The 115,343-nt window shown below is 59.0% G+C and carries 93 protein-coding genes (1 of these 93 running past the window's edge); 38 read left to right on the top strand and 55 right to left on the bottom strand.

The features are described 5' to 3' along the window. From ACQZ5G_RS21335 to ACQZ5G_RS21315, 5 genes are all read right to left on the bottom strand, one after another. On the bottom strand, positions 1–376 hold the start of the coding sequence (locus ACQZ5G_RS21335) for an NAD(P)/FAD-dependent oxidoreductase (RefSeq protein ID WP_448738832.1). Its footprint begins 866 nt before the window's first position; 376 of the gene's 1,242 nt are visible here — the first part of the coding sequence; it begins with the start codon at positions 374–376; its stop codon lies off the left edge, out of view. Further along, a complete protein-coding gene (locus ACQZ5G_RS21330; RefSeq protein WP_448738831.1) occupies positions 376–1,098 on the bottom strand; it encodes an amino acid ABC transporter ATP-binding protein in 723 nt (240 codons plus the stop codon). The genes ACQZ5G_RS21335 and ACQZ5G_RS21330 overlap by 1 nt, the downstream gene beginning before the upstream one ends. Further along, positions 1,091–1,744, bottom strand: a complete 654-nt coding sequence (locus ACQZ5G_RS21325) for an amino acid ABC transporter permease (RefSeq protein WP_174058855.1) — start codon at positions 1,742–1,744, stop codon at positions 1,091–1,093. The genes ACQZ5G_RS21330 and ACQZ5G_RS21325 overlap by 8 nt, the downstream gene beginning before the upstream one ends. 12 nt (positions 1,745–1,756) lie before the next feature. Further along, the gene (locus tag ACQZ5G_RS21320; protein ID WP_448738830.1) at positions 1,757–2,422 is read right to left on the bottom strand and encodes an amino acid ABC transporter permease; all 666 of its coding nucleotides are present in this window, start codon (positions 2,420–2,422) and stop codon (positions 1,757–1,759) included. 72 nt (positions 2,423–2,494) lie between these two features. Further along, entirely contained in the window at positions 2,495–3,301 is an 807-nt protein-coding gene (locus ACQZ5G_RS21315; RefSeq protein ID WP_003521709.1) for an ABC transporter substrate-binding protein, read from the bottom strand. Positions 3,302–3,741: 440 nt separating this feature from the next. On the opposite strand from ACQZ5G_RS21315, the gene ACQZ5G_RS21310 reads away from it, so the two are divergent. Beyond that, positions 3,742–4,779, top strand: a complete 1,038-nt coding sequence (locus ACQZ5G_RS21310) for an Ldh family oxidoreductase (RefSeq protein ID WP_448738829.1) — start codon at positions 3,742–3,744, stop codon at positions 4,777–4,779. A 290-nt stretch (positions 4,780–5,069) separates the two neighbouring features. Here the strand turns inward: ACQZ5G_RS21310 and ACQZ5G_RS21305 are convergent, their stop codons facing one another. From ACQZ5G_RS21305 to ftsZ, 3 genes are all read right to left on the bottom strand, one after another. Then, complete coding sequence (locus ACQZ5G_RS21305; protein WP_003521712.1) at positions 5,070–6,035, bottom strand: dihydrodipicolinate synthase family protein; 966 nt, start codon at positions 6,033–6,035, stop codon at positions 5,070–5,072. Positions 6,036–6,144: 109 nt separating this feature from the next. Further along, positions 6,145–6,843, bottom strand: coding sequence for a GntR family transcriptional regulator (locus tag ACQZ5G_RS21300; protein WP_031234148.1), 699 nt, complete (start codon positions 6,841–6,843; stop codon positions 6,145–6,147). A gap of 292 nt (positions 6,844–7,135) precedes the next feature. Continuing rightward, positions 7,136–8,098 carry a cell division protein FtsZ gene (gene ftsZ, locus ACQZ5G_RS21295; protein WP_003521714.1) on the bottom strand — a complete coding sequence of 321 codons (963 nt, stop codon included), beginning with the start codon at positions 8,096–8,098 and terminating at the stop codon, positions 7,136–7,138. 477 nt (positions 8,099–8,575) lie between these two features. Here ftsZ and ACQZ5G_RS21290 point away from each other — a divergent pair, with 477 nt between their 5' ends. Next, a complete protein-coding gene (locus ACQZ5G_RS21290) occupies positions 8,576–9,019 on the top strand; it encodes a response regulator (RefSeq protein ID WP_448738828.1) in 444 nt (147 codons plus the stop codon). Positions 9,020–9,452: 433 nt separating this feature from the next. On the opposite strand, the gene ACQZ5G_RS21285 is transcribed toward ACQZ5G_RS21290, so the two are convergent. The 11 genes from ACQZ5G_RS21285 to melA (ACQZ5G_RS21235) all read right to left on the bottom strand — a co-directional run bounded on the left by ACQZ5G_RS21285 (position 9,453) and on the right by melA (ACQZ5G_RS21235) (position 24,943). Further along, positions 9,453–9,599: a DUF1127 domain-containing protein gene (locus ACQZ5G_RS21285; RefSeq protein WP_003521716.1), complete on the bottom strand. Its 147-nt coding sequence runs from the start codon at positions 9,597–9,599 to the stop codon at positions 9,453–9,455. Positions 9,600–9,816: 217 nt separating this feature from the next. Then, positions 9,817–10,419, bottom strand: a complete 603-nt coding sequence (locus ACQZ5G_RS21280; protein ID WP_448738827.1) for a hypothetical protein — start codon at positions 10,417–10,419, stop codon at positions 9,817–9,819. A 115-nt stretch (positions 10,420–10,534) separates the two neighbouring features. After that, a complete protein-coding gene (locus tag ACQZ5G_RS21275; protein WP_003521718.1) occupies positions 10,535–11,653 on the bottom strand; it encodes an ABC transporter permease in 1,119 nt (372 codons plus the stop codon). Continuing rightward, complete coding sequence (gene rbbA / locus ACQZ5G_RS21270; RefSeq protein WP_448738826.1) at positions 11,650–14,418, bottom strand: ribosome-associated ATPase/putative transporter RbbA; 2,769 nt, start codon at positions 14,416–14,418, stop codon at positions 11,650–11,652. The genes ACQZ5G_RS21275 and rbbA overlap by 4 nt, the downstream gene beginning before the upstream one ends. An 11-nt stretch (positions 14,419–14,429) precedes the next feature. Beyond that, a complete protein-coding gene (locus ACQZ5G_RS21265) occupies positions 14,430–15,494 on the bottom strand; it encodes an HlyD family secretion protein (protein WP_065657681.1) in 1,065 nt (354 codons plus the stop codon). 419 nt (positions 15,495–15,913) lie between these two features. Then, entirely contained in the window at positions 15,914–17,287 is a 1,374-nt protein-coding gene (gene melA / locus ACQZ5G_RS21260; protein ID WP_003521723.1) for an alpha-glucosidase/alpha-galactosidase, read from the bottom strand. Positions 17,288–17,309: 22 nt separating this feature from the next. Then, positions 17,310–18,980, bottom strand: coding sequence for an ABC transporter ATP-binding protein (locus tag ACQZ5G_RS21255; RefSeq protein WP_448738825.1), 1,671 nt, complete (start codon positions 18,978–18,980; stop codon positions 17,310–17,312). Between the two features lie 12 nt (positions 18,981–18,992). Continuing rightward, positions 18,993–20,129: an ABC transporter permease gene (locus ACQZ5G_RS21250; RefSeq protein ID WP_448738824.1), complete on the bottom strand. Its 1,137-nt coding sequence runs from the start codon at positions 20,127–20,129 to the stop codon at positions 18,993–18,995. A gap of 1 nt (position 20,130) precedes the next feature. Next, on the bottom strand, positions 20,131–21,138 hold the full coding sequence (locus ACQZ5G_RS21245; protein ID WP_269313640.1) for an ABC transporter permease: 1,008 nt from the start codon (positions 21,136–21,138) through the stop codon (positions 20,131–20,133). A gap of 142 nt (positions 21,139–21,280) precedes the next feature. Then, the gene (locus tag ACQZ5G_RS21240) at positions 21,281–23,368 is read right to left on the bottom strand and encodes an ABC transporter substrate-binding protein (protein ID WP_448738823.1); all 2,088 of its coding nucleotides are present in this window, start codon (positions 23,366–23,368) and stop codon (positions 21,281–21,283) included. A gap of 108 nt (positions 23,369–23,476) precedes the next feature. Next, entirely contained in the window at positions 23,477–24,943 is a 1,467-nt protein-coding gene (gene melA / locus ACQZ5G_RS21235) for an alpha-galactosidase (RefSeq protein ID WP_448738822.1), read from the bottom strand. 197 nt (positions 24,944–25,140) lie between these two features. On the opposite strand from melA (ACQZ5G_RS21235), the gene ACQZ5G_RS21230 reads away from it, so the two are divergent. Both ACQZ5G_RS21230 and ACQZ5G_RS21225 read left to right on the top strand, forming a co-directional pair. After that, positions 25,141–26,028 carry an AraC family ligand binding domain-containing protein gene (locus ACQZ5G_RS21230; RefSeq protein ID WP_448738821.1) on the top strand — a complete coding sequence of 296 codons (888 nt, stop codon included), beginning with the start codon at positions 25,141–25,143 and terminating at the stop codon, positions 26,026–26,028. Positions 26,029–26,105: 77 nt separating this feature from the next. After that, on the top strand, positions 26,106–26,567 hold the full coding sequence (locus ACQZ5G_RS21225) for a hypothetical protein (RefSeq protein ID WP_448738820.1): 462 nt from the start codon (positions 26,106–26,108) through the stop codon (positions 26,565–26,567). A gap of 15 nt (positions 26,568–26,582) precedes the next feature. Here the strand turns inward: ACQZ5G_RS21225 and ACQZ5G_RS21220 are convergent, their stop codons facing one another. Genes ACQZ5G_RS21220 through ACQZ5G_RS21210 form a run of 3 tightly spaced genes read right to left on the bottom strand, consistent with a single transcriptional unit; the run spans position 26,583 to position 31,139 of the window. Further along, positions 26,583–27,494 carry a DMT family transporter gene (locus tag ACQZ5G_RS21220; RefSeq protein WP_448738819.1) on the bottom strand — a complete coding sequence of 304 codons (912 nt, stop codon included), beginning with the start codon at positions 27,492–27,494 and terminating at the stop codon, positions 26,583–26,585. Then, on the bottom strand, positions 27,491–29,893 hold the full coding sequence (locus ACQZ5G_RS21215; RefSeq protein WP_448738818.1) for a PIG-L family deacetylase: 2,403 nt from the start codon (positions 29,891–29,893) through the stop codon (positions 27,491–27,493). The genes ACQZ5G_RS21220 and ACQZ5G_RS21215 overlap by 4 nt, the downstream gene beginning before the upstream one ends. Positions 29,894–29,912: 19 nt before the next feature. Beyond that, positions 29,913–31,139 carry an ROK family protein gene (locus ACQZ5G_RS21210; RefSeq protein ID WP_448738817.1) on the bottom strand — a complete coding sequence of 409 codons (1,227 nt, stop codon included), beginning with the start codon at positions 31,137–31,139 and terminating at the stop codon, positions 29,913–29,915. Positions 31,140–31,380: 241 nt separating this feature from the next. Between ACQZ5G_RS21210 and ACQZ5G_RS21205 the strand changes: the two genes are divergently transcribed. Genes ACQZ5G_RS21205 through ACQZ5G_RS21180 form a run of 6 tightly spaced genes read left to right on the top strand, consistent with a single transcriptional unit; the run spans position 31,381 to position 37,892 of the window. Beyond that, complete coding sequence (locus ACQZ5G_RS21205; protein WP_059756274.1) at positions 31,381–32,646, top strand: extracellular solute-binding protein; 1,266 nt, start codon at positions 31,381–31,383, stop codon at positions 32,644–32,646. Positions 32,647–32,662: 16 nt separating this feature from the next. Beyond that, complete coding sequence (locus tag ACQZ5G_RS21200; RefSeq protein ID WP_080853448.1) at positions 32,663–33,604, top strand: carbohydrate ABC transporter permease; 942 nt, start codon at positions 32,663–32,665, stop codon at positions 33,602–33,604. Continuing rightward, the gene (locus ACQZ5G_RS21195) at positions 33,601–34,443 is read left to right on the top strand and encodes a carbohydrate ABC transporter permease (protein WP_448738816.1); all 843 of its coding nucleotides are present in this window, start codon (positions 33,601–33,603) and stop codon (positions 34,441–34,443) included. Before ACQZ5G_RS21200 ends, ACQZ5G_RS21195 begins: the two co-directional genes overlap by 4 nt. A gap of 4 nt (positions 34,444–34,447) precedes the next feature. Then, positions 34,448–35,962, top strand: a complete 1,515-nt coding sequence (gene argH / locus ACQZ5G_RS21190) for an argininosuccinate lyase (RefSeq protein ID WP_448738815.1) — start codon at positions 34,448–34,450, stop codon at positions 35,960–35,962. Continuing rightward, positions 35,962–37,002, top strand: a complete 1,041-nt coding sequence (locus ACQZ5G_RS21185; protein WP_448738814.1) for an ABC transporter ATP-binding protein — start codon at positions 35,962–35,964, stop codon at positions 37,000–37,002. Before argH ends, ACQZ5G_RS21185 begins: the two co-directional genes overlap by 1 nt. Beyond that, positions 36,999–37,892 (top strand): carbohydrate kinase family protein, encoded by an 894-nt coding sequence (locus ACQZ5G_RS21180; RefSeq protein WP_448738813.1) that lies wholly within the window; start codon positions 36,999–37,001, stop codon positions 37,890–37,892. Before ACQZ5G_RS21185 ends, ACQZ5G_RS21180 begins: the two co-directional genes overlap by 4 nt. A 15-nt stretch (positions 37,893–37,907) precedes the next feature. Here ACQZ5G_RS21180 and betC read toward each other — a convergent pair whose 3' ends face one another. Together betC and choX are read right to left on the bottom strand one after the other, a co-directional pair. After that, complete coding sequence (gene betC / locus ACQZ5G_RS21175; RefSeq protein WP_448738812.1) at positions 37,908–39,422, bottom strand: choline-sulfatase; 1,515 nt, start codon at positions 39,420–39,422, stop codon at positions 37,908–37,910. Between the two features lie 15 nt (positions 39,423–39,437). Beyond that, entirely contained in the window at positions 39,438–40,391 is a 954-nt protein-coding gene (choX, locus tag ACQZ5G_RS21170) for a choline ABC transporter substrate-binding protein (protein WP_448738811.1), read from the bottom strand. Positions 40,392–40,485: 94 nt separating this feature from the next. Here choX and ACQZ5G_RS21165 point away from each other — a divergent pair, with 94 nt between their 5' ends. Then, positions 40,486–41,382 carry a choline sulfate utilization transcriptional regulator gene (locus tag ACQZ5G_RS21165; RefSeq protein ID WP_448738810.1) on the top strand — a complete coding sequence of 299 codons (897 nt, stop codon included), beginning with the start codon at positions 40,486–40,488 and terminating at the stop codon, positions 41,380–41,382. 23 nt (positions 41,383–41,405) lie between these two features. Here the strand turns inward: ACQZ5G_RS21165 and ACQZ5G_RS21160 are convergent, their stop codons facing one another. The 6 genes from ACQZ5G_RS21160 to ACQZ5G_RS21135 all read right to left on the bottom strand — a co-directional run bounded on the left by ACQZ5G_RS21160 (position 41,406) and on the right by ACQZ5G_RS21135 (position 47,376). Then, positions 41,406–42,857: an aldehyde dehydrogenase gene (locus ACQZ5G_RS21160; protein WP_448738809.1), complete on the bottom strand. Its 1,452-nt coding sequence runs from the start codon at positions 42,855–42,857 to the stop codon at positions 41,406–41,408. A gap of 16 nt (positions 42,858–42,873) precedes the next feature. Then, positions 42,874–43,596 (bottom strand): ABC transporter ATP-binding protein, encoded by a 723-nt coding sequence (locus ACQZ5G_RS21155; RefSeq protein WP_448738808.1) that lies wholly within the window; start codon positions 43,594–43,596, stop codon positions 42,874–42,876. Continuing rightward, on the bottom strand, positions 43,589–44,317 hold the full coding sequence (locus ACQZ5G_RS21150; protein ID WP_196379317.1) for an ABC transporter ATP-binding protein: 729 nt from the start codon (positions 44,315–44,317) through the stop codon (positions 43,589–43,591). Before ACQZ5G_RS21150 ends, ACQZ5G_RS21155 begins: the two co-directional genes overlap by 8 nt. Continuing rightward, a complete protein-coding gene (locus tag ACQZ5G_RS21145; protein WP_448738807.1) occupies positions 44,314–45,222 on the bottom strand; it encodes a branched-chain amino acid ABC transporter permease in 909 nt (302 codons plus the stop codon). The genes ACQZ5G_RS21150 and ACQZ5G_RS21145 overlap by 4 nt, the downstream gene beginning before the upstream one ends. After that, positions 45,219–46,091 carry a branched-chain amino acid ABC transporter permease gene (locus tag ACQZ5G_RS21140; protein WP_448738806.1) on the bottom strand — a complete coding sequence of 291 codons (873 nt, stop codon included), beginning with the start codon at positions 46,089–46,091 and terminating at the stop codon, positions 45,219–45,221. The genes ACQZ5G_RS21145 and ACQZ5G_RS21140 overlap by 4 nt, the downstream gene beginning before the upstream one ends. 70 nt (positions 46,092–46,161) lie before the next feature. Next, a complete protein-coding gene (locus ACQZ5G_RS21135; RefSeq protein WP_448738805.1) occupies positions 46,162–47,376 on the bottom strand; it encodes an amino acid ABC transporter substrate-binding protein in 1,215 nt (404 codons plus the stop codon). A 133-nt stretch (positions 47,377–47,509) separates the two neighbouring features. Here ACQZ5G_RS21135 and ACQZ5G_RS21130 point away from each other — a divergent pair, with 133 nt between their 5' ends. The 3 genes from ACQZ5G_RS21130 (at position 47,510) to ACQZ5G_RS21120 (ending at position 49,129) form a co-directional block, all read left to right on the top strand. Then, positions 47,510–48,382: a helix-turn-helix transcriptional regulator gene (locus ACQZ5G_RS21130; RefSeq protein ID WP_448738804.1), complete on the top strand. Its 873-nt coding sequence runs from the start codon at positions 47,510–47,512 to the stop codon at positions 48,380–48,382. Between the two features lie 161 nt (positions 48,383–48,543). Then, positions 48,544–48,846, top strand: a complete 303-nt coding sequence (locus ACQZ5G_RS21125) for a type II toxin-antitoxin system RelE/ParE family toxin (protein ID WP_080853461.1) — start codon at positions 48,544–48,546, stop codon at positions 48,844–48,846. Continuing rightward, entirely contained in the window at positions 48,839–49,129 is a 291-nt protein-coding gene (locus ACQZ5G_RS21120) for an addiction module antidote protein (protein ID WP_003521755.1), read from the top strand. The genes ACQZ5G_RS21125 and ACQZ5G_RS21120 overlap by 8 nt, the downstream gene beginning before the upstream one ends. Here ACQZ5G_RS21120 and ACQZ5G_RS21115 read toward each other — a convergent pair whose 3' ends face one another. The 4 genes from ACQZ5G_RS21115 to ACQZ5G_RS21100 are packed head-to-tail and all read right to left on the bottom strand — an operon-like array spanning position 49,130 to position 53,029. Further along, positions 49,130–49,945, bottom strand: a complete 816-nt coding sequence (locus ACQZ5G_RS21115; protein ID WP_448738803.1) for an ABC transporter ATP-binding protein — start codon at positions 49,943–49,945, stop codon at positions 49,130–49,132. Further along, positions 49,942–50,982: a FecCD family ABC transporter permease gene (locus tag ACQZ5G_RS21110; protein ID WP_448738802.1), complete on the bottom strand. Its 1,041-nt coding sequence runs from the start codon at positions 50,980–50,982 to the stop codon at positions 49,942–49,944. Before ACQZ5G_RS21110 ends, ACQZ5G_RS21115 begins: the two co-directional genes overlap by 4 nt. After that, positions 50,979–52,022, bottom strand: a complete 1,044-nt coding sequence (locus tag ACQZ5G_RS21105; RefSeq protein ID WP_448738801.1) for a FecCD family ABC transporter permease — start codon at positions 52,020–52,022, stop codon at positions 50,979–50,981. Before ACQZ5G_RS21105 ends, ACQZ5G_RS21110 begins: the two co-directional genes overlap by 4 nt. Next, entirely contained in the window at positions 52,019–53,029 is a 1,011-nt protein-coding gene (locus ACQZ5G_RS21100) for an iron-siderophore ABC transporter substrate-binding protein (protein ID WP_448738800.1), read from the bottom strand. The genes ACQZ5G_RS21105 and ACQZ5G_RS21100 overlap by 4 nt, the downstream gene beginning before the upstream one ends. 221 nt (positions 53,030–53,250) lie before the next feature. Between ACQZ5G_RS21100 and ACQZ5G_RS21095 the strand changes: the two genes are divergently transcribed. Next, positions 53,251–55,371 (top strand): TonB-dependent siderophore receptor, encoded by a 2,121-nt coding sequence (locus tag ACQZ5G_RS21095; protein ID WP_448738799.1) that lies wholly within the window; start codon positions 53,251–53,253, stop codon positions 55,369–55,371. 192 nt (positions 55,372–55,563) lie between these two features. Here ACQZ5G_RS21095 and ACQZ5G_RS21090 read toward each other — a convergent pair whose 3' ends face one another. Continuing rightward, complete coding sequence (locus tag ACQZ5G_RS21090; protein ID WP_448738798.1) at positions 55,564–56,457, bottom strand: helix-turn-helix domain-containing protein; 894 nt, start codon at positions 56,455–56,457, stop codon at positions 55,564–55,566. Between the two features lie 217 nt (positions 56,458–56,674). On the opposite strand from ACQZ5G_RS21090, the gene ACQZ5G_RS21085 reads away from it, so the two are divergent. Further along, entirely contained in the window at positions 56,675–56,851 is a 177-nt protein-coding gene (locus tag ACQZ5G_RS21085) for a hypothetical protein (RefSeq protein WP_003521762.1), read from the top strand. 107 nt (positions 56,852–56,958) lie between these two features. On the opposite strand, the gene katG is transcribed toward ACQZ5G_RS21085, so the two are convergent. Then, positions 56,959–59,130: a catalase/peroxidase HPI gene (gene katG / locus ACQZ5G_RS21080; protein WP_003521764.1), complete on the bottom strand. Its 2,172-nt coding sequence runs from the start codon at positions 59,128–59,130 to the stop codon at positions 56,959–56,961. 211 nt (positions 59,131–59,341) lie between these two features. On the opposite strand from katG, the gene ACQZ5G_RS21075 reads away from it, so the two are divergent. Continuing rightward, positions 59,342–60,250 (top strand): hydrogen peroxide-inducible genes activator, encoded by a 909-nt coding sequence (locus tag ACQZ5G_RS21075; RefSeq protein ID WP_003521765.1) that lies wholly within the window; start codon positions 59,342–59,344, stop codon positions 60,248–60,250. A gap of 62 nt (positions 60,251–60,312) precedes the next feature. Here ACQZ5G_RS21075 and ACQZ5G_RS21070 read toward each other — a convergent pair whose 3' ends face one another. The 3 genes from ACQZ5G_RS21070 to ACQZ5G_RS21060 all read right to left on the bottom strand — a co-directional run bounded on the left by ACQZ5G_RS21070 (position 60,313) and on the right by ACQZ5G_RS21060 (position 63,305). Further along, positions 60,313–61,191, bottom strand: coding sequence for a DUF3313 domain-containing protein (locus ACQZ5G_RS21070; RefSeq protein WP_003521767.1), 879 nt, complete (start codon positions 61,189–61,191; stop codon positions 60,313–60,315). A 108-nt stretch (positions 61,192–61,299) separates the two neighbouring features. Then, a complete protein-coding gene (locus ACQZ5G_RS21065) occupies positions 61,300–62,634 on the bottom strand; it encodes a sensor histidine kinase (RefSeq protein WP_448738797.1) in 1,335 nt (444 codons plus the stop codon). After that, the gene (locus tag ACQZ5G_RS21060; protein WP_448738796.1) at positions 62,631–63,305 is read right to left on the bottom strand and encodes a response regulator transcription factor; all 675 of its coding nucleotides are present in this window, start codon (positions 63,303–63,305) and stop codon (positions 62,631–62,633) included. Before ACQZ5G_RS21060 ends, ACQZ5G_RS21065 begins: the two co-directional genes overlap by 4 nt. A gap of 277 nt (positions 63,306–63,582) precedes the next feature. Between ACQZ5G_RS21060 and ACQZ5G_RS21055 the strand changes: the two genes are divergently transcribed. Beyond that, a complete protein-coding gene (locus ACQZ5G_RS21055) occupies positions 63,583–64,743 on the top strand; it encodes an efflux RND transporter periplasmic adaptor subunit (RefSeq protein WP_448738795.1) in 1,161 nt (386 codons plus the stop codon). Position 64,744: 1 nt separating this feature from the next. Next, positions 64,745–67,897, top strand: a complete 3,153-nt coding sequence (locus tag ACQZ5G_RS21050) for an efflux RND transporter permease subunit (protein WP_448738794.1) — start codon at positions 64,745–64,747, stop codon at positions 67,895–67,897. Between the two features lie 238 nt (positions 67,898–68,135). Here the strand turns inward: ACQZ5G_RS21050 and ACQZ5G_RS21045 are convergent, their stop codons facing one another. Then, entirely contained in the window at positions 68,136–68,678 is a 543-nt protein-coding gene (locus ACQZ5G_RS21045) for an NUDIX hydrolase (RefSeq protein WP_059758602.1), read from the bottom strand. A 113-nt stretch (positions 68,679–68,791) separates the two neighbouring features. On the opposite strand from ACQZ5G_RS21045, the gene ACQZ5G_RS21040 reads away from it, so the two are divergent. From ACQZ5G_RS21040 to ku (ACQZ5G_RS21030), 3 genes are all read left to right on the top strand, one after another. Further along, complete coding sequence (locus ACQZ5G_RS21040; RefSeq protein WP_448738793.1) at positions 68,792–69,436, top strand: DUF47 family protein; 645 nt, start codon at positions 68,792–68,794, stop codon at positions 69,434–69,436. Continuing rightward, positions 69,436–70,440, top strand: coding sequence for an inorganic phosphate transporter (locus tag ACQZ5G_RS21035; RefSeq protein ID WP_003521775.1), 1,005 nt, complete (start codon positions 69,436–69,438; stop codon positions 70,438–70,440). The genes ACQZ5G_RS21040 and ACQZ5G_RS21035 overlap by 1 nt, the downstream gene beginning before the upstream one ends. A gap of 90 nt (positions 70,441–70,530) precedes the next feature. Next, positions 70,531–71,322 (top strand): non-homologous end joining protein Ku, encoded by a 792-nt coding sequence (ku, locus tag ACQZ5G_RS21030; RefSeq protein WP_164865448.1) that lies wholly within the window; start codon positions 70,531–70,533, stop codon positions 71,320–71,322. A 12-nt stretch (positions 71,323–71,334) separates the two neighbouring features. On the opposite strand, the gene ligD is transcribed toward ku (ACQZ5G_RS21030), so the two are convergent. From ligD to ACQZ5G_RS20985, 9 genes are all read right to left on the bottom strand, one after another. Then, positions 71,335–73,827: a DNA ligase D gene (gene ligD / locus ACQZ5G_RS21025; RefSeq protein ID WP_448738792.1), complete on the bottom strand. Its 2,493-nt coding sequence runs from the start codon at positions 73,825–73,827 to the stop codon at positions 71,335–71,337. Positions 73,828–73,830: 3 nt separating this feature from the next. Then, on the bottom strand, positions 73,831–74,658 hold the full coding sequence (ku, locus tag ACQZ5G_RS21020; protein WP_448738791.1) for a non-homologous end joining protein Ku: 828 nt from the start codon (positions 74,656–74,658) through the stop codon (positions 73,831–73,833). Further along, positions 74,655–74,942 (bottom strand): hypothetical protein, encoded by a 288-nt coding sequence (locus ACQZ5G_RS21015; RefSeq protein ID WP_003521779.1) that lies wholly within the window; start codon positions 74,940–74,942, stop codon positions 74,655–74,657. Before ACQZ5G_RS21015 ends, ku (ACQZ5G_RS21020) begins: the two co-directional genes overlap by 4 nt. Positions 74,943–74,985: 43 nt before the next feature. Beyond that, a complete protein-coding gene (locus ACQZ5G_RS21010) occupies positions 74,986–75,879 on the bottom strand; it encodes an SDR family oxidoreductase (RefSeq protein ID WP_127757167.1) in 894 nt (297 codons plus the stop codon). A gap of 203 nt (positions 75,880–76,082) precedes the next feature. Beyond that, positions 76,083–78,422 carry a bifunctional diguanylate cyclase/phosphodiesterase gene (locus tag ACQZ5G_RS21005; protein WP_448738790.1) on the bottom strand — a complete coding sequence of 780 codons (2,340 nt, stop codon included), beginning with the start codon at positions 78,420–78,422 and terminating at the stop codon, positions 76,083–76,085. 192 nt (positions 78,423–78,614) lie between these two features. Then, positions 78,615–79,718, bottom strand: coding sequence for a hypothetical protein (locus ACQZ5G_RS21000; protein ID WP_448738891.1), 1,104 nt, complete (start codon positions 79,716–79,718; stop codon positions 78,615–78,617). 226 nt (positions 79,719–79,944) lie between these two features. Further along, the gene (locus ACQZ5G_RS20995; RefSeq protein WP_448738890.1) at positions 79,945–81,483 is read right to left on the bottom strand and encodes an ABC transporter substrate-binding protein; all 1,539 of its coding nucleotides are present in this window, start codon (positions 81,481–81,483) and stop codon (positions 79,945–79,947) included. 126 nt (positions 81,484–81,609) lie between these two features. Continuing rightward, positions 81,610–82,590, bottom strand: coding sequence for a mannonate dehydratase (locus ACQZ5G_RS20990; RefSeq protein ID WP_003521785.1), 981 nt, complete (start codon positions 82,588–82,590; stop codon positions 81,610–81,612). A 67-nt stretch (positions 82,591–82,657) separates the two neighbouring features. Next, positions 82,658–83,371: a FadR/GntR family transcriptional regulator gene (locus ACQZ5G_RS20985; protein WP_003521787.1), complete on the bottom strand. Its 714-nt coding sequence runs from the start codon at positions 83,369–83,371 to the stop codon at positions 82,658–82,660. A 206-nt stretch (positions 83,372–83,577) separates the two neighbouring features. Here ACQZ5G_RS20985 and ACQZ5G_RS20980 point away from each other — a divergent pair, with 206 nt between their 5' ends. The 5 genes from ACQZ5G_RS20980 (at position 83,578) to ACQZ5G_RS20960 (ending at position 89,424) form a co-directional block, all read left to right on the top strand. Continuing rightward, on the top strand, positions 83,578–84,606 hold the full coding sequence (locus ACQZ5G_RS20980) for an ABC transporter permease (RefSeq protein ID WP_448738789.1): 1,029 nt from the start codon (positions 83,578–83,580) through the stop codon (positions 84,604–84,606). Continuing rightward, complete coding sequence (locus ACQZ5G_RS20975; RefSeq protein WP_020809292.1) at positions 84,603–85,502, top strand: ABC transporter permease; 900 nt, start codon at positions 84,603–84,605, stop codon at positions 85,500–85,502. The genes ACQZ5G_RS20980 and ACQZ5G_RS20975 overlap by 4 nt, the downstream gene beginning before the upstream one ends. Next, positions 85,489–86,334: an ABC transporter ATP-binding protein gene (locus ACQZ5G_RS20970; RefSeq protein ID WP_003505590.1), complete on the top strand. Its 846-nt coding sequence runs from the start codon at positions 85,489–85,491 to the stop codon at positions 86,332–86,334. Before ACQZ5G_RS20975 ends, ACQZ5G_RS20970 begins: the two co-directional genes overlap by 14 nt. After that, positions 86,331–87,068, top strand: coding sequence for an ABC transporter ATP-binding protein (locus tag ACQZ5G_RS20965; protein WP_448738788.1), 738 nt, complete (start codon positions 86,331–86,333; stop codon positions 87,066–87,068). Before ACQZ5G_RS20970 ends, ACQZ5G_RS20965 begins: the two co-directional genes overlap by 4 nt. A gap of 289 nt (positions 87,069–87,357) precedes the next feature. Then, positions 87,358–89,424 (top strand): ATP-dependent helicase, encoded by a 2,067-nt coding sequence (locus ACQZ5G_RS20960; protein ID WP_448738787.1) that lies wholly within the window; start codon positions 87,358–87,360, stop codon positions 89,422–89,424. A 59-nt stretch (positions 89,425–89,483) separates the two neighbouring features. Here the strand turns inward: ACQZ5G_RS20960 and ACQZ5G_RS20955 are convergent, their stop codons facing one another. After that, positions 89,484–91,655 carry a TonB-dependent siderophore receptor gene (locus tag ACQZ5G_RS20955; protein WP_448738786.1) on the bottom strand — a complete coding sequence of 724 codons (2,172 nt, stop codon included), beginning with the start codon at positions 91,653–91,655 and terminating at the stop codon, positions 89,484–89,486. Positions 91,656–91,952: 297 nt separating this feature from the next. On the opposite strand from ACQZ5G_RS20955, the gene ACQZ5G_RS20950 reads away from it, so the two are divergent. From ACQZ5G_RS20950 to ACQZ5G_RS20905, 10 genes are all read left to right on the top strand, one after another. After that, positions 91,953–92,750: an ABC transporter ATP-binding protein gene (locus tag ACQZ5G_RS20950; RefSeq protein WP_448738785.1), complete on the top strand. Its 798-nt coding sequence runs from the start codon at positions 91,953–91,955 to the stop codon at positions 92,748–92,750. After that, positions 92,747–93,790 (top strand): FecCD family ABC transporter permease, encoded by a 1,044-nt coding sequence (locus ACQZ5G_RS20945; protein WP_448738784.1) that lies wholly within the window; start codon positions 92,747–92,749, stop codon positions 93,788–93,790. The genes ACQZ5G_RS20950 and ACQZ5G_RS20945 overlap by 4 nt, the downstream gene beginning before the upstream one ends. Beyond that, a complete protein-coding gene (locus ACQZ5G_RS20940) occupies positions 93,787–94,827 on the top strand; it encodes a FecCD family ABC transporter permease (RefSeq protein ID WP_448738783.1) in 1,041 nt (346 codons plus the stop codon). The genes ACQZ5G_RS20945 and ACQZ5G_RS20940 overlap by 4 nt, the downstream gene beginning before the upstream one ends. Before the next feature lie 7 nt (positions 94,828–94,834). Next, positions 94,835–95,797 (top strand): ABC transporter substrate-binding protein, encoded by a 963-nt coding sequence (locus ACQZ5G_RS20935; RefSeq protein WP_448738782.1) that lies wholly within the window; start codon positions 94,835–94,837, stop codon positions 95,795–95,797. Between the two features lie 97 nt (positions 95,798–95,894). Continuing rightward, positions 95,895–96,791, top strand: coding sequence for a MurR/RpiR family transcriptional regulator (locus ACQZ5G_RS20930; protein ID WP_448738781.1), 897 nt, complete (start codon positions 95,895–95,897; stop codon positions 96,789–96,791). Between the two features lie 165 nt (positions 96,792–96,956). Next, positions 96,957–98,027, top strand: coding sequence for a mannose-1-phosphate guanylyltransferase/mannose-6-phosphate isomerase (locus ACQZ5G_RS20925; RefSeq protein ID WP_135397537.1), 1,071 nt, complete (start codon positions 96,957–96,959; stop codon positions 98,025–98,027). Between the two features lie 191 nt (positions 98,028–98,218). After that, positions 98,219–103,087 (top strand): FkbM family methyltransferase, encoded by a 4,869-nt coding sequence (locus ACQZ5G_RS20920; RefSeq protein ID WP_448738780.1) that lies wholly within the window; start codon positions 98,219–98,221, stop codon positions 103,085–103,087. An 11-nt stretch (positions 103,088–103,098) separates the two neighbouring features. Next, the gene (locus ACQZ5G_RS20915) at positions 103,099–104,337 is read left to right on the top strand and encodes a class I SAM-dependent methyltransferase (RefSeq protein ID WP_448738779.1); all 1,239 of its coding nucleotides are present in this window, start codon (positions 103,099–103,101) and stop codon (positions 104,335–104,337) included. Positions 104,338–104,645: 308 nt separating this feature from the next. Further along, the gene (locus ACQZ5G_RS20910) at positions 104,646–106,706 is read left to right on the top strand and encodes a sulfatase-like hydrolase/transferase (protein ID WP_448738778.1); all 2,061 of its coding nucleotides are present in this window, start codon (positions 104,646–104,648) and stop codon (positions 106,704–106,706) included. Between the two features lie 363 nt (positions 106,707–107,069). Beyond that, positions 107,070–108,464, top strand: a complete 1,395-nt coding sequence (locus ACQZ5G_RS20905; RefSeq protein WP_448738777.1) for a class I SAM-dependent methyltransferase — start codon at positions 107,070–107,072, stop codon at positions 108,462–108,464. 276 nt (positions 108,465–108,740) lie between these two features. Here ACQZ5G_RS20905 and ACQZ5G_RS20900 read toward each other — a convergent pair whose 3' ends face one another. The 5 genes from ACQZ5G_RS20900 to ACQZ5G_RS20880 form a co-directional block, all read right to left on the bottom strand. Next, positions 108,741–109,679: an FkbM family methyltransferase gene (locus tag ACQZ5G_RS20900; RefSeq protein WP_448738776.1), complete on the bottom strand. Its 939-nt coding sequence runs from the start codon at positions 109,677–109,679 to the stop codon at positions 108,741–108,743. A 35-nt stretch (positions 109,680–109,714) separates the two neighbouring features. Then, positions 109,715–111,025, bottom strand: a complete 1,311-nt coding sequence (locus ACQZ5G_RS20895) for a glycosyltransferase family 4 protein (protein ID WP_448738775.1) — start codon at positions 111,023–111,025, stop codon at positions 109,715–109,717. A gap of 463 nt (positions 111,026–111,488) precedes the next feature. Next, complete coding sequence (locus tag ACQZ5G_RS20890; RefSeq protein WP_448738889.1) at positions 111,489–112,484, bottom strand: GDP-mannose 4,6-dehydratase; 996 nt, start codon at positions 112,482–112,484, stop codon at positions 111,489–111,491. Positions 112,485–112,486: 2 nt separating this feature from the next. Next, on the bottom strand, positions 112,487–113,458 hold the full coding sequence (gene gmd / locus ACQZ5G_RS20885) for a GDP-mannose 4,6-dehydratase (RefSeq protein ID WP_020811463.1): 972 nt from the start codon (positions 113,456–113,458) through the stop codon (positions 112,487–112,489). Positions 113,459–113,631: 173 nt separating this feature from the next. After that, on the bottom strand, positions 113,632–114,909 hold the full coding sequence (locus ACQZ5G_RS20880; RefSeq protein ID WP_104679955.1) for a glycosyltransferase family 4 protein: 1,278 nt from the start codon (positions 114,907–114,909) through the stop codon (positions 113,632–113,634). Positions 114,910–115,231: 322 nt separating this feature from the next. Here ACQZ5G_RS20880 and ACQZ5G_RS20875 point away from each other — a divergent pair. Further along, positions 115,232–115,343, top strand: a 112-nt coding sequence (locus tag ACQZ5G_RS20875; protein ID WP_448738888.1) for a sugar phosphate nucleotidyltransferase, incomplete at its 3' end; no start/stop codon positions are given.

Raw genomic sequence — 115,343 nt, 5'->3', positions numbered from 1 at the left:
TGAGGAACGGCTCCAGCTCTGCCTTGGAAAGGTCCATCAGCGCCGTCTGGGCGGCGGTGGAATGTTCGACTTTCGATGCCGCGCAAGCCCGCCAGAACCGGAACATCCACGGCGCGATCTTCAGCGCATAGGCCGGCGGCACGCTGAGCGGACCCAGCGGATCGATGAGCCATTTCGGCGCTTTCCAGAGAATGCCGGGCGATGCAAGCGGCAGGATATCGGTGAAAGCGAAAGCGCCGGCATTACCGGCGGACGCGCCCGCCGCCGGTCCCTCGCGGTCGATGACCGTGACCGAGAGGCCACGACCCTGCGCCGCGATTGCCGCCGAGAGGCCGACGACGCCGGCCCCGATGACGATGACATCATTGGCTGGCATTACCGCACGCTCGCCAGGAACTTCTGGGTTTCAGGATGCTGCGGCGCGCCGAACAGCTGATCCGGCATGCCGATTTCCGCCATCACGCCCTGATGAAAGAAGGCGACGCGGTTCGAGACATCACGCGCGAAGGCCATTTCATGGGTGACGCAGATCATCGTCATGCCCTCATCCGCCAGCATCTTCAGCGTATCGAGCACTTCGCCAACCAGCATCGGGTCGAGCGCAGACGTGACTTCGTCGAACAGCATATATTCCGGCGACATGGCAAGCGCGCGGGCAATCGCCATACGCTGCTGCTGACCGCCGGACATGCGGTTCGGATAGACCTTCAGCTTTTCGGCAAGACCCACATGGGTCAGTTGCTTCACCGCGATTTCCTCGGCCTGCTCCTTGGAAATGCCCAGCACCTTGCGCGGCGCCAGCATGACGTTTTCGAGCACCGTCAGATGCGGAAAGGCGTTCCATTGCTGGAAGACGATGCCGACCTTGCGGCGCAGCTTGTTAAGGTCGGTGGACTTCGCATGCACTTCCGTGCCGTCGATGACGATCTTGCCGCTGTCGATCGGCTCGAGGCCGTTGATGCAGGTCAGCAGCGTCGACTTGCCGGAACCGGAGCCGCCGATGATGGTGACCACCTCGCCCTTGTTGACGGTGAGGTTGATCCCTTTCAGAACCTCCAGCGGGCCGAAGGATTTGCGGACGTTTTCGATCTCAATCATTGGGGGACCACCGTCTTTCGAGATACCCGCCGAAACGGGCGATGGGGAAACTGATAAGGAAATAGATGGCGCCGCAGATCATCAGGATCGTCAGCGGTTCCTGCAGGCGGGTAACGAGGATCTGCGAGGCGCGCAGAAGCTCGATGAGGCCGAGCCACAGCACCAGGGCCGAATCCTTCATGACGCCGAGCGTGAGCCCGATCCATGCGGGCAGCGACACGCGGGTGGCAAGCGGCAGCACGATGTAGCGCATGTCCTGCGACCAGGTCATGCCCAGCGAACGGCAGGCGCGGCGGGTGTTCGAGGGCACCGCTTCGATGCCGCCACGCACGATTTCCGTGCAATAGGCCGCGGTATAAAGCGACAGAACCACACAGGAGGTAGTGAAAGGCGGCCAGCCGAGCTTGGCTATCGACTGGAAGGCGTTGCCGAGCACGAGCTGGATGAGCAGCGGCACGGAACGGAAAATATCCAGCACGAAGGTCAGCGGCAGCGACCAATAGGGGCCGAACTGGAAACGGATGATACCGAAGACGATCCCCATGATGGTGCCCGCCGTGACGGCGACGGCGGTGACGGCAAGCGTCATGCCGGCACCCTTGGCCAGGAAGGCGAGATCACTCCAGGTGAGAGCGGTTTCAAACATGGCTCACCTCTCTCAATAACGGAACAGACGCGCAGCCAGCAATCTGGCGGCGAGCGTGACGATCTTGGCGATCACGTAATAGATGACCGCGGCGAACGCGAAGAATTCGAAGGTGCGGAACGAGCGTGCATTGAGCGCCTGCGTGACGCCGGCGAGATCCGTATTCATGCCGACCGTGACACCGAGCGAGGTCATGAGGATTGCCCAGACCATCTGGTTGGTGGCCGGCAGAAACGCAACGCGCAGCATCTGCGGCAGGATGATCAGCCGGAAGGTCTGCATCGAGGTCATGCCGAGCGAACGGCCGGAGCGCGTCTGCGTATCGGGAATGGCCTTTAGCGCACCGCGGAAATTTTCCGCGAGATAACCGGCATTGTTGAAGGCGATACCGACCAGAAGCGCCGTATAGGGGCTCAAATGAATGCCGAAATTGCCAAGGCCGAAATGGGCCATGTAAATCTGGAACAGCGCCGGCGTGTTGCGGGCGATTTCCACCCAGACGGCGGCGAAAGCGCCGAGAATGCGGTTGCCGGAAAGCCGGAACAGCGTCAGCACGATGGCGCAGGAAAGACCGATCACCATCGACAGAATGGCGATCTGCAGCGTCACCACCGCACCGTCCAGAAGCTGCGGCAGAGCCTTCAGCGCCTGATTCCAGTGGAATGTATAATTGAACATTAAGCGTCCCGCCTTTTCAGAAACGATCAACGGCGCGATCATCTTGACCGCGCCGTTTACGAAAAGTCCTGATCAGCGATAAACGCCGTTGACGGTGAGCGAGGGAACTTCGCCGCCAACCCATTTTTCATAGAGTTCGGCGTAACGGCCGGTGCGAACCTGCTGGTTGATGAAGAGGTTCAGGTAGTTGATGAAGCCGTATTCGTCACGGTTGGTGAAGAGCGCGACATAATCGATGTCATAGGGCGCCTTGCCGACCACGGAGATGCCGGCGAACTTGCCGCCCTTGACGTTGGACTGGGCAACCGTCGAGGTGGAAACGGTGGCGTCGATCTGACCCTGGCTGAGCGCGAGGAACACATCGGCCTGCGTCTGGTACGGACGGAATTCGCCAGTGCCCCATTCCTTGACCGTCTTTTCGAGCGCGATGGCCTCGAACGTGCCGGCAGTCGCGCCGACCGTCTTGCCCTTCATGTCCTCGAAGGACTTGATGCCCGACTTGTCGTTGGCGGTAACGGCCATTTCGAAAGCGAAGTAAGGCACGGTCATGCCGACCGTCTTGGCGCGCTCCAGCGTATCGGAGGTGGACGCAACGCCGACATCGACGCGGCCCGACATCAGCGCGGGAATACGCTCGGGGAAAGGCGTTTCGACGATTTCAGCGGTAACGCCGAGCGCCTTGGCGAGATCGTTGCAATAATCGACATCAAAGCCGATTGGGTTGTTGGCGTCATCACGCGCGCCCATGGGCGGGAAATCGAGCACGACGGCGCAACGCAGCGTGCCGGACGAAATGATGTCGTCAAGTTTGTCGGCTTTGGCCGGCGTAATAGCGAAAGTGGCGGCCAAGAGGCCGGCGACGATGACCGATTTTTTCATTCTTTATTTGCTCCCACAATTGGTCTGCCCTTGAAGGCGCGGTCACTATTTCCCTATGACGGCGATAAATCAACATAAAAATACAAGGAGTATACAAAAAGAATTTTTGCATGTGCGAACTGATGAGGTGTCGCGGATGATTACGCAAGCCGGCGCGGGGGGAGCGGACAAGGTTGGCGAAACGTCCAGCATCCTCATTCCGTGCTTGTCACAGAAATCTGGCCAGCCCAAGTCTTTGGGCTGAAAGAGGCTTTCCGACACGCAGACGCGCGCCGACTGGATTCCTGTGACAAGCACAGGAATGAGGGCTTAAGGTATCTTCGTGTTTGAGAGGGTGGCCTTCTGCTCTGACTGAGCTTCATCGAAAAGACACGTTGCAATAACCACACCTTTGTATACTTTATGTATTCAAAATGTGCGAGCCCTATCGGAGGACTATGATGAGCGACACGACCACCTTGACCATTGAGGCACTTTTCCAGCGGGTCGAGTCGATTTTTTTGAGGGCCGGGCTGAATGATGTACAGTCGGGAGCGCTGGCGCGCGTCATTACTGCCGGTGAGCGGGATGCCTGCAAGTCCCACGGCATCTACCGTATCGAAGGCGCGCTCCGCACCGTCAGCGCCGGCAAGGTGAAGCCCGATGCGACACCTGAAGTGGCGGAAGACGACGGCACGGCCATCGTGAAAGTCAATGCCCATGGCGGCTTCGCCAACCCTGCCTTCGAACTTGGCCTGCCGGTTCTGGTGGAGCGGGCGAAACGCGCGGGCATCGCTGCACTCGTCATCAATGACTGCACGCATTTCTCGGCGCTCTGGCCGGAAGTCGAGGGACTGACCGAAAACGGTCTCGCCGGGCTGGTCATGTGCCCGAGCTATTCCACCGTTGCGCCCACCGGCGGCAGCAAGCCGCTGCTTGGCACCAACCCCTTCGCCTTCGGCTGGCCGCGCAAGGACACCTCCCCTTATGTCTTCGATTTCGCGACCTCGGTTGCGGCCCGCGGTGAAATAGAACTGCACCGGCGGGCCGGAAAGCCCCTGCCGGAAGGCTGGGCTCTGGATGCCGACGGCAAGCCGACGACCGACCCGGAAGCGGCCCTTGCCGGCTCCATGCTGCCCTTTGGCGGCCACAAGGGATCGGCCATCGGCACGATGATCGAGCTTCTCGCCGGCATCATGATCGGCGATCTCACCAGCCCCGAAGCGCTCGAATTTCTCGGCACCACCACGCTTGCCCCGACCCATGGCGAGCTGATCGTCGCTTTTTCGCCTGAGGCCTTCTCCAAGGGGCGCCCCGGCGATCCCTTCCAGCGCGCGGAAGTGCTGTTCGACGCCATCATCGGCCAGGGCGCCCGCCTGCCCTCTGGCCGCCGCTTTGCCGCCCGCGCCAAATCCGAAAGAGAAGGCATCACACTTACCGCCGCTGAAATGGCCGGGCTTGACCGGCTGCTGGAAAAGGGGCTGGATGCGGTTTCCTGACCGTGTCGGAGAACAATATACATAATGCCCGCGGCCCGGTGCAGAGTTGACGGCGGAATCCGCAAACCTCTCCTCCGTCATCCTCGGGCCTCACAAGGCCGAGGATGACGCCGAGAGAATATCCACTCTTCATCACCAGCTTCGTGGGGATTGTAGCCGGCAGAAATTTAAACCGGACAGCCGTGGGACAAGTTCGGGGACGACGTCGAAGCCAAGAAACGCTCAAACCTCATAAATGCAAAAAAGGCCCGCAGTTGCTGCGGGCCTTTTGTTTTCACGTCAGCGACTGCTCAAGCAGCCTTGCAGGCCTGCACGGCGCCCGGAAGCTTGCTCCAGTCGGCATACCAGCTGTTGAACAGCTTGAACTGCGCCTCGACATAACCGCGCTGGCTGTCGGTCAGGGCGTCGGTTTCGTTGAAGTGCAGCGTGTATTCCTTGTCGCCCTTCAGCACCATCATATGCTTGAAATAGAGAACCAGATCCGGGCCTTCATCGAAGGAAGAGAGGACGGCGAGCGCCTGCTCCAGCTCCAGCGCGCGGGCGCGGGCATCGGCATCACCCTTGGCGGCGGCCTGCGACAGCTTGCAGAGGTGAATGACTTCCTTCGGCAGAACATTGCCGATGCCGGTGATGGCGCCGGTGGCGCCGCAATTGACGAAGCCATGGAAAACAGCCGTATCGACGCCGATCATCAGGGTGACGTCGTCATCACGGCTGGTGATGTTTTCGGCCGCATAACGCATATCCGCCGGGCCGCCGAATTCCTTGAAGCCGACGAGGTTCTTGTGCTCGGCACGCAGCGCGAAGAAGAGATCGGCGCGGGTGGCGAAGCCGTAATAGGGGCTGTTGTAGATGACCGCCGGGATTTCCGGTGCAGCCGAGAGGATAGCCTTGAAGTGGGCCTTCTGGGCGGCGATGACCGAACCGCGCGACAGGACGCGCGGAATGACCATCAGGCCCTTGGCGCCAACCTTCTGGGCGTGGGCGGCATGGGCAACGGCAGATGCCGTGTTGACCGCGCCGGTGCCGACGATGACCGGAATGCCGGCTTTCACCAGGCGCTCTACGCCTTCCATGCGCTGCTCGTCCGTCAGGAGCGGCCAGTCGCCCATGGAACCGCAATAAACGACGGCCGACATGCCATCGGCGATCAGTTCCTTGCCCTTGCGAACAAGCGCATCGAAATCAGGGGTGCGATCATCCTTGCAGGGGGTCATCAAGGCGGGAATCACGCCGGAAAAAATGCTGGCCGTCATTTCAAGCTCCTAAGGGACATGTTTTTCGGGAATGGACGCACCTCCGCGCCACCCTTTCGACAAGGACATTACAATCTTGTATTTTATTTGTCGACAAGAAATCGACAAGCTACAGATTTATTTCCAAACGCTCGTTTCGCACCAGCAGCTTCTGCACCTGCCGCACGATCTGCTCGGCATGCTCGCGGGCCAGTTTCTCGGAAAGAACGGTATCACGCGCGGCAATCGCCGCGATGATCTCATCATGATCGTCGACGAAGCGCTTCGGCAAACGATCGTCATAGGACTGGTAATAAAGCCTGAGGATGCGTCGCCCCTCGTCCAGCAGCCGCTTGAACAGGCTGGTAAAATAGGGATTGCGCCCGGCCTCGGCGATGGAAAGATGCAGGGCGGCATTGGTGGAAATCATCGCCAGCGCATCCTGCTCCTCCACCGCAATGGCGAATTCCGCATTATGGGCGCGGATTCCGGCCAGATCCTCCGGGCGGTGATATTGCGCGGCAAGCTGCGTCGTTACCCGATACATCAACACCAGCGCATCGAAATAGGTGTGCATGTTGAGGAAATCGATATTCGACACCATGGTCGAACGGTTCGGCAGCGTATCGATCAGCCCCTCGCCCGAAAGCCGCACCAGCGCCTCGCGGATCGGCGTGCGCGACATCTTGAACCTCTCGGCAAGCTGCACCTCATCGATGGGGCTGCCCGGCGGTAGAACCAGATCGAGAATCTCGTCGCGCAGCAGATCATAGACCATCTTCACGCCGGAGCCGCGCTTGCGCTCGGCAGAAGCAATTATATCCGTCATCATCAAATCCCTCTTGTCGACATAAAGAGTACTATTATATTTTTTCTCGATCAACGCTGCGCAGCACCGCGGCCTCTTCGAATGGCGGAATAATTGTTCAAAAACAACAAAAAGCCGTCGCGAAAATTGCCCGCGACGGCTTTTGATCGTTCAGTTTGTGGCGTGGACGCTGTTTATAGGGCATCGCCGACTAAAGAGGGCGATTTCCCTGGGAAGCGAAGAGTACGCCGCTTGTCTCTTCTCCCCGAGGGGGGAGAAGAAACGCCCAGCGATGTCCCGCCTCAAGCAAGCCTCAGTTGCGCAGGCCGGTGGCAACGACGGAAATCTTGAAAGCGCCGTCCAGCGTCGGGTCGAAGGAAGCGCCCATCACCACATCGGTTTCTTCGCTCACCGCCTCGCGCACCAACGTCATTGCCTCATCGATCTCGTAAAGCGTCAGATCGTTGCCGCCGGAAATGGAAACAAGAGCGCCCCGCGCTTCCTTCAGCGACGGTTCGCCGAGCAGCGGGTTGGCAATGGCTGCGGCTGCCGCTTCCGAGGCGCGCTTTTCACCCTTGGCCTGCGCCGTGCCCATCAGCGCCCGGCCGCCATTCTTCATGACGTAGCGCACATCGGCGAAATCGAGATTGACCAGGCCTTCGCGCAGGATGAGATCGGTGATGCAGCGCACGCCAAGCGAGAGGACCTTGTCGGCCGTCTTCAGTGCATTTTCGAAGGTCGTGCCGGCATCGGCAATGCGCAGCAGGTTCTGGTTGGGGATGACGATGACGGTATCTGCCGTGTTGAGCAGGTTGGCGAAGCCATATTCGGCAGCCCGCATGCGGCGCGCGCCCTCGAAGCTGAAGGGAAGCGTCACGACACCGACGGTCAGGATGTTCTTCGCCCGGCAGGCTTCGGCAATGACGGGGGCCGCGCCCGTGCCGGTGCCGCCGCCCATGCCCGCGGTGATGAAACACATGTCGTAGCCGCTCAGGTGATCCATGATCTCGTCGAGGGAATCGATCGCCGCCTGCCGGCCGACCTCGGGATCGGCGCCCGCGCCAAGCCCGCCGGTCAGTTCGGAGCTGAGCTGCACGAGCCGCGGTGCATTGGTCTTCTTCAGCGCCTGCGCATCCGTATTGGCGGCGATGAAATCGACGCCGCCGATGCCCTCGGCAATCATGTTGTTGATCGCGTTGCCGCCACCGCCACCGACGCCGACGACGGCGATATTAGGCGTGTTGCGGGCAATGGTGGCGCGCGGAGACTGGGTCATCGTCTTATTCTCTTTCTAAACTCATAGGGTCCCGCGCCGTTTTTTTAACTGCGGCACGCGAATGATCGGCAAGGTTCCAGCGCTTCCTCCCCGGCGGGGAAAGAGGCTGTAACGCTTTGAATTTTCATGCCGGCCTTTCACCCCATAATGGCGAAAGAACGGTGTTCCAGGGGGCGAAAGATGCTCCACGGCGACGTTCTCCGACCCCTTCCCCGGATGAAAACCGAACCGAATCAACTGCTTCGCTCTTGAAAGGTGATAGCCGAAAAGGCACGCCGTTTACACTCCATTCACTATGTTTATCTCACTTTGGAACGAGTTGCGCCGAGAAGTGTTTGCATGCCGACCGCGCTGGAGCGGCGGGAAATAAAACGGAACCGGTCCCGCCGCTCCGGGTTTAGTTGAAGCCTCGGATGATCCGCAACCGCGATACAGTTTTCCATCCGTTGCTCTGAAACACAGAATGGAGGCAGGCATATGTTGGCAGACGTCTTGCAAAGCGAACCGGGTTTCCGCACGGAACAGCCGCGTGTGCTGATCGTGGAAGACGAATTCCTCATCGCCATGGATATAGAGGATTCCATTTTGCAGGCGGAAGAAGAGGCGGATGTCATCGGTATCGCCAACCGGCTGGAAGACGCCGTGGCGCTTGGCAGCCATGCCGATATCGCCTTCGTCGACGTCAACCTTGCCGATGGACAGACCGGCCCGGAGATCGGCCGGCGGCTTTCTGAAGATCATGGCGTTGTGGTGATCTTCATGACGGCAAACCCCGAAGTCGTCGTCAATCTCGGCATCGGCGCCGGCGTGATCGCCAAGCCCGTGCCGCAGGATGCCGTGGAGCAGTGCCTCGCTTATGCCCTTGCCAGACGTGCAGGCACCCATGCCGTGACGCCCATCGGCATGATGGCTTTCGACTGAGATATTTCCTGAAGACAAAGGGAAGACACTGAAAACAAAAAAGCCTGCCGCGGGAGGAGGTGCGGCAGGCTTTTTGAAAAGATGAACAGCGATATGGGAGGAGGAAAACCGCTGTCCCCGGGGCAATCCTTTGGGAGGAGGAGTAGGATCACCCGCTTTACCAAAAGGATGTGGGAGGAGGTACATCCCTTTCGATGATTGGAAGATAGCATTTTTCTGCGCATTTGACAGGCATAAGCTTGCAGCACAGATATGCATTCAATGCATGGCGATATTTAACGCCTGACGTCGAGAAAACTCCACCCTTCGGCCCGGACGTCGACATCGCCGGATTATCTGGCGGATATTCGCGGTAGAAGCGTCCCATATCCCCAAAACAAAAACGCCCGCGGAGCGGGCGTTTGGGCATTCAAAAGAGGCGATATCGCCTTGATTACCTGCCAACGGCGGCGCGGGCGACGCTGGTGATCTGGCTGCGATCGATACCGAGATCGTGCAGTTCACGGGTGCTCATACGGCCGAGTTCGTTGATGGTCTGACGATATTTGCGCCAGTTATTGAAGCTGCGTGCTACGTTCATGACATTACCCTTTCTGAGGTTTAGGTGACGTCAGTAACGTTTTCGTTCCGGCGTCCTTTGATGCCCTCTATATGCGCTTTTCGATGACGAATTAACAGGCAGAATAAGGCAATCCACCCATGCGCCAGACGCAAGGGTTCCCCATGACGGTTTGCGACGAAAAAGAAACGTGACTAAAATTCAGACGGTTCGCCGGGTTTGGAACCGTCCCCGCCACTCAGAACTTGTAGCGGACGCCGAATACGTTGGCGTTTGTGGCGCCTTTCATATTGCCCAGTGTTTTGCCACCGCCGGAACGGTGGTGAAGACGCCAGAAGAATTCCGTCGAGGAATCCTCGCTGAAGGACACGTTGATTTCCGGTCCCAGATAAAACAGGACGTTTGCATTGCCGTCGTCCTTGATTTCCTGTTCCCGCTCGCGGCCGGGCTGCGCATCCGTGACGAGGCTGAGGCCGACGGTAAAGCTTGGCGTGATGAACAGCCGTTCTCCGAGCCTGATCTGCTCGTAACGCGCGACCGGGCCCGCCCAGACTTCACCGGTAAAGCCCTTGCCAAATCTGGCGGCGACGCCGATTTCGCCGCCGAGTTTCACGTTGCCGATGTGGTAAGGGTAGAACTGATAGCCGCCGCCCAGAATGGCATTGCGCTCATATTCCACCGGAATGAGGGCCGCACTTTTCAGCATGTCTTCTTTCGTCAGGGCGCCGCCGAAACCGAATATCGCTTCGCTCGTCTCCGACGTCATATCTTCTGACGCAAGAGAGGGCGTTGCCGCCAGTGCGATCATGGCTGCCAGTGACAGACGTGCTGCAATATTCATTTTGCTACTCCTGAACAAAGCCCGCTTACCCAGCCGTCCTCATAGGCATATTCACGGAAGGCGAACATACCGTTACCGAACACAATTAATTCAACTTGCGCGGAAACAGGCGGAATCAGCGCAGGAACCGTCTGAAACGGCGAAGCGCGAAAACGAAAAGCGCGGAGCCGATGGCCAGCAGCGCCAGCAATTGCGGCCAGACCACATCCAGCCCCGCCCCCCTGAAAAGCACCGATTGCGCCAGTATGACGAAATGGGTGTTGGGTGCGAGAAGCATGATGTACTGGATGATATCAGGCATGCTTTCACGCGGCGTCATGGCGCCGGAGAGCACCTGCAACGGCAGCAGGAACAGGATCAGCAGCATGCCGAATTGCGGCATGGAACCGGCCACCGTCGCAAGAAAGATGCCCATCGACGTCATGGCGAAGAGCTGCAAGGCGGTGCCGAGCAGGAAGAGCAGGAGCGAGCCTTCGATTGGAATGGCGAGCAGGCCCCTGACGACGACAAACAGCGAAAATGCCGAGGCCACCAGCACGACAAGGCCCATGGACCAGACCTTGCTGAGCATGATTTCCAGCGGCGTGACCGGCATGACCAGCAGATGCTCGACCGTGCCATGCTCGCGCTCGCGAATGAGCGCCGCCCCCGTCAGCACGATCGACAGCATGGTGATGGCGGTGATGATGTTGTTGATCGACCCGAACCACGACTTGTCCAGCTCCGGGTTGAAACGGGAGCGTAGCGTCAGGTCCACCGGCACCGACGTCGCACCGCGATAGCGGTTGATATATTCCTGAATTTCGCTCGTCACGATGCTCTGCACATAACCGCCGCCGCTGAAAGCCTGGCTCATGCGGGTTGCGTCGATATTGAGCTGGATGGCCGGCTGTTGCCCGGCCATCAGCCTGCGCTGGAAATCCGGCGGGATGTTGAGCGCGAAGGTATCGAGGCCCGCATCCATGCGCTTATCCATTTCCGCAATCGAAATCTGCTTCGGCGGGGAGAAATAGGGCGGATAAAAAGCCGTGCTGATGCGGCCGGAAAGCGGCGACTGATCCTCGTCGACGATGGCGATGGCGGCATTGTTCAGCGTCTCCGGCAGCGCGCTGGAGCCGGTGTAGATCTGCAGCGTGAAGGCGTAGACGATGAGCAGCAGCAACATGCCGTCGCGCGCAAGGCCGCGCAGTTCCTTGATGCCGAGCTGGAAGATGTTGGACGAAAACAGCTTCATGACGCCTGTTTCCTCAAAAGTGCGGCGCCGGCAATGAGAAGCAGCGGAATAGCGATGAGAAGCGGCAGGAACGAGCCGGAGAGCCCGGCGAAATCCAGCCCCTTGGAGAAGGTGCCGCGCGAAATGGTCATGAAATAGGTGGCGGGATAGACGTTGCCGATAAAGGCACCCGCCCCCTGCAGCGACGAAACGGGATCGATCAAGCCCGAATATTGCGTTGCCGGAATGAGCGTCAGCAGGGCCGTGCCGAAGATCGCCGCGATCTGGCTCTTCATGAAGGACGACATGAGAAGGCCGATGGAGGTGGCGATGACGACATAGAGCAGCGCTCCCGTCGCATAGGCGAGATAACTTCCGGTGAAGGGCACCTGAAAGATGAAGATGGCGAAGGCCGTCAGAAGCAGGAAATTGAGCATGCCGAGGGCGACATAAGGAAGCTGCTTGCCGATCAGGAATTCCAGCCGCGTGGTCGGCGTCACATAAAGATTGACGATGGAACCGAGTTCCTTTTCCCTGACGACGCTGAGCGCCGCCAGCATGGCGGGAATGAGCATGAGCAGCAGCGGAATGACCGCCGGGACCATGGCGACGAGGCTTTTGACATCGGGATTGTAACGATAGCGCGTTTCGATGCTGAAACTGCTTTGCGTCGCCGCGCTGCCATATATCTCGGCCGCCTTGCGCGCCAGCCATGTCTGGTGCATGCCCTGCACGTATCCGCGAACGGTTTCCGCCCGCTGCGGCATGGCGCCGTCGATCCAGGCGCCCACCTCCACCGTCTTGCCGCGCAACACGTCGCGGCCGAAACCGGGGGGAATTTCAATGGCGAGGCTGAGTTCCCCGTCGCGCATCCGCCGGTCCATATCGGCATAATCGCGGATCGGTTCCTTCTCGATGAAATAACGGGAGCCGGCAATATCGAGCACGTAATCGCGGCTGATGGTGGAATCGTCACGGTCCAGCACCGCGAAGGTCAGGTCCTCGACATCGAGATTGATACCGTAACCGATGACGAACATCAGGATGATGCTGCCGAGCACCGCCAGCGTGCCGCGAATGGGATCCCGCTGCAGTTCCAGCGCCTCGCGGCGCGTATAGCTGAACATGCGCCTGAAATCGAAAAACCTCTTACGATTGGGTGCAGCATGTTGCGTCGCCGGCACCTCCACTGTCGCAACAGGAGCGGCCGCAGGTTCCACCTTTTTGACGCCTGAAGCATCCTCGAGATAGGCGACGAAAGCCTCTTCCAGCGTTGCGGCATTGCGGCTTTTGGTAATCGCGTCAGGCGTATCGCTGATCAGCACCTTACCGGCATGCATCAGCGAAATCCGGTCGCAGCGCTCCGCCTCGTTCATGAAATGGGTGGAGATGAAGATGGTGACATTGTCGTTGCGCGAGAGATCGGCAAGGATTTGCCAGAACCCGTCGCGCGCCACCGGGTCGACACCGGAGGTCGGTTCATCGAGGATGAGAATATCAGGCGAATGGATCATCGCCACCGCCAGCGACAGCCTCTGCCGGATGCCAAGCGGCAGGTCGTCCGGCAGGGTTTCCATGACCGCACCGAGATCGAAACGCTCGGCCATTTCGGCAATACGCGGCTGAATGGTCTCTTCCGGCAGCTTGAACAGGCGGGCGTGCAGATCGAGGTTCTGGCGCACCGTCAGCTCGGAATAGAGCGAGAAGGCCTGGCTCATATAGCCGACCCGGTGACGGATCGCCATGTCGCTGGCATCCACCTTGTGTCCGAAAAGCTTCGCCTCGCCTTCGCTGGCGGCCAGAAGCCCCGTCAGCATCTTCATGGTGGTGGATTTTCCGCAACCGTTCGAGCCGAGAAAGCCGAAAATCTCGCCACGTGGAATCTTGAAGCTGACATTGTCGACGGCGGTAAAATCGCCGAAACGCATGCTGAGATGCGACGCCTCGATGGCATAGTCGCCCTCACCCGCCACCTTGCGCGGCGCGATATGGACTTCATGGTAACCCTTGCGCTTTTCTTCGGGAAGGAGCGCGATGAAGGCGGCATCGAGATTGGGTGCGGAGGTGCGCTCGAGAAGTTCGGCAGGCGAGCCGGTGGCTAATATCTTGCCGCCATCCATGGCGACCAGCCAGTCGAAACCGGCGGCCTCTTCCATATAGGCCGTGGCGACGATGACGCTCATGCCGGGACGCCCGGCCCGGATGGAATCGATCAGCTCCCAGAACTGCCGCCGCGACAGCGGATCGACGCCCGTGGTCGGCTCATCGAGAATGAGCAGGTCGGGATCGTGGATCAGCGCGCAGCAGAGCCCCAGCTTCTGCTTCATGCCGCCGGAAAGCTTCATCGCGGGGCGGTCGGCGAAGGGCTCGAGGCCGGTACTTTTCAGCAGCTCGGCAATGCGCGCCTGCCGCTCCCTGCCGCCCTGTCCGAACAGCCTGCCGAAGAAATCGATATTCTCGAAGACGGACAGGGTGGGATAAAGGTTCTTGCCGAGACCCTGCGGCATATAGGCGATACGCGGGCAGGTATCCTCGCGGTGGCGCGGATCGGACATGTCGCCGCCCAGAACCTCCACCTTGCCTTTCTGGATGGCGCGCGCGCCGGAGACGAGCGACAACAGGCTCGATTTGCCCACACCGTCAGGCCCGATAAGCCCGATCATCCGCCCGGCGGGGATCTCGACCGATATGTCGGCCAGCGCGATGGTGCTTCCGAAGGTCAACCGCACATCGGCCAATCGCGCGACCGGTGCATGCCTGTCATTCGTTGCGGGAGACGCGACCATGGTGGCCACCGTCACTTGACGAGATTGCGTTCGAGGTTTTCCGGCCAGGCGGCCTGCGGATCAAGCCGGACATAGGCCATGCCGGGCAGCCCGGTTTTGACATATTGGATATATTTCTGCAGCAGCTCCTGCGGGATTTGCGCCCTCACCCGGAATGTCAGCTTCTGGCGTTCTTCTTCGGTCTCCACCGTTTTCGGCGTGAACTGCGCGACATCGGCGACGAAGGAAACCTTGGCGGGGATGGTATATTGCGGGGCGGCATCCAGTATCAGGCGCACATCCGAGCCCATGGACGTGCGGCCAGCCTCGGCCGTCGGCAGGAAGAACGTCATATAGACATCGCCGAGATCGACCAGGTTCAGAACCCGTCCACCGGCGGACAGCACCTCACCGGGCTGGGCAATCCGATATTGCACGCGGCCGTCGCGGGGCGATTTCAGCGTCGCGTCGGCGATATCAGTCTCGATGCTTTCAATATCGGCCTGCGCGGCATCCACCGCCGCCTCGGCATCGACGATCTGCGCCTTGGCGGCGTTGATTGCGGCATCGGAGGCGGCAAGCGAGGCCTCGGCGGAAGCGAGCGTGGCACGGGCGGACTGTTCGGCGGCCTCACTGTCATCGACGATCTGCTGCGAGACGGCGTTGCCGGTCAGCAGCTGTTTCGAGCGTGCATAGGTCTTGGAGGCGGAATCGAGCTGGGCCTTGCGCTGTTCCACCACCGCCAGCGCCGAGGTCTTTTCCGCCTCCCGCTGGGCGACGAGGCTGTGGGCCGTATCGATTGCTATTTTCGCGCGGCGAAACTGTGCTTCCGCCTGACGTTTCCTCGCCTCCAGTTGCGCCGTATCCATCTGGGCAAGCACCTGCCCGGCCTTCACGAAATCGCCTTCACGCACCATGATGTCCTGAAGGCGACCGGCGGTCTTGGTGGAAATGTCGATCTCGACGGCCTCGATCCGGCCGTTGCTGGCCACGAAACCGGCGGGAAGTCCCTCACCCTTCAGCTTTGACCAGGAGAAATAGGCGACACCGGCAAGAACCAGAATCACCAGACCAACGAGCAAGCCTTTTTTAGACATCCGTCTTCCCCATGAACCCTTCGAATTTCAACCCTAATACGATGAAACCGAAGAAGCCAGCCACCTTTGCGTTTAGTATTCGCACCCGACATTTCTCCTGTTTGAGGGAGTGGGCCGGTTTAAGGGCTGTTTACGTGAGGGTGCGCTTTGCGGCTTTGACACAAGTCAAGTGCGCGGGAGGTTTAGGGCAAAAGCTGGAAGCACCATGGAGACTCACCGCCGAAATTGATGGGCGCCATGACAATCCCCGTCCGTCATGCTCGGGCCTGTCCCGAGCATCTGCTCCCTGTCAATTTTCGCTACGTGGGTGGTTCCTCGGGACAAGCCCGAGGATTACGTCGAATATGAAGAGAGGCGTGTCGGTGAACTCGACCGCAGACGAAAACCCGACGCCTCGCATTTTTCGCAGCAAATGCGCCTTACACCGCCCGCGCCCGCTTCACCTCCACCTGCGTCCATTCCGGCAGCCAATCGCGATGGGCCAGCAGCAGCTCGTCCACCAGCGACCAGATCTGGTCGAGATCCAGTTCCGCCGCCGTGTGCGGGTCCATCATCGCCGCATGGAAGATGTACTCGCGGTTTTCGCTCATCAGCGCCCGCACCGTCAGTTCCTGCACATTGATGTTGGTGCGCATAAGGGCGGTGAGCTGCGGCGGCAACTCGCCGATAAAGGTGGGCTGCACGCCGTTATGGTCGACAAGGCAGGGCACTTCCGCCGCGCAATCCGATGGCAGCGAGGTGATGCAGCCATTGTTGCGCTGGTTGCCGTAGATCACCGAAGGTTCGCCGGTCCAGACCGAGTTGATGATCGAAGAGGCATATTCCTTGGATTGCTTGACCTCGATCTTCTCGGCTGAGCGATAGGCGGCCGCCTGCCCCTTCCAGCGCTCGATCTGCTCGATGCAGCGCTTCGGATATTCATCGAGCGGGATACCGAATTTCTCGATCAGGTCCTCGCGCCCTTCCTTGATGAAATAGGGCGTATATTCCGCGAAATGTTCGGAACTTTCGGTGACGAAATAACCGAGACGCGTCAACATCTCGTAACGCACCTTGTTGGGGCAACGCGGGTTCCAGCCTGGTTTGGGCGCACGGCCTTCGCGATAGCCGCGCACGAGGTCGGGATAAAGGTTCTTGTAGCTGCCATCCGGCTGGCGGTGTTCGAACTCCAGAAAGAACGCCATATGGTTGATGCCGGCCGAACGGTAGCGGATTTCCTCATATGGAATATCGAGATCGTGGGCGAGCTCCATGGCCGTGCCCTGCACGGAATGGCAAAGGCCGACCTGCCGGATCGTCGGATATTTTTCCGCGATCGCCCAGGTATTGATCGCCATGGGGTTCACATATTGCAGCATGATGGCGTTGGGGCAGACGGCCAGCATGTCCTCGCAAATCTTCCAGAGGTGCGGCACGGTCCGCAGGCCGCGCATGATGCCGCCGACGCCGAGCGTATCGGCGATGGTCTGACGCAGGCCATATTTGCGCGGCACCTCGAAATCGGTGACCGTGCAGGGCTCATAACCGCCGATCTGGAAGGCCACGACAACGAAATCGGCGCCGGCGAGCGCCTTTTTCTGGTCCGTATAGGTTTCGGCTTTCGCCTTTGCGCCAAGCGTCGAAATCAGCTTGTTGACGACGATGGCGCTTTCTTCCAGCCTCTCGCGGTTGATATCCATCAGTGCGATGGTGGCGCCCGAAAGCGCCGGACGCTGCAGCACGTCGCCGATGATGTTCTTCATGAACACCGTGGAGCCTGCGCCGATAAATGTGATCTTGGGATCTCTTGCCATTTCTACCTCCAGCATTGGGAATTCAAGCGATTTCGAAGGCGGCCCGTACAAGCCGCTGAGTATATTCGGTTTTCGGATTGGTCAGCACATCCTCGACAGGCCCCTGCTCGACAATCTGCCCGCGCTGCATGACGATGACGCGGTGGCAGAGCGCGCGCACCACTTTCAGGTCGTGCGAGATGAACAGGTAGCTCAGGCCCCGCTCATCCTGCAGCTTGCGCAGGAGATCGATGATCTGCGCCTGCACGGAAAGATCGAGCGCCGAGGTCGGCTCGTCGAGCAGGATGAATTCCGGCTCCAGCGCCACTGCCCGGGCAATGGCGATACGCTGGCGCTGGCCGCCGGAGAATTCATGCGGGAAACGTGAGAGGATATTGCCGGGCATGCCCGCCGCCTCCAGCGCATCGCGCACCCGCTCCAGCCTTTCGGCCTTGGTTCTGCCCAGCCCGTTGACGACAAGACCTTCCTCGATGATCTGGCCGATGGTCATGCGCGGATTGAGCGAGGCGAAGGGATCCTGAAAGACGATCTGCATACGCGAACGCAAAGGCCGCATTTCAGCGCGGGAGCGGCCATCGACCCTCTCCCCGTCAAAGATCACCTCCCCGGCCACCGGCTCGTTCAGCCGCAGCAGGGATTGGCCGAAGGTCGTCTTGCCGGAACCGGATTCACCGACAAGCCCCAGCGTCTCGTGACGATTGAGGGCAAGCCCCAGACTGTCGACGGCGATCAGTTCCTTCAGCTCCGGTTTGAACAGCCCGCCGTAACGCATCATGAAAGAGACGCGCACGCCGCTTGCCGTCAGCAGCACGCCGGAATTTTCTGGCAGTGGTTTCGCCATGCCATGCGGTTCGGAGGCAAGCAGCTTTTTCGTATAGGGGTGCTGCGGCGCTTCGAAGAGCTTTTCCGTGGTGTTGTGTTCGCGCATCTCGCCATGCTGCATGACATAGACGTAATCGGAAAACTGCTTCACGATCGTCAGGTCATGGGTGATGAGAACCACGGCCATGCCGCGCTTCTTCTGCAGGTCGCGGATGAGGTTGAGGATTTGCGCCTGTACGGTAACATCGAGCGCGGTGGTCGGCTCATCGGCAATCAGCACATCCGGATCGTTGGAGAGCGCCATGGCGATCATCACACGCTGCCGCTGGCCGCCGGACAGCTGATGCGGATATTGCTTCAGCCGCGCTTCCGGTTCGGGTATCTGCACCTGCCGCAGCAGATCGAGCGCCCTCGCCTCGGCCTCTTTTCGGCTGAGTTTCGAATGAACGCGGATCGCCTCGACGATCTGGCTGCCGATCGTATAGATCGGGTTCAGCGAACTCATCGGCTCCTGAAAGATCATCGAGATGCGGTTGCCGCGCAGCGCCCGCCGCTGGCCGCTCGAAAACTTCAGAATGTCGTCGCCGTTGAAACGCACGGTCGCGGATTTCGAAACGGAAGCCCGCTTCGTCAAAAGCCCCATGATGGTGCGGGCCGTGACGGATTTTCCCGACCCGGATTCGCCGACGATGGCAATCGTCTCGCCCCGGTAAAGCTGGAATGAGATGTCCTTCACCGCTTCCACCGTGCCGTGCTCCACCCTGAAGGTCACGGCAATGTTACGTGCATCGATGATAGCGTCGTCATTTCGGTCATCGGCATCGAAGCGAATGGCGGGCGCGTAAGTGTTGTTCTGTGCAGCAGCAACCATGTTACGCTCCTCTCAATAGGGATCGACGGCATCGCGCAGGCCATCGCCCAGCGCGTTGAAGGCGAAGACTGTGACCAGCACGAAACCGACCGGCGCGAGAATCCAGGGATAGGAACCGATGACGGAATAGGTCGCGGTATCCTGCAGCATCAGCCCCCAGGAGATGAGCGGCGGCTTCACCGCAAAGCCGAGGAAACCGAGGAAGGATTCGAGCAGCACGACGCTCGGAATATGCAGCGTCACGGCGACGATCACATGGCTCATCACATTCGGCAGGATATGCTGGAAGATAATGCGCCGGTCGGTCGCTCCGACGGCAATGGCCGCCCGCACATAATCGATACGCGCCAGCGCCAGCGTCTTGCCGCGCACTTCGCGTGACATCTGCGCCCAGCCAAGCGCCGACATGACGCCGACCACGAAGACGAGGAACACGGTAGTCGGTGCGGTGACGGGAATGAGCGACGTCAGCGCGAGATAAAGCGGCAATTGCGGGAAAGCGAGCACCACTTCCACGAAACGCTGCACCCAGGCATCCAGCGGCCCGCCGAAATAGCCGGAAATCAGACCGACGCTGGTGCCGATGACAGTAACGATGGCGACGACGCTCAAGGCAATGGCAAGCGAGATGCGCGAGCCATAAATGGCGCGCGACAGCACGTCGCGTCCGAACTTGTCGGTTCCGAGAAAATGCACCGGCTGGCCATCGGTCGAGCCGAAGAAGTGACGGCTCATCGGGATGAGGCCCAGCAGCCTGTATTCCGCACCTTTGACGAAGAAGCCGAGATAGACGGGATTGTCGTAATCCGGCCCGACGATGGGCTGGAAGGTGACAGGATCAAGCTCTTCCGTTTCGGCGATGGCATAGACGCGCGGTGCAAGGCTCACATTGCCGTCCTTGTCGGTGAAACGAACCACCTGTGGCGGCGAGAAGCTGCCATGGGTTTCGAGCGGGTTCATCGGCGCGAAGAAATCCGCAAAGATGGCGATCAGGATCAACAGTGCCACCAGCACCAGCCCGACCATGCCGGTGAAGGAGCGTCTGAGACGCCGCCAGACCAGCGCGAGATAGGTCTCGTTGCCATGGGCGGAACGGTCGGGTTTTGCCGCAGTGGCGGTTTCGGTCTTCACTTCGTCAAACGCCATCATCTCAGGCCCTCCCGAATTCGCGAACGCGTGGGTCAAGCATGGCAAGCAGCATGTCGGCGATGATGTTGCCGACGATCAGCGTGGCGGCCAGCACCATCATGAAGGTCGCGGTGACATAGACATCACCCACCGCCATGGAGCCGACAATAGCCGGACCGACGGTCGGCAATGCGAAGATGATGGCGGTCTCGATTTCGCCGCTCAGCATATAGGGCAGCACAACGCCCTGATACATGACGAGCGGGTGCACCGCATTCGGCACGGCATGGCGCATGATGACCGCGCCTTCCGAAAGACCCTTTGCGCGCGCCGTTTCCACATATTGCGCATTCAGCGTATCGAGCAGATTGCCGCGCATCACCCGCATGTTGTAGGCGAGGCCGCCGAAGACGGCGATGGCGACCACCGGCCAGACATGGCTGACCAGATCGACGAATTTGCCCCATGACCATGGCGCACCGCCATATTGCGGCGAGAAGAAGCTGCCGATCTCGGACACGTCGAAATGAAACACCATGAGGTAGACGAGGATCAGCGCCATCAGGAAGCGCGGGATCGTCATGCCGAGGAAGGCGATGGTGGAGAGCAGATTGTCGACCCAGGAATATTGCCGCGTGGCCGCCCATATGCCGAAGGCGATACCGAGAACCGATGCAAAGATGTGGCAGACCAGCGCCAGCGCGATGGTGCGCGGCAGGCGTTCGCCAACCACATCGGCGACCGGCTTGTTGTAATAGAAGCTGTAGCCGAAATCGCCGCGGGTGACGATGCCGCCGATCCAGTTGAAATATTGAATAACGAGCGGCTTATCGAGGCCGTGTTCGATGCGGTAGGCCTGCGCCTGCGCTTCCGCCTGTTCGAAAGACGCGCCGCCCTGGTTCATCAGCTGCGAGCGGATGTAGTCGGCATAATCGCCGGGCGGCGCCTGAATGATGGCGAAGGTCACCACGCTCAGGATCAACAACACCGGAATGGCGGAGCCTATGCGTATCGTCAGGAATCTCAGCATCGAACGGTTTTCCTCCGTTTGGGCGGGCCGTGATGGATAACGGTCCGCCGGGTGCCTCCGGCCGCGCTTCACGCGCGACCGGTACCGGGTGTTCTCCGGGAGGAGTTCTTCAAGGTGTTCGCATTTCCGGACGGGTAATGCTTTAGTTAATCGGCCCGCCCTCACCCGGCTTGCCGGGAAGCTGCTGCGGGAAGAGTTCGTATTTGCCCTGCTTATCCGCCGCGACCCAAAGGCGTTCGCGGATGATGGAGTCTTCAGCCCAGTTGAACATGAAGATCGGCGTGCCCTGCGGCACATTCGAGAACCGCTTGTTGACGATCAGCGCACCGGGATATTCGGTGAGACCGATCGTATAGAGGTTCTGCGTATAGACCTTCTGATATTGCTTCATCAGCTCGGCCCGCTCGGCATTATCCTGCGAGGAGATGAACTTGCGAACGATGTTGGCCATCTCCTTCTCGAATGGCATCAGATCAAGTTCCTTGCCTTCGGGCGAGCGGTGGTTCCAGCTGGTGCGCGGGCCGACAGGGGCAAGCTGCTCGGTATTCTGCACCACGGATGAAAGCTCGGTGGAGTTGCGGCGCACCAGCCAGTCGAACTGCCCGCCATAATGGGCGGCATCGCGTTGGTTGGAATCCAGGCTGTTGATGACGACGCGAAGGCCGAGTTTCGCCATCTGGCCAACAAGACCTTCCGCGAGGCTCTTATCCGTCGCGTAACCGTTATTGACGAGAAGGGTAATCTCGACATTGCGGCCACCCAGCGTTTCCTTGGGGAAATTCAGGAAACCATCGCCATCCGTATCCTTCAGGCCTATCGAGGCGAGCGCGGCCTTGGCGGCCTCGAGGTTGAAGGGGTAATAGACCGTGGAGGCGCGGTCATAGAAGCTGGTGCCAGACGAAATGCCACCCGGATAGATCGCCGTGAACGGCCCCTTCACCAGCGAGTCGCCGACTGCCTTGCGGTCGATGGCCGATGTGACGGCCTGGCGGAATACCTCGTTGCGGTTCAGCTCACGAATGGCCTGCCCGCGCTCATCCGGATTGCCCCAGCCATTGGCGGAAAAATTCATCTGCAGATTATAGCCGATGAGACGCGGCCCGAAGGCAAGACGGGCCGGCGCATTGGGATCGGCGGCGCGTTTCAGCGAGGCGACGAAATTCTCCGGCTGTTCGAGGTTGGAGAAATCGCCCGATCCCGCCACGGCCTGCACATCACGGTCGGCCCAGGTGGAAAGCTTGTAATGGACCTCGTTGAGATAAGGCAGCTGCTGGCCCTTCTCATCGACCTTCCAGTAATAGGGATTGCGTCGCAGCACGATGATATCATCGGGCCGATAAGCGACCGGCACCCATGCCCCCATGACCGGCATGTTCATATATTCCGGCGGGAATGCGTTCTTGAACTGGTTATAGGTGTTCTTGGAATATTTCGGATGCTGCGGTTTGAGGATATGCGACGGTCCGGGGCAGAAGCTCGGATAGGCCATGGTGTAGAGATACTGCTTGGGAAAAGCGGCCTTGAAGGTCCATTCGACGGTGTAATCATCGATCTTCTTCAGCGTCGTTCCCTCACCGAAAGCCTCGGGCGATGCGCCCCCGCCAAGCGGTGAGACATTGGGATCGACGACGGCATCTTCCCAGTAGAACATCACATCATCGGCATTGAAGGGCTCGCCGTCCGACCACTTGGCGCCCTTGACGAGATGCATCGTCAGCTTGTGGCCATCCTCGGACCATTCCCAGCTTTTGGCGAGATTCGGCAGAGGCTCAGTATCCTTGGCATCCACCTGGAAGAGCGGCGCGGTGCGCGTCAGGCATTCGGAAAGGGCGATATCGATGCCGCCCCAGCCCTGGCTCTGGCCGGCAATATAGTTCCAGCCCTCGGGCCTACCGCCGACAACGTGTCGCATCGTATCGCCGTAAACGCCCATACCGTCGGGCATATTGCCGGTCTTGTAGACCAGCGGTTCCTCCGGCAGGCGCTCTTTCAAGGGCGGCAGCTTGCCGGTCCTTTCGAATTTCTCGCTGACCCAGTCAGGCTCGCTGTAGCTCGGCAGCGCCTTGAATTCGAGGATCGAGTCGCGCGCCACGTAGTTGATCTTGCCTTCGGCCGGAAATTGTGGCGGCTCCGGCGGCGTAGCGGTCTCGAAGGCATTCGCATTGAGTGCCATCATCGAAACACCGAGACCCAGTGCCGAGATGATACCGATCCTGCGTTGAAGTAACATCGTCATTCCTCCCAAATGGCAGCTCTTCGACCGCCCACCCTCTGTGATCGTTCTGGCCGTGGCGGCGAACTCCCTTCCGCCGCCCGGCCTGTTCCCATGCCTTTTCCTTCAAACAGCCTTTTTCAGCGCCGATTTTTCGGCCCGCAATTCCTCAATGGAACGCACATTGCGGCGGGCGGCGCCGGCCCAGTCGCGGGTCTTGACGCTGGATTTCGCAAGCCGCTCCTTCGCTGCCGGCACGGCATGGGCATATTGCGGCAGCCAGCGGGCCTGCGCGATGACCATCTCATCCACCATCTGCCAGACCTCCTCCGGCGTGGCGACGGCGCCGACCAGCGGATCATGCAGCACGGCAAGCTTCAAAAGATCGATATCGCCGCTGACCGCCGCATGGACAGACATGCGCTGCACATTGATGGAGGCCATGCAGGTGGCCGCACAGGCTTCCGGCAGGGTTACGCCCGAGACCATGTTGATGCCGAAACGGTCGACGAAACCGGGCGATTCGATGATGGCATCCGCAGGCAGATTGCTGATGACGCCATTGTTCTTGACGTTGAAATGGCCACGATAGACGCGCCCCGTCTCAAGTGCCTCCAGAATATGGCTTGCATGTTCGTTGGAGCGCTTGGCCGGATCGATGGGCTTTGCGGCGGAGGCAAGGAACTGCGGAAACTCGGTTTCGAACCAGTTGCGCGTTTCGGTAGAGTGGCGGAGATAACCGCCGGTTTCGCCGTGAATCCAGTCGGACATGTCGATCCAGCGGGCAATCTCTTCCGGCCGCTTGCGATACCACGGCAGATATTCGGAGAGATGCCCGTTGCTCTCGGTCGAATAAACGCCGAACCGCTTCAGCACGTCGATGCGCAACTTCTCCTGCTGCGAGAAGACCGGATGCGCCTCGAAGGCGGCGACCAGCTCGTCCTTGCCGATCTTGCGACCGTTGAGCCTCAGATCGACGAACCATGTCTGATGGTTGATGCCGGAGCAGATGTAATCCAGCTCGGACACGCTTTTCGCACCGAGAATTTCGGCGATCTGTTCCGCGCCGTGCTGCACGCCGTGGCAGAGACCGACCGTATCCACCTTGCCATATTCGATGGCTGCCCAGGTGTTCATGGCCATCGGGTTGGCATAGTTCAGGAATTTCGCACCCGGTGCGGCGACCTCGCGGATATCCTTGCAGAAATCCAGAATGACCGGAATGTTGCGCTGACCATAGAGAATGCCGCCGGCGCAGATCGTATCGCCCACGCACTGATCGATGCCGTATTTCAGCGGAATACGGATATCGTCCGCATAGGCTTCGAGCCCGCCGACCCGCACGCAGCTGATGATATATTTCGCCCCCTCCAGCGCCCGCCTGCGGTCGGTATCGGCCGTCACCTTGACGGGGAAACCATTGGCCTCGACGATCTTTTCGAGGATCGCCCTGATCATATCCAGATTGTGCTGGCTGATATCCGTCAGCGCGACTTCAATATCGCGAAACTCCGGCACACACAGGAGATCGGTGAACAGTTTTTTCGTGAAACCGACGCTGCCTGCGCCAATAATAGCGATTTTGAAACTCATAACGCCACCTCTGTTGCAAATCGAACGGGTGAAACGGGCCGCAGGATCGTAAAATGGCGTTGCAGAAAAATACCCGTAAGAATCCCGGAAAACCGGCCTTACTCCCAATTTTTCAGCAGCAATATCCCGCTGGCTGTCTCCTCGGATCGGGATTATGCGTATAATAACGGTGAGGACCAGAGAAGGATTATGCTTTCATGGGTAATTTTGTGCTGCGAGATTTGATCGATCAGGGACCCGGCATGCGAACAGTCTCGCTGCCGCGCGGCCGCCAGACGCTGCACACCATGCCGACCAGCAGCGGTTATGAAATCCGCAGCGGCGGCAATTACGACTGGGACGGGCGCAAACGTGGCCAGACGCCTTTCACCGTGCTGCAATATTGCATCGCCGGACAGGGCAACCTGCGTTACGAGAACCGCCATTATGTGGTGAGACCGGGCGAAACCCTGCTGCTGCTCATTCCCCACAATCACCGCTACTGGCTGGAACAAGGCAAAGAATGGGAGTTCTTCTGGATTTCCATGAATGGCGAGGAAGCCCTGCGCATTCACCGCAATATCCTCTCCGTCACCGGCCCGATCCTCAAGCTTCAGCTCGAAACCGTGGATCATCTTGCCGAATGCTGCTCGCGCCTCGTCAATGGCGCGGAAACGCCAGGCGCCGCCTCCGCCGTCGCTTATGAGGCGGCGATGACGCTTTATGACGATGTCTTCGGTTCTCATCCTTCTTTCGGCGGCGAATATCGCACCATGCAGCAGGTGCTGAGCTACATAGACAGCCATCTCGGCGAACGGCTTTCGGTCAGCGACCTTGCGGCGGTGGCAGGCCTCAGCCGCGCGCATTTTTCCCGCATCTTCGCGGCAAGCGAAGGCCTTTCGCCAGCGGAATTCGTGCTGCAGCGACGCCTGCGCCGGGCGGCGAAGCTTCTTACCTCGGCTGCCAACCTTCCTATCAAGGAGGTGTCGGTGCTGTGCGGTTTCGAGGATCCGAACTATTTCTCCAAGGTCTTTCGCAGGCTCTACGGCACCAATCCGAGCGAATTTCGCACCACCGGCATGTATGCGAGCGTGCGACAGGGCTGAACGACAACACGACTTCGTTTTGACATGTTTCAGGCGATTAAGGATGGGGGTTACGCCCTTTTTGGAGACCCGCCGAGGTGAAGAGCACAATCCGGACGATCCTCGTCTTTCCGCTTCGGGCGATCATCGTTTTCGCCCTGATCCTCGATGGCATTGTTCGCCCGCTCTACCGGCCCGTCATCAGGGCCATATCCGGGCTGACATTCATCCGGCGAGTGGAAAGCCGGATCGCGCGATTGCCGCGTCTTGCCATTCTCCTTTGCCTTGCGGTGCCCTTCGCCATCGCCGAACCCATGAAGATCATCGGTCTCGTCCTCATTGCCCATGGCGCCGTCAAAGCGGGGCTGGTTCTGACGGTCCTTGCCCATCTCGCGACATTCCTCATCGTCGAGCGTATTTATCACGCCGGCCGGGAAAAGCTCCTCACCTATCCCTGGCTCGCATGGATCATGCGCTATGTGCGTTTCGCGCGTTCATTCTACGATCGCTTCAAACTTGCGGCACTGAACTGGGTCAGGCTCCGGCTTCTTGCGCAATAGAGGCAGAGCGCTCCGTCACCGTTTGCGGCGCAGTCTTTTCAGGAGATATTCGGCAAGGGCAGTTGACTGCAGGGAAACAAGAATAATGACGATACCAACCACCACACGGGCCTCCGGCACCTCGTCAAACAGGAAATATCCGACAGCGGTCGCGAAGAGGATCGATAGATAGCCAACGGGTGCAAGAACACTGGCATCGGCAATGCGATAGGCCCGCAGGAAGCAATATTGCCCCAGTTGCGCCAAGAGGCCGATGGCGAGCAACGGCCCCCAGTCCAGCGGCGCGACCGGCTTCCATGTCCAGATTGCCGGAACGGCGGTGATGACGGCAAGGCCGACCGTATAGAACACCATCATCACCGTGGTGTTTTCCTGCCGCAGCGCCCGGGTCTGGATCACCGCAAGGGCACCGAACACCACCGAGACAAGGACAACCAGCACCCCCGCATTGAATGCCGCGCCGCCCGGCCCGATGACGATCAGAACGCCGACAAAGGCCAGGCACGCCCCCGCCCAGCGATATCGGCTGACGCTTTCCCCTAAAATGGCAACGGCCATCGCCATCGTCACCAACGGCCGCGAAAAACCGACGGCATTGACGGTGGCAAGCGGCAGAAGGGTGATGGCGATAAAATTGCTGGTGAGCGCAATGGCGTTGCAGCAGATCCGGAAAATATTGCGCCATGGATATCGGACGCGCACCATTTCCATTCGGTGCCGCCAGATGAGCGGCAGAATGGAGAGCAGACCGATCATCGCCCTTATAAAGACGAGCTGGAAAGCTGGATAGGTAACGCCCTGCGCCTTGACGAGCGCGGTCATTCCGCCCGCAACAAGGGTCATATCCAGCAACAGCCAGCCTATGCCCGCGCGCGTATCCGTTTCGCGCGGGGCTTCCTGTTCTTCGCTTTGGCCGTCGCCATTCACGCCGGCTGCACAAGGTTGGCCATGAGGCGGAAGGCCCCCGGCACAAGCTTGTCCATCTGGTGATGCAGCACGAGACTTGTATGGGTGTGCCGGCCCTTGCCTATGATACCGGAGACCAGCGCGCCCTTGAGCGGCTGCTCATCGACATCATGCATCGCAAGCAACGGCTCGTAGACATCATCCCAGCGCGAGGCGAAATAAAGCCCGCGCTCCTTGTCCCACCCCGCCCAGTCGGCGGCATCGATCCTGTTGGGGCCGACAAGCAATGGATGTTCAGGCGTCAGCACCGTCACCTCCGCCCGCGGGTCGGTCACCCGCCAGCGCAAGGAAGGCTTGCCGATCTCAAGCCGCCTCACAGGCGTCGTCTCCGGGTTCCATCCATCGGTCGGTCGGTGATAGAGCGTGACGAGATGGCCGCCATCTTCAACGAAACGATGAAGCTTTTCCGTTGCCGCGGCCAGATCCTTGCGGATGCCGAAAGCAAAGATGCCGATAACGATCGTCGTGAAGGGCGACAGGTCGCCGGCAAGCGCCTGGGCATCGAGTTCGGTGACATCGAGGCCCATGCGCGAAAGCCAGAGACCCACCCTGTCGGCGCCACCACCGACATAACCGACGCGCGCGCGCTCGGGCAGTTTGAGGTCCAGTGACAGGATTTTCAAAACGGAAGGCGCCAGAAACCTTGCCCTGCCGATATGCGGATAAGCGATGGGCGTGATCTGGAAAGCCGGTTGCGAACCGACAAGCGCCTCGATCTGGGCAAGGCCCGCCTTCGCATCCCCAGTGCGTTCGGCAATCCAGTCTTCGCCGCGCTTGCGCAGGTTCCAGCTGCCCGTATTCCTGAACGACAGCGGCGCATCGGCACCCTTCATATGCGCCTGAAAGACATGGGCGTCCTGCCCCTGTCCAAGCGGCACCAGAAGGGCATCGGGCGCTATCGTCAGCGACTGCGCGGGCGTCACGAAAAACGGCTCCTCCAGATCGAAGGCGGCCGAGACCTTTCTGCCTTCAACCGTTGCGGAAAGCAGCACGGAGGCATGGCCATTGCCGCCTAAGGCTTTCCAGTCGGGCTGGTAAAGCCCGGAAACAGCAGCATCCCGATCGGCGGCAAGCGAAAAGACCAGCGTCTCGCCACGCGACTGAATGGACGACGAGACACCCGATGGAAGGACCGGCGTGACCTCGACATCAAATTCAGCCGCCTTGTCTGAAAGCTCCACGGAAAGAAACGATGTCCCGCCCGGAACGATCTCCGCCGGCTCGGCATAGGCTCGCTCGAAAACATCGAGCGCCGTCAGGATAGCGGCGTCGACCTGCGCCCGCTTGCGCGCGATCCGATGCCCGTGCAGCTCCCTGAAATCCGCAGCTGCGGCCTCGTCAACCGTCTGCAAAAGAGCCGCCGCCGCAAGAAGTGACGCCGTGATCCGCTGCCTGTCGGGAAATGCCGCGATTGCTTCGGTTATTGCCTGTTCGGCCTTGACCAGCGCCTTTGCCAGTCCGGCATCCAGTCCCGAAAAAGTCGCAAGGTCGGTGAGTGAAGACGGCAGCCTGTCGAGGATCGAGCTTTCCTCGCCGCCGACGGCATCCGAGAGTTCGAGATGCAGCGGCCAGACCTCATGCGCCCGCTGCGGCCAATGCCCCATTCCCTGCGAGGCGTGATAATAACGCGACCATTCGCCGATGCGGTCATATTGCGCACCGGTCGCCTGCTCCCTGCCCGGAACGTTGATCGTCAACGTCGTTTCCGGCGGCGGCACTTCGTCATCATAGGTATCGCCACCGCCAGACCACGCGGGAAGATAGAACTTCGCCACCTTCCACGGTTTCAGCCCCTCGGCGAAATGCTCGGGATAGGCGGCGGGATCGGCCGCGAGCGCGATGGCGCTCTTTGCCGCCCGCGTCATGGCGCGGTGGTGTCCGTGCTGTCCCGGCACATCGAGAAATGTCGGAATGACGATATCCGGACGTTCCTTGCGGTAGGCGCGCACCAGCCGTTCGACAATACGTTGCTGCCCCCAGCGGTTAAAGGTCTGGTCGCCATCCTTGGAAAAACCGAAGTCGTGAATGATATCCGCCGGGCCATGGCCGAGCCAGCTGATGTCCGCATCGATGACGCGGGCAGCCTCCTCCAGTTCCCGCGACCGGATGACGCCAAGCGCACCGAGCCGCTCAGGCCCCAGCGCATTCTGCCCGCCCTCGCCACGCGTCGAGCAGGCAATGATGATCCTCATACCGAGTTCCATGCGAAAATAGGCGAGAAGTCCGTTCTGCTCGTCGTCCGGGTGTGCGCCGGTATGCATGACGGTGACGGTGGACTTCAGCGCGCTCAGCTTGCGGTGCAGGCGCACGAGCCACGGATCGGCCATCTGCCGTTCGATGCGCTCCCGGGGGTTAAGCATGGGCGGTCTCCTCCAATATTCAGCCGGGTGCCTGCGCTGCGGCTCCCATGGATGTCTCGAGTTTTGGCGTTACGATGTCGAACAGCGGCAAGGCCGCGGCACCGAGTGCGGCGGTCAATTGGCCGGACTTGCCGTGGATGACACGCGGCAGTTCCCGCTGCCGCCGGCTTGCGACCGAGGTCGGCAAAGGCCCCATCCGCGCAATAATTTCGCTGATGACGATTTCAGGCAGCGCACCGCCGAGAATGACCGTCTGGGGATCGAGAATATTCTCGAGCATGGCAACCATGGGCGCCAGATGGACGGCGGCATCCTCGATCCATTCCATCACCACCGGATTGCCCGCTTTGAACAGGGCTTCCAGATCGTCAAGCTCCGTATCCACGACACCGGCGCAGACAAGTTTTTCCTTCAGCACATAAACCGAGGCATAGGCTTCGAGACACCCTCTCTGCCCGCAGGAGGGGCAAGGCCTTCCCTTCGGCGAGACGGTCACATGGCCGATTTCGCCGGCATTTCCGAACGCGCCGCGATAGGGCGATCCGTCCTGAATGATGCCGAGGCCGATACCGACGCCGAAATAGATCATGCAGAAATTCGGGATGGCCAGTCCCGCACCGAACAGCCGTTCCCCGACCGCTGCGGCCGTCGCATCGTTTTCCACCACGACCTGCTGGCCGCAGGCTTCCCCCAGCATCTGCCGGGCATCGATGCCGCCCCAGCCGGAAAGCGTCGTCGGCCCCACGGAAGTCATGCCATCAATCTCGAAGGGACCGGGCATGACAACCCCGGTGCCAAGCAGCCTGCAGCCGAGATTTTTAGCAACGGCAGCGTGCTCGGCGGCAAAGGTCTTGAATATGGCGTCCGGCGTCGTGTCCTTGAGGGGAGTAACACGATGGGTACGCAACACGCCGGCAAGATCGAGGCCGACCGTGACCATATGGTCGGCGGCGATTTCCACACCGATGGTCGCCCCGCCATCCGGGTTGACGGCGAACTGGATCGGCGGCTGGCCCCTGCCGGTGCGGCGGCGGCCGAGTTCCTTCAGCAATTCCTCGCCCATCAGCTCGTCGACGATATTGGCGACCGCCTGCGGTGTCAGATGTGTGATCTTGGCGATCTGGGCGCGGCCGAGCGACCCGTGCCGCCGGACGATGTCGAGCACGACTCGCCTGTTGTGTTCGCGGCTCCGCTCAGGATTTTTTCCGATTGCTACGGGATAAGCGTCCACCGTGTGCACCGTCATCTCTTCAACTTCCCGTCTCTTGGAAAATTCATAGCGTCGAATTGACGATAAGCGCAATATAATAATTCAAGTAAATTATCTTATTGACAAATGCGCGCCTTCAGAGAACCGTAAGAGCGACCGGGGGTCAGGCTTGCATGGGGCGGAAGAGGAAACTCCGCTGCCGGCAAATCGATGAGCGCGCGCGAAAGCGCGGATAAAGGGAACGATCGCTCCGCATCCGGAAGACCGGGCGGAGGAAATGGAGGCTTACATGCGCAGGGCAACTCTGTTCGCCGGCTTGGTCGCCGGTTTCAGCACATTCGCATTCAATGCCGCGCAAGCGGTTGAAATCGAATATTGGCAATATGTCTTCGATACACGCGTGAAGGCCATGGACGAGCTGATCGCGGAATTCCAGAAGGCCAATCCTGATATCACCGTCAAGCAGGTGACCTTCCCTTACGCCGATTACCAGACGCGCGTCATCGCCGCCAATCTTTCCGGCAAAGGCCCGGACGTGATGCAGCTCTTCTATGGCTGGCTGGATAAATTCGCAGCCGGCGGCATCTTGCAACCGTTGCCGGCCGATGCTTTCCCGCATGACAAGATCGAAAGCGAATTTTTCCCCATCGTCAGCGCCATGAAGCGCGGCGACGATTATTACGGCCTGCCGACGGCGGTTCGCTCGCTGGCGCTCTTCTACAACAAGAAGCTCTTCACCGAAGCCGGCCTCGATCCCGCCAATCCGCCGAAAACGCTGGATGAATTCGTCGCTGCTGCGGAAAAGATCGCCAAGCACGATGCCGCCGGAAACCTCACCGTTGCCGGCTCCACGCTCGACATGGGCGGACAGGACCATCAATGGTGGCGTGAGGTTCTCATCCGCCAGTTCGGCGGCGAACCCTACACCGACAACGACCAGAAGGTCGCCTATAACAGCGAAGCAGGCGTTCAGGCCCTGAAGTTCTATACGAGCCTGCAGCTTGAGAAGAAGATCGGTCAGGTGGGCTTCATGGATGAAGGCCAGGCCGCCTTCCGCGCTGGCAAGGCTGGCATGACCATCGACGGCACGTTCCGTCTGGGATCCTTCAGAACCATCAAGGATTTCGAGTGGGGCGTGACCGAGCTTCCCACCAATGACAAGAATATCCGCTCCAACTATGCCAGCTATTTCGCCAACGGCATCAGCGCCAAGACGAGCGGCGAGGAACTGGAAGCCTCCAAGAAATTCCTTGCTTACATCTCCTCACCGGAAGCCATGGCGATCTGGCTGAAGACGGTCGGCGAGCTGCCGGCGCGGCGCGCAGCGGCACTGACCGAAGAGAACCTGAAGGACCCGGTCTACGCGCCGTTCCTGAAGGGCCTCGAATACGCCCATACGACCCTGTTCAAGGACGAAGCCGCCCAGCGGCAGAATGCCATCGACATGACGAACCGGATCTTGCTCGAGGGCCAGTCCGTCGAGGATTCCGTCAAGCAGGCCGCCGAGGCCGAGCAGGAAATCATCGACGCGGCGAAACCTTAAAACCCGCAGGTCCGACATGACAGCGATCGATCAACAGGGGGCGGCATCCGGCCGCCCCGGCGGCTCCTTCGGAGATCGCCTTTCCATGCGCACGAAACGGCTTTTGTGGATCTGGAGCTTTCTGGCGATCCCGATCCTGTTTTACAGCGTCATTCGTTTTTACCCGACGCTGCAGGCCTTCTGGCTTTCCTTCACCAACTGGGACTTGCTGCGACCGGCGAAGTTCATCGGCATCGCCAACTACGCCAAGCTGTTCAAGGATCCGCAATTCTGGAAGGTCTTCAGGAACACCTTCACCTATCTCATCATCGGCACGCCGATCAGCCTCGTGCTGGCTTTCGTCATCGCCTTTTATCTCGACCGGGTACGCATCCTGCACGGCTTCATCCGCGCGCTCTATTTCCTGCCCTATCTGACGACGGCGGCCGCGATGGCCTGGGTCTGGCGCTGGTTTTATCAGCCGCCGCCCATCGGCATCATCAACGACGTGCTTGGGCTTCTCGGCATTCCGCAGCAGCCTTTCATCCGCTCCACCGATCAGGCGCTTTATTCAATCATGATAACCGCCATCTGGGCGGGCCTCGGTTTCCAGATCATCATCTTCATGGCCGGCCTGCGCGCCATTCCGACGACATTTTATGAGGCCGCGCGCATAGACGGCCTCGGCGAATGGGCGATCCTGCGCAAGATCACGTTGCCGCTTTTGAAACCCACCACCGTTTTCCTCGTGGTGTTTTCCTCCATCGGCTTCCTGCGCATTTTCGACCAGGTCTACAACATGACCACCAATGATCCGGGCGGACCGCTCGGCTCCACCAAGCCGCTGGTGCTGATGATCTACCAGACCGCGTTCAATTCCTATGCGATGGGTTATGCCGCCGCGCAGACGGTCGTTCTTTTCACCATTCTTCTCGTCGTATCGCTGATCCAGCTCTGGGTCCTGAGGGAAAAGAAATGAGCGAAGCGCCGCCACTCTCCCACGCCCGCATCCGCCCCGGCCGCATCATCGCCTGGACCATATTGTTTATCGGCGGTCTCATCATGGTCTCGCCGCTGCTCTTCATGTTCTCGACATCGTTCAAGACGGCTGACCAGGTCTATGACCTCAGGCTCATTCCGGCTGCACCGACGCTCGCAAACTACATCACCGTCATGGCAGATGGCCGTTTCCTGCGCTGGTTCTTCAACTCGATGCTGGTAGCGGTCATCGTCACCGTTTCCAACTGCTTCTTTGACAGTCTGGTCGGTTATACGCTGGCGAAATTCGAGTTCCGTGGCCGATACTTCATCTTCCTCGCGATCCTGTCCACGCTGATGATACCGACAGAAATGCTCGTCATTCCGTGGTATCTGATGTCCAGCCAGCTGGGCTGGCTCGACAGCTACTGGGGCATCATGTTCCCCGGCATGATGACGGCCTTCGGCACTTTCCTGATGAAGCAGTTCTTCGAGACGGTTCCGAACGACTTCATTGAGGCCGCGCGCGTCGACGGGCTCGACGAATTCCAGATCTGGTGGAAGGTCGCCCTGCCACTGGTGACGCCGGCGCTCTCCGCACTCGCGATCTTCACCTTCCTCGGCAACTGGACGGCATTCTTCTGGCCGCTGATCGTCACGACAAGCAAGGAACTCTACACCCTGCCCGTCGGCCTCTCGAGCTTTGCCGTGGAACAGCAGATCCAGTGGGAAATGATCATGACCGGCGCAGCCATTGCGACCATCCCCACCCTTATCGTCTTCATCGTCCTGCAACGCTACATCGTTCGCGGTGTGATGCTGGCGGGTCTGAAAGGATAATATCATGGCCGATATGAACCCGCGCCAGTCGGATACCAGCAAGTTTCCCGACCCTGTCTACAAGGAAACCGTGCTGCGCCCGCTTTTCGACGGCGCCAAGAACCACCATGTCGACGGTTTCCGCAGCATCGACCGCGCCCATCTCGTCATGCTGCGCGAAACCGGCATTCTCGATGCTGACACGGCGGCGAAGATCGCCGCCGCGCTCGAAGACATCGACAGGACCATCGAGCCATCGGAGCTGGTCTATACCGGCGAAGTCGAGGATTTCTTCTTCCTGATCGAAAAGGAACTGAAAGCCCGCATCGGCGTCGATATCGCCGGCCGCCTGCACACGGCCCGTTCGCGCAACGACATCGACCACACGCTGTTCAAGATCGGTCTCAAGGACAAGATCGATACACTCACCGCCAAGGCGCGCATTCTGCTGAAAGCCCTGATCGATGCCGCCGAGCGTAATCAATCCACACTCATCGTGGCCTATACGCATGGGCAGCCGGCCCAACCCACCACCTTCGGCCATTACCTCTCTGCCGCCATCGAGGTGTTGATCAGGGATATTGACCGCTTCGCGGAGGCCCGCCGCATCGTCGATCTTTCGCCGATGGGCGCTGCCGCCATCACCACCTCGGGCTTTCCCATTGATCGCGCGCGTGTCGCCGAGCTTCTTGGTTTTGCCGCACCCTTGCGCAATTCCTATTCCTGCATCGCCGCCGTCGACTATACGACGGCAAGCTATGGCGCGATCGAACTGATGTTCCTGCATCTCGGCCGGCTCATTCAGGATTTCCAGTTCTGGACGAGCTTCGAAGTCGGCCAGATCTATGTGCCGAATTCGCTGGTGCAGATTTCCTCCATCATGCCGCAGAAGCGAAATCCGGTTCCCATCGAGCATCTGCGCCACCTCGCCAGCCAGACATTCGGCCGGGCGCGGACAGTGCTGGATGTTATGCACAACACGCCCTTCACCGACATGAACGACAGCGAAGGCGAAACCCAGGGCATGGGTTACGAGGCCTTCACTTCTGCCGGCCGGGTGCTCGATCTCCTCGCCAGTCTCGTCGGCAAGATCAGCATCGATCCGGAAAGGGTCGAGCAGAATATTCGCCGTTCCTGCATCACCATTACGGAGCTGGCGGATTCGCTCGTCCGCATCGAAGACCTGTCTTTCCGGCAGGCGCATGAAATTGCCGCAGCCGTCGCCAGAAGCGTCGTCGCGCTGAAGGGCGATCTGCCGAATGACGGTTACCAGCCTTTCCTCAAGGCGTTCGAGGAACTGGCGGGCCGCAAAACCGGCATCGACGAGGAAAAGTTCAGGCAGATCGTTTCGCCGGAGCACTTCGTCGCCGTTCGCAGCCGCTTCGGCGGCCCTGCCCCCGAACCGATGCGGGAGGCCATCGCAGCCTATCGCGGCAAGCTCGGTGCGTTTGAGGCCGAAGCACAACGATCCGCCGATTACGAAACGGCGAAAGCCGCCGAGCTGGCAGAGAAATTTACCGCCCTGACGGGAGCGCGATAATGGCGACAATCGAACTCAATCAACTGGTAAAGCGCTACGGCAAGGTGGAAGCGGTCAAGGGCATAGACTTGGCCATTGAAGACGGCGAATTCGTGGTTTTCGTCGGCCCTTCCGGCTGCGGCAAATCCACCACGCTGCGCATGATCGCCGGGTTGGAGGAAATTTCCGACGGCACGCTGAAAATCGCCGGAAATGTCGTCAACGAGAAAGAGCCGAAACAGCGCAACATCGCCATGGTCTTCCAGAACTATGCGATTTACCCGCATATGACGGTTCGCCAGAATATCGGCTTCGGGCTCTATACATCGAAGCTCGACCGCGAGGAAAAGAACCGCCGCATCGAAGAGGCCGGCCGGGTGCTGGGGCTCGAGGCATTGCTGGACCGTCGGCCCGCGGCCCTGTCGGGCGGCCAGCGGCAGCGCGTCGCCATCGGCCGCGCCATGGTGCGCGATCCCGCAGCCTTTCTTTTCGACGAGCCTCTGTCCAATCTCGACGCGCAGTTGAGATCGCAGATGCGCATTGAAATCAAGCGCTTGCACCAACGTCTTAAGACAACGACCGTATACGTGACCCACGATCAGGTGGAAGCGATGACCATGGCGGACCGGATCGTCGTGATGAAGGACGGTCATATCCTGCAGGTCGGCACGCCGACGGAACTTTACGAGACGCCAGTGGATGTCTTTACCGCGCGTTTCATCGGCAGCCCCTCGATGAACCTGTTGCGCGGTACCAGAACGACGAACAGCGTCGCGCCATCGGCCACGGGAGAGCTGCTGATCGGCATTCGCCCCCATGATCTGCTTGTTGGAGAAGCCGATGCCACCCGGAACGCCTTCTCGCTTGAGGGAACGGTAACGGCGGTGGAGCCGCTCGGCCCGGAAACGCTGGTCCATCTGGATACGGCAACCACCTCCGTAATCGCAACAGCAAGGGGCAAAGCCATTCCCACCGTCGGCAGCCAGCTGCAATGCCGGGCGGAAACGGGCGCGCTTTACCTTTTCGACGCCAAAACGGAAAAGCTTCTGGGCCGCGCATGATGACAACAGAAAAATCAGCCGTCATCAGCATCGGCCGGATCTATTGCGACCTCATTTTCACCGGGCTTGACGAATTGCCGGTGCTCGGCCGGGAGCTGTTTGCCAGCGACATGGAAATCGCCGCCGGTGGCGGAGCTTTCATCGCCGCCGCCCATTTCGCCCATATCGGCCGCCCGGCCGCGCTGCTGGCAAGGCTCGGCACCGACACCTTCTCACGCGCCATCGGCGAAAAAATGCAGCAGAGCGGTGTGGACCTGCAATTTCTGGAGCATTCAGCGGATGCGGGGCCGCAGGTCACAGTCGCGACGGTGGTTGGTCATGACCGCGCATTCCTGACACGCCGCGCCGGTGCCGCCAGGCCATCGACGCTCGATGCCGCTTTTGCCTGGAACAAGGCCCGCCATCTGCATATCGCCGAATTCGCCACGCTGCACGAAATCCCCGATCTCATCTCCCGCGCCAAGGATAATGGACTGTCCGTCTCACTCGATCCAAGCTGGGATGCCTCGCTGATCTATGACAAGGGCCTGCTCAGGGCCTGCGCCGGCGTCGACGTGTTTTTGCCCAACCTCGAAGAAGCCGAAGCGATCACGGGCCATGCGAACCCTGAAGCCGCTCTCACCGCTTTGTCCGGAGCCTTTCCCGTCGTGGCCCTGAAGGGCGGCGCGCAGGGCGCCTGGGTCTCCTCGCGAGCGGGTTTCCATCACGCGGCGGCGAAAAAAGTCCCGGTGGTCGATACGACCGGTGCGGGCGATGCCTTCAATGCCGGCTTCATCGATGCATGGCTGCGGCGAGAGGACGAGAAGCTCTGCCTTGAGGCCGGTGTTGCAGCGGGAAGCCTTGCCGTGCAGGCGGCAGGCGGTGCTCCCAAGGTGCGCACGCCCGCCTGATCCGCCCTACCCGCTTCACTCCCCGCGCGGATACCGCTGGTTTTCCTCCAGCACGTTGAGGTCCATGTGGTTGCGCATATAGCGCTCAGAGGCCTTCTGCAAAGGCTGGTAATCCCAAGGGTAATAGGCGCCGTTGCGCAACGCCTTGTAGACCACCCAGCGCCGTGCCTGGCTTTCCCGCACCGCCGCGTCGAAAACCGGGAGCTGCCAGCGCCGGTCGATTTCAGCAGAAAGCGATGAAAGAACGGCGCTGAAAGCAGGGTCGCCGGCAAGGTTCATCCGCTCCTCAGGGTCCGCCTCGATATCATAGAGCAACGGCGGATCGGCCTCGCAGACCGACAGCTTGTAGCGGCCGTCGCGAAGGGCGACGAGCGGTGCTATCGAGCCTTCGGCAGCATATTCCATTGGCACCGGGCCGCGCTCGCCAGTTCCCAATGCCAGCGCCGCCAGATCTTCGCCATCCGTCCAGCGTTTGAGCGAGGTGATATCGAGCCCCGCCAGTCCGCAGAGCGTCGGCGTGACATCGAGTGTGGAGACTGGCGTGTCGATCAAAGCCGGCAACCAGCCCGGCGCGGCGATCATCAAGGGCACGCGGGCGGAGCCCTCGAAGAAACACATCTTGAACCACAGCCCGCGCTCGCCCAGCATGTCGCCATGGTCGGACAGGAACAGGATGATCGTGTCCTCCTCCATCCGCGTCGCCTTCAGCACGTCGAGGATTTCGCCGATCTTCTCGTCGATATAGGAGATATTGGCAAAATAACCGCGCCGTGCAAGGCGTATCTGCTCGCTTGTTATCTCTAACGCCTCATGATCGCAGGCTTCCAGCAACCGTTTCGAATGCGGGTCCTGCTCTTCGAAGGCAATCGCCGGTGTCTGCGGATCGAGCGCCGGGCAGTCCTCGTATAGATCCCAGAATTTGCGCCGCGCCACATAGGGGTCGTGCGGGTGGGTGAAGCTGACCGTCAGGCACCACGGCCGGTCATCGAGGCGGCGCGACAGGTCGTAGAGCTTGCGGGTGGCGTGATAGGCCACCTCGTCATCATATTCCATCTGGTTGGTGATTTCGGCAACGCCTGCACCAGTCACCGAACCGAGATTGTGATACCACCAGTCGATGCGCTCACCCGGCTTGGTATAATCAGGCGTCCAGCCGAAATCCGCGGGATAGATATCCGTCGTCAGGCGCTCCTCGAAGCCATGTAGCTGGTCGGGCCCGACGAAGTGCATCTTGCCTGAGAGGCCGGTGTAATAACCCGCCGCCCGCAGGTGGTGCGCGTAGGTCGGAATGTCGGAAGCAAATTCGGCGGCATTGTCGTAAACCCGTGTCCGGCTTGGCAATTGCCCGGACATGAAGGAAGCGCGGGCCGGTGCGCAGAGCGGGCTTGCCGTATAGGTATTGGCGAAGCGGACAGACCGCTCCGCCAAGGCTTTCAGATGGGGTGCGTGGAGAAAATCGGCCGGGCCATCGGGAAAAAACGTCCCGTTGAACTGGTCGGCCATCAGGATCAGGATATTGGGACGCGGCATTTCCACTTTCCGATTTTAGAGGCCAAGCTTGCCTTTGACGGCGTCTGCACCCGGCTTGCCATCCAGCGTGGTAACGCCCTGCAGCCAGCCATCCAGCGCCTGCGGATTGGCCTTCAGCCATGCCGCTGCCGCCGCCCTGGAATCCTCGCCACCAAGAATGGAGCCCATCAGGGTATTTTCCATGCCGATATCGAATTTCAGATTCTTGAACAGCGTCGCCGCATTCGGGCATTGCTGCGGCCAGCCGGTGCGGGCGAGCGTATAGACTTCCGCGCCGCCGAAATTCGGGCCGAAATAGGCGTCGCCGCCCGAGAGATAGGCGATATCGATCTTCTCATTCATCGGATGCGGCGCCCAGGCGAGGAAGACCACGGCCTTCTTGTCCCTGCCCGCCCGTTCCACCTGCGCCAGCATCGCCTGCTCGCCGGATTCGACGAGCTGCCAGCCTTTCAGGCCGAAATCATTGGCATCAATGATTTTCTGGATATTCTGGTTGGCCGGTGCACCCGGCTCGATGCCGTAAATCTTGCTTTCGAACTCATCGGCATGTTTGGCGAGATCGGCGAAATCCTTGACGCCCTTTTCCGCCATGTAAGAAGGCACTGCCAGCGTAAACTTTGCGCCTTCAAGGTTCTTCGTCATCACCTCGGCCGCCTTGGCAGCATTCAGATCGTCCACGAAGGATTTCTGCGCCGGCATCCAGTTGCCAAGGAAAACGTCGATTTCGCCGTTTTTCATCGCCTGATAACCGATCGGCACCGACAGCGTCTTGACGTCAGCCTCGTAGCCCAAGGCATCAAGCAAAACGGAAGCGACGCCATTGGTGGCGGTGATGTCGGTCCAGCCGGGATCGCTGAGACGGATCGTCTTGCAGGCCGCGTCATCCGCCGCCTGAAGCGGGGTGGAGAAGGCCGCCACGGACAGAATGAGACCGGCGGCGATGCGATGCAGATGAGAAATGGTTTTCATTGCGGCTCCCCTTTTATCAATCCATTTTATTGAACACCACGTTGCTTTTGCCTGTGAAGCGGGTATTTTTCGATAGTTGATATAAGGAATTTTAATGTCAGACCGGCCGCTTGATCTGGGATGGATGCGCATTTTCACCGAGGTTGCCCGCCGCGGTAGCCTGACCGCGGCGGCGGCATCCCTGCGGCTGACCCAGCCGGCCGTCAGCTATCAGATTCGCCGGCTGGAGGAGGAACTGGGAGTGGCGCTGGTGCAGCGCAGACATCGCGGTATCGAACTCACGGCCGAAGGTCAGAGGCTGTTCGAGATCGTCTCGCGCAATGTCGACGCCATCGACCTTCTGGCGCAGCAGCTTCGCCGGACGGAGGAACGGCAGACCATCCGTCTGCACACGGACTATGCCTTCTCGTCCCTGTGGCTCATCCCCCGCATGCACGGATTTCGCGCGCTCAACCCCGACATCAACATCCAGATCGTCGCCACGCAGGATCCGCTCGGCCAGGGCAAACACGATAGCGACGTGATGATCATTTTCGGCACGCGGCAGGAAGCGGGCGACGGGGCGGTATTGCTGCTTTCGGAAAAGGTCACACCGGTCTGCTCGCCCGCCCTGCTGGCCGGGACACCGGCACCCGCAACCGTTGCGGATTTTTCGCGGCGGAAGCTCATCCACCTCGAAAACACCTCGCAGGCGCACTGGTTCGACTGGCCTTCCTATTTCAAGCATTTCGGCGTGCAGAGAACGGCCGACCATGATGGCGGCGATATCAGCTTCAACAATTACACCATGGTGGTGCAGGCGACCATCGGCGAACAGGGTTTCGCGCTCGGCTGGGCCGGGCTGGTCGATCCGTTGCTGGAGGCCGGCGTGCTGGTGACGGCAGGCCCAAGCCTCGATGCACCGGGACGCGGCTACTGGCTGATGCGGCCGAAAAGCAGCGACAGCGCGGTGAGAAAACTCACCGGCTGGCTGATCGACGAGCGGCGGTGACGCCGCCCGCCAGAGCTATTGGTTCAGATCGGATAATGCAGCGGCCCGTCCTGCAGCGTGACCCAGCGCAGCTCGGTGAATTCCGCAATGCCCGCCGTGCCGCCGAAGCGGCCGTAACCGGAGGCCTTGACCCCGCCGAAGGGCATCTGCGCTTCATCGTGAACGGTTGGGCCGTTGATGTGGCATATGCCGCTTTCAATGCGCGCCGCAATCGAAAGCGCCCGTGCCTGATCCCTGCCGAAAATCGCGGCGGAGAGGCCGAACTCGGTTTCGTTGGCGATGCTCACCGCCTCATCGATGCTGCCAGCCCTGATGATGGAGACAACGGGACCGAAACTTTCCTCCGCATAGAGCCGCATGGCGGGGGTGACGCCATCGACGGCAATCGCATCGAGCATCGTGCCGTTGCCGCCGCCACCGGCGACCTGCCGTGCACCCTTGGAGACGGCGTCATCCACCAGCGCTCGGATGCGGGAGGTCGCTTCGGCGCTGACCAGCGAGCCGAGCGGTGTTTTGCCCTCACGCGGATCACCGGCCGTGAGGCTCGACGCTTTTTTGGCGAAGGCCTCGACAAATGTATCGGCAACGCTGTCGAGCACGATGATCCGCTCCGTCGACATGCATATCTGGCCCTGGTTCATATAGGCGCCGAAGGCAGCAGCCGCGACAGCCGCATCGATATCGGCATCGTCGAGCACGATGAACGGCGCCTTGCCGCCAAGCTCCAGCAAAGCGGGTTTCAGATAACGGCCGGCCGTTTCGGCAATCACGCGGCCGACGCGGGTCGAGCCGGTGAAATTCACGCGCCTTACGGCGGGGTGTGCGATCAGCGTATCGACGATCTTTGCCGCGTCTTCCGGCGCATTGGAGACGGCGTTGAGCACGCCCTTCGGCAGACCCGCCGAAGCGACGGCTTCGATGATCAGAGCATGGGTGCGTGGGCAGAGTTCCGAGGTCTTCATCACGACTGTATTGCCGCAGGCAAGCGGCGTGGCGATGGAGCGCACGCCGAGAATGACCGGCGCATTCCACGGCGCGATAGACAGCACAACGCCCGCCGGCTGGCGCAGCGCCATCGCCATGGTTCCCGGACGGTTGGAAGGAATGATCTCGCCCTTGATCTGGGTCGTCAGGCTTGCCGCCTCGACCAGCATGTCGCTCGCCAGTTTGACGTTGAACCCGGCCCAGGCATCGGTCGCGCCGATTTCTTCTTTCATCGCCTGGGTAATGTCAGGCCCGGCGGCGAGAAGCGCCTGCGCGGCAGCCAGAAGCAGGCGGCGGCGTTCACCGGGGGGCGTTGCCGACCAGACCGGAAAAGCGGCCGCCGCGGCATCGGCAGCACGGGTAGCGTCCTCCACCGTTGCCGCCGCAGCACTCGTCGCCACGTCGCCGGTAATGGGGTTGCTGCGTTCGAAACGCTTGCCGCTCGCGGCCGGGCAATGATCGCCGCCGATGAAAAGATTGACAGTCTGCATGGTCTTCCTCCTGAATTCAGACAATGGCGGCGGTGGTGCCGCCAAGAAACGCCCGTTGCACGGCGGGATCGGCGGACAGGGCCTCAGCCGTGCCTGCCCCGACAATCCGCCCTGCTTCCAGCAAATATCCGCGATCGGCAAGCGCGAGGCTTTCGCGCACATTCTGCTCCACGAGCAGAATGGAAAGGCCGCTCTTCTTGATCTCCGCCAAAGCGGCAAACAGTTCCTGCGTGACGATGGGCGCAAGGCCAAGGCTCGGCTCGTCCAGCAGCAGATAATCGGGCGCCGACATCAAAGCCCGCCCGATGGCGACCATCTGCTGCTCGCCGCCGGACATGGTGCCGGCAAGCTGCTGCCTCCGTTCGGCAAGGCGCGGAAACAGTGAGAGAATATGATCGCGCGTCGTCTTTTCCGCTGAGCGGGCATGGCGGGGATTGGCCCCGAGACGGAGATTGTCCTCCACCGTCAGCGCCGCGAAAATTCCGCGTCCCTCCGGCACCAGCGCCACGCCCCGTTCCACGATCTGATGGGCGGGGACAGCAGCAAGCGACGCACCGTTGACGCGCACGTCGCCGGAGGCCGGAAGCGCCATACCGCCGACCGCTTTCAGCAGTGAAGACTTGCCGGCGCCATTGGCGCCGAGCAGCACCACCGTTTCGCCCTTGGCAACATTGAGCGATATGCCGTCAACCGCGAGATGTTTGCCGTAACGGATTGTCAGTGCATCTATTTCAAGCATGTGCCGCTCCCAGATAGGCGGAAATGACCTGCGGATCGTCAAGCACCGTTGCCGTCGGCCCATCGGCGATCTTGCGGCCGGCCGCCATGACTACCGAGCGCGGGCAGAGTGCGCGCACGGCGGCCATGATATGTTCCACCAGCAGGATCGTCGTACCCTCGGATGCCAGCCGCCGGATCAGCGCTATTCCTTCCTGCAGTTCCGTGGGGTTGAGGCCAGCGAGCCATTCGTCGAGAAGCAGAAGCTTCGGTTCGCCCGCCAGCGCACGCGCCAGTTCAAGCCGCTTCTGGTCGATATAGGTGAGATCGCCAGCCGGTAGGGTCTCCCGCCCGGCAAGGCCTATTCTTTCAAGGCAGGCGCGCGCGACCTTCTCCGCGTCGAGACGGGACAGGCGTTGTGGCCCGAACATGGCCGATACGGCGACGTTTTCAAGCAGGGAAAGCGACGGCAAAAGCCGCACGAGCTGGAAGGTGCGCGCCACGCCGGCGCGTGCAATCACATCCGGCCGCCGGCCCGCTATCTCCTGCCCTTTCAGCCGTATCGACCCTTCGGTCGGCTTCAGGGCCCCGGAGATCAGGTTCATCAGCGTCGTCTTGCCGGAACCGTTCGGCCCGAGCAGCCCGACGACCTCGCCGGCCTCGATGGTGAGACCAAGCCCATCCACGGCCTTCAGCCCGCCGAAGGTCTTGCGGATATCGGTGATTTCGAGAACGGCGCTCATGCGGCTTTCTCCTTTTTGCGCAACTTCTCCAGCGCCGCCAGCACGCCATCCGGCAGCACGAAGACGATGAGGATGAAGAGAGCGCCGAGAATGATGGAAAAATGGTTGGGGAAGTTCGCGCCCAGCCACTCGAACAGCAGGAACAGCGGCACCGCACCGAGAATGGGTCCCCAGCGGCGCGTGGCTCCGCCAAGCAACGCCATGATGACGGTGAGGAACGAGACCTGCGGATTAAACACGATGGCCGGCTCGATATAGACCCAGCGCGGGGCTTGAATGGCGCCGACAAGCGTGATGATCGTGGCGGAAAGCACGAAGAGCGTCAGCTTGGTGCGGGCGAGATTGATGCCCGCATGGGCGGCCACGACCTCGTCGTCACCGATTGCCTTCAGCGCCAGTCCGAGCTTGCTGCGGTCGATCAGGATCGCCAGCAGGAGGGTGACGACAGCCAGCGCCAGCAATTGCCAGAGCACATGCTGCGGCTCCAGCGGCAGGAAGATATAGCGCCCGAGCGTGCCGGTCACATTCACCTCATACCAGGTGATGAGCTGGCGGATGAGTTCGGCAAGCCCGAAGGAAAAGATCACAAAATAAATGCCCGCGACGCGCAGCGTGGAAAGCCCGACGACAAGCGCCAGCGCCGCGCCGACAAGGGCCGCGCACAGGAGCACGACCGGCCATGGCAAAACCTCGCTCAGCACCGCGACCGTATAGGCCCCGACACCGAAGAAAGCGACGGTGGCGAGCGAAATATAGCGGGTCGGACCGGAAAACATCGCCCAGGCGGATGCGAGCGTCGCATAACCGAGAAGGCCGATGATGACGCCGACGCCATAGGCATCGAAGAAGAAAGGGGAAAGCGCCAGCAGCGCGGCCGCGGCAAGGCCGATGAGAAGCGGGATCATTTGCCCCTCCTTGCGAAAATGCCTTCCGGACGCCAGAGCAGCACCACGAGAAAGAGCAGATAGGTGGCGGCAAGCGTGAGGCCGGGATCGACATAAACGAGCACGAAGGTTTCCACGAGGCCGAGCAGCAGGCCGGCCACCAGCGCGCCGAGCAGATTGCCGACACCGCCCATAATGACGACAACAAGCGCCTTCATGGTGAAGACCACGCCATAGGAGGCGGAAAAGGTCTGGTACATCGAGATCATCACCCCGCCGGCCACGGCGAGTGCGCCGCCAAGGGCAAAGCCGATCGAGGCCACACGGTTCACATCGATGCCGACCAGCGGCGCAGATTTGGGCGCCAGCGCCACCGCCCGCAGGTTGAGGCCCCAGCGGCTGTGGGTGAGCGCCAGATAAAGCCCGCCGCCGATCGCGACCGACAGGCCAAAGGACAGGAGCCGGTTCAGCGCCACTGTCGTGCCGAAGATGTCGACGCCATCGGCGAGATAGGAATAGGAATGGTAGTTGCCGCCGAACGCCACGAGCATGATGCCCTGGATAACGAAGAGCAGCCCGAAGGTCGCCAGAATGGAATCGACTTCCAGACGGCCGGAGCCGCCCGAACGGCGCACGAGCGGCCGCATCATAACCCGGTAGATCGCGAAAGACAGGGCGTAACCGAGCGGCACGATGATGAACAGCGACCAGAGCGGCGACAGGCCGTAGCTGGAAAACAGCACGAAGGCGATGAAGGCAGCCGCAATCAGCACTTCGCCATAAGCAAGGTTCATGATGCGGGCGATGCCATATTGCAGCGAAAGTCCAAGCGCGATCAGCGCATAGGTCCCTCCCAGCATCAAGCCGAAGATGAGGGTGGATAAAAACAAGGGAATGTCTCCAGTCTGGAACATGGCGGAAGCCTGCCGGCCGGGGTTCACGGCCCCGGCCGGCAAAGGCTCACCATTGCGGCTTCGGAATGACCGGCTTTGCCGCGCCTGAACGGTCTGCCGGCGCAATCGCCACAAAGCGGTCACCCTGCCATTGCCCCGCCCACCAGAGCTGCCGAAGCTGGTTGTCCTCAAGCTTGACCGGGCCGATGACGGTGTCGAAGTTTCCCGTAGAAAGCTCATTTGCCACCGCCGCCTTGTCGAGGCCGACGCGTTGAACGGACTGGGCCAGCATTTCGAGGCTCGCATAGGTGATGGCGCTTGCCCAGCTGTCCGGCTTGGCGCCGATAAAGGCCTCGTGGCGCTTGAAATAATCCTCGATCCTGCCGCTGCTGCCATCAACGCCGCCGATGCTGATCACGCCTTCCTGCTTGTCATCGGAGACCTTCGGGAAGATCGGGAAAGCACCGCCGACGCCGACATAAAGAACCTTCGGGTTAAACCGGGCCGTCTGCGCCTGTTTCGTCACCGCGAAACTGTCGGGCGGATAGGAAAAGGCGATGAAGCTGTCGGCACCGCTCGCCGCCGCCTCGTTCACCAGTGCTGCGAAATCCGAAGTGCCAACCGGATAGGTCTTGTCATAGGCGAGTGTGAAACCCGCTTCCTTCAGCGCCGGTCGCGCGGCCTTGATGAGATCGATGCCGAAACCGTCAGCCACGGAAATCACCGCGACCTTGTCGTTGATCTGGCCGGCCTCGCGTGCGGCTTTCAAAACGTCGGCGAGCGCATTGGCATAATCATGGCCGCCGCCGAGCATCCAGAAGCTCTTTTTCCAGCGCGCCGCGAAATCCGGCGCCTTGTCGGTCACGCCGGTAACCGCAAGCTGCGGATAACCGAAACGGTCGTAAAGCGGTGCAACGGCCAGATTGAAACCCGTGCCCCAAGGCGGCAGAATGAAATCGACCTTGTCCTGGCTGGCCAGACGCTCGGTGAACCGCACCGCATCCTCGGCCGATGAACGGTCGTCATATTCGACCACTTCCACCGGCAGGCGCTTGCCATCCGGCAAAGCGAGGCCGCCGGCATCGTTGACCTCCTTCACCCATAATTTGTAGTTCGGAATGGTGGTGATGCCAGCACCCGTGGCATTGGCGCCGCTTTTTGAAACGGCATAACCGATCTTCACCGAGGTACGGTCCTGCGCATTGGCAACACCGAAAGATACCGCCGACAGGGCAGCACCGGAGAGCAGGCAGAACAGCGTTCTGCGCTTCAGACTATTCATGATGTTCCTCCCAAAGCGCCTTATCGGGGTTGCCGTCTCCTCAAGGCTTTCCCCTGCGCTGAGCAAAGTTTAGCAATGACAGCCGCATATAAAATGCACTAATGTAGCGCATTATTGTACTTTTGGAGGCTGAATGCCGCTGCACAGCCAGATTGCGGGCAATCGCGTGGAGATCACGGCGCGCACCCTCGCCTCGACGCTGCGCATATCCGAATTCCGGCTGGAATCGGACAGCGCCCATCTGCTTCTCCTTTCCGCCGGGGAAGCGGAGATCATACAGGGTGAAAAGACGCTGCCTGTCCCGGCACCGGGGCTCATCTGGCTGCCCATCGGCCCCACTGGCCGCCTGCGGCTGAACGCTGGAAGCCGTGGATCGCTGCTGAGGACGAGCGAAATCGGGCTTGCCCATGCGATGCCCACCGGCACGAGCGCAAGCGCCGTGCGCAATATATTGCAGCGTGTTCTGACGCAGGCACCGACAGAGAAGGACCGGCAGGAGCTGGCGGGTTATCTCGAGACCATCGCCAGCGAAAATATCCGCGCGACAACCGGTTCGGACACGATCATCGCCAGCCTGCTCTCCGTCACCCTCATCCGCATCTGCCAGCACGCCATCGCCGATATTGCCGCAGCCGTCTCCACGCCCGGCAGCCTCACCGAGCGTTTCGTGCTGCTGGTCAGCCAGCACAAACGCGATCAATGGGGCGTGGAAGACTATGCAAGACAACTCGGCGTCAACCGTGAACGTCTTGGATTTGCGGTGCGCAAGGCAACGGGGCTTTCGCCGCAGGCCTATATTCACCGGGAACTGCTCACCGAAGCGCGCGATCTTCTTCTGAACTCATCGCTGCAAGTCGCTGAAATCGCGTTCCGATTAGGATTTCAGGACCCCGGCTATTTCAATCGCTTCTTCACCCGCAACGAGGGCACGTCTCCCGGCCGGTTCAGGAGAACGGCAACGCGAATGCAGAACGTGCCGCCGCCGTCTTATGCGGCCTGGCCGTGACGCCTTGGCATAAGGATGTAACGTCCATGGCCTATCGCTATTATTACAGTCCGGCCGCCTTCTTGTGCGGCCTGACTGGCAGCATCTTTCACTTACCCGATTTCGGTTTTCAATATTTCAACTTCACATTTTGTAACTTATAAATTACAGTTTGAATTACAATGCAGCTAAAGCAATCTGCGACATTTCAAAAATGGTTTGGGAAGTTAAAGGATGAGCGGGGCAAGGCTCTGATTACGTCGCGACTGAACAGACTTTCCTTTGGTCATGCAGGCGATGTCGCTCCCGTTGGTGAGGGCGTCAGCGAATTGCGCATCCATTACGGACCGGGCTATCGGATCTATTTCGTCAGGTCGGGCGATGTCGTTATTGTTCTGCTCTGTGGCGGGGACAAGAGTACGCAGGAGAAGGACATCAAAGCCGCGAAGCAGATTGCGGCGCAATGGAGTGATGACGATGATTGAGAAGTTTACGAACTTTGATCCCGCCGAACACCTCAAGAGCGATGAAGCCATTGAGGTGTTTCTGGAGGATGCGTTCGCAACCAATGATGCGGCATACATAGCAAATGCGCTTGGTGTTATCGCGCGCGCAAAGGGTATGACGCAGGTAGCGCGTGAAACCGGACTTGCCAGGGAGCATCTTTACAAATCGCTCAGCGAGGCTGGGAATCCGACGTTAGAAACAACGATAGCCGTCCTCAACTCTCTGGGCTTTCAGCTCACCAGCAAACACAAGGCGGCATGATCAGCGCCTGACGTCATCAGCCACCGTCCGATGCCGCCCGATCGGCAGCATCATCGGCTTGCCAGAGGTCGGATCTTCGATGACCCGGCTTTCGATGCCGAAGACGTGGCGGACATTCTCCTCCGTCAATACTTCCTCCGGTGTGCCGAAGACTTGCAGCTTCCCGTCCCTCATGGCGACGAGATGATCGGCATAACGGGCTGCGAGATTGAGGTCGTGCAGCACCATGACGATGGTGGTCTCGCGGGCGTGGTTGAGGTCGGTCAGAAGATCCAGCACCTCGACCTGGTGGCTGATATCGAGGAAGGTGGTCGGTTCATCCAGCAGCAATATGTCTGTCTGCTGGGCGAGCGCCATGGCGATCCAGACGCGTTGCCGCTGGCCGCCGGAAAGCTCGTCCACCGGCCGCTCGGCCAGTTCCACCATATCGGTTGCAACAAGGGCTGCGGCGACGGCCTCGTCGTCCTGTCGCGACCAGCGGGCGAACAGGCCATGATGCGGGTGCCGGCCACGGCTGACGAGATCGGCAACCACGATGCCCTCCGGCGCTATCGGCGATTGCGGCAAAAGGCCCATGCGCCGTGCGAGGTCCCGCGAGGGAAGACGATGGATCGATTTTCCATCGAGCAGAACCTGACCGGCGCGCGGCGTGATGAGCCGCGACATGCTGCGCAGCAGGGTGGACTTGCCGCAGGCATTGGCGCCGACGATGACGGTGATCTTCCCGCGCGGAACGGTGAGATCCAGCCCGTCGATGATGAGGTTTTCGCCGTAGCCGGCCGACAGGCCGTTCACGGAAAGGGAGTGGCCGGTCATAACGAGCCTCCGCTGCGGTTGACCCGCACGATAAGGTAGATCAGATAGGGCGCACCGAGCGCGCCGGTAACGACGCCAACCGGATAGCGGCCCGGCAACAGGAACTGGCCGCAATAATCGCCCACCAGCACCAGCGCCGCGCCAACCAGCGCCGCAGGAAGGAGCAGCGAGCCATTGCTGCCGACAATGCGCGCCGCAATCGGCCCGGAGAGGAAAGCGACAAACGCGATGGGACCCGAGACCGCCGTTGCAAAGGCGATCATGCCCACGGCGGCGATGATGACGATGATGCGCGTTCGCCCCACCCTCACACCAAGCGCTGCTGCGGCATCGTCCCCCAGTCTCAATGCTTCCAGATCACGCGCACGGCTGAGGAGCAGGCCGCCGAAAAGGATGAGGGCAATGAGGAGCGGCAGCAGCTGCGCGATTTTTGCGCCGTTGACGCTGCCGGTCAGCCAGCGCATCGCCTCCTGCAACGTCCATGCCGGCGCAACGGAGAGGATATAGGCGATGAAGCTTTCCAGCATGGCTGAAACGCCGATGCCGACGAGGATCAGCCGCGTTCCGGCCACGCCGTTGCGGAAGGACAGGAGATAGACGAGGAGCGCGACGCCAAGACCGGCCGCGACGGCGAAGACCGAGACCAGCGGCCCGTTCATCTGCAGGACGACAATGGCGAAAACGGCTGCCGCGCTCGCCCCGGAACTGATGCCGATAATATCGGGGCTGGCGAGCGGGTTGCGCAGCATGATCTGGAAGGCGACGCCGCCAAGCCCGAAGCTCAGGCCCGCCAGAATGGAAAGCAGCGCGCGCGGCAGGCGCAACTGCCCGACGGTGAAGGTGACGCCGGCAATGTCCTCCCCCAGCAGAACGCGAATGACATCGCCGGGCGGCGTGAAGGATTGCCCGAGCATCAGCGTCGTTGCGAAAGCGGCAATCAGAAGCGCCGACAGGGCAGCGATGACAAGGCGACGCCGGCGCTGGCGGGCGTGGCGATTGAAGACGAGATTTTCGATAACGGGAGCGTATATGGTCACAATTCGCGCACCCTCTGGCGTCTGACAATCCAGATGAAGAAAGGCGCGCCGACAAGGGCGGTGACGATGCCGACATCGAGTTCCGACGGCCGCGCCACGATGCGCCCGACAATATCGGCGGCAAGCAGCAGGCACGCCCCGCCAAGCGCCGAAAATGGCAGCAGCCAGCGATTGTCCACACCGACGAGCAGACGGCAGAGATGCGGCACCACCAGGCCGACAAAACCGATCGGCCCGCAAACGGCGGTAGCCGCACCGCAGAGCAGAATGGCGCCGAAGGAGGCCACGGCTCGGGCCACCGCAACATTCTCGCCAAGCCCGGCGGCGAGTTCATCTCCGAGCGCCAGAGAATTCAGCTTGCGCGCCGAAAGCAGGCTGATGATGAAACCGGCGGCCAGAAAGGGCAGCACGGTCTCGATACGCTCGAAAGTCGCCCCGCCGACGCCGCCGATCTGCCAGGAGCGGATGCCGCCGGCAATATCGCTGCGCGGCAGAACGACGGTGATGACGAGTGAGGAAAAGGCGACGGAGGTGGCGGCGCCCGCAAGTGCGAGTTTCAGCGGGGTCGCCCCGCCTCGGCCTAGCGAGCCGACAACATAAACGAAAACCGCTGATACCCCCGCCCCGGCAATTGCGACCATGATGAAGGCCTGAGCCGAGGCGATGCCGAACCAGACAATGCCGATGACGACGGCAAGCGACGCCCCCATGTTCACACCGAGAATGCCGGGATCGGCAAGCGGATTGCGGGTGACACCCTGCATGATGGCACCGGCCAGCCCGAGTGCGGCACCGGAAAGCAGGGCAAGCAGCGTGCGCGGCAGGCGCACCGCGACGGCCGCCTCTGCAACCGTCTCGACGCGACCGCTGAGTCCACCAACAATATCCGCAAATGAGACGTCACGCGTGCCGATGGCGACGGACAGCGCACAAAGCAGCGCGAGAAGCGCCAGCACCGCGCCGAGCCAAGCCGTTCGCACGCGGTTGGAGCGGCCGGCGAGCAGCACCGCCGTCGCTTTGCCGGGTCCAGACGTTGTCACTGCGATTTCCCGGAGGATTTATCCGCAGCCTTTGCCAGAAGATCGGCATAGTCCTTCAGCACCCACGAAATCGACAGCGGCGTGGGATTGGAGGCGGTGCCGAGCGGGTCGCGGCCCAGCATGACGATGGCATCGTTGGCAACGGCCGGCATGCGGGCGAGAAGCGGGTCGGCCCGCATGGCGTTCAGCAGCGGCTCACTGCCATAGGTCACAACGATATCGACATCGTCGAATGCATCCACACGCTCGGCGCTGACGCCGGCGGCGAATTGCCCCGGCTTCGTGGCTTCCACGACGCTTTTCGGCGAGGCAAGCCCAAGATCGGCGAAGAACTTCACCCTGGTGTCATTGGCCGTATAGAAATTGACGACACTGAGATTGGTGGCGTCGAGATGGGTGACGAACATGGCCGACTTGCCCTTCAGCTGCGGATGGCCGGCAACGACCTGCGCGATCTCACCCTCGATGCGTGTGATGAGCGCCTCACCTTCCGCAATCATGCCAAGGCCGGCGCTGTTCAATCGGATCATCTCGCGCCAGTCCGTCGCCCAGGGAGAAACGGGATAGGCGACGACAGGGGCGATCTGGCTCAGCGTATCGTAGTCGGACTGGCTGAGGCCTGAATAGGCAGCAAGGATGACATCCGGCTGCGTCGCCGCCACGGCCTCGAAATCGATGCCGTCGCCCTCATCGAACAGCACCGGCTTTGCCACGTTGAGTTCGGTAAGCCGCTTCGCCACCCATGGCAGCAGGCCATCGCCATCATCATCGCCGAAATTGGCCGCGGCAAAACCGACAGGCACGATGCCGAGCGCCAGCGGCACCTCATGGTTCGCCCAGGCGACAGTTGCGACCCGCTGCGGTTTCTTCGCAATCGTGGTCGTGCCGAAAGCATGTTTGATGACGATGGGATAGCTGGCCGTCTCCTCCGCCGAGGCCATATTCGGCGCGATCATCGACAGGAAAAGCACAAATACCGGTATGAGGCAGCGGAACGGGCGAAGCATTGGCGAGCTCTCAAAAGTTCAAAAGTGGACTTGAACTCTCAGCTTCAATTGCCTCCGTCAAGCCCAGGCAAGAAATGCCGTCGCAACAGCGGTGAAATTTCCGGGGTTTTGTACAAAACCGCAAAAAGTTACAATACCGGACAAACTTTCTCAAGTTATTGGGCGCTTCGAGAGTGGGCCGTGGAAGCGGCGATCGGGGCATCAACTTCTGGAACATACCAATGAATATCGAAACCGAAGGCAGACACCGCAAAACCGCGCGACGTCGTTATCAGGATGCGGCGCTGCTTGCCTGCACGGCGCTTGTCGCCACCCTGCCCGGCGCCTTGCTGGCCCAGGAGGCTGCCACCACGAACAGCAGCACGGTTCTGGAACGGATCACCATCGAAAGCGGTGACAATGACCAAAAGTCCATCGTCGCCACCCGCACCACGAGCGGCAGCAAGATGGCGACCGATATTCTCGACACACCTGCCTCCGTTTCAGTCATCACCGCCAGGGAAATGCAGCAGCGCGGCGTGCAGAGCGTGGAAGAAGCGCTGCAATATACCGCCGGTGTGACCACGGATTTTTACGGCTCCGACGACCGGTTCGACTATTTCAAGATTCGCGGTTTCGACGCCTATACCTATCGCGACGGGTTGACGCTTGGCCGTCCCTTCGGCGCGCTGCGCGAAGAAACCTATGCCTATGAGCGCGTGGAAGTGCTGAAGGGCGGCAATTCCACCACCTTTGGCGTCTCAGATCCCGGCGGCTCGGTAAATTATTCCACCAAGGTGCCGAAACGCACCCGTTTCGGTGAAGCCTATGTCACCGGCGGTTCCCATGGCCGCGCCGAAACCGGCTTCGACTTTGGCGACAACATCACCAGCGACGACACGCTGTCCTACCGACTGACCGGCAAGCTCAGAAATGCCGATGCGGAATATGACTATTCCCGTGACGACGAGAAATTCTTCATGGGCGGCCTGACATGGCGCCCCACGGACGTCACCAGCCTCACCGTGGTTTACGATCATCTCAACAAGGATGGCGTTCCGGGCGGCGGCGGCCATCCGGTCGGCTCGCATTTCGACCGGAGCCGTTTCTTCGGCGAACCGGACTACAATTATCGCGGCACAAACCGCAATTCGCTGAGCGTGATGTTCGACCACGATTTCGGCTCCGGCCTGACGCTGAGTTCCAACGCCCGCTATAGCAAGGCGAATACGGACTTCGGTTATGCCTATATCTCGTCCACGCCGACCAACGGTTCGACAATCGCCAACCGGTCCTATTTCGGCAACGACACGGAGACCGAAAACTTCCTGATCGACACGCGCCTGCAATACGATACGCGGTTTGAAAATGTCGAAAGCCGCAGCCTCGTCGGCGTCTTTTATAACGACTACACCTCCGGCAGCAAAAGCTACTTCGGCGCCGCGCCGAGCATCAACTGGATGAACCCGGTCTATACCGGCGCACCCGCTTCAGTGCCGCTCTATGCCGACTCCCTGACGGATCAGAAGACCAGGGCGATCTATCTCCAGCAGGACTTCACCTTCTTCGACAGGCTGATCGTCAGCGCCGGCCTGCGCAACGACTGGATCGACACCGAGCAGACCAACCGCCTGCGCGGCACCTCGGCGAGCGGCGACATCAGCGAACTGACCAAGCGCATCGGCGTGTCCTACAAGGTCACCAACGAGATCGCACCCTATATCAGCTACGCCGAATCGGTGGTGCCCGCATCGGGGCTCACCGTTGAACCGGAGCGCGGCGAACAGATCGAACTCGGCGTGAAATATCGTCCGGACGCTTTCCCGGCCCTGTTCACCGCGTCGATCTACGATCTGAAGAAGAACAACATCACCGTTACCAGCCCGATCACCAGCCTGCCCACGACCATCGGCGAGGTGCGCGTGCGCGGTCTCGATCTCGAAGCCAAGGCGGAAGTGACCGACAATCTCAGCCTGACGGCCGCCTATTCCTATCTCAACGCGGAAATCACTGAAAACGGCACCGGCGGCAATGTCGGCAACCGGCCGCAGTTCGTGCCCGAGCATCAGGCCTCGCTGTGGGTCAACTACACGCTTGCGGGCAACGACCATTTCGGTGACATGACCTTCGGTCTCGGCGGTCGCTATACCGGCGCTTATTATTTCGACAATGCCAACAAGGTCGAAACCGGAAGCAGCGTGACCGTGGATGCAGCGTTCAGCTACAAGATTCAGGAAACCGCCTCGCTGGACGTCAATGTTTCCAACATCTTCAACGAAAAACACGTCTCTTATGGCGGGTTCGGCGCTGACTTTTACAATCCCGGCCGGGCGTTTTCCGTGACTTTGCGAAAGACGTGGTGAAAATATATATTAGCAATATTTTTCAATATATTGCATAATTTCCCTAATGCACAACGTCATCCTCGGGCTCGTCCCGAGGATCTAACCACGTCTCATCAAGTCTGAAGGTCGCAGATCCTCGGGATAAGCCCGAGGATGACGAAAGGTGAGGTTTGCGCGCCTCACCAAAACTGCGCATCGACCTCACCAGCTTCAAAGCAGCCGGTGCAGCCGTCGCCAGGCGGCGGGTGTATTTCCCACGGACTGGCGGAAAGCCTTGGTCAGATGGGCCTGATCGGAAAAGCCGAGCTGGGCGGCGATATCGGCCACCGTCAGATCGCCTTCCAGCAGAAGTTTCTGGGCGGCATTGATGCGCCGCTCCAATTGCCATTGCAGCGGCGTCTTGCCGGTGGTCTGGCGAAATACGGTGGCGAACCAGCTTTCCGAAAGCCCGACAATATCGGCCATTTCGGCAACCGTCATACGGTCGTCGCCACGCTTTTCGACCTGGGCAAGAAGCTTGTTCAACTGCGCCTGCGTCAGCCTGCCATTGGCCTGCTCCGGCGAAGGGCCGGGAATATCCAGCAGGCCGGCAACGATGCTGCCGACGAGGCTTTCCGCATAGACCGCATGTTTCGAGGGTTCAGCCAGCTCATCGACCAGCAGGCCGGCAAGGGTTTCCACCGAGCCGATATCCTGTATCTCGACGGGACGGCGCAGCGCCGTCATCGCCGCCGAACTGCCGACTGAGGGCGACAGAAAACGCAACAGGCGATCCTTGTGAATATGCAGGTTAAGATGCGAGAACCGATGGGTGGCGCTGCTGCTCGTCCACATCGGCACGCCAGCCGGCACATAAACCGCCCGTGTCATCGGCCGCGAATGGTTACTGAACTCGCCATTGCGGTTGGACATGCTGATGCGCGAGGAGACATCGTTGAAAAAGATCATGATGCGCGGATCGGCGGCTAGGTAATAACCCTTGGCTCCCATCTGGCTTTCCGCTTCCCAGAACGCGCTGACCAGCCCGTCGAACTGGCGCCATTTCACCGGCGCAGTGACGCTGATCCCTTCCGTGTGCCAGGTCATGGAATGCCAGAAACTCAATGCGGGTACCGTCCGGTTGTCGGGTCTGGGGTCAGCGTATGGAAAGACGCGCGCACCGCGCCAGTCATCGCGCTCAGCCCCAATAACATGACTTATCAATTCATGTTAATAGCAAAGATCGTTATAAAGAGAAACATTCGCTGACGCGACGGCTCTGGAACCTCTGAGCGAAACACCCGTTGAACTCCTGACAGAAACGCAACACGGGAGATCATCAATGGACAGCAAAAAGGAACCGGGCAACTTCGCGGACAAGAAACGCGAAGAGAAGGGCCGCGGCGTCATCGTGGCCGGGCCGGATGCGCATGAAAACGAAAAGAGCGGCAAAGCTCCCTCGGCAAAGGCGGAAAAATCTTCATCGGGCAAACCGGTTGCGGCTTCTGACCGGCGGTAGCATCCCGGATCGAGCGGTCGCCGATGCGTCTTCGCCAAGCTACAGATAGAAAAACACCTCCCCGATCGCTCAGGGAGGTGCGTTATCATTAAACAGTCGGCCTTTGCTTACAGAAGGTCGAAACGGTCGGCGTTCATCACCTTCGTCCAGGCGGCGACGAAATCACGCACGAATTTCTCCCTGCTGTCGTCCTGCGCATAAACTTCCGCATAGGCGCGCAGGATGGAGTTCGAACCAATGACGAGGTCCACGCGGGTCGCCGTGTACTTGGCGGCTCCAGTCTTGCGGTCACGAATCTCATAGAGATTGTTGCCGGTCGGAACCCAGGAATAGGCCATGTCCGTCAGCGTCGTGAAGAAGTCCGTCGTCAGCGCGCCGGGCTTGTCGGTAAACACGCCATGGGCCGTACCGGCATAATTGGCGCCGATGACGCGCAGGCCGCCGATGAGCACTGTCAGTTCCGGCGCGGTCAGGCCGAGGAGCTGGGCGCGATCAAGCAGCAGTTCCTCAGGGCTGACGACATAGTCCTTCTTGACCCAGTTGCGGAAACCATCCGCCAGCGGCTCCAGCGGGGCAAAGCTGTCGGCATCCGTCTGCTCGGCGGAAGCATCGCCACGACCGGCCGCGAAAGGCACGGCAATGTCGAAGCCGGCCGCTTTCGCCGCCTGCTCCACACCATAATTGCCGGCCAGAACGATCACATCCGCGATGCTCGCGCCGGTTTCACGGGCAATCGGTTCCAGGACCGAAAGTACGCGGGAAAGGCGGGCGGGCTCATTGCCTTCCCAGTCCTTCTGCGGTGCGAGGCGGATGCGGGCGCCGTTGGCGCCGCCGCGCTTGTCCGAACCGCGGAAGGTGCGGGCGCTGTCCCAGGCGGTCGAGACCAGATCGGCAACGGAAAGGCCAGAAGCCGCGATCTTCGCCTTGACGGCGACGTCGTCGTAGCTGGTGGAGCCTGCCGGCACCGGATCCTGCCAGATCAGGTCTTCCGCCGGGACGTCCGGGCCGATGTAACGGGACTTCGGCCCCATGTCGCGGTGCGTCAGCTTGAACCATGCACGGGCGAAGACCTCGGAGAAATGGTCCTGATCGTCCTTGAACTTCAGCGAAATCTCGCGGTAGATCGGGTCGACCTTCAGGGCCATGTCGGCATCGGTCATCATAGGGATGGTACGGATCGAGGCATCCTCGACGTCCACGGGCTTGTCTTCCTCGGCGATGGTGATCGGCGCCCATTGCGATGCACCGGCGGGGCTGTGCGTCAACGTCCACTCATGCTTGAACAGCATTTCGAAGAAGCCATTGTCCCACTTGGTCGGCTCGCTCGTCCATGCGCCTTCGATGCCGGATACCACGGTGTCGCGACCGATGCCGCGGCCCTTGGTGTTGATCCAGCCAAGACCCTGATATTCCGGGCCTGCGGCTTCCGGATCGGGGCTGAGGTTAGCGGCGCTGCCATTGCCGTGCGACTTGCCGATGGTGTGGCCGCCGGCGGTGAGAGCGACGGTTTCTTCGTCATCCATGCCCATGCGGGCGAAGGTTTCGCGCATCTGCGCCGCCGTCGCCAGCGGATCGGACTTGCCGTTCACGCCTTCCGGGTTGACGTAGATGAGGCCCATCTGCACGGCGGCGAGCGGGTTTTCCAGCGTCGCGGGCTTGGTCACGTCGCCGTAACGGCCGTCGCTCGGCGCCAGCCATTCCTTTTCGTCACCCCAATAGGTGTCCTTTTCCGGAGCCCAGATATCTTCGCGGCCGAAAGCAAAGCCGAAGGTCTTCAGACCGGCGACGTCATAGGCAATGGTGCCGGCGAGCGCGATCAGGTCGGCCCAGGAAATCTTGTTGCCGTATTTCTTCTTGATCGGCCACAGCAGGCGGCGGCCCTTGTCGGTGTTCACGTTGTCCGGCCAGGAATTGAGCGGAGCAAAACGCTGGTTGCCGGTGTTGGCGCCGCCGCGGCCGTCAGTCACACGGTAAGAACCCGCCGCATGCCAGGTAACGCGGGCCATCATGCCCACATAGCTGCCCCAGTCGGCCGGCCACCAGTCCTGGCTGTCGGTCATCAGCGCGCGCAGATCGGCCTTCAACGCTTCGACATCGAGCGTCTTCAGGGCTTCACGATAGTTGAAGGAGGTGCCGAGCGGATTGGTCTTGGTGTCGTGCTGGTGCAGGATATCGAGGTTCAGCGCATTCGGCCACCATTCGGTCACCGATTTACCCGAGGCCGTGTTGCCTCCATGCATGACAGGACACTTGCCAGCCGGTTTTGAAGTTGCGTCCATTTCGCCCTCCGATGGGTTTAACAATTAAACGAAATAATCAATTCGACATGTGCAGCGCTGAGAGCCAGAGCCAGCGGCAGGTCATGGGAAAACCGTGCAGCGACGCTGGTAACCTCTCACAGCTACAGCTTCTTTCTGTCATGAAGATGACTAACAGCCGGGTTCCATAATTTCCAATTGTATATTCTAAAGGCTGCGATATGCTGAGCTTATGATTGCGCTTTCCATGAAACATCTCCGTTATTTCGACGCCCTTGCCAAGATCGGCCATTTCGGCCGGGCGGCGGAGGCATGCGCCATTTCCCAGCCGGCGCTGTCGCTGCAGATCCGGGAGCTGGAGGAACTGATCGGTGCGCCGCTCGTCGAACGCGGCAGCCGCCAGATCAGGCTGACGGCGCTTGGTGAGGAATTTGCCGAACGCACCCGGGCCATCCTGCGTTCGGTGGACGAGTTGCAGGATCTGGCGCGCGCGGGGCATGGCCCTCTCAGCGGTCGTCTGCGCATCGGTGTTATTCCCACCGTTGCGCCCTATCTTTTGCCGCAGGTGATCAAGACGCTGACCCGGCATTATCCCGGACTGGAGGCGCGCCCGCGCGAAGCGGTAACGCAGAAGCTCATCGAAGACCTTCTCGAAGCCCGGCTGGACATGGCAATCGTCGCGCTGCCCGTTTCGGAACCCGCGCTGGAAGAAGTGCCGCTGTTTTCGGAGGAATTCATTCTGGTGCGGCCGATGGAGGATGCGGGCATGCCGGTGCCGAGCGCCGACAAGCTGGGTGAAATGCGCCTGCTATTGCTGGAGGAAGGCCATTGTTTCCGCAACCAGGCGCTTTCCTTCTGCAGCACGACCAATGCGCCGCCGCGCGTGCTGATGGAGGGCTCTTCGCTCTCCACCCTCGTGCAGATGGTCGGCGCCGGCATCGGCGTCACGCTCATTCCGCAGATGGCCGTCGATATGGAGACAAGGCAATCCACCGTCTCTGTGTTCCGGCTGGCGGAACCGCGCCCGTCGCGCACCATCGGCATCGTCTGGCGCAAGAGCAATCCGCTCTCGGCGCAATTCAGCCATATCGCCGAAATCGTCCGCGAATGCGGCCTACTGAAACTCGGTCTTGCGGCATAGGTCCTGGGCTCGGACTGTCGCGCGCGCCGTAACGCGCGCGATCTGCAACGATAGCGGCTGCCCTATCGCGACGCGGCCTTCGCGGGTCTGTCGGTCCATTCGGGTGGCGCACCGAACTTGTCAGCCACCATGCCCTGCAGGCCGCGCGACCGGCCATAGGCATCGCATTCGACATATTTCGGCTTTCCACCCAGGGCGGACCGGATTCGATGGCCGGAGGGGATAGAGAGGTTCAGCCCGTCGGAGACCTTGCCTGTCACCAGAATGCGCGAGAAGTAGTTGGAGAAATCGGCGGCAAGCTCGTAGGCATCCCCGATTTCCGAGACGCGGGCGTTACCCGTGATGGAATTCGCGCCCTTCGACCAGACGGCTGCGGCGCGCTGGACGCCGGTGCTGTCCACCGCTTCCGCCTCGACAGCGAGGCCGCCAAGCCCGAATGGAAGACGCGGCACGCTGACCGGCAGGACGAAGTTGCTGCCGAGCGTCACGGCCGTCGATACCCCGGCCATGGTCTTGTCGGTCGGCACCAGATCGGTGATGACCGTGCGCACCGTCATGTCCGCCGGCTGGCCCAGCGCGGCAATCCGGTATTTATCGCTGAGCGCGACGCAGATGGCCCGATCCAGCGCATTCGAAACAAGGACACGGTCCTTTTCCGATGTGACCCGTGAAGAGGCCGCAAAGGAGAAGGTGGTCGGCACGATGGCGACGGTCTTGACCCCGGCCAGTCCGTTAGCGTCCACGAAGGTGCGCGATTTGGTGAACTTGCCCTTGACCGGGCTGAGTTGCGCATAGGAGGTCAGCGTACCGCCTTCCTTGAGCGGCACGGACGTGCAGCCGGACATGATGATGGCAAAGGGCAAGGTGGCGAAGGCGACGCCGCGACTGCGGGAGGCCCTGTCGCCGGAAGCCCGGGCAAACAGACTGCACTGTTGTTTCACTGCACGTACTCCAGTTGGCATGGTTGATCCTGTGCCCCACACGGTACGACAGCGAAAATTGCGGCAACATTACAATTGCCCGCCCCTGAAAGCGCGCGCAACGCAGGATCAGAAACGTAACCGGAAGGTGCTTCCGAAGGCGTTGCTGTCCAGAAAGATTCGCCCGTTATGGTTGGCGACGATCTGCTTGACGAGGCTGAGGCCAAGGCCCGCCCCGGTGCTGCGCGGCGTAACGCGATAAAAGGGCTCGAAAATCCGTTCCCGCTGATCTTCGGCTATCCCCTGTCCCTCATCGGAAACCGCGATCTCGCCACTGGCGAGAATCGAGACGTGGATCATCCCCCTGTTCCCGCCATGGTCTATGGCGTTGCGCACGATGTTGCTGATGGCGCGCGGCAGGGTGAACGGGTTGCCCAGTATTTCATATCGCGCGACCTGCGTTTCGAAGGAGATATCGTAGCCCGCCGCAAGCGCGAGCGGCGCGAGATCGGCAACGACGGTGCGCGCCGTCTCGACGAGGTCCAGCGTTTCGCGCCGGTCGTTCACCTGATCGTTTCTTTCGAAGGCGAGAAGCTGCTCCGTGGTCTCCCCAAGCCGCGCGACATCCTCCATCAGGCGTTGCTGCTCCGGTCCCGGCAAGCCCTCTATCCGGGTCTGCATGATCGCAATCGGCGTTCTCAGCTCATGCGCCGCATCGATGAGAAAACGCTGCCGCGCCCGAAACTGCTCTTCAAGCCGTTCGAGGATGCCGTTGAAGGCAAGGATCAGGGGCACCACCTCCCGCGGCACATCCTCGACCGGAAGCTTCGAGCCCGGCCGGCGCGGATCGATCTCGGGAGCCTTTTTGACGACGGAACTGAGGCCGGCAAGCGCCTCGCGCACGATGCGGGGAACCGAGAAGAACACGGCGGGCAAGATGACAGCCAGGAGGGGAACGTAAATCTTGTAGGTTCCGGCAAGGAGCGTCAAAAATTGCCCCCTCATATGCGTGGTTCCGCCGAACATGACCCTTACAGACCCCCCCTTCGTCTCCATGCTTTCAACCAGGGCGACCTCGGAGATGCCCTTTCCTCCGCGAATATCGGCATCCGTCAGCAAATGCAGATACGGCGACAATTCCTCATAAACGGCGGGCACGGCGCCATAGCTCGCCACCCGCCCGTCCAGCGTGGAAGCCACGAACCAGAGCGTTGAGTTCTCCGCCTTCAAGGCCTGCAATGCCGGGCCATCGGTAACGACCAATCCTTTTTGCGGATCGAGCGAAAGCGACTCATCAAGTGTCGCCGACAGGTCGTCCCAGAGCGCAATATTGGGCGAAAGCATCGTCATGCCGTAAAAGCAGAGGCCGATGATGACCACGGCAATCATGGCGGAGACGACGACGCTGAGCTGCCAGCTCAATTTCCACCACAAGGACGAGTTGGAGGTGCCCTGCGCTTTCATGCCTCTTCCTTCAACAGATAACCGATGCCGCGAATATTATGGACGCCAACGCCTGCGGAGGCATCGAGCAGGCGTTTTCGCAGCCGCGATATATGCGCGTCGAGCGCATTGGACTGGATCTCTTCCTCGTAATTGTAGACGGCCGCTTCAAGCGTGGAACGCAGCACGGATTTGCCCTTGCGTTTCGCCAGCGCAACGAGAACCGCAAGCTCGCGCCTTGGCAGATCGAAGGGAACGGAATTGATCGTGACGCTGAGATGAAGCGGATCGATGACGATGCGGCCGGCTGTGATCTCGGCGGGTGCAAGGTTTGCCGGCCTTCTCAGAACCGCACGCACCCGCGCCAGCAGCTCACCGACGAGAAACGGCTTGCCGAGATAGTCGTCGGCGCCGCCATCCAGCCCGGCGATGCGGTCTTCCGGTTCGTTCAATGCCGTCAACAAAATGATCGGCGTGTCGATACCGGCGTGACGCAGCTGCGGAATGAAGGCAAGTCCCTCCCCGTCCGGCAGGCGGCGATCAAGCAGGATGGCGTCATAGACGTGCTGGCGCGTCAACTCCATCGCATCGCCGAGCCACATCGTATGGTCGATGACGATACCCTGCCTGCCGAGCGTCGCCGCCAGCGCATCCGCCATTGCCTTTTCGTCTTCGATCAACAGAAGTCTCATGCGTCACCGTCCCTTCGCATTCCCTTGTCTGCCAGAAAGGTTGCGGCAGTATTGCGGCAAAGAAGCCGCCGGAGCATTTCCAACCCGGTGCAAGGCGGTTTCCCCTCCGAAAAAGGCGTAAAAACAGGGCGATGAAACATCAGACCCTGCTGTTTAAGCAGCTGCGTTCGCAAGGGTAATGCTGCTGCAATTATGGACGCCTATCCAGATGCCATACGCCTCAAGAGAGGCAATGCGACCGCCTGAGCTGCGGTCCCGGTATGGAAAGGATTTCAGCATGTGGGTGAAGAGAACCATCAAGGCGGGGATCGCGCTTGCAGGTTGCGTTCTCGTTGTCACCGCTCTCGATCCGGCGCGCGGCAGCGTCGATGCGAATGAGCGTGTCAAAGGCATCGTGAACGGGCTCGTCGAAACCGCTTCGATGAGCCCGGCAGGCACTCCGTTCGAACTGACGGCCACTGAAACGGCGAAGATCGGCACGCGCCCGATGGTGGAGCGGCTTGGCATCAGCGGCGAGCTTCAGCCGATCACCCGCGTGGTGATCCGCGCCCGTGAAGCCGGCAAGATCGTCGAGATGAATGTCCGCGACGGAGACACGGTGCAGGCGGGCAAGCTGCTCGTGCGTTTCGAAACCGACGAGCTGCAATCGACGCTTTTGCTGCGGCAGAGCGACCGGGACGCGGCCGAGGCCGAGCTGATGCTGGCAATGCAGGCCCTGACGAGAACCGAACAGCTTGCCCTGAAAAACATCGCTTCGGCAGAACAGCTCGACAAGGCGAAAAGCGATGTCGCGGTGAAGACGGCTAGGCTCCAGAGCCTTTCGGCGCAGGCGGATATTGCCCGCCTCGCCCTTCGCAATGCCGAAATCCGCGCGCCCTTCGGTGGCACCGTCACCCGGCGGCTGGCCGAGGCGGGATCGCGTGTCGGCGCGGATGGCGAGCTTCTCACGCTGGTCGATACCAGCGTGCTGGAGGCGAAGGTTCTTGTCGCCACGCGCGATGTTCCGCGCGTCGCCCTCGGTCAGACGGCGGAACTGAAGATTGACGGCCTTGGCGGCCAGATCGTCAAAGGCACGGTCGACCGCATCAGCCCGGTTGCCGAAGACGGCACCCGCTTCGTCGCCGTCTATCTGCGGCTTGCCAATCGTGACGGCAGCCTGTGGGGCGGAATGTTCGCCAGCGGATCGATCCTGCTGCGCGAGAAAAACGATGCGCTCGTCGTTCCCGCCATCGCGCTGCGCAAGGATGAGACAGGTTACCATGTGCTCAAGGTGCAGGACGGCCATCTTCGCCGCCAGACGGTCACGGTGGGAGCGCGCTGGAACGGCGGCAGCCTGATCGAGATTGCCGCCGGGCTGAAGGATGGCGAGACCATCCTGACCGCGCCGCTTCCCGAATTGCAGCCCGATATGGCCGTCACCGTCGACAAGGCAGGCTGAAATGTTCTTGACCCGCATATCCGTTACCCATCCCGTTTTCGCCACCATGATGATGGTCGCGCTTCTGGTCATGGGCGCTTTCTCCCTGCAACGGCTTGGGCTGGACCAATATCCCAATGTCGACGTTCCCGTGGTGGTGGTCGTCACCTCTTATCCCGGCGCGACGCCGGAGACGGTGGAAACCGAGGTGACACGCCCGGTCGAGGATGCGCTGAACGCCATTGGCGGTCTCGATGAGGTCACCTCCACCTCCTATGAGGGGCGCTCCGTCGTCGTCGCGAAATTCAAGCTCGAGGTGCGCAGTTCGGCCGCCGCGCAGGAGGTGCGCGACAAGATCGCCGCCATCGAGGCGAATTTTCCCGAAGATGCCAAAAAGCCGGTCATATCGAGGTTCGACCCCGCCGCCGAGCCGATCCTGTCGGTGGCGATCAGTTCGACGTCGCTCGATGTGCCCGCCCTCACCAGCCTTGCCGACCAGAAGGTGGTGCGGCAGTTGACGACGGTTGCCGGCGTCGGCCAGGCAACGCTGGTCGGCGCCCGCAAACGGCAGATCGATGTGGCAATCGACGAGACGCGCATGCGCGCCCTCGGGATCGGCATCAACGAGGTGGTGAATGCGCTGCGCACCGGCAACAACAACAGCCCGGCCGGAAGCGTCGTCGACCCCGTCTCCGAACGCACGATCCAGGTGCAGGGGCGTATCGAGGAGCCGCAGGCGCTGCTGGATATGGTGGTGGCAAGGCGCGGCGGCGCGGCCATTGCGCTTCGCGATGTCGCAACGCTTTCCGAAGGGGCAGCCGATGCCGAAAACCGCGCCCTTTATAATGGCCAGACGGCGCTGGCGATCGACATCGTCAAGGTTCAGGACGCCAATACGGTTCAGGTCGCGACGGATGTGAGGAAGCGCCTCGATGCGCTCAACGCCGAGCTTGCCCCACAGAACGTGCAATTGCGCATCGTCACGGATGCGTCGATACCGATCCGCGAATCCGTCAACCAGGTACAGACGACGCTGATCGAAGGTGCGGCGCTCGCCGTCGCCATCGTCTTCCTGTTCCTCAATTCCTGGCGCAGCACGGTGATTACCGGGCTGACATTGCCGATAGCAATCATCGGCACGCTCGCGGTGATCCATTTCCTCGGCTTCACGCTCAATACGCTCAGCCTGCTGGCGCTGACGCTTTCCATCGGCATTCTGGTGGATGACGCCATCGTGGTGCGCGAAAACATCACCCGCCATCTCCACATGGGCAAATCCCACCTGCGCGCGGCACTCGACGGCACCAATGAAATCGGGCTTGCGGTAATCGCAACAACGGCGACCATCGTGGCAGTCTTCCTGCCGGTCGCCTTCATGGACGGCATTGTCGGCCGGTTTTTCTATGAATTCGGCGTCACCGTTTCCGCCGCCGTCCTGATCTCGCTCTTCGTCGCCTTCACGCTCGACCCGATGTTATCAAGCGTCTGGTACGATCCGGACGCCCAGCCCGATGCGAAGCGCGGGCCGGTAGGCCACCTGATCGCCCGTTTCGACCGCGGCTTCGAATGGATGGCCGGGCAATATCGCCGGGCCATCGGCTGGACCCTGCGGCACCGGCTCGTCACCCTGCTTGTCACGTCGGGCATCTTTATCGGCAGCCTGTTCATGGTGCCGCTGGTCGGCACGGAGTTCGTTCCGAATGCCGATGAGGGCCGCTTTCAGGTCAATATTACCGCGCCGGTCGGCTCCTCGCTGGATTATACGACAACGAAGGTGCGGCAGGTCGAAAAGGCGCTGAAGGAATTTCCGGAAGTCGAGACGCTCTATTCCACCGTCAATACCGGCGGCGCCGCCGGTAAGCATCGGGCCACCATATTGGTGGGGCTGGTGCCGCTCGACATGCGGAGCCGAACCCCGCTCTCCCTTGCCGAACCGGTTCGCAAACGCCTGTCAGCCATACCCGGCATAGAGATTACGATCCTGCAGAATGGCCTTGGCGGCGGCGAAAGCCCGGTGCAGCTCAGCATCCTCGGCGACGACCGGGCGGTCCTCGAAAAAATCGCCACCGGTCTGGTCGAAGACATGAAGAAAATCCCCGGCCTCGTGGATGTGACCTCCAGCGCCAGGGATGTGACCTCCATTCTTTCGGTCCGCCTGAAGCCTGCGGCGGCGAGCGATCTCGGCATTGCCCGCTCCGATCTTGCCGCGGCCCTTTCCCCCCTTATCGGCGGCGAGGATGTGTCGAAATGGACGGATGCGGACGGCAACAGCTACGATATCGTCATCCGCCTGCCCGTCGAGCGGCGGTCCGACGCGGCAGGTCTCGGTGAATTGATGATCGCGACCAGCCGCACGGCCGCGAACGGCGCACCGCTGATGGTGCGTCTCGATCAGGTTGCCGATATCGGCATCATGCCGGCCCCCGCCGAAATCCGCCGTATCGACAATCGCCGCGAGATACTGGTTTCGGCCAATATCGCCGGCCGCACGCTTGGCGACGTGACGGAGACGTTGCAGGGCCTGACAGCCGGTCGTGACCTGCCGAACGGCTATCGCATCCGCTTCGGCGGTGACGCCGAAACCATGCAGGAGACCATCGGCCACATGGTCACGGCGCTTACCATGGCCGTTATCTTCATCTACATCGTGCTCGCCTCGCAATTCGGCAGTTTCATGCAACCGCTCGCCATCATGGCGTCCCTGCCACTTTCGCTTGTCGGCGTCCTCATCGGGCTGATGGTGGCCGGCAGTACGATCAACATGTTCTCGCTGATCGGCTTCATCATGCTGATGGGCCTCGTGACCAAAAACGGCATCCTGCTGGTCGATTTCGCCAATCGTGAGCGGCGGCGTGGGCTATCGCTGAACGCGGCGCTGGAAAATGCCGGCGTCATCCGCTTCCGCCCGATCATCATGACGACACTGGCGATGATCTTCGGCATGATCCCGCTCGGTCTGGCCGTCAGCGGTGGCGGCGCGCAGCGTGCGCCGATGGCCCATGCGGTGGTTGGGGGCCTCATCAGTTCCACGCTGCTGACCCTGATCGTGGTGCCGACCATCCTGTCCTATATAGACAGCATCGTCAGGCGTTTTACCCGCCTGTTGCCGAAAGCGCCGGATGAAACGGGGCATTCGAACCATCCGGCGCAACCTTCCCAAAAGCAGCCGGCCTGAAAAGGCCGGTTTTGCATCCATGGAGTTGCCGTCACCTCAGCAGGAGAATGGCGGCCGGGCCCGCCAGAAGCACGGCGAGGACGATGATGGGATGGAGATAACGCAATAAAAAGCGGAGAACGGGACGACATGGTTTCATGCAACGGCACCTGACGGCAAACATCAGGCAAGGTTGGAGATGGCCCATTGCGGCGGCATTACAGTCTTGACCACAGGAGCGGATGCCGGACGGGTGCGGTTACGGCCTCTCGCTGCCCTGACGCTTCTTTTTGCCCTTCGGGCGAAAATCGACAAGAAGCGACTTCAGTTCGATATCGCGAACGCGCCTTGCCGCCTCATCCGGGCGCACCCATTCCAGCAGGCGTTCACCGCGTTCCTTGAAACTGGTTTCCGCCTCCGTCACCTCTATCTGGAACACATCGACCATGCAGGGAACGACATCGCCATTGTCGAGCATCTTGAGATAGGTATAGCGGCCAACCGCATTCTTTTTCACCCGGCCGCGCACGCCCGCCTCCTCCCACGCCTCGATTGCCGCCGCCTCGTGCGGCTTCTTGCGTTTCATCGGCCAGCCGCGCGGAATGATCCAGCGTCCGCTGGTACGGGACGTGACGAGGAGGATTTCGACATCCTCGCCATTGCCGGCATAACGGAAGCAAAGCGCGGCATATTGCTGCCGGAAAGCGCCGGTGAAGAGCTTTTCCGGAACCGCAGCAAGCTGCTGGAGCAATGTCAGTGCACGAGCCGGGCGGGTTTTCCGGCTTTTCTTGGTGGGTTTCATATCCGTTGATAGTGCTGATTTTCCGGGTTGCATCAATGCCCCGCGTGCATTTATGACAGTTTTATGACAATCACCCCCCACAACTAATAAAGCGCCATTGAGGGCCAATTCGCATGATGAGTATTTTTCGCAAGCTGATGCCGCGCGAGGACCGTTTCTTCGACATGTTCAGCAAACATTCCGAAACCGTCATCAAAGCGGCCGAGGCCCTTGACCAACTTTTGAGCGGCATCGACGTCGAGAAGAACTGCGACCTCATCGTCGCCCTCGAACATCAGGCGGACGACATCACCCGCGAGGTGCTACTCGCCGTCAGGCGCAGCTTCATCACCCCCTTCGACCGCGGCGACATCAAGGATCTCATCCAGTCGATGGATGACGCCATCGACATGATGCACAAGACCGTCAAGACCATCCGTCTTTTCGAGCAAACGGAATTCGATCCGCTGATGAAGGAAATGGGTCATGAGATCGTGCGCGCAGCCGGCCTCATCGCGGAAGCCATTCCGCTTCTCAACAAGGTCGGCACGAATGCGCATCGCCTGTCATCCATCGCCGAAGAGGTGACCCGCGTTGAAGGCCGCTCCGACGAACTTCACGATCAGGGTCTCAAGGACCTCTTCCGCCGCCACGGCGCAAGCGGCAATGCCATGGCCTATATGATCGGCAGCGAGATCTACGGCGAACTCGAAAAGGTCGTCGACCGTTTCGAGGATGTGGCCAACGAGATCAGCGGCATCGTTATCGAGAACGTCTGATGGATGTCGCACTTGCCCTGCCGCTGCTAATCGGCCTTATCGCCATCGCGCTGTTCTTCGATTTTCTGAACGGTCTGCACGATGCCGCCAATTCCATCGCCACCATCGTCTCCACCCGCGTGCTGCGCCCGCAATATGCGGTCGCCTGGGCGGCCTTCTTCAACTTCATCGCCTTCCTGTTCTTCGGCCTGCATGTGGCCGAAACGCTCGGCACCGGCATCATCGATCCGGCCATCGTATCGCCGCAGGTGATCTTCGCGGCGCTGATCGGCGCCATCGTCTGGAACATCGTCACCTGGATTTTCGGCATTCCCTCCAGCTCGTCGCATGCGCTGATCGGCGGGCTCGTCGGTGCTGGATTTGCGAAGGTGGGTTTCAATTCCATCGTCTGGTCGGGCCTGCTGAAAACCGTGGGCGCCATCTTCATGTCGCCGGCCATCGGCTTCTTCCTCGCCCTGCTTCTGGTGCTCACCGTCTCCTGGCTGTTCGTGCGGCAAACGCCCTTTGCCGTGGACCGCACCTTCCGCGTGATGCAGTTCATCTCCGCCTCGCTTTATTCGCTGGGACACGGCGGCAACGACGCGCAGAAGACCATGGGCATCATTGCCGTGTTGCTCTTCAGCCAGGGACATCTCGGCGAGAGCTTCTACGTGCCCTTCTGGGTGGTGATTTCCTGCCAGTCGGCCATGGCGCTCGGCACGCTGTTCGGCGGCTGGCGTATCGTCCATACGATGGGATCGAAGATCACCCGGCTCAATCCGATGCAGGGTTTCTGCGCCGAAACCGGCGGTGCGCTGACGCTGTTCGGTGCGACGTGGCTCGGCATTCCGGTCTCGACCACCCACACGATCACCGGCGCCATCGTCGGCGTCGGCGCGGCCCGCCGCGTCTCGGCGGTGCGCTGGGGCCTTGCCGGCAATATCGTCATCGCCTGGATCGTGACCATGCCCGCGGCTGCGCTGATCTCCGCCGCGGTTTACGGGCTGACGTCGCTGTTCGGCTGATAGGTTCAGCCCTGCCCCGATTTGCCGCTCCTCCCGGAACAAAAGCCACCCCGTGGCTGTTGTTCCGGGGGACCAATGCGGATCGCGGACATGGCACGGCAGGTTTTCTGGAAGGGTTATCTCAAGCTGTCGCTGGTGACGGCTTCCGTCTCGCTGACGCCCGCGACGACGGAAGGCAACAAATACACCTTCCACATCCTCAATCGCAAAACCGGCAACCGCGTCGAAAGCCGTTATGTCGACAGCATCACCCACCGACCGGTCGCCGCCAAAAACCAGGTAAAAGGTTTTCCCCGCGCCGAGGACGATTACGTTCTGCTGGAGGATGACGAGATCGATGCGGTGGCGCTGGAAAGCACCCGCACCATCGATATCAAGACCTTCGTGCCGAAAGGATCGATCGACTGGATCTGGTACGACCGTCCGCATTTTCTGCGCCCGGAAGACAAGATCGGCACCGAAGCCTTCAGCGTCATTCGCGAGGCCATGAAGGTGAACGATGTTTTCGGTATTGCGCGCCTCGTAATCTACCGTCGTGAAAGGGCTGTGCTCCTCGAACCGTCGGGGAAAGGCATCATCCTTTGGACGCTGCATTATGGCGAAGAGGTGCGCGAAAGCATCGACGCGCTGGAGCCGAAGATGAAAATCGACCGGCCGCTGCTGGACGCCATGGAAAAACGCATCGGCAAACAGGTGACGGGTTGGAAACCGGCTTTGGTGCAGGACCCCATTCAGAAGAAGATCAAGTCCCTGCTGAAGACCAAGGGCGAGGAGGTCTCCTCCTCGAAAAAGAAAACCGGCACGAAGGCACGCACCGGTGGCAATGTCATCAACATCATGGATGCCCTGAAGAAAAGCCTTGCTTCCGAAAAGAGAAGTTGAGGCTCGATGCCTTCAGCGGGCCTTTTTCGGAAGCGGCTCGGCAGCAGCAAAAAATCCATCCCACGGGTCTTTTTTCAGCGCGGAAAGACGCGCGCCGATATTGTTGACGGTGAAATGGGCCGGGCCGATCTCGGCGGTGAGTTCCGACCATTCGAGGGGTGCTGAAATGGCGGCTCCCGGCCGGGCACGTGTTGAATAGGCCGCAACCGCCGTATTGCCCCTGCCATTGCGCAGATAGTCGATGAAAATGCGGCCCTGCCGTTTCGCCTTGGTGGCGACGGAGAGATATTTCTCCGGCTCGGCCTTCGACATATCCGCCGCCATGGCCTTGGCGAAGGCTTTTACCGGGGCCCAGCCCGCCTGCGGCTTCAGGGGTGCGACAACATGCAGGCCCTTGCCGCCGGAGGTCTTGACGAAAGCGGCAAGCCCGGCTTCTTCGAAACGCCGCTTCAGCTCCAGCGCCGCTTCGATCACCTCTTCCCATGCCACATCCTCGCCGGGGTCGATATCCATGGTGATCATGTCCGGCTTTTCCCAATTGGCGGTGGTCGCGCCCCAGGGGTGGATTTCGAGCGCGGCTGATTGCACGAGCGCCATCAGGCCATCGAAATCGGTGATGCGGATCAGCGGTTCTCCGCCCTTGTCCTTGGGATCCTTGATTTGCTCGACGGCCTTGTTGATGCCGCGCCAGGCATGTTTCTGGAAAAATCGCTGCCCCTCTATGCCCTCCGGGCAGCGCAACAATGCCAGCGGCCGGTTGACGACAAAGGGCGCCATGTGCCGCCAGACCTGCGCATAATAATCGGCAAGCCCCTCCTTCGTCACGCCGTCCTCCGGCCAATAAAGCCGGTCCGGATGGGTGAACTTGATCTTCGATTGCGGCGCCTGGGTATCGGACACGGCCTTCTCCTCGCGTTCGATTTCTGCTGCGGGCTTGTCTTCGCGCAGCCCCCGGAAGGAGGCGTGACGCAGATTGCCATCTCCAGACCATGCACGAAACTCCACTTCAGCGACCAGTTCCGGCTTGACGAAATGAAGATCGCGGCGGGCAAGCGCGGTGAGTTTCTCACCGAACGGGCTTTCCTTGCGCTCCAGCGGCTTCAGCCGGCCAAGCAGCATCTCCGCCACTTCGCCCGTATAGCCTGTCCCGACACGGCCGACATGGCGCAGCTTGCCATTTTCATAAACGCCGAGCGCCAGCGATCCGATGGCATGGTCCGATGTCGAGGAGACGGTATAACCGCCGATGACGAATTCCTGTCGCATCGAGCATTTGGATTTTACCCATTCGCCCTTGCGGCCCGAAACATATTTGCTGTTCCTGACTTTGGAAATGACGCCCTCGAGGCTGAGCCGGCAGGCATGGTCCAGAACAAGCGCGCCACTTTCTTCGAAATGCTGGCTGTAACGGAGATGAGGGTCGCCCGCCGGCAGCAGCTTTTCGAGCAGCGCCTTTCGCTCGCTCAATGCCGCACCGCGCAGATCGCTGCCATCGAGATAAAGAAGGTCGAAGGCATAGAATACGAAGCGGTCGCTGCGCCCTTCGCTCAGATCCTGCTGCAAGGCGGAGAAATCGGAGGCGCCGTTATCCCGTTCGATGACGATTTCGCCATCGATCAACACCGTTTCCACCGGTAGCGCCGTGAGCGCTCCTGTCACGGCCCGGCCGAATTTCTCCGTCCAGTCCAGCCCGCTGCGGGTCAGCAGTTGAAGTTTGCCCTGATCGACGCGCGCCTGCAGGCGGTAACCGTCGAATTTGATTTCATGCAGCCAGCGAGAACCATCCGGCGGTTTAGGCTTGAGCGTGGCGAGCGCCGGCGGCACGAAGGATGGCATAGCCAGTTTGCGTGCGCCTTTGGGCAGCGCATGAGCCTGTTTCCTGCCTGAGGCAGAAGCGACGGTCTTTTTCGACACCGTTTTGGAGTTCCAGGTATCCTTCGGTTTGGCTGCAACTTCCTCGACACTGCGCCCGGTCTTTACGGATTCCGGCCGTTCTTCGAGAATATCCGCGCCGCCCTTATGCCTCGCCTCCTCGTCATCGCCCTTGATAAGCAGCCAGTTCTCCCGGCTTTCTCCGGGCTTTCCATGCATGCGTACCAGATGCCATCGGCCTTTGAGCTTTTCGCCGTCCAGTTCGAATTCCAGATGGCCTTTGCGATAACCTTTCCGGGCGTCACCGATCGGCTGCCAGGTGCCGCGATCCCAGACGATCACGGTGCCCCCGCCATATTGTCCTTTCGGGATGACGCCCTCGAAATCGCCATAGCTGAGCGGATGGTCCTCGACATGCACGGCAAGGCGCTTGTCCTCGGGATCGAGGCTCGGGCCGCGCGTCACCGCCCAGCTTTTCAGCACCCCGTCCATTTCCAGCCGAAAATCATAATGCAGACGGCGGGCATCGTGTTTCTGTATCACGAAGCTCGATCCCTGCTGTTCGGCCGTCGTCCCTTTTGGCTCCGGCGTCTTGTCGAAACTGCGCTTGGCGTTATAGGTCTGCAATCCCATGGATCAGCTCGCTTTCCGGGAAGCCTTGCGGCCTGCCGCTGTCGCCTTTTTCCCGGCTCCCGCCCCGGCGCTGCGGCGCAGGGCCTCCTTGAGATCGATGATATTGTCCTCCCGGTGCGGCGGCTGTTTCGCGATTTCCCGCCCCTCGATCTTGGCTTTCACCAGCTCCGCCAGCGCATCGTTATAACGGTCGCTATAGTCCGCCGGATCGAAGGCGCCGGCGCGCTTTTCGATGATGTGGCCGGCAAGTTCCAGCATTTCCTCGTCGAACTCGATATCAGGGATCGACTTGAAGACGGTGGTTTGAGAGCGCACCTCATAACTGAAATTCAACGTCGTCGCGACGAGAGCCTTGCCGCTCGGGCGGACAAGGAGAACGCGATTGCGGCGGAAAAGCACCGCCTCGCCGAGCGCGACGACATTCTCATCTTCCATTGCCCTGGCAAGAAGCGTCAGCGCCTCTTCGCCGTCCTCCCCGCTCGGCGCGAGATAATAGGACTTGTCGAAATAAAGCTTGTCGATCTCGTCACAGGGCAGGAAGTGCCTGATGCGGATGACCTTGTCGCTTTCCGGCATCAGCTTCGCAATCTCGTCTCCCTCGATGACGATGTGGTCGCCATTGTCGAGTTCGTATCCCTTGACCTGATCTTCGCGGAGCACCGCGTCGCCGGTGTCGCTGTCGACATATTGCCGCTCGACGCGGTGGCCGGTCTTGCAGTTGACGATATTGAAAGAGATTTTCTCCGCCGAGGTCAGTGCGGAATAAAGGCCGACTTCGCAGTTGAAATCGGCAAAGGCCAGATGGCCTCTCCAGCTCGCTCTCCGGTTCATGTCCGTCGTCCCTCGTCATCGCTGCGGGAGGACATGTCTCCGCGTCGGCCCTTGGCCAGAATGCGCTCGATGGCCGGCACATCCGCCTCCGCCAGAACCGGCACCGGGTCGGACGCCATGGCTTCCAGCACCTCCGGCGACAGCCCGCCATTGCGGATAACCCACTCCATCGCCTCGCGGGTTTGCCGCTCCGCTTTCAGCTGCGCATAAAGCGCCAGTATCAGCCGGTCGCGGACATCGAAGCTCTTCAAGCTACTGTCTGAACGTTCTGCCTGCCGTTTCATCTCGAAATCCTCAAAGGCCCATCCGGCATCGGCGGACATCGCCTCAGGCAATGCCCCTGCCGCCGGTGACGCCATAAACCTCGCCATTGATGAAGCTCGCATCCTGTGACGCCAGCAGCACGTAAACGGGCGCCAGTTCCACCGGCTGTCCCGGGCGGCCGAAATCGCTGTCCTTGCCGAAATTCCTCACCTTCTCGTCCGGCTGGCCGCCGCTCGGCTGAAGCACCGTCCAGAACGGGCCGGGGGCGACGGAATTGGCGCGCACACCCTTTTCGATAAGCTGCTTTGCGAGCGCTTTCGTATAGGCAACGATGCCGGCTTTCGTGGTGGCGTAGTCCAGCAGGATGGCGGAGGGCTCATAAGCCTGTATCGACGCTGTGGTGATTACCGACGAGCCCGGCTTGAGGTGGGGAACCGCCGCCTGCGCTATCCAGTGCAGTGCGTAGAGATTGGTCTTCATGGTAAGATCGAAATCGACTGTCGATAACTCGTCGACGCTTTCTCGATATTGCTGCCTTGCCGCGTTGACGACCAGAATGTCCAGCCCGTTGAGATCGCCGGCCGCTTTCTCGACCAGTTCGCGGCACCAGGCCTCGTTGGTAATATCGCCGGGCAGCGCGACCGCCACGCGGCCCTCCGCCTCAATCAGCGCCACGACCTCCTCGGCGTCGGATTCCTCTTCCGGCAGATAGGAGATCGCCACATCAGCACCTTCCCTCGCAAAGGCGATGGCGACCGCGCGGCCGATACCTGAATCGCCGCCGGTAATCAGCGCCTTGCGACCGGCAAGCTTGCCGGTGCCCTTATAGCTTTTTTCGCCGTGATCGGGGAAAGGCGTCATATTCGTCACCAGACCCGGCATCTCCTGAGTCGGGGTCGAAAAGGGCGGGCGCGGATATTGGCTGCGTGGATCCTGAGGCTCGAGGCGGTCTGTCATCGCGGTCTCTCCCATCGATAGAGGTACATCCGAGGCGCGTTCAGGACAGGCAATCGAACTATCCCGTCATGCTGATCGCCGGTGTCGCCGAGGCAACCGCGGCATGGACGCGCCATACGCAACCCTAACGATCTGCCGTCGCTCTCGTTCCATCGGATGTGGGAAAGGCGGGGCGACGACGTCCTGCGCCGTCGCCTCTTTTATCAAACGGAATGTTTCTTCCGTGTGGTGGCGCTGACGACCTGAGCGGGCGCGACATCCGGTTTGCCGAAGAGATAACCCTGCGCCTGCGCGCAGCCCTCGTCGACCACCATGCGATATTGCGCATCCGTTTCAATTCCCTCCGCCGTCACCGGCAGATCGAGGCTGCGGCCGAGGCCGATCACCGCACGCACGATGGCGCGGGCATTGTCATCGTCGCTCATGGCGGCGATGAAGCTGCGGTCGATCTTGATCTTGTCGAAGGGGAAGCTTTGCAGGTTGCTGAGCGAGGAATAACCCGTGCCGAAATCGTCCATGACGATGGCGACGCCGAGCGCCTTCAACTGGTTGAGGATGATCAGCGTCGCCTTGCGGTCCTTCAAAAGCGCGGCTTCGGTGATTTCCAGTTCCAGCCGGTTGGGCGAAAGCCCGGTCTGCATCAGCACGGTGCAGACGACATGGCCGAGATTGGCCAGCGAAAACTGCAATGGCGAAACGTTCACCGCGACCTTCAGATGCGGCGCCCAGCCGGCCGCCTGACGGCAGGCCTCGCGCAGCACCCATTCGCCGAGCGAGATGATGATGCCGCTCTCTTCGGCAATCGGAATGAAGACATCCGGCGGCACCACGCCCCGTGTCGGGTGCTGCCAGCGCACCAGCGCCTCGTAACCCACGACCTGGCCACATTCGACCGAAAGGACCGGCTGATAATTCAACAGCAGCTCGTTGCGATTGATGGCAAGCCGCAGATCCGTCTCTAACTGGCGGCGCTCGCGCGCCTCCTGATCCATCACCGGATCGTAGAAGGCCAATATGCCGCGCCCGCCCATCTTGGCGCGGTAGAGCGCCAGATCGGCGGCGTGCATGATGCTTTCATGGTCCTTCCCGTCCCGCGGGAAGACGGCGATGCCGATGCTGACGCCAACGGAGGTCGGATCATTGGCAACATTCATCTTCAGCGCGAACATGCCAAGGATCGTCTCGGCCAGCAGGCGCGCCTCTTCCGCCCTGGTGTGCCGGGCAGTCAGGATGACGAATTCATCGCCGCCGAGACGGGCGACCACATCGCCTGCCCTTGCGCATTCATCCAGAATGGCGGCGACCTTCTTCAGGACGCGATCCCCCTCGGCATGGCCGAATATGTCGTTGACCGCCTTGAACCGGTCGAGGTCGAGCGCCAGCAGCGCGAATTCGTCCTCCTCATCGCAATGCTCGATCTGCTGGTGAAGACGGGTCTGGAACATGGTGCGGTTGGAAAGGCCCGTCAGGACGTCGTGGCGGGCGAGGTATTCGATTTCCCGCTGCGCTTCGCGCTTTTCCGTCAGGTCGCGAATGGCCATCACCTCGCAGGGGCGGCCGCGATATTCGATCGTGCGCACGCCGAGCTCGAATATCTGCGCCTGCCCGGCGCGCTCGCGCACCGCCTCCACCGGTGCATGGCGCGGCAGATAGGCGGGTTGCCCGTCGATGGCCTTGAAGAGATCGTCGGGGTTTTGTCCGACCAGCGACGTTTCCTCCCGGCCCAGAAGCCCGGCAAAGCGGGTGTTAAGCTCCACGATCCGCCCATCGCGGACGACGGCGAGACCATCGAGCGTCGCATCCACAAGACCCTTGAGATCGACAAGGTAACGATCCACAAGAGCGGCGGCGGCAGTGGTGGACAGGATCAGGAACGTGACGCCGGAAATGGCGCAGATCATGATCAGCCGGGCGACATTGTCGGGATCGGGCCCGGATACGGACGGATCCGGCGAAAGCACCGTGGCCGACATGGTCGTGAAATGCAGCGCGCAGATCGCGAAGATCGCCGATCCGGCCGGCGCGGCGACGCGCTGCCAGGAGCCGAGGCGGCGAAAAAGGAAAAAGGCGAGGAGAAAAGACGCCCAGGCAACCGCAAAACCACCCAGCACCGGCCCCCACCGATAGCTGATCGTGGCGGCGACATCCATTCCCGCCATGCCGACGAAATGCATGACGGCAACCGAGAGCGTGACCAGCGTGCCGACGATCGCCGGGCTGTAAGCGGCCTGCGAGCGGCTGGTGAGCGCCAGCCAGAAACCGAAAACCGCAAGAACCGCCGAAAGAGCCGTGAAAGCGAAATCATAACCGATCGGGACCGCGCCCTTATAGGCGAGCATGGCGACGAAATGCGTGGCCCAGACGCTCAGTCCCGCAGCAAAGGCCGCGACCAGCACCCAATAGGGCTTGCGGCCAGCCGGACTTTCCTCCGCACGCAATAAAAGATGAAAAAAAGCAAACATGCCAAGCAGGCAGATAACAGCCGCAAGAAGCACGACCGCCCGGTCGTGTTGTACGACAACGCATTCCAGAACCGTGAACATGACGCACTCTCCCAGCCTCTGAAGAACCGCTCACGGTGGCACTATGGGAGTGGTTTATTTATAAATCTCTAATGCAACTAATGATAAATGTAACGATCTGTTCTGCAACGTACAGAAAGGAACGGGCCGCACGCGGCAGCCCGTAAGCTTTTTTTTCGCGCGCGGCTCGACCCGGACTATAGGAAAGGCCGTTTATTTCCAGCTTCGATAATCGGCTGCGGTACATCCGAAAGGCGCAGGGCCATCGGAGAAACGCTCCTGCAGACGGGCGCATCCCCACTCGTTAATTGCTGCGGGCATCATGTTGTTGAGGTCCATGCCGGGCGAGTTGAACTGCGACGGGGCGCTGGTGACGTACCACAGCCAGTAACCGATAACCGCGACGACGATGACGGCCACGATGGCAACGAAAGTCCCCAGTCTGCGCAGGAGGCCCGGCCCTTTGCCAATCGTCGCACCCGGAGCCGAGGCGCCCTCCGGCGTCTGGTTCGCAAGCATCGGGGCAAGCGATGCGAGGGCCTCCGCCCTTTCCTGCTCCGATAGCTCGATCCGCTCCAGCCGATCATCGAGCAGAACCGGCAGCGCGGTCTTGCCGTGCCAGACCGCCAACGCAACATCGTGTTTTCCGTTATGACCAACGACGACCGGGATTCGCCCCCTCTCCAGATGGGTGAAGGACTGCCGCTTGGTCTTATCTTCTCTGACCGTATCGGCATAGGTGACGAAGAGACGACTGCGTTTTTCGGCAACCGCCGTCAGCGCCACCGGAATGACGGTCAACGGTGCGGGTTTGCGCAGCTGCAGGCGAACCCGCAGGACCCGGATAAGCGTGAACAGCATCGCCAAACTGCCGAAGCCGAGCAGGGCAACGAACACGCCAAGCGTGATGATGCGGTTCCAAAGCATGTCGAGGCCCAGCGAAATCGTAGCGAGTTCCGGGTTCTTCGCGGAGATGACCAGTCCGGTTTCATAATCGCCGGAATGGAAATCGACGAACATGACCTCGACATCCTTCTTGTAGCTCACGCCCGCATGGTCATAGGAAAGATCGGCCTCACAGGTCGTGAAGATCGCCTTGCGCGTCTTGCAGCTACCGCTGATATCGCCGTTTTCAATCTCCAGCGGATCTTTGCTGATCTGATAGTCGCGCAATATGCCCGGACCTTCGGCGACGAGCATGACGACCGTGATTACCAGAAGCACCGGAATGGAAAAATAATAGGCTGCCGGCACCGAAATGACGCCACGTTTGAGGCTCAGCGGCCGCGACGGAAGTTTTATCTGTGCAAGGTTCATGGTCGTCAACGCATTCTTCGGGAGGTGGGTGAGCGGAGTTCACGACTCTCGCCCGACGGAAGGAATAGTCATCGGACGATCTAACCCGATGAAGTCCTTGAGAAAACCCCCGAAATTCCGGGATAACGACGATAATCCACCGCATCGGCCGGGCTTCCCGCCTGGCCGCGAATAAAAAACGGGCGGTAAAACCGCCCGTCAGGTTTTCGGAGGCTGTGGTTTGCCCTTAGTCCTTCGTGACCTTTTCCAGCCGGGTCGTCTGACTGGGATGCCCCACATAATCCTTCACGCGCGCATTCAGCACGATCGGCTCAAACCTCTCGAACATCGGCAGCACGGCCGGCTTCTGGGCGACGAACATTTCCTGCATCTGGGTGTAGATTTCCCCGCGCTTCTTGGCGTCCGGCTCCAGCGAAGCCTTTGCCGTGAGCGCCGTCAGTTCCGGAATGTCCCAGGCCGAGCGCCAGACAAAATTGCCGGCATTGTTGGCGGCCAGCGAATTGTCGGGGTTGCTGGAAAACTGCTCCATCGAGCCCAGCACATTCGGCATATAGGCGCCCGTCTGCGGAATGAGCAGATCGAAATCCCGCGCGCGGTGGGCGGCGATCACGTCCGAACCGTTACCCTGCTGGATGTTGACCTTGATGCCGATCTGGCTGAGTGAGGCCTGGATCGCGGTGGCGAGATCGATGCGCGGCGTCTGCGCGATCGTCTTCAGATTAAGCGTGAAGCCGTTCTCATAACCGGCCTCCTTGAGGAGGGCCTTCGCCTTCTCCACATCGAGCTTCCAGTCCGGGCTCGGAATGGCGTATTCGAAGTTTTCCGGCACCGGCACCGTACGTGCCCGGCCATAAGGACCCATGATGGTCTTTTCCATGCCCTTGTAGTCGATGCCATAGGCAATCGCTTCGCGGACCTTGGGGTTGGACAAGGGCTCCTTACCGGCATTCATGGACAGGACGTAGAAGCCGCCCGTCGGCACGCGCTGGATCTGGAAGCCTTCCTTGTTGTTGAAGATTGCAAGGTCGGCAGCCGTCAGCGCACTGGCGATGTCGATATCGCCGCGCTCCAGCATCAGGCGCTCCACCTGGCTTTCCGGCACATGCCGCACGATGACGCGGCGCATTTTCGGGCTGCCGGCCACATAATTCTTGTTGGCCTCGAGGATGATGATCTCATTCGGCGACCAGCGATTGAGCGTAAAGGGACCGGAACCGGCGGAATTGGTTCTCAGCCAGCCATTGCCCCAGTCGCCATTGCTTTCATGCGTCTTGAGCTCCTTGCTGTCGACGACGCTGGCGATGACCATGGCCAGACGGTAAAGAAGCAGCTCGGACGTCGTTTCGCCGGAAAGATCGATGCGTACCGTTTTTTCATCCGGCGCGCTCACCAGCTTGTCGACATTATCAGCATTATAACCAACGCGCTTGAGGTTGGCTGCGGCCGCCTGGTTCATCTTCAACAGCCGGCTGAGCGAATAGACGACATCTGCCGAGGTTACCGGATTGCCCGAGGCGAAATTAGCCTCGCGAAGATGGAAGGTGATGCCCTTGTCATCTATCTCCCAGCGCTCGGCAAGCTGCGGTGAAACCTTGCCCGAACCATCGACCGAAATCAGACGGTCATAGAGGTTGGACATGATTTCGTTGGCTTTTCCTTCGGTGGCCTGATGCGGATCAAGCGACAGCACCTGAGCCAGCGAGGTTCCGATGACAAGCTGGTCATTCGGTGTTTTGGCCACGGCCGGCGCTGCCTGCACCAGCATGGCGCCAAGGGCCGTGGTGAATGCGAGACGGATCAATGATTTTCTCATACCTGCTCCTCCTACAGATCGGTAATTCATGTTTGTGAAAAAGCCCGCGACGCAGCGGGGCGTCGCGGGCCAGAACGGTCAAAGATGTTTATTATCAAGCGCTTCTATCAAGGCGGCGATGTAGCCGTAGCAGAAGGCGAAAGCGACACCGACGGCATCGCGCCCGGCAATCGTCGGCACATGGTCTGGCATGATCATGTAGCGATAGCCGAGTTCGTGATAGAGTTTCAGCGAACGCACCATGTCCATGTCGCCCTCATCGGGGAATGTCTCCATGAAGGAGAGTTTGCCGCCGCTGATATTGCGGAAATGGACGTTGAAGATCTTGTCGCGACTGCCGAACCACCTGATAATGTCGTCGATTTCCTCGCGCGGATTGTCGAGCATCTCGCCGATCGACCCCTGGCAGAAATTCAGGCCATGATAGGGGCTCTCGCGCATCTGCACGAATTTCTTCAGCCCTTCGACCGTGCCGAGAACACGGGTGACGCCCCTGTAACCCGGCGGGGTATAGGGGTCATGCGGATGGCATGCCAGGCGCACGCGGTTGCTTTCGGCCACCGGCACCACACGCTCGAGGAAGTAATCGATGCGTTCCCAGTTCTCGTCTTCGGAAAGAACGCCCGCGAGACCCGGCGCTGCATCATGGTCCGCCTTGTCCCAGCGCCAGGCTTCATTGAGCGAGCCGCCGCGGCCGCGCTCCATTTCGGTGCGCGGAATGCCGATGAGGTTGAGATTGTATTTCGCGGCAGGGATTCCGGCCCTGGCGATATTCTCTATCATCGTGCAGACGGCATCGATCTGCCGGTCGCGATCAGGGCCGGCAAGCAGGATATCGGGATACGACGCCTGTTCGATGGGCCGCGACGGCAGCGGCAATTGCACCATATCGAGAACGAGGCCAAAGCTTTCGACCTTGTCACGGTGGCGCTCAAAGTCCTCGAAAGTCCAGCTCGCGGGCTTTCCGGGCGGATCCGCGTTGATATTTTTGACGCCGAGCTGCGCCCAAACCTTAAAATCCTCGTCATCGCGCGCAGCAACCTGGGTGCCGACATACATCGATTCTCTCCTCTCTCCATGCAAGTCATCATATGACATCGCATGAAATAAGATGAGTGTCGAGATGCTATTGCGCTTCTGATAGCAACCTGTATCGGCGCTGGCTCGCAAGCATATGTTCGCGCATGGCTTTTCGCGCCGCTTCCGGATCCTGTTCGACGATGGCGCGCAGGATTGCCTCGTGCTCGGCCTGCACTTTGCGAAGATAATTCGCATCGCCGGTTTCCGGCAGCGTCGGGAACTGCCCGCGCGGTATGGAGCGCGAGCCGAACTGACGCAGAGCCTCCAGATAAAAGCGGTTATTCGTGGCAATGGCGATAGCCGTATGAAACTCGTAGTCGGCATCGACGGTGGTTTCACGCGCATCGATGGCGCGGGCCATTTTCCGGTGCGCCGCAGAGATTGCGGCCTCCTGCTGGGCTGTGCGGCGATAGGCGGCGATTGCCGCCGCCTCCCCTTCCGTCGCAAGTCGGAACTCCAGCATTTCCAGCGTTTCCGCAATGGTTCCGACTTCGGATTGCGTCAGTTTAACGCCCGCCCATTCACTGGCATTGCTGACGAAAACCCCCTTGCCCTGGATGGGAACGACATAGCCGGCGGAACGCAAATCCGCGATCGCCTCGCGAACCACGGTGCGGCTCACGCCGTAGCTGCGTTCAAGCTCCGGTTCGGTGGGAAGTTGATCGCCGTTTTTCAGTTTTCCACTGCGAATTTCTGCGCTGAGATTATCGATGATCTGTTGTGCCCGCCTCTCCCGCGGCCTCGCTTTGTCGCCCATCATGCCACTCTTCCCTCTTGCAGAATACGAATCCCTTCGCTACTCATATTATGACATTGCCGCACATCATATGTTTTCATGTTAGCTCATGGAGGAGTTGGGATGAAGTACCATCAAGAGTTTTTGCAAAGGAGAATTGCGCGTCTGCGGCGAGCAGTGCGCAATGCCCCGGCCGCTGACGGCGTTCTCACAGGGAAGTGCGGCCAGCAATGACGGAAATCTCACTGCGCGGGCTTGGACATCGTTTTCTGCAACTGATCGTCAGCCTCTTCATCCTGCTCTGCATCACCTTCATCATCGGCCGGGTCATGCCGAGTGATCCTGTCGGGGCAATCGTCGGCGAACTTGCCGATCCCAAGGCCTATGAGGCCATGCGAGCTCGGTTGGGGCTCGACCTGCCGCTTTACCAGCAATTCTTCATCTATCTGCGCGGCCTGCTGCATGGCGATTTCGGCATTGCGATCCTGACCGGCAACCCCGTTACCCGCGATCTGGCGCAGGCTTTCCCCGCCACTTTCGAACTCGCCACGCTGGCGATCATCATCTCGACAGTCGTCGGCGTCCCACTCGGTCTAGCCGCCGCCCTCTTCCGCGACACCTTCATCGACAAGTTCGCGCGCGTTTTTGCGCTGGTGGGACATTCGATACCGGTCTTCTGGTTCGGCATCGTCGGGCTGGTGATTTTCTACGCGAACCTCAACCTTGTCGCCGGCCCCGGTCGGGTCGACGTCTTCTACGAAGGCCTCGTGGAGCCGAAAACGGGATTGATGCTCGTAGACACCCTCCTTGCGGGCGAGACGGAAATCTTCTGGAATGCGCTTGGACACATTATCCTGCCGGCTATAATCCTCGCCTATATGGCCATGGCCTATATTACCCGCATGACGAGGGCCTTCACCCTCGAACAGCTCAGCCAGGATTATGTCATCGCGGCACGGGCCAAGGGTGTCAGCCCCGCGCGCACCATAACCCGCCATGTGCTGCCCAACATCGCCGTGCAGCTCATCACCGTTCTGGCGATCTCCTATGGCAACCTGCTGGAAGGCGCCGTGGTCACGGAGATCGTCTTCTCCTGGCCCGGCATCGGCCAATACATGACGAACGCGCTGCTCATCGGCGACATGAATGCGATTCTGGCCGCCACGATCGTCATCGGCTTCATTTTCATGTTACTCAACTTCCTCGCCGATCTGGCCTACACCACGCTCGATCCCCGTACACGGGAGGCCGTACGATGACCGATATCGCGCACAACAATACCGTTGATCGTCCCAGCGCCCTGTCGCGTATCTCGACCACCACCGCGCGGACACTTCGAAAGCTCGCGGATGAACCACTTGGAATGTTCGGCTTCGCCATTCTGGCCATTCTGGTTCTGGTCGCAATCTTTGCTCCGCTCATCGCGCCCTACGATCCTGCGCGTCAGGCTCTGGAAAACGCGCTTCAACCACCCAGCTGGACACATCTGGCCGGAACCGACGAATTCGGCCGCGACATTTTCAGCCGGCTTGTTTACGGCACCCGCATCACCATCCAGACGGTACTCTCGGTCTCGGTCATCGTCGGTCCTATCGGCCTTGCCATTGGCGTGATGGCCGGTTTCTTCGGCGGGCGAACCGACGCGATCCTGATGCGCGCAACCGATATCGTCCTGTCCTTCCCCTCGCTTGTGCTGGCGCTTGCCTTTGCGGCCGCCATGGGCGCCGGCCTCGGTACGGCGATCATCGCCATCTCGCTGACGGCATGGCCGCCGATTGCGCGTCTTGCCCGGGCGGAAGCGCTTGTCGTGCGCAATACAGACTACGTCGCCGCCGCCCGTCTCTATGGCGCCTCGCCGCTGCGCATCCTGTTTCTATACATTGCGCCGATGTGCATTCCCTCGGTCATCGTTCGCCTGACGCTCAACATGGCCGGCATCATCCTGACGGCCGCTTCACTCGGCTTTCTCGGTCTGGGAGCCCAGCCGCCGCTACCGGAATGGGGCGCGATGATCTCCAGCGGCCGTAAGTTCATGCTCGACTACTGGTGGGTCGCCGTCATGCCCGGCATCGCCATCCTGCTGACGAGCCTTGCCTTCAACATCGCCGGCGATACGCTGCGCGACCTCCTGGATCCGCGTCATGCCCGTTCCTGATAGCTCCCCCATTCTTTCGGTCCGCGACCTCAATGTCCGTTTCGGCCGCAACACCATTCCGGCCGTGTCCAACGTCAATTTCGATGTCGGGCGCGAAAGGGTCGGCATCGTCGGTGAGTCCGGCTCGGGAAAATCCACCACCGGCCGGGCCGCCATGCGGCTCCTGCCGAAAAGCGCCACGGTGACGGCGGAGCGGATGGATTTCCTGTCCGAACCGCTGCTCGAAAAATCCGAGCGCCAGATGGGCGCGATCCGCGGCAGCGAGATGGCGCTTATCATGCAGGACCCGCGTTATTCGCTCAATCCGGTCCTGCCGATTGGAAAGCAGGTGGCGGAGGCCGCCGAACTGCATCTGGCGCTGACCGGAAAGGCGGCGAGAGGTGCAGCGCGCGACATGTTGCTGCGCGTGCGCATCAACGATCCCGACCGCGTGATGGCGCTTTATCCGCACCAGATATCGGGCGGCATGGGGCAGCGTGTGATGATCGCCATGATGCTGCTCGCCAAGCCGAAGCTGGTCATTGCCGACGAACCGACCTCGGCCCTCGACGTCAGCGTCCGCAAGGATGTGCTTTTGCTTCTGGACGAGATGGTCCGCGAGAATAATTCCGGCCTGATCCTCATCAGCCATGACATCCGCATGGTCGCGGCCTTCTGTGAGCGCGTGCTGGTCATGTATGGCGGGCGCGTCGTGGAAACGCTGACGAAGCTGGAGGATGCGCAACATCCCTATACGCGGGGTTTGATCGCGGCGATGCCCGATCCCCGCAATCCGGTGCGGCGTCTCAAGGTGCTGGACCGTCAGGCTATCGATGCGGAGGTGATGCGATGATCACGGTAGACAAGCTCGACGTCGTCTACGGCGCAAAGGAAAACCGCAATCACGTCGTGCGCGGCGTCAGCCTCACGGTCAACAAAGGTGAAACGCTCGGCATCGTCGGTGAGAGCGGCTGCGGCAAGTCGACCTTGCTGCGGTCGCTGGCGGGGCTGGAGGCCGGCTGGACCGGCTCCATCAGCTTTAACGGCAAACCGGTCGGCAAGACCCGCAGTCGCGACGAACTGAAACTGGCGCAGATGGTGTTTCAGGACCCCTACGGTTCGCTGCACCCGCGCCACCGCATCGGCCGGGCGCTCGCCGAACCGATCCGCGCCATGGGACTTGGCGATGGCTGGTCGAAAGTGCCTGCCGCCCTGCAGCAGGTGGGCTTGCCCGCACATTTCGCCGAGCGCTTCCCGCATGAACTTTCCGGCGGCCAGCGCCAGCGCGTGGCAATCGCCCGCGCGCTGATCCTCGAACCGCCGATCCTGCTGCTCGACGAGCCGACATCCGCGCTCGACGTCTCCATCCAGGCCGAAATCCTGAACCTGCTTGCCGACCAGCGCGAAGAACGCGACCTCACCTTCGTTCTCGTCAGCCATGACCTCGCGGTGATTGCCCACATGTGCGACCGCGTGCTGGTCATGCAGAACGGCGATTTTGTCGATGAGCTGACCAAGGCCGATCTTGAAGCGGGCATTACCCATTCGGCCTATTCAGGCGAGCTGTTCGAAAGCAGTTTCCTGTAACGATCACCCCCACAACACTCACACCGGGCGACCCATCCACGGCCGCCCGCCTTCTCCCGTGGCGCGATTTCGGGGATTTCGCGGGCGACCTTTTGGGCCGATAAATTTCACCACCGACTGCGCTCGAACCACCGGAACAATGCGTTCAGCATTTGTTCTGGATTGCTGTTTGAGTCTTTGCTAATCATTGCGACGACAGGGCAGACAATGGCCGGACATTCCGACGACTGCCATCTCTGAACAAGGTTCTCACCCGTGGGGACAGGCAGGTTATCTAAGGATTGCTGGCATGGCGGTTGCCTATCTGGAAAAGCTCAACGAACAGCAACGCAAGGCGGTGGAACATGGCGTTGGGCTGGCAGACGGGCACACGGCCGGGCCGCTGCTGATCATCGCCGGGGCCGGTTCGGGCAAGACCAACACGCTCGCCCACCGTGTTGCGCATCTGATCGTGAATGGCGCCGATCCCCGCCGCATACTGCTGATGACGTTTTCCAGACGTGCCGCCACGGAAATGTCGCGGCGGGTCGAGCGTATCTGCAAACACGTTATCGGGGCGAATTCGGCAATCATGACAGACGCGCTGGCCTGGTCCGGCACGTTTCACGGCATCGGCGCGCGTCTGTTGCGCATCTATGCCGAGCAGATCGGGCTCAACATCGATTTCACCATCCACGACCGCGAGGATAGCGCCGACCTGATGAACCTCGCCCGGCACGAGCTGGGTTTTTCCAAAACCGAAAGCCGCTTTCCAACGAAGGGTACGTGTCTTGCGATCTATTCGCGTGTGGTGAATTCCCAGACGCCGCTCAAGGAGATATTGCGCCAGCATTATCCCTGGGTCGCCAACTGGGAGAGCGAACTCAAGGAACTGTTTGCAGCCTATGTGGAGGCCAAGCAGGTCCAGAACGTGCTCGATTACGACGATCTCCTGCTCTACTGGGCCCAAATGGTCAGCGACCCCGTTCTGGCGGACGATATCGGCAACCGCTTCGACCATGTGATGGTCGACGAATATCAGGATACCAACCGGCTTCAGGCCTCGGTGCTGATGGCGCTGAAGCCCGGTGGCCGCGGGTTGACCGTGGTGGGTGACGATGCGCAGTCGATCTATTCCTTCCGGGCGGCGACGGTGCGAAACATCCTCGATTTTCCGGCGTCCTTCAGCCCTGCTGCCGACATCATCACGCTAGACCGCAACTATCGCTCGACGCAGCCGATCCTTGCGGCCGCCAACGGCGTCATCGATCTGGCGCGCGAGCGGTTCACCAAGAACCTCTGGACCGAGCGGCAGTCGCTGGAGCGCCCGAAACTCGTGACGGTGAAGGACGAGACCGAACAGGCGAATTTCATCATCGACCAGATCCTCGCCAACCGCGAAACCGGCATGACGCTGAAACAGCAGGCCGTGCTGTTCCGCACCTCCAGCCATAGCGGCACGCTCGAGGTGGAACTGACCCGCCGCAACATCCCCTTCGTCAAGTTTGGCGGTCTGAAATTCCTGGACAGCGCCCATGTGAAGGACATGCTGGCCGTGTTGCGCTTCGCGCAGAACCCGCGCGACCGCGTCGCCGGCTTTCGGCTGCTGCAGATGCTGCCCGGCATCGGACCGAAGAAGGCCGGCAATATTCTCGATGCGATTGCGACAGACCCCGAGCCGCTGCTTGCCCTTGCCGAAATTCCGCCTCCGCCGAAGACGGGCGACGACTGGACAGCCTTCACGCAAATGCTGGTGGGCCTGCGACAGGCGCCGAACGACTGGCCGGGCCAGATCGGGCAGGCGCGACTGTGGTACGAACCCCATCTCGAGCGCATCCACGAGGATGCGGACACCCGCAAGGCCGATTTGCTGCAGCTCGAGCAGATCGCCGGCGGCTACCCCTCACGCGAGCGCTTTTTGACCGAGCTGACGCTCGATCCGCCGGACGCCACCAGCGATCAGGCCGGCGTGCCGCTGCTTGACGAGGACTACCTCAGCCTCTCCACCATCCATTCGGCAAAAGGCCAGGAGTGGCGTTCCGTCTTTATCCTGAATGTGGTCGATGGCTGCATTCCCTCCGATCTCGGGGTCGGCACCACCCAGGAGCTGGAGGAAGAACGCCGGCTGCTTTATGTCGCCATGACGCGCGCCAAGGACAGCCTGTCACTTATCACACCGCAACGCTTCTTCACCGGCGGGCAGAACCAGCAGGGCGACAGGCATGTTTACGCCGCAAGAACCCGCTTCATCCCGGCGACATTGCTGCAATTCTTCGAAACGATGACTTGGCCACTGGTATCGGCTGCCGCTTCCGAACGCAGCGCGCAGCAGATCCGCATCGATGTGGGTGCGCGGATGCGCGCCATGTGGAAATAAAAAGCGGGGCGTTCACCCCGCTCTCATGACTGGCGATTGTTTTCCGCTCGACGCCGTTGTCAGAACTTCACGCTGGCCGTGAGGCTGACATTGAAGGGCTCGCCCACGGCATTGGCATAGCTGGTGGAGCCGATGGACGAGGTGTAATAGGTCTTGTCGAAGATGTTCTTCAGATTGAGCTGCAGCGTCACCGGCTTTTCGAACTGAAGCGTGTAAGTGGCGAAGGCGTCGAAGACCGCATAGCCCGGCAGATTATAGGAATTGTCGTTGATGCCGGCGCGCTCACCCACCGCCCGGACGCCGCCGCCGATGCGCAGCGTATTGCCGTTCGGACCGACCTCGCCGACATCGTAGGCAAAGAAGAGCGAGCCGGTGTGGCGCGTCACATTCGGCAGGCGCTTGCCGGCATAGGTGGGATCCTCAAGCACCAGCGCATCCGTATAGGCATAGCTTGCGATGAGATCGAGATCGTCGGTCAGGCTGCCGGCAATATCGACCTCCACACCGCGCGAACGGACGAGGCCGGCGGCCTTCACCGTCGAGACGCCGCCGACATCTTCCGAATAGGCGACATTGCGCTTGCGGGCGTTGAACAGGGCGATATTGGCGTTGAGGCCGGCGAAAAGATCGAACTTCGCACCCACTTCGTAGGAGATGCCCTCTTCCGGATCGAGCCCGCCATAATAGGCGCCGATGGATGATTGCGGGCGGAAGGTTTTGGCCACATTGGCATAAAGCGAGGCATTCGGAGTGAGCTTGTAAACCAGACCGGCATTGGGAATGAGTTCGCCGCCATCCTTCTCGGTATTGACGACGAAGGGACGACCCTTGCCGGCATAGATGTCGTAATACTGGTAACGCAAACCGCCGACCGCGATCCATTGATCGTTAAGATGCAGGGCGTCCTGCATATAGATCGAGGCGGTGGAAAGCTCTTCCGTCTGGTCGCTGTCGACCGCTCTCACCGTGGTGCAGACCGGCAAGCGGCCATAGACGGGATTATTGACGTTGAAATTCGTGGAATTCGCGCATCGCAGCATGTCGGTGCGCAGGGTATCGCTGTAGTCATAGGACGCACCGAACAGCAGGTCGTTGCGCAGCCCGCCGATTTCGGCCTCGCCCGTCAGATCCGCCCGCACCGCGTGATTGTAGATCGTCGAATATTGCGTCGCATCGGCCCGTCGCGTTACCTGCCCCGTGCGGGAATTATAGCCCATCACGCGCGCCTGATTGTCCGAATATTCGTTGCGGCTATAGGCGTAATTCAGCGACAGCTTCCAGTCATCGGAGAGTTGGCGGTCTATGGCGATGCTCGCCAGATCGGATTTACCGTCGGTGATGTTATAGGCTTCATCGAGGCGCAGGCGGCGGCTGACATTGATCGCCCTGCCGGTCGCCGGATCGAAGATCGTGCCGCGATCGAACGGCACGCTGTAATCCTCATGCATGTAGGAAACCGTAATATCGGTGTCCTCGCCGCTCCATTTCAGCGAAGGCGCGATCAGCCAGTTCTTCTTCTCACCGAAATTACGCCAGTAATCGCTGTTTTCCCCCTCGCCGATCAGGCGATAGGAAAAATCCGTGCCCGCAATCGGGCCGGTGACATCGAAACCGCCCGATGTACCGTACTTACCCGCACCATAAGCGGAAAAGCGCGAATAGGCCTCCGCCGTGAATGTATCCTCGGGCTTCTTCGTCACGACATTCACCATGCCGCCCGGATCGAGAATGCCGTAAAGCGTGGAGGCAGGCCCCTTCAGCACTTCCACCCGCTCGACCGTATCGTTGAAGGAGTGCGGCAAGGCCGTCTTCAGCCCGTTGACGAGGATGGAGCCGTCGCGATTATCGCCGAAACCACGGCGGATGACGGCATCTTGCGTACCGCCCAGCGTATTTGCCTGGGTGACGCCGCTGACATTGGCCAGCGCTTCGTCCAGCGAGCGCGCCTGCTGGTCGCGCAGCACCTCGGCCGTCACCACATTGACCGATTGCGGAATATCGAGGATCGGTGTTTCGGTACGTGTCGCCGTGCCCGTCGTCACCGGCTGATAACCGCGCGCACCTTTTTTGACATCGGCATTGACGGTTATGGTTTCGAGCACGGTCGTCCCGTCAGCATTTTTCTTCGGTGCCGCACTCTCCTGCGCATAAGCAGGCAGGGCGACCCCGGCCAGAAGAAACGCCAGCAGCGCCCGCGAGCGCACCCCAATGATCATCGAACCGTCATGCATCGTATCTTGTCCCCGGCTGTCCCAAATCGTCATCGCGACGATGCACCGCTCTTTCAATTGATGAATGTAGTAGTCAACTTTATTTCCGCTTCAGCGCGGCAAAACGTCGGTACTGAAGGTCGCATTCGCACTTCTTGGCGTGTCATTTCAGCCCATGACAGCCGCTTTTTGTTCAAATCGACCGGCAAAAACCGCATTTTTGAACGCTATATACTTGACTACTACAGTCATCAATAATTCTGGTGGCAACGCATTCAGACGGTGACGAATTTGAACGACGGCATGAGACCCATAAGCATGGATAGAGGCCTTGCGGCGCAGGCAATCGAGCTTGCCTACGGCGACACGCCGGTGCTTGCGGACATGTCCATCGATGTCGCACCGAACCGCTTCACCGTTCTGCTTGGCCCGAACGGCTCCGGAAAATCCACGCTTCTCAGCGCGCTTGCCCGCCTGCACCGGCCCGCGCGGGGCCATATTCTTCTCAACGGTAGCGATATCTTCCGCCACCCGACCAAGGAGGTGGCGAAAAAGCTCGGGATGCTGGCGCAGCAGAACCATACGCCGGAAGGGCTTTCGGTTTTCGATCTCGTCTCCCGCGGCCGTTACCCGCATCAGGGATTTCTGAAGCAATGGAGCGAGGAAGACGCCCGCGCAGTGGAACAGGCGCTTTCCGTAACCGGCATGTCCGAACTGGCGGAAAGACCAGTCGACAGCCTTTCAGGCGGCCAGCGCCAGCGCGCCTGGATCGCCATGGCGCTGGCCCAGCAGACGGATATAATTCTTCTCGACGAACCGACGACCTTTCTCGATCTGCACCACCAGATAGAGGTGCTGGACATGCTGGCCGGCCTCGTCACCCGCCACAACCGTACGATCGTGGCGGTGCTCCACGACATCAATCTTGCCCTGCAATATGCCGATCACCTGATTTTCCTGAAGGACGGGCGGCTGCGGCACCGGCTGGAAACGGCAGCGGCGTGCGATGCCAGCATCATTGCCGATGTCTTCGACATGGCAGTTGCCCAACTCACACATCCGGTGACGGCGCGGCCGGTATTTCTTCCCCTGCCCGGACGGGCCGGCGCTGTATGATGCCCAACGGAACCAGCGGACGCACCCTTGCCCTTAGAGAGCGAGCCTATGGCCGCACATTTGCAGCAGCACTTCTCCTGCTGCTCATCATGCTGCTTCTGGTGCTGGCGCATATGGCCACCGGCCCGCGCCCCATCGCGCCGCACGTTCTGCACGACCTGATATCCGCTTATGACGCCCGCGATTTCGACCAGCAGGTTTTGATGCGCCTGCGCCTGCCGCGTCTGCTGGCTGCGATGCAGGCCGGGGCCTGCCTTGGAACAGCGGGGCTTCTGCTGCAAACCCTGCTTCGAAATCCGCTCGCCGAACCGCATATTCTGGGCTTGAATGCCGGGGCAAGCCTTGCCGTCGTTCTGGCTACAGTGATGCCGCTCGGGCTGATCGCAATGCCGCTGTTCCGCCCACTGCTTGCGGCAACGGGCGCGGGCATCAGCTTCTCGCTCGTGCTTCTCTTGGCTTCCGCCGGTCGGCAGGGGCTGACACCGGGAAAACTCGTTTTTTGCGGCATTGCGCTTTCCACGCTTGCCGGAACCATCACCTCCGCCATCCTCATTCTCAATGAGGAAACATTGCAGCAGATGCGTTTCTGGCTGGTGGGCGATACAGCGGGTGTTTCCATGGCAACCATCGCCGCCGCCCTGCCAGCAGCCGCAATCGCGCTTATCCTCGCTTTCGCCGTCGCCCCCCGGCTCGATCTTCTTGGGCTGGGCGAGAGCGCAGCCGCAGCGCTCGGCGTTCCGATCCGTTCGACCCGGCTTCTGGCGCTTGTCTCCATATCACTGCTCTGCGGCGCGGCCATCGCCGTCGTCGGTCCCATCGGCTTCGTCGGCCTGGTAGTGCCGCCGCTCGTCGCACGCCTGAAAACGGGGCGGCTTCTGCTTGCCATACCCATCGCAGCACTCGGCGGCGCAGTCCTCCTGATCGCCGCCGATCTTGCCGCCCGCCTCATTCTCCTGCCGAAAGAACTGCCCACCGGCGCGATGACCGGCCTTGTCGGCGCGCCGGTCTTTCTCTGGCTGGTGCGCAGGGTGCTGAAATGAGCCGTTACCGGGTTCTCCGACTGGGGCGCTTTTCCGTCCGTTTCATGCCGTCGCGGCTCATCATTCTGCTGGCGCTTTTCCTCTGCCTCATGCTTGTCGCCCTCTGGTCGCTCACCGCCGGCAGCCGGAATATTCCCGCCTCCGCCCTGTGGTCGCTTGTCACCGCAACCAACACCGATGCCGCCATGACCGACGCACTCGTGGTTCTCGACTTCCGGCTCTCGCGTCTGGCGCTTGCGATGGTGGCCGGGGCCATGCTCGGCATCGCCGGCGCCATCATGCAGGCTACGACCCGCAACGGCCTTGCCGATCCCGGCCTGCTCGGCGTGCGCGAAGGCGCATCCCTTGCCGTGCTGGGCTGCCTGTTCCTGCTGCCTTTCCTGCCGGTCATGTTGCGCCCCGTTGCGGGCATTGCCGGCGGCATGGCAAGTGCCGTAATCGTTCTGATGCTCTCCGGCACCACCTCGCGCCTGCGCTTCGTGCTGACCGGCATCGGCTTTTCATGGTTTTTATCAGCTTTGCTGCTTATCCTCATGGCATCGCTCGATATTCGCAATTTGCAGACAGCGATGATCTGGATGGCTGGCAACCTGCAGGGCGCAAGCTGGACTGCCGTTTCAATCCTCTCCGTCATCCTCGTCATCGCCCTTGGCCTTTTGCTCCTGACGGCGCGCGCCGCCGACGTGCAGGCGCTCGGCGATCATGCGGCGACGGCGCTTGGCGTCCATGGCCGTCTCCTTTCGGTGCTTCACGTCACGCTTGCCGTCACCCTCACCGCATCCTGCGTTTCCTTCACCGGCAGCATCGGTTTTGTCGGCCTGATCGGGCCGCATATCGCCCGGCTTCTGTTGCCCGGCAGCTCCTATCCCGGGCTTGTCATGGGCGCAGGCCTGACGGGCGCAACGCTGGTCGCCGCGTCCGATACCATCGCCCGAACCGCCTTTTCACCTCTGGAGCTGCCGACCGGCCTCGTTCTTTCCGCCGTCGGCGCACCCACGCTGCTCGCTCTTCTCTGGTTTCACCGGCATCGCCTATAGGTCCCCCATGCGCAAAACACTTCTCGCCCTTCTCCCGGCAACCGCTTTTCTCCTCGGCACAGCCACGGCTCAAGCCGAAGAGACCAGCCGAAGCTTTACCGACGATCTCGGCCGCAGCGTTTCCATTCCGGCAAAACCGAAACGCATCGTGACGCTGCACGATATCGACCTCACCATTCCGCTGCTCGAACTGGGCGTGACGCCGGTGGGCAGCCACGGCCGCATGGGAGCGGACGGCAAACCCTATCTGCGCTCCAGCGCCATTCTGACCGGTGTTGATTTCGACAATAGCGACATCGCCTATATCGGCTCCATCAATGCCGATCTGGAAGCTATTATCGCCCTCAAGCCCGATCTCATCCTGACCGAGCCTGACCGCCCCACCCCCGTTGAAAAACTGGCGCAGATTGCCCCCACCGTCGCCATCGACAATACCAAGGACGGCGCGCCACATATTTACAAGGTGCTGGCCGAACTGACCGGCACTCAGGAGCGGCTGGCCGTGCTGGACCGGCGCTACCGCGCGCAGATCGAAGCGCTGAAGGCATCGGTCGATACAGGCGCCATAACGGTTTCGGTGTTCCAGCCGCTCAACGGCAAGATCAGCGTCTACCATACCTATCGGGCGCTCGGGCGGGTGCTGTGGGATGCGGGGTTTCGTTTCCCCGCCATCATCGACGCCATTCCGGATGGCGACCGCATCGAGATCAGCGCCGAACGCCTGCCGGAACTCGATGCCGATATCATCTTCGATCCCTATCGCTCCGATACCGGCGCGTCGCCGCAGGCGGAAATCGACATGATGGAAGCCGTGATGCCGGGTTTCTGCAATTTTCTTGAGGCCTGCCGCAACGGCCGTTACATCCTCCTGCCGCGCGAAGAAGCGATTTCCAACTCCTATGCCGCGCTCAGCCTCATGGTCTCTGCCGTCCAGTCCCATTTAACGGTGCGGCCCGCGCACGAAAAGTGACGGCAATGACCACTACGGATAAAAGCGCTTGCCTCCCGGCTCGGCGCGCTGCTAATTCGTGAAGAAGAGTAGAAAACTCAGCTTCATGGAAGAATTCATGCCGGCTGGCGAAACGCATATATCAAGGCTTCGGCGCATCGACCGTTTCGGAGAGCAGCTGCGCAAGCGCCGCGACCGCCTGTCGCCGGGCCTGCTTGCCGTTGCCGAATATATTGACGGCCACCGCCATGCCGTTCTCGCCAAATCGGCGCTGGAAATCGGCTTCGAGACCAATACATCCGATGCGACCGTCATCCGCGCCATACAGGCGCTCGGCTTCCAGGGGCTGGTCGATCTCAAGGAAACGCTGGAGGCCTATCTGGGTGTGACGGATTCGCCCGTCGAAAAAATGGCGGCGACGACAAAATCCATATCCGGCAACTGCGATGCAGCGATAGATTTCGTGCTCGACAATCAGAAAAACACGCTGGAGATGCTTTCAAGCGCAGAAAACCGCGAAGCCATGGCGGCGGCCGTGCGGCTTCTCTCGCAAGCACGCGGCATCGGCGTGCTCGGCATCGGCGCCTCCGGCATCATCGCCACCTATGCGGCAAGGCTGTTCCAACGCTCGGGCGTGCATTCCTATGCGCTCAACGCCACCGGCATCGCGCTTGCCGAACAGTTGCTCGAGCTTGAAAACGGCCACGTCCTCATCATGCTCCTGCACGGCCGCGCCCACCGCGAAGCCCAAACCGCCATAGCCGAGGCCGGCCGCCTCGACATCCCGATCATCATGCTGCTCGGCCAGGAAGACAGCGTGCTCAAAAAACACGCCAACGCCAGCCTCTTCCTGCCCCGCGCCAAAAACGAAGGCGTGGCGCTCCACGCCCCCGCCTTCATCGCCATGGAAACCATGGCCCTTGCCCTCTCCGCCGCCTGCCCCGAGCGAAGCCTTGAGACGCTCGAGCGGCTGGTGGAACTGAGGACGTCGATCAGGCCGCATAAGCGGACCTAATCCTCCTTCGATCGGCGACATCGGGAAACCAACGTTTGAGGTTCAGGCAGTTGCGTCAAAAGCGCAAACGCGCATATCTATCTACCGAACTCGGATAAAAGTGGAGATAGTCCAAATGACAATAAAGCGCTGCAATGTCCTACCACTAATAAATCGAGAGCATATATGAAGGATAAGGTTGTTCCTATTCTTCTCGCCGGTGGCGTTGGATCTCGCCTTTGGCCGGTGTCCAGAGATAATCTACCTAAGCAATTCCAGCCCCTCGCGGGATCAGTTTCAACTTACCAAGAAACGTTGAAACTAGTGGCCGATGCGAACATTTATCGCTCGCCCGTTATCGTTACCAACGAGCGCCTGGGAACGCTGGCAAAAACTCAAGCGGAAGCAGTTGAGCAACAGGTCAGTATTGTGCTCGAGCCTGTGCAAAGGGACAGCGCCGCAGCGGTCGCAGTCGCAGCACTCGTAGTCGAGGAGCGCGCACCTGGTTCAATCGTTCTTGTGCTGGCAACAGATCACATCATCTGGGACCAAGAAAGATTCTCCGATTGTGTCGTGTCCGGCATTGACGCGGCAAGATCAGGAAAAATCGTGGTCTTCGGACTTGAGCCGGCTGAACCGCGGACAAACTACGCCTACATCAAACCCGGACAATCCCTTGAGGGATTTGCAGACGTTGCGAGCGTCGAAGCCTTTGTTGAAAAACCCAACGCCGAACTCGCCCTAGACTACATGCGGAAGGGCTTTTTGTGGAATTCCGGCAACTACTTGTTCAGGTCAGACATAATTATATCCGAATTTGGCAAATATGCTCCGGACATTCTAACGTCCGCCAGAAATTCATTGCAAAAATCAAAATATGATGGTGAATTCATTCAAATTGACAAAGTACAATTCGAGTCATCCCCCAAAAAATCACTGGATGTTGCTTTAATAGAGCATTCAAATGCCGTCGCTGTGGTTACCGGCAGATTTCGTTGGTCGGATATAGGATCCTGGGACACAATTTGGACAGCGCTACCCAAAGATGAAAACGGAAATGTAGTGATGGGAACCGCGACAGTCTATGACTCGGCAGGATGCCTGATACATTCACAAGGAGTACACACCTCTATAATAGGTCTCGAGAACATAATCACGATTTCAACGCCAGACGAGGTATTGGTGGTAGCCAAGGATAGAGCTCAGGACGTCAAACAGCTTGTGGACAAATTGAAGGAAAAATCACCGATTAAATAGCAGATGCATCCAAACGCATCAAAGCGTGTTATGGCGGTTTTTTCTATATGGGGAATATCGCTCCGTGTGCGCGAGTTTTCAAAGGAAAAAGAACAGGCGCAAATTTTCTGCCCGTAGGGACCGAGCTCTTCTGTTTCCCCTACGCGTGTCAGTGCGGAGTAGAATGGCGTGACGTCTAGAAGGAGTGGTTAGTGCTGATATCTTATGCGCAGAACGGTGAAGATATTCTACTGTGGAGAGCATTGAATCAAATTGCCGTAGGCTTCTATGTCGACGTCGGAGCGAACGATCCGGAAGAGGACTCCGTTACCAAGCTTTTTTATGACAAGGGTTGGCGAGGAATCAATATCGAGCCCTCCTCCGAGGTTTTTGGCCGTTTGAATGCAGCTCGACCACGCGATATCAACCTACAATGTCTTGTCGGCGCGGAAGATAGTGAGCAGACGTTTTATGAAACGACGACAAGGGGATGGGGAACTTCTGCAAGTGACGTGGGAGAAGAATATGTCGGTCGGGGTTTGGCGAAGCGGGTTACGCTGCAACAAAGATCACTAAATTCTATACTTTCGGATTACTGGGATCGCGAAATTCATTTTTTGAAAATAGACGTTGAAGGGGCCGAGGGCGAGGTTTTGCAGGGCCTTGACTTGCAACGTTTCAAGCCCTGGATACTCGTTGTCGAAGCCCTGGACCCAATCTTTCATCTTCCGAGAACAGAGGGATGGGAAGAAAACGTTCTTTCTCACGGGTATAAGAAAGTCTTCTTCGACGGGCTCAACAATTATTATCTGCACGAAACTCATTCCGACCTGGAGCAGTCTCTATCGACGCCAGCGAATGTTCTGGACAACTACCAGATAAGCTCTCTGTCCAAATGGATTTCCAAATCCCAATCGCAAGACGAAGAAATCAGAAGCCTGGCTTCACGTCTGGACGCAGGGATCATCGAAAATTCTCAATTGACCGCGGAAAATTCTCGGCTAACCGAAAAGGCCGATCAACTAAATGCGTTGATTGCCCGCCACAGAACTGATTTCTCCGGCGATGTGCCGGAAAAAACCGTCCGTCTTAAAATAGCGATCCCCGACACTGAGGGAGAGGACGACACAAAGCTCTACGTCACCGTTCATAGAGAAAATGGCATCGTTGGTGTCGAGCCGATCAAATTCAAGCTTCGCGATATCTGGCCGCGATCCGTTAAACGTGCTGTCCATGCGACATGGGATCCCTTCCGAGATTCCATTCGCCAAGGGAAAATCATTCCCAGCCGCAAAATCTGGCCAGCACCTTTCAAAAGCGCTTTTCACGCAACTTGGGACCCAGCGAGAGATTTTATTCGTTACGGACGATACAATCGCGTTCTAGTCTCAAGCCGTAAAATCTGGCCACGACCGGTCAAACATGCATTTCATGCAACATGGGATCCAATAAGAGATTTCGTGCGTGATGGGCAATTGGACGAAATACTCGTTACCAGCCGTAAAATTTGGCCTCGACCAATCAAGCGCGCCTTCCATACTGCCTGGGATCCGATAAAAAAACATCTGAAAAAATCGGCTGTAGAAAAGACGATGGCGGTAGCACCTATGCGCCGCTCGAGGACTTTCAAATCGATAACCCAACGAAATGAAGCCGTCATTTTTCTATTTGTAGGCCAAACGGTAAACTGCAACATCAATACTGGCGTTCAGCGTGTTGTGCGTGGCCTGGCATCCGGCCTTATCCGGGCAGGAAAAACCGTTCGGTTCATCAAATGGGATGAGGCGACCGCCCAATGCGTCCTCATCAATCGGAAAGAACGAGAAACCCTCGCGCTTTGGGAAGGCCCACCGATCACACCCTCTGAAGAAACATTCTATGAAAGAGACAGCCAGACGATCGTCCTCTTGAATGAAACAGAGTTTCAGCAAGGATGGTTGATCATACCTGAAGTGTTGCATTTGCACACTGATGAGGACTTGGCGCTTAACATCACGTTCTGGGCGCATCGTAACAACCTTAAGGTCGGTTCAATCTTCTACGATGCGATACCGTTGAAAAGTCCGGAATGGGCACACATTGCGCCGGCGCATCAACGATATATGTCTCACTTGCGCCTGTCCGACGCCGTTTGGCCTATCTCAAACTGGTCAGGAACCGATCTTCTTGCGTTCTGGAAAACCTATGACAAGGCAGACGCCGGCACGCTTCCAGTGTGTGAACCATTGGCTTTGCCGGGGTCGTCTTCGAGCCATGTCCGGGTATCGGACCGATCACCCTCGGATGAACGGTTGATCGCATGCATCGGTACGATTGAACCCAGAAAAAACCAGCTTGCCCTGGTTGAAGCTTTTCGCACCTACAAACAACAGAACCCGGAAAGTCCCTGGAGACTTGTCCTCGTCGGTAATCTTCATCCTCTATGCGCCCCGCAAATCAACGCGGCTGTGAAGGACGGGATTATTGAGCACCATGGGCATGTCTCGGAACATGCTCTTTCGGAACTGTACTCCAAATGTGCATTCACAGTGTTCCCCTCGAAAGAGGAAGGTTTTGGCCTGCCTATTCTGGAAAGTCTCTGGTATGGTAAGCCCTGTATATGCGCGAATTTCGGTGCAATGGCTGAAGTAGCGCAGGGAGGAGGTTGTGTAACCATCGACGTTACCAGCCCGAAGAAGATAGGCGGTGCCCTTAAGAAGCTTATTGAAAATCAAGAGCTTCGGCAAAAACTCATAGATGAGGCCGTCAGCCGGGAAATTTCCAACTGGGACCAATACGCAGCGGGCATTCTGAACAACATAGCACGCTTTGCTGTTCCGTGGGCCCAAAGAGGCAAGGTGTTTTTCTGGGTCGACTCGACAGTCTCATTCCCCAAAAACACCGGAATACAACGCGTTACACGACAGCTTGCGCGTGCTCTTTGTGAAAATGGGGCCGATGTCGTGCCGGTAAAATGGGATGTCACAGCCAGAAAGTTCATACCTGCAAATGCTGACGACCTGACGCATCTGGCTGAGTGGAACGGCCCCAAAGTCAGTGACTGGGGGGAATGGGAAGAACCGCAGGGAGTGGAATACGGCTGGTTCATCATGCCCGAATTGCCGCTAAACTTCTCGCCCGACGATCAGATGGCTATTCTAAAAACCGCGCAAAACGGCGGATTGAAAGCAGCCGCAGTTTTTTATGACGCCATCCCGTGGAAAATGACGGAGATCTATCCGGAGCACTATGCCCAGGCCCACGCCGCATACATGAGGGTACTGGCGGCATATGACGCCGTTCTCCCGATTTCAAATCATAGCGCGCAGGATTTTCTATCGTTTCTGGGGGCAGACATGGAACGCCCATCCGGGATAGATTTCCGGGTGCGCCCAATATTGCTGCCAAATGAGTTCCCGGAAACGCCCCGTGTGAAACAGGTTGTGCCTCCGCAAACCTCCGCGGACGCAAGCCTGACCATTTTGAGTGTCGGAACCATAGAACCGCGGAAAAACCATCTCAAACTTGTTGAAGCCTTTAAACTGGCTCGAACGCATGCCCCCTGCCCCCTCCGACTCGTTATAGTTGGGCGTGAGGATACGAGCACGTATGGTGACAAGTTCAGAGAAGCGATCGATGGTCAAACGGATATTGTCTGGGATCAGGATGCCAACGATCAAAAGTTGCACCAGCTTCTGACCGAGTGTGACTTTACAGTGTATCCTTCGATTGAAGAAGGCTATGGCCTTCCCATTGTTGAAAGCCTTTGGCTCGGAAAGCCCTGCATATGTGCCAATTCCGGTGCAATGGCTGAGGTGGCCAATGCAGGATGCTTGACAGTGGATGTCAGCGACGAGCAGAAAATTGCCGACGCAATCGTCGAAATGTGTGACCCTGAGACGAGGGACAGGCTTGCAGCCGAAGCAATCACTTCACCTGTCACGAGCTGGAGAGATTATGCATTCAATGTAGCAAAACAACTCGCTGACATATGCGTACCTCCGTCCCTGGCGGAAGCCTCTGATGCACGCGAAATTTCGAAGCGGACCAGCGCTATGCTTTTGAAGCCGCGCCCCAAGCTTTCTATTTGCATAAGCACATATAACAGGGCGGAATGGCTGGCGGTCAACCTCAAGAACTGGGCACTGCTCTACCCCGAGCCTCTGAAGGGTGTTGAATTCTTTGTCTGCGACAACACCTCAACCGATCACACACCCGAAGTGGTGCAGCCCTATTTGTCTCGGCCCGACTTTACCTATCGCCGCAACCCCGAGAATGTGGGCATGCTCGGTAATCTTCGCGTTACGGCAAACCACGCCAATGGTGAATACATCTGGATTCTCGGCGACGACGATCTGATATATCCCGATGCCGTGGAGCGAGTTCTCGCTGCAATTGATAAAGAGCCAGATATCGGGCTCGTCTATCTGAATTATGCCTATACGCATCTCGAAGACGCGCGAAAAATTACAGATTTTGAAGAGTTTTTCCAAAACTCGACGCCAATTGTGCCACCAGAGGATGACAGGATCGGACTGATCAAGGATATTTGTACGCGTAATGAAAATTTCTTTACCGCCATTTACACCTTGGTTTTCCGACGGGATCACGCAATCAATGCGTACTCGCAAAACACCGATGGCAGACCATTCTCGTCCATGTTGACAGCTATTCCGACCACTTTTTATGTCCTCAATCACATGATGGATACAAGAGGTGTGTGGTTGGGAAAACCGGCACTCGTCGTCAATCTCAACGTTTCGTGGATGAAATATGCGCCCCTATGGATTCTTGAGCGCATCCCGGAAGTTTACGAAGTAGCGGAATGGAGAGGCGCAGATAGCGGCGAGATGGATCGCTGGCGAGTCCATACTCTTCCAGGAGCAAAACACTTTTTTACAGAAATCCTCACGAATGACCCACTTGACAACGGGGCATATTTCGATCCACAGCGCTTTGTTAGGCGTTTCAAGCACTTACAAGAATTCAAACAGATGCGTGCAGAATTGGTTGAAACCTATACAACCGCATCTTCCAACAATGTACCGTGTGCATCCAAGCCCGTTTCCACGGTATTTGCACACAATATCAGAAATGCATGAAGGAGCTTAGAATGACAGCGTATAGCGAAATCGATAAATGCCGAGTGGGGGGACAAAAGGATTTAGTATCCGTATTAAACCTCGGCGAACAAGCTCTGACAGGCGTTTTTCCGGCAACGAAAGAAGAAGAAGTAACAAAAGGTCCGTTGGAGCTGGTATGGAGCCCTTCCAGTGGTTTGCTTCAATTAAAGCATTCCTACGACTCCTCGGAGATGTATGGTGACAACTATGGTTATCGTTCGGGCCTGAACCAATCGATGGTAGACCATCTGGGTGCGAAGGTCGCCTATCTTGAGCGTCTCGCATCGCCGGCCCCCGGTGAGGTAATCCTCGATATCGGCAGCAATGACTGCACAACGTTGAAAGCCTATTCAACGCCTGGTCTAAAGCGTTTCGGCATTGATCCAACCGCCGGCAAGTTTGCGTCTTTCTATCCGGAGGAAATTCGCTTTGTTCCGGAGTTTTTTAGCGCTCAGGCTTATAAGACACTGACGGATCGTCCGGCTAAGATTATCACTTCCATCGCAATGTTTTACGATCTGGAAGATCCGATAAAGTTCGCTCGGGAGATCGAACAGGTTCTGGCAGACGATGGGATATGGCATTTCGAACAAAGCTATATGCCATCGATGCTGCGCTTGAATTCTTACGACACCATCTGCCACGAGCACATTGAGTATTACTCTCTCCAGGTTGTTGAAAAGATTCTTTCGGCTGCCGGCCTTCGCGTCATTGACGTTGTCATGAACAGCGTGAACGGTGGCAGTTTCGCAGTGACGGCTGGCAAGATTTCCAACAAGACGCTGAAACGAAATGATGCGGTTATCAACTGGCTTCTTGAACAAGAAGACAAGATGGGGCTATCCACACCGCGTCCTTATCGCGATTTTGAGGAGCGAGTTTTCCGCCATCGCGATGATTTGAGTCGCCTTATTCGTAGCCTGGTCGCCGATGGGAAAACGGTCTTGGGATACGGCGCTTCTACGAAAGGAAATGTAGTCCTTCAGTTCTGCGGCCTCACTTCCAAGGAAATTCCGGCCATTGCGGAAGTAAATAAAGAGAAGTTCGGTAAATTTACTCCGGGCACACATATACCGATCATCTCCGAAGCAGAGGCAAGAGCGATGAAGCCAGACTACTTCCTCGTTCTACCCTGGCATTTCAAGGACAGCATTCTTCGTCGCGAGAAGCAGTATCTAACCGACGGAGGAAAATTTATTTTCCCCTTCCCCGAAGTTGAAATCATATAAAATAAACTATTCGGGTTACGATCAAAATCTTCCCTCCTCGTATAGGAGGGAAGATTTAGCGAGGGCGCACTGAAATTGCCCTATGCTTTCCCGGCGGCAGTCTTTTTGAAAAACCCGCTTAAAAAAGCAATTGCGAAAGCTCAATAATCGCATTCTCAGGCTCCGATCGAACGATCGTCATATTGTGGAGTTCCCCCCACTAAGCCACATCGCATCCGCTTGTGCATATCTATGCGGCATTCCGTCCGCCGGGTTGCATTGTCTCCCCAGCATGGCTAACGCGTTTAAGCGAGTTGGAGACTAATGCATTGAAAGAATATCGATATCTAAATTTATCGGCAGCGTCACTTTTTGTCGTCGTTCTTTTCGTCGGCTTGCCAACTCTGATTTATGGCCCGAATGAACGCGAGTTCAGTTATCCATTCGCAAACATCCTTATAGAGTTCGCGTTGCCGGCGTTTATTTCGCTGGTTGTAGTAGGGCTTCCCTTCTTCATACTTCCCCACCGGTCAGCCAAAATTTGGTCGTGTATCCTGGCTGTCTGCGCCACGTACGCCTGGGCGCACGGAACTTTTCAGACAGTAAATTTTGGAGACCTGGATGCGGCTGGGTGGACCGTCGATATCCTGCCATCCCGAGTGATAGCTGATGCAGTGGCATCAATGATCATTGCGCTATTTGTTTATTATATATGTTGGAAACGCCCTAGAGTGATGACGATGATATTTTCCGTCTTCATCCTCCAGATGGGATGGCAAGCGGTTTCGATTTCTCATTCGTATGTGAGCATCCACGGTAAAGATGTGGAGAGTCTCGGATCCTTTCATCGCGAGAAAAACGTGCTCGTGGTGCTTCTTGATTCACTTCAATCGGACGTCTTTGAATCCATTCTAGAAAAAGACCGTGCACTGCAGGAAAAATTTGAAGGGTTCACTTTTTATCCGAATACCGTTGGGGCCGCACCCACGACATATCTTTCAATGCCGACCATCCATTCAGGCCTGACATTTGATCCGGCAAGCAGGCTTTCCGATTTTTTCCAGCGTGCAGTTGGAGAGCAATCGTTCCTTTCTAAACTAATCGACAATGGGTATGACGGTATCCTGGTCAATCCAATCACGACCGTTTGTCCCCGAGATGTAAGATGTGAGACTGCAAAGGCTCTGCTCGGTGGTGATCCAACGGCTCTCCGGATGGAAGCAGCTCGTGTGTTCGATCTGGCAATCTTCCGTATCGCACCTCTAGCTTTTAAGCGCACGACATATAACGACGGTGCCTGGCTCACGCAAAAGTGGCTCTTCGGAGAAACTTCTGTTCAGCGCGCTGTCGAAGGAAATGATCTTCTGCGGGAAATGGTTTCCAGCGTCGCGGTATCATCACCAAAGCCAACTGTTAAATTCCTCCATCTTTTTAGCACACATCCGCCTTACGTCATCAACGATGCATGCATGTATTTGGGCAAGGAACAGCCAATCAATAGGGACGTTGCCGAGGGCCAGGCCCACTGCGCTCTGCGCAATTTAGGCTCTCTCCTTGATCGGATGAAATCTGAAGAGGTATACGACAACACTGTACTCGTGGTCATGTCTGATCATGGAAGTGTTTACTCGATCCCGAGCCGTCGCCCATCAGAAGGTTCAATCGCACTATTGGTCGGCGCGGCCAACCCAACGCTGGCGATCAAACCTCTGCAGGCTCGAGGTGAAATGCGGAATGACGTCAAGGACGCACATATCGGTGATTTGGCCCGGTCAATATGTGACGTGACCGGTGACTGTACGACCAGCAACGGCGTTGCGCTCGGGCATGATGTCGCTCCGCGAACTCGTATCTACAACGAATATCAGTGGGAACATCGCTTCTGGTACTTGGAATCGATACCTGGCCTCAGGAGGTATATGGTTTCCGGTAACATGTTTTCACACACATCTTGGTCTGATTCACGCGCTCTCCAGCGCGGAAACACGATAGGCAATGTCGGTGATGCCAATTGTCCCTGTGTCGCGACGGGATGGGGTGAGCCGGAAGAATGGGGAGTCTGGTCGATTTCTCAACGACCATATGTCACAATTCGTATTGCAGATGATGGACAGCCCTCATCTCTGAAAATTTCGATGACAGGATTTGTCTCATCAAAAATCCTGCCGGAGCAGATCGTATCGATTTACAAGAACGGTGAATACTTAACTCAGGTACGTTTTACACCCGAGGCGAATGTTCGCGATCTGTCGGTGCCAGTTGAGGCAGGAGAGTCCGTTGTAGGCTTGGAGTTTCGTCCATCAAACGTCAGGTCGCCCCTTGAGTTGGGGATGTCGGTGGATGACCGAAAACTCGGTGTTGGCATCCGCTCCATTTCGCTGACCGACTAGGGGAAAATTCCCCAATTTACTTGCGGCTGTGGATTGACCTCTGGGCAATAACCCTTCGTTGCGATTGTGTGACAGTTTGGTGACAGACACCTTTAACCCTGGGCGGTAAACTCCGGCATGATCAACACCGAGAGGGTTATTCCGTGAAAATCGTAACGTTTCCATGCGTCATCTGTCTTTTCTTGATGTCGCTTACCAGCAACGCCCATGCCTATTTGGACCCGGGTACCGGTAGCATTGTATTGCAGGCAATACTCGGGGGCGCAGCTGTCGCACTCGCGACAGGATCGATATATCTTCAACGGGTGAAATCGTTTTTTACCGGAAAGAAGCCTGACCAGACAGAAGACGACAGATAATCAAATGGTCGATGTTTTCATTGGTGAGGGCTCGCAAGTGCCTGGTTCGTTTCGGGATCCGGCAGGACACGTTTTCGAGCTCAACGGACGTTTATACCGTACAGTAACTGAATTCGGCGCCAGCGGCTACGAGGCCGCGCGCGATGCGCAGATATTTCAAGACTTGTCAGAAAAGGGATGGCTGGTCCCTATTCTCAAGGAGTGCCCAGGTGGTGGCACCGACAGATATACGCTGGAGATCGAGCGTCTGCAGTGGATCACATATCCCTATGAATGGTCGTTCGAGTTGCTGAAGGCAGCGGCGGTGTTTCATATCGATCTGCATCTCTATCTTCTGCAACGTGACTTCACATTGACGGACGCGACAGCATACAATGTGCAATTTCGAGGTGTTACTCCCGTCTTTATTGACCATCTCTCTATCCGCCCCTACCGCGATGGAGAATTTTGGAGTGCACATCGCCAGTTCTGCGAGCAATTCCTCAATCCCTTGCTTCTCCGTGCTTATGTCGGCCGTCCCCATAACGCATGGTACCGGGGCTCGATGGAGGGTGTGTCAGTAGCGGATATGGCAGCGATACTTCCGACGCGCAGGAAGCTTTCTTGGAACACGCTAACTAACGTTGTACTGCAAAATCGCTTTCAGTCAGGAACATCTGGTGATGCGACGAAGATTTCCATCGCCGGGAAAAAGTTGCCAAAGCAGGCCTTTGTTGGGATGCTTCGACAACTACGAAAGTGGATTTCATCGCTTGTTCCCGGGGATAAGCGGAAGACCGTATGGGCGGATTACTCCCTCACCAATACGTACAACGATGCTGAACGCGAAGCGAAGCATCAATTTGTCTCGGCATATGTCGCGGATTCGCAGCCACGTTCGGTTATCGATCTAGGCTGCAACACCGGAGAATATTCTGAACGGGCGTTAACAGCGGGCGCCCGAAGCGTGATTGGGTTTGATTTCGATGTGCAAGCGATTGATCAGGCCTATCATACGGCACTGAAGAAGAAACTCAGTTTCACGCCACTATTTCTCGACGCCCGCAACCCGTCACCCAATCAGGGCTGGATGAATCAAGAACGGAGCAGCTTTAGTCAGCGCTTCCGTGCAGATGGAGTTTTGGCTCTGGCATTTGAACACCATCTTGCGATCGCGCATAATGTCCCTTTGGCATCCTTTATCGAATGGCTGCTGTCCATTGCGCCCACAGGTGTAGTCGAATTTGTTCCAAAATCAGATCCAACAGTTCAGAAGATGCTGGCGCTGAGAGAGGACATCTTTCCAGACTACGATGCGGATAACTTTGATAGCTTGCTTAGACAGCAGGCGCGGATAATCCGAAAACAAGTGGTGTCCCATTCAGGACGGACTCTGTTCCAGTTCAGCCAATCGCCGTGAACTATGCCAAATGAAAAGCGCACGCAACCACCTCTCTTGAAAGTGTGGTCTTGTTTGAATTGCGCCGATCATTCATTTGAACGAACCGATTATGCAGCAGAAAATTCCACTTCTGCCGCTGATCTGATCCATTCAAACTGAACAGGCGTTGGCTGGAGTTTTTTTGCGCGCGAGGGAAACCTCGAAAAACTCTAGCCAACCCGACCAACTCCAAAAAAGCAGATCACACACAGGCAGCACCAAGCCAAAAGTGTACTACCCAAACCAGAGCTACAATTACAAAAACCTGTCAGCTAGGAGACGTTCAGCCAAACCATTTTTCCCGTACACGTATGTCGCTATCGTAGCCTGCGCAATCCTGTCACGACCATTTGCGCCAGCGCGGAAGAAAACGGCATCCCCCCAACCAAGACGCTCTTTAAAATTCTGCCCCACGTAAGCGTATCGGCACTCCGCAGTGAAGTCGACAAACGTAAAGCCATGTTCCCTTAGAAATAGCTCAACATCGGAAAAGAGAGGTTGATCCTTGTAAATCGGAGCAAACTCCACCTCGCAATGAATAACATTCGTACGCTCTAAAATTTCCGTGCCGCCCTTCAGGGCTCGCAACTCCATCCCCTGGATATCCAATTTCAGAAAATCGACGACGGGCACATCGCGCAAAACATTGTCCAGTGTCGAGGTCGAAACAGGTTGAGCGTCAACCGTTTCAAGCGTCTCTAAATGCTCTAGGTGGGCATTAAGGTCACTGTTGAGGGGTAATAATGACGAAGTCGCATCATCATTATTAATATAGAATGTCTGTGAGCTTCCATCTCCGATAAAATCGGGAAAAAGCTGCAACTCGGGATCATCCGCCATCATTTCAGCGCGTCTATGCTCCAGAGGCTCAAAACCAATACACCTATGCGATATTCCTGATTTTCGAAGAGGAGTATAGATATGTTCCTCACTCGCCAGCTTTTGGGCACCCACATCGACAATCACGAGTTCACGATCCAGGGTGGGAAGCTCTATAGGCATCGGCCGTGTTTGCTGTGCTTGGCGACGCTGATACTCCGCACTTCCAACCAGCGCCGTGACGACCTCAGACAATCCGTCCTGCTGGGCGACGGCAGTAAAATGCTGAAGGCCGGCAATATCCGGTGCACGACCAAGCAAACCGTGATACAACGCCGCCACATAAGAACTCACATCCACAGAAACCTCCAACATCAAATCAATCTGCCAAATAAAAAGAACGAACTTCTTTAGTTTACGGCTTTACCAGCAAGCCCCAAAATATTAAGCAAGTCGCTACATACCTCCTCCCAATTGCGCATCTTCGCAGTGGAAATACTCTTTTCCAACTCCTGGAGGCGCTGAGGATCCCTGATAAGGCGACGACAAGCAGCAGCAATACTCTCAATCGAAGCCGCATCACAATATTCGACATACTCGCCACCAACCTCCGGCAGAGAGCTATTATTGGCAACGACTGCCGTTTTCCCATAGGAAAGCGCCTCTCCGACGGGCAATCCCCAACCCTCGTAAAGACTTGCCATAATCGAGAATTTGCAGTTCCTGTATAGGAACGCCAACTCAGCGTCGCTGGGCGCTTCGACTACCTGAATCCAACCATCGAGATTACCCGAACCTTTCAGGAAATTTTCGAACGCCTCAATGTGCCAGCCCTTTCTACCGGCGAACACAAGCCGTGGAAGGTCGTAGTTCCCTTCTTGGAGCAAGCGCTGCCAACTCTGAGCGATGCGCCATACATTTTTCCGTGCCTCAATTGTTCCGGCACATAGAACATAGGGAACAGTCGCCACATTACGCACATCGTCAGAAATTTCGGCCACTTCATACAGCCACGGATACGCATCCTTGTTAACCCGTGTGGACATAGGCCCTAGGGCTGTGGGAGAGATTTTTTTGTCTATTCCCTGCTGTACCAAGGACAAGACTTCGACCTCACGTTCGAAACCGTACTTAGCCAAAAAATCCTGTAGATCCTTTTTCGTAGCATTACTGATACAGAGGTATTTCGAGGTGTACTCGACGCTGTTTGCAAGCCATTTATGAAAGATGAGAGGCATCATCCCATGGGTCGTCTGCGGCAGCAAAATGGGAATCAGATCATAGACAAGCGTATAGCATATTACGCCTTTTTCCTTGGCGGCGGAAAATGTTCTTTCATGTAAAGGCAGCCACGAACTATCGAGATTGACCAAGGCATCTCCAGGACGACACATGGCCAGAAAACTCTTTCTTACCGTGTCCCTCCGAGCCTTTCCATCCTTGGGAAAGCGCATTTCCAGCCAACGCTCAGGCGTTATGTTGTATCTGAGAAACGAGCTCTTCGAGCCAAGGAAAGCCAGGATATCCAGTCTCGTTCGATGGAAGTAATATTTCGCAGCGCTCGACTTATATTTTGAAATTACATCAATATCTGCCGCACTCTTTGATTTTCCAATATTCAAAGCACCTCGAAGCGCCCGTGGGTCATCGAAATTAGCGACGTCAAAATCGTCGAAAGATACGCAAACGTATTTTTTTCCCACGCCTTCGTGGAAGCACAAATAAAACTCCGCGTCCGACGCCCTGTTTCCAAGCTCCGTTATTATATTTACGAGAACTCGTTGAATTCCGGAGTATCGATCTATTTTCGAAACATACGACACAAGGCTGGATATATCGAAAAATACGCGCATTCTTTCACTGCCACTAGACATAATGTCCCCAAAATCATCTTGGAATCGAAGTAAAATTCCCCTACAGCAAAATCACTTCTTTGTCGCTTGGTGCTTTCCATGGAGGAAATTTAAGGTCCCCTCTTTCAGGCAAGTAAAGAGCATAAGACCAACTCGCCTGAAAGCTTTACAGCCTTCAGAGTATAAATGGCAACGCGCAAACCTCAAAATTCAATGAGACTTGCGGTGACTGCAGGGCGACACCGGTTCTTTTTTCGATTAACGCAGCCAATCCAAGATCCATGTATTTGGAGCGCATATCAATCCAATCGATCTCGTGACTGGCCTGAGCTTAGTCACTCGCTCGCCAATAATCCAAAACCGAACGTAGCGTTGTTTCCCAGGGAATTTGCGGCGACCATTGGAGAAGATGACCAGCTTTGGCCGAACTCCCTGCCACATAGCTCACTTCACTCGCTCGCATTCGAGCAGGATCTTCCAAGACTTGAATCTTGACCTGGGACATTGCCAGCAGACTGTCTAGAATATCTCCAATTCGGCGCGCGGTTCCGGAGGATAGATTTAAGATCACGCCGTCCTTAAATCTCTCTGGAGGCAGAAGGGCCGCCGCCACATAAGCTGAGACTATATCTCTGACATCCGTAAAATCACGCTGCGCTTCAAGATTCCCAACCTTGATGATCGGCAGTTGCAAACCTTTTTCAATCCGCGCAATTTGCGCCGCGAAACCCGAGACTACGAAGTTTTCCGCCTGCCCCGGCCCGGTATGGTTAAATGGTCGAAATCGAACAGCATTCAGTCCACTTTTCGACATCTGGCCAATGAAGAGATCTGCCGCCGCTTTTGACGTTGCATAGACATTTGTCGGAGCAAGTAACGTTTCCTCGTCCAAAGGCTTTGTCGCACCGATAAAGCTGCTCCCATAAACCTCGGACGACCCGATATTTATGAACAGGGCTTCAGGACAAAATTTGCGAACACTACATGCCAGCGCAATCGTTCCGTTAAGATTGACGGCAAATGTCTGTTTCGGAGAAGCAGAGGCTTCCAATACATGAGAGACCGCAGCCAAATGTATAACCACGGTCGGTCGCCAGGTCTCTATAACGTGTGCGACAGCCTCTTCGTCTTCAATGTCCAACGCAATTGAGACCTCAGTTCCTTGTGACTGAGCGGCAACGTCATTTCCACCTCCCTTGAAGGTGGAAATTATCTGAGCGGCCGACGGGAGGACTTTTTGTAATTCCTCCCGCAGCCAACGTCCAACAAATCCATTCGCGCCCGTTATCAAGATACGGGGATTAGAGACAGAATTTTGCTGCGCCATATTCACTTCGAAAGCCGACTGATATCCGCATCAACCATTTCACAAATCATTTCTTCAAGCGTGATTGTGGCTTCCCAACCAAGCTTCTCTTTTGCTTTCTTGGGATTACCAAGAAGTACGTCAACCTCAGCCGGGCGGAACAGCTCCGGATCGATTACGAGATAATCATCAACATTCAGCCCAACGTGCCCGAAAGCGATCTTGCACATATCTCGAACGGTAACCGTGCGCCCTGTTGCAACAACATAATCATCCGGGATTTCCTGCTGCAACATCAGCCACATTGCACGGACATAGTCCTTGGAGTGACCCCAGTCACGCTTCGCATCAATGTTGCCGAGGCGTAGCTCGTCGCGAAGCCCCAACTTAATTCTGGCCACGCCGTCTGTAACCTTCCGGGTTACGAATTCGATCCCACGCAGCGGCGATTCATGATTGAACAGAATACCACTGGAGGCGTGCAAACCGAAACTCTCACGATAGTTTACCGTCATCCAGTGCGCGTAAAGCTTCGCAACAGCATAAGGGGAACGCGGATAAAACGGCGTCGTCTCGTTCTGCATCGCCTCCTGAATGAGGCCATACATCTCAGAAGAGGAAGCCTGATAAAAGCGCGCACCCGGCGCCTCAAGTCTCGTCGCCTCCAACATGTTTGCACAACCGATGCCGGTCACCTGCCCTGTCAGCAGCGGCTGGTTCCAGGAAGACTTCACAAATGATTGCGCACCCAGATTGTATATTTCGTCGGGCTGCACTTCACGCATAATCCGAATTATGCTGGAGAGATCTGTAAGATTTCCATCAATAAAACGAACATGCCTGTCGATATTCAGCCACTTCAGCCTAGTATCATTGACATCTGCGGTACTGGAGCGGCGCACCAAGCCGTATACTTCATAACCCTTCTCCAGCAAAAACTGCGAAAGATAGGCTCCATCTTGGCCAGTTAATCCGGTTACCAACGCCTTTTTCATATTCCACCTGTAATCTAATCAACCCAGATCTTCTGGTCATCCTGCGTTACATGCCAGCACGAATTCCAAAAAATGCGCAGACAGCAACCTCTTCTATGATATTTGTCGGTATTTACCGAGTCCTTTTCTCTGAACGCACAGATATCCGTTGCCAACGCGATATCCGAAACGCTTCAAGTCGCTAAAAGCGTATTTTTCACTCCTGAAAGTATTTCAGATGCGACATTGTGCCATGTCCGCATAGAGGGTTTCCGTTCAGCGATCTCAAGACGCAAAGCTTCGTACTCTGCGTGATTCCCCAACAACTCACCCAAAACATCCGCCAACTCATCTGGCTTTTCCGGGTCGAAATAGCGCGCCAGATCGCCCCCCGCCTCTCTCAGCGCCGGAACGTCCGCGGCCAGTGCAGGTGTTCCGCACCATAATGCCTCGCTTATGGGCAAGCCCCATCCTTCCATCCGACTGGGGAGAACAAGCGCAAATGCACGCTTATACAATTCCGCCAGTTCGGCCTGGTTCGGGTTGAGTACGAAATGAAATTTTGTGGACAGGGGCAGAAATCGCTTATTCTTTAGAAATTTCTCCACACGTTTGCGTCTCGCACCAGCCAATACGAGATTGGGGACATCCATTCCCCGCTCGTGAAGGGACATCATGGCCTCAACTACGCATTCCAGATTTTTCCTGCCATTATAGATTCCCACGCATAAGATGTAACGTCCGGACGGCCCGCGCTTCTCTATAGGCTCCGAGGTCGGGCGCAACTCGTTGCAAAGCGGCACGGCAATGACCTTTGATACAGGCGGCAACACGCCTTTCTCCGAAAAATGCAAAACCTCTCGAGCTGTGAATTCCGAATTCGTGAGAATGAGTGACGATGCTTTAATCGCCACCTGATTGTCGTGCAGAAAATTCTTCGGGAAAGAGAATTGATTCCTGTGCGTGAAGTCATGCAACGGGATCATGTCGTGCAGAAGTGGGACAAAGATCACGTTTGTTCCACGCGCTTCAAGGGCGGCCAGATAGTCGGACATAATCTTCGGCCTGCCCAAGGAGATCAGCACATGACCGGAGAGATCGACTTCCTTAGCCGAACCATCCGGGACCGTAGCCCATCGCCGTCGGTTTCTGAAATCGACGACCTTTCGAATTGCCCAATAAACGGAAGATTTGACGGGATTATTGTTGAAGAGGCTTTGGCGCAGCCGAAGGGGAGTAGCCGAAGGAGGAAGATTGTGGTCCAGCACGCCGGTCGGCGACGCGTCTCCAACCCTCGGGAAAACTTCAAAAAAACGACCATGATACGGAGAATATATGACGTATCGGACTCTGGAATCCAATTTTGTCAGTTCGTAAGCGACCTCCATCACAGTTCTGGAGATACCATAATATTTAAATTTTACGCCTGAATTTAAAAAAAGCTCGGAAAGATCGAAAAAAACTTCAGTCATCTTGCAGACATATCCTCATGCCCCACCAAGTGGCAGTTGACGCCGATGCAGCGTTACTAAATCACCCACATCGGGGACACGCCCCGCTTTAAACCCTTAACTTCTGGCGCGGGGCGGAGAGATGTGCGCGGCTTATACAGGTGGTTCTGAACCCTTGTCAAATGCGCTCATCACCCGTGAAAACTTCGGCAGTCATCGGTTCATCAAGCAAAAATTGGGTTGTTTCTATTCGCTGTGGAAAGCTCTATCCGGCATTTGAAGCGTCACCTCACGTTCGATATCACGAAAGTTAAGGGGCGATAGAAAGTTGAGAGGTTTCATTTTGAACACATACGCTCGAAAGATCACGCCGGTTCTTCTTGCCGGCGGTGCCGGTTCGCGGCTTTGGCCGGTATCGCGCGATCAGTTGCCCAAGCAGTTTCAGCCGCTGGTCG

Source organism: Agrobacterium sp. 22-214-1, from assembly GCF_053522465.1.
Note: the sequence above shows the minus strand (reverse complement) of the source record. Positions and strands in the feature narration are given on the sequence as shown.

Excerpts from the sequence above, each read along its gene's own strand:
- ACQZ5G_RS21250 (WP_448738824.1), bottom strand. The coding sequence starts at position 20,129 with ATGATGGCGTTTGACGAAGTGAAGACCGAAACCGCCACTGCGGCAAAA.
- ACQZ5G_RS21160 (WP_448738809.1), bottom strand. The coding sequence starts at position 42,857 with ATGCAGACTGTCAATCTTTTCATCGGCGGCGATCATTGCCCGGCCGCG.
- ACQZ5G_RS20980 (WP_448738789.1), top strand. The coding sequence starts at position 83,578 with ATGACGGAAATCTCACTGCGCGGGCTTGGACATCGTTTTCTGCAACTG.
- ACQZ5G_RS20880 (WP_104679955.1), bottom strand. The coding sequence starts at position 114,909 with ATGACTGAAGTTTTTTTCGATCTTTCCGAGCTTTTTTTAAATTCAGGC.
- ACQZ5G_RS21120 (WP_003521755.1), top strand. The coding sequence starts at position 48,839 with ATGATTGAGAAGTTTACGAACTTTGATCCCGCCGAACACCTCAAGAGC.
- ACQZ5G_RS21045 (WP_059758602.1), bottom strand. The coding sequence starts at position 68,678 with ATGAAACCCACCAAGAAAAGCCGGAAAACCCGCCCGGCTCGTGCACTG.
- ACQZ5G_RS20940 (WP_448738783.1), top strand. The coding sequence starts at position 93,787 with ATGAGCCGTTACCGGGTTCTCCGACTGGGGCGCTTTTCCGTCCGTTTC.
- ACQZ5G_RS20930 (WP_448738781.1), top strand. The coding sequence starts at position 95,895 with ATGCCGGCTGGCGAAACGCATATATCAAGGCTTCGGCGCATCGACCGT.
- rbbA (WP_448738826.1), bottom strand. The coding sequence starts at position 14,418 with ATGGTCGCGTCTCCCGCAACGAATGACAGGCATGCACCGGTCGCGCGA.
- gmd (WP_020811463.1), bottom strand. The coding sequence starts at position 113,458 with ATGAAAAAGGCGTTGGTAACCGGATTAACTGGCCAAGATGGAGCCTAT.
- ACQZ5G_RS21320 (WP_448738830.1), bottom strand. The coding sequence starts at position 2,422 with ATGTTCAATTATACATTCCACTGGAATCAGGCGCTGAAGGCTCTGCCG.
- ACQZ5G_RS21005 (WP_448738790.1), bottom strand. The coding sequence starts at position 78,422 with ATGTTCACGGTTCTGGAATGCGTTGTCGTACAACACGACCGGGCGGTC.
- ACQZ5G_RS21275 (WP_003521718.1), bottom strand. The coding sequence starts at position 11,653 with ATGAAGCTGTTTTCGTCCAACATCTTCCAGCTCGGCATCAAGGAACTG.
- ACQZ5G_RS21035 (WP_003521775.1), top strand. The coding sequence starts at position 69,436 with ATGGATGTCGCACTTGCCCTGCCGCTGCTAATCGGCCTTATCGCCATC.
- ACQZ5G_RS21305 (WP_003521712.1), bottom strand. The coding sequence starts at position 6,035 with ATGACGGCCAGCATTTTTTCCGGCGTGATTCCCGCCTTGATGACCCCC.
- ku (WP_164865448.1), top strand. The coding sequence starts at position 70,531 with ATGGCACGGCAGGTTTTCTGGAAGGGTTATCTCAAGCTGTCGCTGGTG.
- ACQZ5G_RS20975 (WP_020809292.1), top strand. The coding sequence starts at position 84,603 with ATGACCGATATCGCGCACAACAATACCGTTGATCGTCCCAGCGCCCTG.
- ACQZ5G_RS20995 (WP_448738890.1), bottom strand. The coding sequence starts at position 81,483 with ATGCTGGTGCAGGCAGCGCCGGCCGTGGCCAAAACACCGAATGACCAG.
- ACQZ5G_RS21210 (WP_448738817.1), bottom strand. The coding sequence starts at position 31,139 with ATGACGGTGCACACGGTGGACGCTTATCCCGTAGCAATCGGAAAAAAT.
- ACQZ5G_RS21300 (WP_031234148.1), bottom strand. The coding sequence starts at position 6,843 with ATGACGGATATAATTGCTTCTGCCGAGCGCAAGCGCGGCTCCGGCGTG.
- choX (WP_448738811.1), bottom strand. The coding sequence starts at position 40,391 with ATGAAAACCATTTCTCATCTGCATCGCATCGCCGCCGGTCTCATTCTG.
- ku (WP_448738791.1), bottom strand. The coding sequence starts at position 74,658 with ATGAACCGGAGAGCGAGCTGGAGAGGCCATCTGGCCTTTGCCGATTTC.
- ACQZ5G_RS21240 (WP_448738823.1), bottom strand. The coding sequence starts at position 23,368 with ATGTTACTTCAACGCAGGATCGGTATCATCTCGGCACTGGGTCTCGGT.
- ACQZ5G_RS21130 (WP_448738804.1), top strand. The coding sequence starts at position 47,510 with ATGCCGCTGCACAGCCAGATTGCGGGCAATCGCGTGGAGATCACGGCG.
- ACQZ5G_RS21280 (WP_448738827.1), bottom strand. The coding sequence starts at position 10,419 with ATGAATATTGCAGCACGTCTGTCACTGGCAGCCATGATCGCACTGGCG.
- ACQZ5G_RS21015 (WP_003521779.1), bottom strand. The coding sequence starts at position 74,942 with ATGAAACGGCAGGCAGAACGTTCAGACAGTAGCTTGAAGAGCTTCGAT.
- ACQZ5G_RS21165 (WP_448738810.1), top strand. The coding sequence starts at position 40,486 with ATGTCAGACCGGCCGCTTGATCTGGGATGGATGCGCATTTTCACCGAG.
- ACQZ5G_RS21290 (WP_448738828.1), top strand. The coding sequence starts at position 8,576 with ATGTTGGCAGACGTCTTGCAAAGCGAACCGGGTTTCCGCACGGAACAG.
- ACQZ5G_RS21285 (WP_003521716.1), bottom strand. The coding sequence starts at position 9,599 with ATGAACGTAGCACGCAGCTTCAATAACTGGCGCAAATATCGTCAGACC.
- ACQZ5G_RS20955 (WP_448738786.1), bottom strand. The coding sequence starts at position 91,655 with ATGCATGACGGTTCGATGATCATTGGGGTGCGCTCGCGGGCGCTGCTG.
- ACQZ5G_RS21215 (WP_448738818.1), bottom strand. The coding sequence starts at position 29,893 with ATGCTTAACCCCCGGGAGCGCATCGAACGGCAGATGGCCGATCCGTGG.
- ACQZ5G_RS21245 (WP_269313640.1), bottom strand. The coding sequence starts at position 21,138 with ATGCTGAGATTCCTGACGATACGCATAGGCTCCGCCATTCCGGTGTTG.
- ACQZ5G_RS21125 (WP_080853461.1), top strand. The coding sequence starts at position 48,544 with ATGCAGCTAAAGCAATCTGCGACATTTCAAAAATGGTTTGGGAAGTTA.
- ACQZ5G_RS21230 (WP_448738821.1), top strand. The coding sequence starts at position 25,141 with ATGGGTAATTTTGTGCTGCGAGATTTGATCGATCAGGGACCCGGCATG.
- ACQZ5G_RS20970 (WP_003505590.1), top strand. The coding sequence starts at position 85,489 with ATGCCCGTTCCTGATAGCTCCCCCATTCTTTCGGTCCGCGACCTCAAT.
- ACQZ5G_RS21115 (WP_448738803.1), bottom strand. The coding sequence starts at position 49,945 with ATGACCGGCCACTCCCTTTCCGTGAACGGCCTGTCGGCCGGCTACGGC.
- argH (WP_448738815.1), top strand. The coding sequence starts at position 34,448 with ATGGCCGATATGAACCCGCGCCAGTCGGATACCAGCAAGTTTCCCGAC.
- ACQZ5G_RS21205 (WP_059756274.1), top strand. The coding sequence starts at position 31,381 with ATGGAGGCTTACATGCGCAGGGCAACTCTGTTCGCCGGCTTGGTCGCC.
- ACQZ5G_RS21085 (WP_003521762.1), top strand. The coding sequence starts at position 56,675 with ATGGACAGCAAAAAGGAACCGGGCAACTTCGCGGACAAGAAACGCGAA.
- ACQZ5G_RS21200 (WP_080853448.1), top strand. The coding sequence starts at position 32,663 with ATGACAGCGATCGATCAACAGGGGGCGGCATCCGGCCGCCCCGGCGGC.
- ACQZ5G_RS21150 (WP_196379317.1), bottom strand. The coding sequence starts at position 44,317 with ATGAGCGCCGTTCTCGAAATCACCGATATCCGCAAGACCTTCGGCGGG.
- ACQZ5G_RS20950 (WP_448738785.1), top strand. The coding sequence starts at position 91,953 with ATGGATAGAGGCCTTGCGGCGCAGGCAATCGAGCTTGCCTACGGCGAC.
- ACQZ5G_RS21315 (WP_003521709.1), bottom strand. The coding sequence starts at position 3,301 with ATGAAAAAATCGGTCATCGTCGCCGGCCTCTTGGCCGCCACTTTCGCT.
- ACQZ5G_RS21100 (WP_448738800.1), bottom strand. The coding sequence starts at position 53,029 with ATGCTTCGCCCGTTCCGCTGCCTCATACCGGTATTTGTGCTTTTCCTG.
- ACQZ5G_RS21330 (WP_448738831.1), bottom strand. The coding sequence starts at position 1,098 with ATGATTGAGATCGAAAACGTCCGCAAATCCTTCGGCCCGCTGGAGGTT.
- melA (WP_448738822.1), bottom strand. The coding sequence starts at position 24,943 with ATGAGTTTCAAAATCGCTATTATTGGCGCAGGCAGCGTCGGTTTCACG.
- ACQZ5G_RS21055 (WP_448738795.1), top strand. The coding sequence starts at position 63,583 with ATGTGGGTGAAGAGAACCATCAAGGCGGGGATCGCGCTTGCAGGTTGC.
- ACQZ5G_RS20960 (WP_448738787.1), top strand. The coding sequence starts at position 87,358 with ATGGCGGTTGCCTATCTGGAAAAGCTCAACGAACAGCAACGCAAGGCG.
- ACQZ5G_RS21050 (WP_448738794.1), top strand. The coding sequence starts at position 64,745 with ATGTTCTTGACCCGCATATCCGTTACCCATCCCGTTTTCGCCACCATG.
- ACQZ5G_RS20915 (WP_448738779.1), top strand. The coding sequence starts at position 103,099 with ATGACAGCGTATAGCGAAATCGATAAATGCCGAGTGGGGGGACAAAAG.
- ACQZ5G_RS20990 (WP_003521785.1), bottom strand. The coding sequence starts at position 82,590 with ATGTATGTCGGCACCCAGGTTGCTGCGCGCGATGACGAGGATTTTAAG.
- melA (WP_003521723.1), bottom strand. The coding sequence starts at position 17,287 with ATGGCAAGAGATCCCAAGATCACATTTATCGGCGCAGGCTCCACGGTG.
- ACQZ5G_RS21040 (WP_448738793.1), top strand. The coding sequence starts at position 68,792 with ATGATGAGTATTTTTCGCAAGCTGATGCCGCGCGAGGACCGTTTCTTC.
- ACQZ5G_RS21145 (WP_448738807.1), bottom strand. The coding sequence starts at position 45,222 with ATGATCCCGCTTCTCATCGGCCTTGCCGCGGCCGCGCTGCTGGCGCTT.
- ACQZ5G_RS20890 (WP_448738889.1), bottom strand. The coding sequence starts at position 112,484 with ATGGCGCAGCAAAATTCTGTCTCTAATCCCCGTATCTTGATAACGGGC.
- ACQZ5G_RS21155 (WP_448738808.1), bottom strand. The coding sequence starts at position 43,596 with ATGCTTGAAATAGATGCACTGACAATCCGTTACGGCAAACATCTCGCG.
- ftsZ (WP_003521714.1), bottom strand. The coding sequence starts at position 8,098 with ATGACCCAGTCTCCGCGCGCCACCATTGCCCGCAACACGCCTAATATC.
- ACQZ5G_RS20985 (WP_003521787.1), bottom strand. The coding sequence starts at position 83,371 with ATGATGGGCGACAAAGCGAGGCCGCGGGAGAGGCGGGCACAACAGATC.
- ACQZ5G_RS21255 (WP_448738825.1), bottom strand. The coding sequence starts at position 18,980 with ATGGTTGCTGCTGCACAGAACAACACTTACGCGCCCGCCATTCGCTTC.
- ACQZ5G_RS21065 (WP_448738797.1), bottom strand. The coding sequence starts at position 62,634 with ATGAAAGCGCAGGGCACCTCCAACTCGTCCTTGTGGTGGAAATTGAGC.
- betC (WP_448738812.1), bottom strand. The coding sequence starts at position 39,422 with ATGCCGCGTCCCAATATCCTGATCCTGATGGCCGACCAGTTCAACGGG.
- ACQZ5G_RS20945 (WP_448738784.1), top strand. The coding sequence starts at position 92,747 with ATGATGCCCAACGGAACCAGCGGACGCACCCTTGCCCTTAGAGAGCGA.
- ACQZ5G_RS20965 (WP_448738788.1), top strand. The coding sequence starts at position 86,331 with ATGATCACGGTAGACAAGCTCGACGTCGTCTACGGCGCAAAGGAAAAC.
- ACQZ5G_RS20925 (WP_135397537.1), top strand. The coding sequence starts at position 96,957 with ATGAAGGATAAGGTTGTTCCTATTCTTCTCGCCGGTGGCGTTGGATCT.
- ACQZ5G_RS21265 (WP_065657681.1), bottom strand. The coding sequence starts at position 15,494 with ATGTCTAAAAAAGGCTTGCTCGTTGGTCTGGTGATTCTGGTTCTTGCC.
- ACQZ5G_RS21180 (WP_448738813.1), top strand. The coding sequence starts at position 36,999 with ATGATGACAACAGAAAAATCAGCCGTCATCAGCATCGGCCGGATCTAT.
- ACQZ5G_RS21325 (WP_174058855.1), bottom strand. The coding sequence starts at position 1,744 with ATGTTTGAAACCGCTCTCACCTGGAGTGATCTCGCCTTCCTGGCCAAG.
- ACQZ5G_RS21075 (WP_003521765.1), top strand. The coding sequence starts at position 59,342 with ATGATTGCGCTTTCCATGAAACATCTCCGTTATTTCGACGCCCTTGCC.
- katG (WP_003521764.1), bottom strand. The coding sequence starts at position 59,130 with ATGGACGCAACTTCAAAACCGGCTGGCAAGTGTCCTGTCATGCATGGA.
- ACQZ5G_RS21310 (WP_448738829.1), top strand. The coding sequence starts at position 3,742 with ATGAGCGACACGACCACCTTGACCATTGAGGCACTTTTCCAGCGGGTC.
- ACQZ5G_RS21010 (WP_127757167.1), bottom strand. The coding sequence starts at position 75,879 with ATGACAGACCGCCTCGAGCCTCAGGATCCACGCAGCCAATATCCGCGC.
- ACQZ5G_RS20935 (WP_448738782.1), top strand. The coding sequence starts at position 94,835 with ATGCGCAAAACACTTCTCGCCCTTCTCCCGGCAACCGCTTTTCTCCTC.
- ACQZ5G_RS21195 (WP_448738816.1), top strand. The coding sequence starts at position 33,601 with ATGAGCGAAGCGCCGCCACTCTCCCACGCCCGCATCCGCCCCGGCCGC.
- ACQZ5G_RS21095 (WP_448738799.1), top strand. The coding sequence starts at position 53,251 with ATGAATATCGAAACCGAAGGCAGACACCGCAAAACCGCGCGACGTCGT.
- ligD (WP_448738792.1), bottom strand. The coding sequence starts at position 73,827 with ATGGGATTGCAGACCTATAACGCCAAGCGCAGTTTCGACAAGACGCCG.
- ACQZ5G_RS21000 (WP_448738891.1), bottom strand. The coding sequence starts at position 79,718 with ATGAACCTTGCACAGATAAAACTTCCGTCGCGGCCGCTGAGCCTCAAA.
- ACQZ5G_RS21060 (WP_448738796.1), bottom strand. The coding sequence starts at position 63,305 with ATGAGACTTCTGTTGATCGAAGACGAAAAGGCAATGGCGGATGCGCTG.
- ACQZ5G_RS21135 (WP_448738805.1), bottom strand. The coding sequence starts at position 47,376 with ATGAATAGTCTGAAGCGCAGAACGCTGTTCTGCCTGCTCTCCGGTGCT.
- ACQZ5G_RS21185 (WP_448738814.1), top strand. The coding sequence starts at position 35,962 with ATGGCGACAATCGAACTCAATCAACTGGTAAAGCGCTACGGCAAGGTG.
- ACQZ5G_RS20905 (WP_448738777.1), top strand. The coding sequence starts at position 107,070 with ATGGTCGATGTTTTCATTGGTGAGGGCTCGCAAGTGCCTGGTTCGTTT.
- ACQZ5G_RS20900 (WP_448738776.1), bottom strand. The coding sequence starts at position 109,679 with ATGTTGGAGGTTTCTGTGGATGTGAGTTCTTATGTGGCGGCGTTGTAT.